95 protein-coding genes and 1 pseudogene (2 of these 96 only partly in view) are annotated in these 115343 nt (G+C 49.3%); 38 read left to right on the top strand and 58 right to left on the bottom strand.

Going from position 1 to position 115343, the window contains the following annotated elements:
- From D1627_RS14605 to D1627_RS14595, 3 genes are all read right to left on the bottom strand, one after another.
- Positions 1 to 58 carry the beginning of a dimethylarginine dimethylaminohydrolase family protein gene (locus tag D1627_RS14605; protein ID WP_158607190.1) on the bottom strand. Its footprint begins 821 nt before the window's first position, so only the first 58 of its 879 coding nucleotides appear in the window; its start codon is at positions 56 to 58; its stop codon lies off the left edge, out of view.
- A 271-nt stretch (positions 59 to 329) separates the two neighbouring features.
- The gene (locus D1627_RS14600; RefSeq protein WP_119432974.1) at positions 330 to 836 is read right to left on the bottom strand and encodes a hypothetical protein; all 507 of its coding nucleotides are present in this window, start codon (positions 834 to 836) and stop codon (positions 330 to 332) included.
- 158 nt (positions 837 to 994) lie between these two features.
- Entirely contained in the window at positions 995 to 1888 is an 894-nt protein-coding gene (locus D1627_RS14595; RefSeq protein ID WP_119432973.1) for a CPBP family intramembrane glutamic endopeptidase, read from the bottom strand.
- Between the two features lie 244 nt (positions 1889 to 2132).
- Between D1627_RS14595 and D1627_RS14590 the strand changes: the two genes are divergently transcribed.
- From D1627_RS14590 to D1627_RS14580, 3 genes are all read left to right on the top strand, one after another.
- Positions 2133 to 3374 (top strand): 3-deoxy-D-manno-octulosonic acid transferase, encoded by a 1242-nt coding sequence (locus tag D1627_RS14590; RefSeq protein WP_119432972.1) that lies wholly within the window; start codon positions 2133 to 2135, stop codon positions 3372 to 3374.
- Between the two features lie 5 nt (positions 3375 to 3379).
- Positions 3380 to 4303, top strand: coding sequence for a ribosome small subunit-dependent GTPase A (gene rsgA, locus D1627_RS14585; RefSeq protein ID WP_119432971.1), 924 nt, complete (start codon positions 3380 to 3382; stop codon positions 4301 to 4303).
- A gap of 331 nt (positions 4304 to 4634) precedes the next feature.
- Positions 4635 to 5336: an SDR family oxidoreductase gene (locus D1627_RS14580; protein WP_119432970.1), complete on the top strand. Its 702-nt coding sequence runs from the start codon at positions 4635 to 4637 to the stop codon at positions 5334 to 5336.
- A 78-nt stretch (positions 5337 to 5414) separates the two neighbouring features.
- Here the strand turns inward: D1627_RS14580 and D1627_RS14575 are convergent, their stop codons facing one another.
- Positions 5415 to 6065, bottom strand: coding sequence for a fasciclin domain-containing protein (locus D1627_RS14575; RefSeq protein WP_119432969.1), 651 nt, complete (start codon positions 6063 to 6065; stop codon positions 5415 to 5417).
- Positions 6066 to 6206: 141 nt separating this feature from the next.
- On the opposite strand from D1627_RS14575, the gene D1627_RS14570 reads away from it, so the two are divergent.
- On the top strand, positions 6207 to 6665 hold the full coding sequence (locus D1627_RS14570; protein WP_119432968.1) for a peptidylprolyl isomerase: 459 nt from the start codon (positions 6207 to 6209) through the stop codon (positions 6663 to 6665).
- Between the two features lie 374 nt (positions 6666 to 7039).
- Positions 7040 to 8344 (top strand): dicarboxylate/amino acid:cation symporter, encoded by a 1305-nt coding sequence (locus D1627_RS14565; RefSeq protein WP_119433052.1) that lies wholly within the window; start codon positions 7040 to 7042, stop codon positions 8342 to 8344.
- On the opposite strand, the gene D1627_RS14560 is transcribed toward D1627_RS14565, so the two are convergent.
- A complete protein-coding gene (locus D1627_RS14560) occupies positions 8322 to 9053 on the bottom strand; it encodes a hypothetical protein (RefSeq protein ID WP_119432967.1) in 732 nt (243 codons plus the stop codon). The two genes, D1627_RS14565 and D1627_RS14560, sit on opposite strands and share 23 nt — an antisense overlap.
- Before the next feature lie 138 nt (positions 9054 to 9191).
- On the opposite strand from D1627_RS14560, the gene D1627_RS14555 reads away from it, so the two are divergent.
- Both D1627_RS14555 and D1627_RS14550 read left to right on the top strand, forming a co-directional pair.
- A complete protein-coding gene (locus D1627_RS14555; RefSeq protein WP_119432966.1) occupies positions 9192 to 9524 on the top strand; it encodes a hypothetical protein in 333 nt (110 codons plus the stop codon).
- A gap of 307 nt (positions 9525 to 9831) precedes the next feature.
- Complete coding sequence (locus D1627_RS14550) at positions 9832 to 10476, top strand: hypothetical protein (RefSeq protein WP_147383320.1); 645 nt, start codon at positions 9832 to 9834, stop codon at positions 10474 to 10476.
- Between the two features lie 358 nt (positions 10477 to 10834).
- On the opposite strand, the gene D1627_RS14540 is transcribed toward D1627_RS14550, so the two are convergent.
- From D1627_RS14540 to D1627_RS14510, 7 genes are all read right to left on the bottom strand, one after another.
- Positions 10835 to 12358 carry a sigma 54-interacting transcriptional regulator gene (locus D1627_RS14540; RefSeq protein WP_119432964.1) on the bottom strand — a complete coding sequence of 508 codons (1524 nt, stop codon included), beginning with the start codon at positions 12356 to 12358 and terminating at the stop codon, positions 10835 to 10837.
- A 162-nt stretch (positions 12359 to 12520) separates the two neighbouring features.
- Positions 12521 to 13618 (bottom strand): vWA domain-containing protein, encoded by a 1098-nt coding sequence (locus tag D1627_RS14535; RefSeq protein WP_119432963.1) that lies wholly within the window; start codon positions 13616 to 13618, stop codon positions 12521 to 12523.
- A 261-nt stretch (positions 13619 to 13879) separates the two neighbouring features.
- Positions 13880 to 14860, bottom strand: coding sequence for an acyl-ACP desaturase (locus D1627_RS14530; RefSeq protein ID WP_119433051.1), 981 nt, complete (start codon positions 14858 to 14860; stop codon positions 13880 to 13882).
- A gap of 189 nt (positions 14861 to 15049) precedes the next feature.
- Complete coding sequence (locus D1627_RS14525; protein ID WP_119432962.1) at positions 15050 to 15997, bottom strand: glycosyltransferase; 948 nt, start codon at positions 15995 to 15997, stop codon at positions 15050 to 15052.
- The gene (locus tag D1627_RS14520) at positions 15994 to 17247 is read right to left on the bottom strand and encodes an MATE family efflux transporter (protein WP_119432961.1); all 1254 of its coding nucleotides are present in this window, start codon (positions 17245 to 17247) and stop codon (positions 15994 to 15996) included. The genes D1627_RS14525 and D1627_RS14520 overlap by 4 nt, the downstream gene beginning before the upstream one ends.
- A gap of 79 nt (positions 17248 to 17326) precedes the next feature.
- Positions 17327 to 18439 (bottom strand): DegT/DnrJ/EryC1/StrS family aminotransferase, encoded by a 1113-nt coding sequence (locus D1627_RS14515; RefSeq protein WP_119432960.1) that lies wholly within the window; start codon positions 18437 to 18439, stop codon positions 17327 to 17329.
- A 12-nt stretch (positions 18440 to 18451) separates the two neighbouring features.
- Positions 18452 to 18865 (bottom strand): sugar 3,4-ketoisomerase, encoded by a 414-nt coding sequence (locus tag D1627_RS14510; protein WP_119432959.1) that lies wholly within the window; start codon positions 18863 to 18865, stop codon positions 18452 to 18454.
- Between the two features lie 116 nt (positions 18866 to 18981).
- Between D1627_RS14510 and D1627_RS14505 the strand changes: the two genes are divergently transcribed.
- The 4 genes from D1627_RS14505 (at position 18982) to D1627_RS14490 (ending at position 22327) form a co-directional block, all read left to right on the top strand.
- Complete coding sequence (locus D1627_RS14505) at positions 18982 to 19902, top strand: hypothetical protein (protein WP_119432958.1); 921 nt, start codon at positions 18982 to 18984, stop codon at positions 19900 to 19902.
- Between the two features lie 3 nt (positions 19903 to 19905).
- A complete protein-coding gene (locus D1627_RS14500; protein WP_119432957.1) occupies positions 19906 to 20520 on the top strand; it encodes an IMPACT family protein in 615 nt (204 codons plus the stop codon).
- 34 nt (positions 20521 to 20554) lie between these two features.
- Complete coding sequence (gene corA, locus D1627_RS14495) at positions 20555 to 21685, top strand: magnesium/cobalt transporter CorA (RefSeq protein WP_119432956.1); 1131 nt, start codon at positions 20555 to 20557, stop codon at positions 21683 to 21685.
- A 129-nt stretch (positions 21686 to 21814) separates the two neighbouring features.
- The gene (locus D1627_RS14490) at positions 21815 to 22327 is read left to right on the top strand and encodes a hypothetical protein (RefSeq protein WP_147383318.1); all 513 of its coding nucleotides are present in this window, start codon (positions 21815 to 21817) and stop codon (positions 22325 to 22327) included.
- 72 nt (positions 22328 to 22399) lie between these two features.
- Here the strand turns inward: D1627_RS14490 and D1627_RS14485 are convergent, their stop codons facing one another.
- Positions 22400 to 25120: a hypothetical protein gene (locus D1627_RS14485; protein ID WP_119432954.1), complete on the bottom strand. Its 2721-nt coding sequence runs from the start codon at positions 25118 to 25120 to the stop codon at positions 22400 to 22402.
- A 153-nt stretch (positions 25121 to 25273) separates the two neighbouring features.
- Here D1627_RS14485 and D1627_RS14480 point away from each other — a divergent pair, with 153 nt between their 5' ends.
- On the top strand, positions 25274 to 26176 hold the full coding sequence (locus D1627_RS14480; RefSeq protein WP_119432953.1) for a universal stress protein: 903 nt from the start codon (positions 25274 to 25276) through the stop codon (positions 26174 to 26176).
- On the opposite strand, the gene D1627_RS14475 is transcribed toward D1627_RS14480, so the two are convergent.
- On the bottom strand, positions 26173 to 27075 hold the full coding sequence (locus D1627_RS14475; RefSeq protein ID WP_119432952.1) for an ATP-grasp domain-containing protein: 903 nt from the start codon (positions 27073 to 27075) through the stop codon (positions 26173 to 26175). The genes D1627_RS14480 and D1627_RS14475 overlap by 4 nt on opposite strands.
- A gap of 145 nt (positions 27076 to 27220) precedes the next feature.
- Here D1627_RS14475 and D1627_RS14470 point away from each other — a divergent pair, with 145 nt between their 5' ends.
- From D1627_RS14470 to D1627_RS14460, 3 genes are all read left to right on the top strand, one after another.
- Positions 27221 to 27868 (top strand): hypothetical protein, encoded by a 648-nt coding sequence (locus D1627_RS14470; RefSeq protein ID WP_119432951.1) that lies wholly within the window; start codon positions 27221 to 27223, stop codon positions 27866 to 27868.
- Between the two features lie 146 nt (positions 27869 to 28014).
- Positions 28015 to 28473 (top strand): D-aminoacyl-tRNA deacylase, encoded by a 459-nt coding sequence (gene dtd / locus D1627_RS14465; protein WP_119432950.1) that lies wholly within the window; start codon positions 28015 to 28017, stop codon positions 28471 to 28473.
- A 2-nt stretch (positions 28474 to 28475) separates the two neighbouring features.
- Positions 28476 to 28802 (top strand): nucleotide pyrophosphohydrolase, encoded by a 327-nt coding sequence (locus tag D1627_RS14460; RefSeq protein WP_119432949.1) that lies wholly within the window; start codon positions 28476 to 28478, stop codon positions 28800 to 28802.
- A 92-nt stretch (positions 28803 to 28894) separates the two neighbouring features.
- On the opposite strand, the gene D1627_RS14455 is transcribed toward D1627_RS14460, so the two are convergent.
- Both D1627_RS14455 and gcvT read right to left on the bottom strand, forming a co-directional pair.
- Complete coding sequence (locus D1627_RS14455) at positions 28895 to 29605, bottom strand: 2-phosphosulfolactate phosphatase (protein WP_119432948.1); 711 nt, start codon at positions 29603 to 29605, stop codon at positions 28895 to 28897.
- 94 nt (positions 29606 to 29699) lie between these two features.
- A complete protein-coding gene (gene gcvT / locus D1627_RS14450) occupies positions 29700 to 30788 on the bottom strand; it encodes a glycine cleavage system aminomethyltransferase GcvT (RefSeq protein ID WP_119432947.1) in 1089 nt (362 codons plus the stop codon).
- A 299-nt stretch (positions 30789 to 31087) separates the two neighbouring features.
- Here gcvT and D1627_RS14445 point away from each other — a divergent pair, with 299 nt between their 5' ends.
- Positions 31088 to 32569, top strand: coding sequence for a sensor histidine kinase (locus tag D1627_RS14445; RefSeq protein WP_119432946.1), 1482 nt, complete (start codon positions 31088 to 31090; stop codon positions 32567 to 32569).
- A gap of 46 nt (positions 32570 to 32615) precedes the next feature.
- Positions 32616 to 33050 (top strand): response regulator, encoded by a 435-nt coding sequence (locus D1627_RS14440; protein ID WP_119432945.1) that lies wholly within the window; start codon positions 32616 to 32618, stop codon positions 33048 to 33050.
- A gap of 37 nt (positions 33051 to 33087) precedes the next feature.
- Here D1627_RS14440 and D1627_RS14435 read toward each other — a convergent pair whose 3' ends face one another.
- The 21 genes and pseudogenes from D1627_RS14435 to D1627_RS14340 all read right to left on the bottom strand — a co-directional run bounded on the left by D1627_RS14435 (position 33088) and on the right by D1627_RS14340 (position 66913).
- The gene (locus D1627_RS14435) at positions 33088 to 33684 is read right to left on the bottom strand and encodes a ribonuclease HII (RefSeq protein WP_119432944.1); all 597 of its coding nucleotides are present in this window, start codon (positions 33682 to 33684) and stop codon (positions 33088 to 33090) included.
- Between the two features lie 83 nt (positions 33685 to 33767).
- Positions 33768 to 35285: a RagB/SusD family nutrient uptake outer membrane protein gene (locus tag D1627_RS14430; protein WP_119432943.1), complete on the bottom strand. Its 1518-nt coding sequence runs from the start codon at positions 35283 to 35285 to the stop codon at positions 33768 to 33770.
- A gap of 11 nt (positions 35286 to 35296) precedes the next feature.
- A complete protein-coding gene (locus tag D1627_RS14425) occupies positions 35297 to 38434 on the bottom strand; it encodes a SusC/RagA family TonB-linked outer membrane protein (RefSeq protein ID WP_119432942.1) in 3138 nt (1045 codons plus the stop codon).
- 814 nt (positions 38435 to 39248) lie between these two features.
- Positions 39249 to 40841, bottom strand: coding sequence for a RagB/SusD family nutrient uptake outer membrane protein (locus D1627_RS14420; RefSeq protein ID WP_199688439.1), 1593 nt, complete (start codon positions 40839 to 40841; stop codon positions 39249 to 39251).
- Positions 40842 to 40859: 18 nt separating this feature from the next.
- Positions 40860 to 44120: a SusC/RagA family TonB-linked outer membrane protein gene (locus D1627_RS14415; protein WP_233555643.1), complete on the bottom strand. Its 3261-nt coding sequence runs from the start codon at positions 44118 to 44120 to the stop codon at positions 40860 to 40862.
- 577 nt (positions 44121 to 44697) lie between these two features.
- On the bottom strand, positions 44698 to 45546 hold the full coding sequence (locus D1627_RS14410; RefSeq protein WP_119432941.1) for a BT_3987 domain-containing protein: 849 nt from the start codon (positions 45544 to 45546) through the stop codon (positions 44698 to 44700).
- A 28-nt stretch (positions 45547 to 45574) separates the two neighbouring features.
- Positions 45575 to 47122 (bottom strand): SusD/RagB family nutrient-binding outer membrane lipoprotein, encoded by a 1548-nt coding sequence (locus D1627_RS14405; protein WP_119432940.1) that lies wholly within the window; start codon positions 47120 to 47122, stop codon positions 45575 to 45577.
- Positions 47123 to 47133: 11 nt separating this feature from the next.
- The gene (locus tag D1627_RS14400; RefSeq protein ID WP_119432939.1) at positions 47134 to 50265 is read right to left on the bottom strand and encodes a SusC/RagA family TonB-linked outer membrane protein; all 3132 of its coding nucleotides are present in this window, start codon (positions 50263 to 50265) and stop codon (positions 47134 to 47136) included.
- A 632-nt stretch (positions 50266 to 50897) separates the two neighbouring features.
- A protein-coding gene (gene prfB, locus D1627_RS14395) for a peptide chain release factor 2 (RefSeq protein ID WP_119432938.1) occupies positions 50898 to 51975 on the bottom strand; the annotation gives its coding sequence in 2 pieces (ribosomal slippage) (positions 50898 to 51914 and positions 51916 to 51975; 1077 coding nt in all).
- Positions 51976 to 52069: 94 nt separating this feature from the next.
- Positions 52070 to 53143 (bottom strand): branched-chain amino acid aminotransferase, encoded by a 1074-nt coding sequence (locus tag D1627_RS14390; RefSeq protein WP_119432937.1) that lies wholly within the window; start codon positions 53141 to 53143, stop codon positions 52070 to 52072.
- Between the two features lie 48 nt (positions 53144 to 53191).
- Positions 53192 to 53740 carry a cob(I)yrinic acid a,c-diamide adenosyltransferase gene (locus D1627_RS14385; RefSeq protein ID WP_119432936.1) on the bottom strand — a complete coding sequence of 183 codons (549 nt, stop codon included), beginning with the start codon at positions 53738 to 53740 and terminating at the stop codon, positions 53192 to 53194.
- The gene (locus D1627_RS14380) at positions 53740 to 54468 is read right to left on the bottom strand and encodes an ABC transporter ATP-binding protein (protein ID WP_119432935.1); all 729 of its coding nucleotides are present in this window, start codon (positions 54466 to 54468) and stop codon (positions 53740 to 53742) included. Before D1627_RS14380 ends, D1627_RS14385 begins: the two co-directional genes overlap by 1 nt.
- 10 nt (positions 54469 to 54478) lie before the next feature.
- Positions 54479 to 57457, bottom strand: coding sequence for a tetratricopeptide repeat protein (locus tag D1627_RS14375; protein ID WP_233555642.1), 2979 nt, complete (start codon positions 57455 to 57457; stop codon positions 54479 to 54481).
- Positions 57458 to 57638: 181 nt separating this feature from the next.
- Entirely contained in the window at positions 57639 to 57926 is a 288-nt protein-coding gene (gatC, locus tag D1627_RS14370) for an Asp-tRNA(Asn)/Glu-tRNA(Gln) amidotransferase subunit GatC (protein WP_119432933.1), read from the bottom strand.
- A complete protein-coding gene (locus D1627_RS14365) occupies positions 57868 to 58674 on the bottom strand; it encodes a lysophospholipid acyltransferase family protein (protein WP_119432932.1) in 807 nt (268 codons plus the stop codon). The genes gatC and D1627_RS14365 overlap by 59 nt, the downstream gene beginning before the upstream one ends.
- 105 nt (positions 58675 to 58779) lie before the next feature.
- The gene (locus D1627_RS14360; protein ID WP_119433048.1) at positions 58780 to 59343 is read right to left on the bottom strand and encodes an NUDIX domain-containing protein; all 564 of its coding nucleotides are present in this window, start codon (positions 59341 to 59343) and stop codon (positions 58780 to 58782) included.
- Between the two features lie 178 nt (positions 59344 to 59521).
- Complete coding sequence (gene acs / locus D1627_RS18465; RefSeq protein ID WP_199688444.1) at positions 59522 to 61420, bottom strand: acetate--CoA ligase; 1899 nt, start codon at positions 61418 to 61420, stop codon at positions 59522 to 59524.
- Positions 61421 to 61504: 84 nt separating this feature from the next.
- Positions 61505 to 63370, bottom strand: a pseudogene (locus D1627_RS18460) (propionyl-CoA synthetase); the annotation flags it as partial.
- A 506-nt stretch (positions 63371 to 63876) separates the two neighbouring features.
- Positions 63877 to 65568 carry a sodium:solute symporter family protein gene (locus D1627_RS14350; RefSeq protein WP_119432931.1) on the bottom strand — a complete coding sequence of 564 codons (1692 nt, stop codon included), beginning with the start codon at positions 65566 to 65568 and terminating at the stop codon, positions 63877 to 63879.
- A 33-nt stretch (positions 65569 to 65601) separates the two neighbouring features.
- Complete coding sequence (locus tag D1627_RS14345; protein ID WP_119432930.1) at positions 65602 to 65865, bottom strand: DUF4212 domain-containing protein; 264 nt, start codon at positions 65863 to 65865, stop codon at positions 65602 to 65604.
- A 316-nt stretch (positions 65866 to 66181) separates the two neighbouring features.
- Positions 66182 to 66913: an SDR family NAD(P)-dependent oxidoreductase gene (locus D1627_RS14340; RefSeq protein WP_119432929.1), complete on the bottom strand. Its 732-nt coding sequence runs from the start codon at positions 66911 to 66913 to the stop codon at positions 66182 to 66184.
- Positions 66914 to 67042: 129 nt separating this feature from the next.
- Here D1627_RS14340 and D1627_RS14335 point away from each other — a divergent pair, with 129 nt between their 5' ends.
- Positions 67043 to 67471 carry a hypothetical protein gene (locus D1627_RS14335; protein ID WP_119432928.1) on the top strand — a complete coding sequence of 143 codons (429 nt, stop codon included), beginning with the start codon at positions 67043 to 67045 and terminating at the stop codon, positions 67469 to 67471.
- Positions 67472 to 67558: 87 nt separating this feature from the next.
- Here the strand turns inward: D1627_RS14335 and hslU are convergent, their stop codons facing one another.
- From hslU to lon, 3 genes are all read right to left on the bottom strand, one after another.
- Positions 67559 to 68950 carry an ATP-dependent protease ATPase subunit HslU gene (gene hslU, locus D1627_RS14330; RefSeq protein WP_119432927.1) on the bottom strand — a complete coding sequence of 464 codons (1392 nt, stop codon included), beginning with the start codon at positions 68948 to 68950 and terminating at the stop codon, positions 67559 to 67561.
- A 68-nt stretch (positions 68951 to 69018) separates the two neighbouring features.
- Positions 69019 to 70062, bottom strand: a complete 1044-nt coding sequence (porQ, locus tag D1627_RS14325; RefSeq protein WP_119432926.1) for a type IX secretion system protein PorQ — start codon at positions 70060 to 70062, stop codon at positions 69019 to 69021.
- 177 nt (positions 70063 to 70239) lie between these two features.
- Complete coding sequence (gene lon, locus D1627_RS14320; protein WP_119432925.1) at positions 70240 to 72726, bottom strand: endopeptidase La; 2487 nt, start codon at positions 72724 to 72726, stop codon at positions 70240 to 70242.
- A 227-nt stretch (positions 72727 to 72953) separates the two neighbouring features.
- On the opposite strand from lon, the gene D1627_RS14315 reads away from it, so the two are divergent.
- Entirely contained in the window at positions 72954 to 74924 is a 1971-nt protein-coding gene (locus D1627_RS14315; protein ID WP_119433046.1) for an OmpA family protein, read from the top strand.
- 72 nt (positions 74925 to 74996) lie between these two features.
- A complete protein-coding gene (locus D1627_RS14310) occupies positions 74997 to 75758 on the top strand; it encodes a DUF4184 family protein (protein WP_119432924.1) in 762 nt (253 codons plus the stop codon).
- Between the two features lie 60 nt (positions 75759 to 75818).
- Here the strand turns inward: D1627_RS14310 and D1627_RS14305 are convergent, their stop codons facing one another.
- The 5 genes from D1627_RS14305 to D1627_RS14285 all read right to left on the bottom strand — a co-directional run bounded on the left by D1627_RS14305 (position 75819) and on the right by D1627_RS14285 (position 82053).
- Positions 75819 to 76325, bottom strand: a complete 507-nt coding sequence (locus D1627_RS14305) for a DUF6702 family protein (RefSeq protein WP_233555641.1) — start codon at positions 76323 to 76325, stop codon at positions 75819 to 75821.
- Between the two features lie 69 nt (positions 76326 to 76394).
- On the bottom strand, positions 76395 to 77483 hold the full coding sequence (locus D1627_RS14300) for a LysM peptidoglycan-binding domain-containing protein (RefSeq protein ID WP_119432923.1): 1089 nt from the start codon (positions 77481 to 77483) through the stop codon (positions 76395 to 76397).
- Between the two features lie 14 nt (positions 77484 to 77497).
- On the bottom strand, positions 77498 to 78811 hold the full coding sequence (gene rseP, locus D1627_RS14295) for an RIP metalloprotease RseP (protein ID WP_119432922.1): 1314 nt from the start codon (positions 78809 to 78811) through the stop codon (positions 77498 to 77500).
- Positions 78812 to 78871: 60 nt separating this feature from the next.
- Positions 78872 to 80023, bottom strand: coding sequence for a 1-deoxy-D-xylulose-5-phosphate reductoisomerase (locus tag D1627_RS14290; RefSeq protein WP_119432921.1), 1152 nt, complete (start codon positions 80021 to 80023; stop codon positions 78872 to 78874).
- A gap of 533 nt (positions 80024 to 80556) precedes the next feature.
- The gene (locus D1627_RS14285) at positions 80557 to 82053 is read right to left on the bottom strand and encodes a GH3 auxin-responsive promoter family protein (RefSeq protein WP_119432920.1); all 1497 of its coding nucleotides are present in this window, start codon (positions 82051 to 82053) and stop codon (positions 80557 to 80559) included.
- A 131-nt stretch (positions 82054 to 82184) separates the two neighbouring features.
- Here D1627_RS14285 and D1627_RS14280 point away from each other — a divergent pair, with 131 nt between their 5' ends.
- Positions 82185 to 82640, top strand: coding sequence for an OsmC family peroxiredoxin (locus D1627_RS14280; protein ID WP_147383317.1), 456 nt, complete (start codon positions 82185 to 82187; stop codon positions 82638 to 82640).
- A gap of 104 nt (positions 82641 to 82744) precedes the next feature.
- Positions 82745 to 83215, top strand: a complete 471-nt coding sequence (locus D1627_RS14275) for a hypothetical protein (RefSeq protein ID WP_233555640.1) — start codon at positions 82745 to 82747, stop codon at positions 83213 to 83215.
- A gap of 81 nt (positions 83216 to 83296) precedes the next feature.
- Here D1627_RS14275 and dnaA read toward each other — a convergent pair whose 3' ends face one another.
- The 3 genes from dnaA to D1627_RS14260 all read right to left on the bottom strand — a co-directional run bounded on the left by dnaA (position 83297) and on the right by D1627_RS14260 (position 86527).
- A complete protein-coding gene (gene dnaA, locus D1627_RS14270; protein ID WP_119432917.1) occupies positions 83297 to 84721 on the bottom strand; it encodes a chromosomal replication initiator protein DnaA in 1425 nt (474 codons plus the stop codon).
- 105 nt (positions 84722 to 84826) lie between these two features.
- The gene (locus tag D1627_RS14265; RefSeq protein WP_119432916.1) at positions 84827 to 85759 is read right to left on the bottom strand and encodes a bifunctional metallophosphatase/5'-nucleotidase; all 933 of its coding nucleotides are present in this window, start codon (positions 85757 to 85759) and stop codon (positions 84827 to 84829) included.
- 12 nt (positions 85760 to 85771) lie between these two features.
- Entirely contained in the window at positions 85772 to 86527 is a 756-nt protein-coding gene (locus D1627_RS14260) for a 5'-nucleotidase C-terminal domain-containing protein (protein WP_119432915.1), read from the bottom strand.
- A 185-nt stretch (positions 86528 to 86712) separates the two neighbouring features.
- Between D1627_RS14260 and D1627_RS14255 the strand changes: the two genes are divergently transcribed.
- Entirely contained in the window at positions 86713 to 88107 is a 1395-nt protein-coding gene (locus tag D1627_RS14255; RefSeq protein ID WP_119432914.1) for a T9SS type A sorting domain-containing protein, read from the top strand.
- A 76-nt stretch (positions 88108 to 88183) separates the two neighbouring features.
- The gene (locus tag D1627_RS14250; RefSeq protein WP_147383315.1) at positions 88184 to 88975 is read left to right on the top strand and encodes a hypothetical protein; all 792 of its coding nucleotides are present in this window, start codon (positions 88184 to 88186) and stop codon (positions 88973 to 88975) included.
- 7 nt (positions 88976 to 88982) lie between these two features.
- Here the strand turns inward: D1627_RS14250 and D1627_RS14245 are convergent, their stop codons facing one another.
- Positions 88983 to 90311, bottom strand: coding sequence for an amidohydrolase (locus D1627_RS14245; protein ID WP_119432912.1), 1329 nt, complete (start codon positions 90309 to 90311; stop codon positions 88983 to 88985).
- A 110-nt stretch (positions 90312 to 90421) separates the two neighbouring features.
- Here D1627_RS14245 and D1627_RS14240 point away from each other — a divergent pair, with 110 nt between their 5' ends.
- The 4 genes from D1627_RS14240 (at position 90422) to scpA (ending at position 95406) form a co-directional block, all read left to right on the top strand.
- Positions 90422 to 90802, top strand: a complete 381-nt coding sequence (locus tag D1627_RS14240; protein WP_119433044.1) for a YkvA family protein — start codon at positions 90422 to 90424, stop codon at positions 90800 to 90802.
- A gap of 88 nt (positions 90803 to 90890) precedes the next feature.
- Positions 90891 to 92741, top strand: coding sequence for a methylmalonyl-CoA mutase family protein (locus D1627_RS14235; protein ID WP_233555639.1), 1851 nt, complete (start codon positions 90891 to 90893; stop codon positions 92739 to 92741).
- A complete protein-coding gene (locus tag D1627_RS14230; protein WP_119432910.1) occupies positions 92734 to 93174 on the top strand; it encodes a YybH family protein in 441 nt (146 codons plus the stop codon). Before D1627_RS14235 ends, D1627_RS14230 begins: the two co-directional genes overlap by 8 nt.
- Before the next feature lie 87 nt (positions 93175 to 93261).
- A complete protein-coding gene (gene scpA / locus D1627_RS14225) occupies positions 93262 to 95406 on the top strand; it encodes a methylmalonyl-CoA mutase (protein WP_119432909.1) in 2145 nt (714 codons plus the stop codon).
- Positions 95407 to 95556: 150 nt separating this feature from the next.
- On the opposite strand, the gene D1627_RS14220 is transcribed toward scpA, so the two are convergent.
- Positions 95557 to 96099 (bottom strand): REP-associated tyrosine transposase, encoded by a 543-nt coding sequence (locus tag D1627_RS14220; protein ID WP_119433043.1) that lies wholly within the window; start codon positions 96097 to 96099, stop codon positions 95557 to 95559.
- Between the two features lie 175 nt (positions 96100 to 96274).
- Between D1627_RS14220 and D1627_RS14215 the strand changes: the two genes are divergently transcribed.
- The 3 genes from D1627_RS14215 to D1627_RS14205 all read left to right on the top strand — a co-directional run bounded on the left by D1627_RS14215 (position 96275) and on the right by D1627_RS14205 (position 99644).
- The gene (locus D1627_RS14215; protein ID WP_119432908.1) at positions 96275 to 96670 is read left to right on the top strand and encodes a hypothetical protein; all 396 of its coding nucleotides are present in this window, start codon (positions 96275 to 96277) and stop codon (positions 96668 to 96670) included.
- Between the two features lie 146 nt (positions 96671 to 96816).
- A complete protein-coding gene (gene treF, locus D1627_RS14210; protein WP_233555638.1) occupies positions 96817 to 98367 on the top strand; it encodes an alpha,alpha-trehalase TreF in 1551 nt (516 codons plus the stop codon).
- Positions 98368 to 98519: 152 nt separating this feature from the next.
- On the top strand, positions 98520 to 99644 hold the full coding sequence (locus D1627_RS14205) for a YncE family protein (protein WP_119432907.1): 1125 nt from the start codon (positions 98520 to 98522) through the stop codon (positions 99642 to 99644).
- Between the two features lie 81 nt (positions 99645 to 99725).
- Here the strand turns inward: D1627_RS14205 and D1627_RS14200 are convergent, their stop codons facing one another.
- Positions 99726 to 101123, bottom strand: a complete 1398-nt coding sequence (locus D1627_RS14200) for a DUF5723 family protein (RefSeq protein WP_119432906.1) — start codon at positions 101121 to 101123, stop codon at positions 99726 to 99728.
- Between the two features lie 260 nt (positions 101124 to 101383).
- On the opposite strand from D1627_RS14200, the gene meaB reads away from it, so the two are divergent.
- The 3 genes from meaB to D1627_RS14185 all read left to right on the top strand — a co-directional run bounded on the left by meaB (position 101384) and on the right by D1627_RS14185 (position 104034).
- The gene (gene meaB, locus D1627_RS14195) at positions 101384 to 102364 is read left to right on the top strand and encodes a methylmalonyl Co-A mutase-associated GTPase MeaB (protein WP_119432905.1); all 981 of its coding nucleotides are present in this window, start codon (positions 101384 to 101386) and stop codon (positions 102362 to 102364) included.
- Between the two features lie 67 nt (positions 102365 to 102431).
- Positions 102432 to 103388, top strand: a complete 957-nt coding sequence (locus tag D1627_RS14190; protein WP_119432904.1) for a hypothetical protein — start codon at positions 102432 to 102434, stop codon at positions 103386 to 103388.
- Complete coding sequence (locus D1627_RS14185; protein ID WP_119432903.1) at positions 103372 to 104034, top strand: ATP-binding cassette domain-containing protein; 663 nt, start codon at positions 103372 to 103374, stop codon at positions 104032 to 104034. Before D1627_RS14190 ends, D1627_RS14185 begins: the two co-directional genes overlap by 17 nt.
- A gap of 64 nt (positions 104035 to 104098) precedes the next feature.
- Here D1627_RS14185 and folB read toward each other — a convergent pair whose 3' ends face one another.
- Genes folB through D1627_RS14170 form a run of 3 tightly spaced genes read right to left on the bottom strand, consistent with a single transcriptional unit; the run spans position 104099 to position 106372 of the window.
- Positions 104099 to 104455 (bottom strand): dihydroneopterin aldolase, encoded by a 357-nt coding sequence (gene folB, locus D1627_RS14180; protein ID WP_119432902.1) that lies wholly within the window; start codon positions 104453 to 104455, stop codon positions 104099 to 104101.
- A 7-nt stretch (positions 104456 to 104462) separates the two neighbouring features.
- The gene (locus tag D1627_RS14175) at positions 104463 to 105443 is read right to left on the bottom strand and encodes a DivIVA domain-containing protein (RefSeq protein ID WP_119432901.1); all 981 of its coding nucleotides are present in this window, start codon (positions 105441 to 105443) and stop codon (positions 104463 to 104465) included.
- The gene (locus D1627_RS14170) at positions 105440 to 106372 is read right to left on the bottom strand and encodes a WD40 repeat domain-containing protein (RefSeq protein WP_119432900.1); all 933 of its coding nucleotides are present in this window, start codon (positions 106370 to 106372) and stop codon (positions 105440 to 105442) included. Before D1627_RS14170 ends, D1627_RS14175 begins: the two co-directional genes overlap by 4 nt.
- A 109-nt stretch (positions 106373 to 106481) precedes the next feature.
- Between D1627_RS14170 and D1627_RS14165 the strand changes: the two genes are divergently transcribed.
- A complete protein-coding gene (locus D1627_RS14165; RefSeq protein ID WP_119432899.1) occupies positions 106482 to 107147 on the top strand; it encodes a 4'-phosphopantetheinyl transferase family protein in 666 nt (221 codons plus the stop codon).
- Positions 107144 to 107725, top strand: a complete 582-nt coding sequence (locus D1627_RS14160; RefSeq protein ID WP_119432898.1) for a redoxin domain-containing protein — start codon at positions 107144 to 107146, stop codon at positions 107723 to 107725. Before D1627_RS14165 ends, D1627_RS14160 begins: the two co-directional genes overlap by 4 nt.
- Positions 107726 to 107802: 77 nt before the next feature.
- Here D1627_RS14160 and D1627_RS14155 read toward each other — a convergent pair whose 3' ends face one another.
- From D1627_RS14155 to D1627_RS14140, 4 genes are all read right to left on the bottom strand, one after another.
- Positions 107803 to 108651: a transglutaminase-like domain-containing protein gene (locus D1627_RS14155; RefSeq protein WP_119432897.1), complete on the bottom strand. Its 849-nt coding sequence runs from the start codon at positions 108649 to 108651 to the stop codon at positions 107803 to 107805.
- A 125-nt stretch (positions 108652 to 108776) separates the two neighbouring features.
- The gene (locus D1627_RS14150) at positions 108777 to 110405 is read right to left on the bottom strand and encodes an acyl-CoA carboxylase subunit beta (protein ID WP_119432896.1); all 1629 of its coding nucleotides are present in this window, start codon (positions 110403 to 110405) and stop codon (positions 108777 to 108779) included.
- A 91-nt stretch (positions 110406 to 110496) separates the two neighbouring features.
- Positions 110497 to 111597: an MlaD family protein gene (locus tag D1627_RS14145; protein ID WP_119432895.1), complete on the bottom strand. Its 1101-nt coding sequence runs from the start codon at positions 111595 to 111597 to the stop codon at positions 110497 to 110499.
- Between the two features lie 20 nt (positions 111598 to 111617).
- Positions 111618 to 112400: an N-acetylmuramoyl-L-alanine amidase family protein gene (locus D1627_RS14140; protein ID WP_119432894.1), complete on the bottom strand. Its 783-nt coding sequence runs from the start codon at positions 112398 to 112400 to the stop codon at positions 111618 to 111620.
- A 73-nt stretch (positions 112401 to 112473) separates the two neighbouring features.
- Between D1627_RS14140 and D1627_RS14135 the strand changes: the two genes are divergently transcribed.
- Positions 112474 to 115149 (top strand): putative LPS assembly protein LptD, encoded by a 2676-nt coding sequence (locus tag D1627_RS14135; RefSeq protein WP_119432893.1) that lies wholly within the window; start codon positions 112474 to 112476, stop codon positions 115147 to 115149.
- A gap of 80 nt (positions 115150 to 115229) precedes the next feature.
- On the top strand, positions 115230 to 115343 hold the 5' end (the start) of the coding sequence (gene panB / locus D1627_RS14130) for a 3-methyl-2-oxobutanoate hydroxymethyltransferase (RefSeq protein ID WP_119432892.1). 705 nt of this gene lie beyond the right edge of the window; the window shows 114 of its 819 coding nt (coding positions 1–114); its start codon is at positions 115230 to 115232; the stop codon falls past the right edge of the window.

Genomic DNA, 115343 nt, shown 5'->3' with positions numbered 1-115343 from the left:
CGATAATTACTTTTTGCAGCGTATCGGTCTCGCTGTACTGCTTTATGCTTTTACTCAAATCTATACTTTCAAATTGTGCTTTTAATGCTACAAAAGTAAGGCCTGAAGTTGGGTTTGGCTAATTTATACTTTTTGGGGCGCGAGTAGAGGCAAAGTGTTAAAAAACAATAAGTGCGGAATTTAGCTGGCTGTTATAGCAACGACCAACCGTAAGTATGATATTACAAATATCTATTGATATATCTCATTGCTTCGGCTTTTGTAAGTAGCTTAGTTAAGTTATGGATAATGGTATTTATGAAGTGATGCATTCGCCACTTTCACTCTCTTTATATATCGTCTACAATCAAATCAGCCTTAAACTTAAAGGCTAATAATTTAGCATGTTTGAGCGCTTTATCTCTATTTGAATAAACGAAGGAAAATTCTGGCTTAGAAGCATTCGAATACAATACCGCCTTAAACCTGATTATTCTACCCGAAACTGTAGGACTTATGCCATTCGGTGTATTAGTGCTTATGTAGCTGGCAGAAATAACTTTTACGCTCACTATATTAGGCAGTGATATCCAGTCCCCGAATTTATAACCGCCAATTGAAAAATATTTTTTAAATCTGTTTTTTGTAAAATCAATAAGCGTTCCATCGTAAGAGGATACAATTAAAAGCCCGAGGGTTACGGCTCCAGTTCCTACAAGCAAAACTCGCTCAGTTGAACTTTCATTCTTCAGAAATGCTGGACTCACTAAAGTAAATACGCCTGCAAGTAGCAAAAGGACTCCTAAAAGGTGCGGCCCTGCTAGCAGATTTCGCTCTCTAAAGTTAAAGTTTTTCATAACAGGGCCGTTTGGGTGCTTAACGTGTTGGACTATAAAGCAGCCTAACTAGCTGATGGGTGTAAGTATCATTAGCGCTTTAATGGTGAGCAACCAAAGCCACGAATTCTACTAATACAAATGCAAGCTGTATTTTATAGGCTTAAGTTTCCAACCCACTATTGTAAAGCTACTGTAAGTGGCTCGTTGTTTCTCCTCCAATACGGTTTAATGATTCTGCCAGCCTTATGACTCAATACCAAAAGTACGATGGTTGGTATTAAACAGAATAGCGTTGCCTGAACAGAGCCTTCCGGACCAAATTGCCCGCCTGTATACCAAACTGCACCTTCAATTTCAGAAGTTATTAACGTCTTGGAGATTGTATTGCCTGACACCTTTGCACCAAAAATGGCGGATTGGGTAAAATTCCAGGCAAAATGCAGTGCAATGGGAAACCACAAGTTCCTTGAGTAGATATAAGCTGCTGCAAGCAGAAGCCCAGCTTGAATAGCAAGACCGACTGCGGCAGTTAATGAACTATTAGGGTTAGCAAAGTGCATGGCTCCAAATAATGCGGCAGAAATTAGTAAGGCAAGGTAGCTCCCCAGCTTCTCTTCTGTAATCCTGAAAACTATCCCTCTCAATAGAATCTCTTCCACAATGGCAGAGGTAAAGGCCATAGCCAATGGAGGAATTATATACAGGACGGGATTTATAGATATAATAGTATAACCTCCTTTTAAGTAGATCACTAATATGGTCAATGCCTGTAAAACCACGCCTAGAGTTAGGCCAAGAATTAAGTTTTTAAAGAGGTTGTTTTTAGAGAATTCCGTTATTTCTCTTTGCTCGTAATGTTTGAATAAATAGGAGTAGGATACTATTGCAAGTATTGCAACAATAACCCCTCGTATTAGCTTTGCCAGGTCACTGTTGATGCTTGTTAACTCCAGAATTTTATCCACTAAAGGTTGCCCAACTCTGATTATGGCTAAACATACTATTAGCCCGACTATTATCTTCGTCAGAGGGAAGTGCAGGGCTTTTTGCCCGAGACTGATTTTGCTCATTTCAGTATTGTTAGGTTGTGCAAGGGTTGGCTACAAGGATCGGTAACAGTGAGTAATAGAAACTAACTATATTCATCCCACCAAATATAGCAAACAATATTAAATCACCAAATAATCAAAAATTTACTAACCACAAAGTATACTCCCTTACACACATTCCCTGCGCAATACCTTATATTTGCAGCATAACCAGACCTCACAGTGTCTTGCGGCGCTGTGAGCGCTTTAATGTTAAGTATACATTTTGAAGTTACTTTATACACTCGGCCTGAAGGCTTACAAAACCGCCATTACGCTGGCCGCTCCCTTTAACGAGAAGGCCCGGCTAATGCAGCAGGGGCGCGTGCGGCAGTTTGAAAGGCTACAGGAGGCATTGGCCGGCAACCAGGCGCCCCTCGTGTGGTTCCACTGTGCCTCCCTTGGCGAGTTTGAACAGGGCCGCCCCGTGATGGAAGCTTTCCGGGAGGCTTTTCCGAAGTATAAGATCCTGCTCACGTTCTTCTCCCCATCGGGTTACGAGGTACGCAAAAACTACACAGGCGCTGATTACATTTTCTACCTGCCCCTGGATAGCGCTGCCAATGCCCGCAGGTTCCTTAGCATTACTAAGCCAAAGCTGGCCGTTTTTGTGAAGTATGAGTTCTGGCACTATTATATGCAAGAGCTGGAGTATCGGCAAATTCCGGTGCTTTCCGTGTCTGCCATTTTCCGGGCAGAGCAAGTATACTTTAAAGGCTACGGCGATTTTTACCGCAACATCCTGCGCCGCTTCACGCACATTTATACCCAGAACAAACCTTCGCTGGAGCTGCTGCAGGGCATACATATCAGCAAGGCAAGTATAGCCGGCGACACCCGCTTCGACAGGGTGCTGCAAACGGCTGCCTCGGTAAAGACCATACCTCTAGTAGAGGCGTTTGCGGCAGGTAAACTTGTGTTTATGATCGGTAGCAGCTGGCCCGCTGATTTGGATGCGCTGCTCCCGCTGATTCAGAAGTACCAACAAAGTATAAAATTCATCATTGCGCCGCACGAGGTGAACGAGGCAAGTATAAACGCAGTGATGCAAAGTTTGGGCAAGGGCGCCGTGCGTTTCTCAAACACCACCGAGGCAGACGCAGCCAAGTATAACGTGCTCGTTATCGATAACATCGGCATGCTTTCGTCGCTATACAGCTATGGCACCTATGCCTACATTGGCGGGGCCTTTGGCAAAGGGCTGCATAACACACTGGAGGCAGCCGTGTTTGGTTTGCCGCTATTCTTTGGCCCCACCTACGATAAATTTCAGGAGGCAAAAGACCTGGTGGCACTGGGCTGCGCCTTTCCGGTGAATAACGCCGAGGAGCTGCTACAGGCTTTTGAGCAAGTGCACGCAACACCGGGACTACGCCAAAGTATAACAAACAAAGAAAAAGAATACGTACAAGAGCAGGCTGGCGCCACCGCCAAAATTATGGCTGATGTAAAGCAGCTGCTTAAATAAACCGAATGAAGGGAGTAGTAGTAAAATCGACGGGATCATGGTATTTGGTGCGCGACGAGGAAGGTAAATTGCACCGGGCACGCCTGCGCGGTAAATTTAAGATCAAGGGCCTGAAGGTTAGCAACCCGCTGGCCGTAGGCGACCGCGTGGAGTTTGAGGTGGAGACAACCGGCGAGGACACGGCCATTATCCACCACATTGTCCCGCGCGAAAACTACATCATCCGCCAGAGCACGCACAAATCCGCTTACTCGCATATTATTGCTGCCAACCTGGATCAGGCATTGCTAATCGTGACGCTGGTATCGCCACGAACCTCCTTTGGTTTTATAGACCGCTTTCTGGTAACCGCCGAGGCTTACGACATTCCAGCCACGCTTATCTTCAACAAAACCGATTTGTATGATGACGATGCCATGGACTACCAGCGCCAGATTAGCCACATGTATGGCCAGATCGGCTACCCAAGTTTGGCAGTATCGGCTAAAAACAACGAGGGCCTGGACCAGGTAAATGCGCTCCTGCACGGTAAAACAACATTGCTAGCTGGTCACTCGGGCGTGGGCAAATCCTCGCTGATCAACCTGCTGGTGCCAGACCTGGAACTGAAAACCTCCGAAATTTCTGACTTCTCCGACAAGGGCGTGCACACCACTACCTTTGCTGAGATGTTCGAGATTGACTCAGAAACCTTTATTATCGATACGCCGGGCATCAAGGAGCTGGGCATTGTAGATATTCCGGCGGCAGAGTTGGGCCACTTCTTCCCGGAGATGCGCGAGCGCCTGAACCAGTGCCGCTTTAATAACTGCACGCACGTAAACGAGCCGGGCTGCGCCATCATTGCAGCCGTGCGCAGCAGCGAAATCTCCCTGACCCGCTACGAAAGCTACCTAAGCATGCTGCACGGCGGTGACAACCGGAAATAGGTTAGGAGGTTGGGAGTTAGAAAGTTAGAAGGTTTGTAGGTTAGAAAGTTGGGAGGTTGTTGAGGTTAGTATAAGCAGCGGCCCTACCGCGAGTTTTCAACTCGTGGTACCGCATGAGGCCAGTTTTCAACTGGCGTGATTAGTGTGCTGATCCACACAAGCCCAAAGTATCGTAAGGGTGTACCCCATAAATATCCACGCTATCCCTCTCAACAATCAACAACTAACCATCCAACAACTAACCATCCAACAATCACCAATTAACAATTTAACCATTCCCCTCCTGTTGCGTTACAGATTTTATACTTCTGAAAGTTAAGCAACTGGAACTATGAAACTTGAAAACGCTAACATCCTGATAACCGGCGGCACGCTGGGTATTGGCCATGCCACCGCTAAATTACTGATCGAGCACGGAGCCAACGTAGCCATCACGGGCCGCGACGAGAAGCGCACACACAAAGCTGCCCGCGATATTGGTGCACTGCCTATCACTGCCGACGTGGCTAACCCCGATGATGTAAAGCGCACCTTTAAAACCTTCTTAAACGAGTATGGCAAGCTGGATGCCCTCATCAATAATGCCGGCATCGGAACCCGTAAGTTACTGGAAGAGCTCACCGTGGAGGATTTCCAGAAAGTATACAGCGTAAATGTGTTTGGCGCTGCCATGATGGGAGCCCGCGCTGCCGAGATCTTCAAGAAACAGAAGCACGGCAACATCATCAACATTGGTTCTACGGCAGCGCTGAAGGGCTACGAAGGCGGCTCGGTTTACGCCTCCTCAAAAGCCGCCCTGCGTAGTATGACCCAAAGCTGGCAAGCCGAGCTGCGCAAGTATAACGTGCGTGTTTCTTTAATAAACCCAAGCGAGGTAACTACCGCCTTTGGCCAGGAAGACCGCCAGGAGCGCGAGAGCCAGCCTAACAAACTGCGCGGCGAGGAAATAGCTTGGGCCATTAAAAGCGCCTTGCAAATGGATGACCGGGGCTTTATACCGGAGCATTCGGTATGGGCAACCAACCCGTTTTAGCATTTTACATACTTCAAACAAAAAGGGAGGCATACCTAAACGTATGCCTCCCTTTTTTATACTTTCTGGCTTAATAACCTATTGCTCTGTAACCAATACTTTATCAATAACATGAATAACACCGTTCTCGCTCAACGCATCGGGCCGCACTACTTCGGCACCGTTTATCATTACTTTTTCGCCTTGCTTGGCAACCTTTAGCTGCTCCCCGCCCACGGTGTTAAGTATGGCACCGTCTTTCAGGTCTGCTGCGGTGAGCTTGCCCGTAACCACATGGTTTTTGAGGATGCTCTGTAACCTTTGCTTGTTCTCGGTTTTCATCAGTTCGTCCAGTACTGTGGCTGGCAACGCCTCGAAGGCCTTGTTCTGTGGGGCAAAAACGGTGTAAGGGCCCGTATCGTTGAGAGTGTTAACCATGCCAGCCTTTCTGAGGGCGGCAGCCAGGGTACTTAGTTTCTGATTCGAGGTGATGTTTTCCAGAATCATTTGGCTCGGCATCATTTCATTGCCACCAACGGATGGGTCTGTCATACTTAGGTCAACGTTCTCGCCGCCTGCCTCTCCCTCACCGGATAGCCTGCCCGATGTGTTAGGATTTGTCATCTTGGCGTCAACCTGAGCCCCGGGGTTTGGCTTGCTTTCTTCCTGGGTTTCGTTGGCGGTGTGCTCGTTTCCGCAACTGAGTAAGGCTATAGATAGCATAAAAGCTAATATGTATGATATTTTCATAATCCTCGGTTTTTTGCTTTTCAAAATAGAAAACACACCTTTCCTTTAGCAAGAGTAAAGTGTGCCCTGTTGCTAGCTTAAACTATAATTTGCGTACTTTTGTTATCCAGACTGATTTATCAAGTTTAAACAGAAACATACATGAGAACTGCAGAAATCCATACTGCCAAGGGCGTAATGAAAGTTGAGTTTTTCGAGAAAGACGCGCCGAACACAGTAAATAACTTCATAAAACTGGCTAACGAAGGCTTCTACGATGGCCTTACGTTTCACCGCGTTATTCCTGATTTCGTGATTCAGGGTGGCTGCCCTAACACCCGCGAGGGCGCGAAAGGTGTGCCAGGAACAGGCGGACCAGGCTACAAAATCGATTGCGAGCTTACCGGCGACAACCAGTACCATGACCGTGGCGTGCTGAGCATGGCGCATGCAGGCCGCAACACAGGTGGCTCACAGTTCTTTGTTTGCCACAGCCGCAACAACACCTCTCACCTGGACCGCAACCATACTGTTTTCGGTAAAGTAGTAGAAGGCTTGGACGTGATCGACCAGATTAAAGCAAACGACCGCATCGAAAAGATTGTGGTTAACGAGGCGTAGTATAAACCTGCCTGAAAAATAAGTATAGCCGGTTCCTGTAGTGCAGGGCCGGCTATTTTTTTGCACCTATCTACACCTTTGCTAAGCGGCTAAAATATACTTCCTGATCTGCAAGTGCTTAGCTATGCATTTGCAGGCGCATGCAGTAACTAAGTTATAGGATTTTACGGCTGATAAACAGAAACTTTGCAACATACGCCATGCTTCCTGCATAATTATGCGTATTTTTACCTAACAACCGTTCGGTGCCTTAAAGGGGAATTCTGTACTGCTCGCCCCGGCTTTAAAAGGTGCCAGGTTACCATGTATCACCTAAATTATACTGTAAGAGATGCGGCAAGGCTTCTGCTTTGGTCCGCCTGCTACTACTGCGTATGAAGAAACTTGCACTACACTGGCAAATCCTGATCGGCATGACTCTGGGCGTGCTTTGGGGAATGCTTGCCAGCTCCCTTGGCCTGGTTGATCTTACCCTAGACTGGGTCAAGCCGTTCGGCACCATTTTTATTAATTTATTAAAGCTTATTGCGGTACCGCTGGTGCTGGTATCGCTTATAACAGGTGTTTCCAGCCTGAGCGATGTTAGCCGGCTTTCGCGCATCGGCTCTAAAACCATCGGCATTTACCTGCTCACCACCGTGGTGGCGGTCGTGATGGGTTTGGTGCTGGTAAATGTATTCGAGCCAGGCAAAGCCTTCTCGCCAGAAAAGCGTGAGGAGTTTAAAGAGCAGTTCGCCTCTACCACTACCCAAAAATCCACGGATGCGGCAGCCGTAGAAGGCCAAGGTCCGCTGCAACCCCTCGTAGACATTGTGCCAAGCAATATCTTCGGATCGCTGACCAACAACGGTGCCATGCTACAGGTAATCTTTTTCGCACTGCTCTTTGGCATTGCCCTGATCATGATCCCGCCGGACAAGGCTGCCCCCGTCAACGACTTTTTTGAAGGGGTTAATCTGGTCATACTTAAAATTGTGGACCTGATCATGAAAACTGCCCCTTACGGCGTGTTTGCGCTGCTAGCAGGCCTGGTAGTGGAGTTCGCCGGCGATGATCCGGGTTCTGCGGTAGAACTGTTGCTGGTGCTTGGTTATTATTGCCTGGTGGTGATCGCTGGTTTATCCCTGATGATTTTCGTGATCTACCCTATCCTGGTGACAACTATCGGGAAGACGAAGTATAAAACGTTCTTTAAAGGGATTTTCCCGGCGCAGATGCTCGCTTTCTCTACATCGTCCAGCGCGGCCACACTGCCGGTGACGATGGAGCGCTGCGAGCAAAACCTGGGCATCAACAAAGAGATCACGAGCTTTGTGCTGCCACTGGGCGCCACCATTAACATGGACGGAACAAGCCTTTACCAAGCTGTGGCTGCTGTGTTTATTGCGCAGGCCTATGGCATTGACCTGGATATTATGGCACAACTTGGAATTGTAATGACGGCAACCTTGGCATCTATTGGCGCGGCTGCCGTGCCGGGTGCAGGCACAGTAATGCTAGTTATCGTGCTGCAGCAAGCCGGTATCCCCGTGGAAGGTATCGCCCTTATACTTGCTCCGGACCGCATCCTGGACATGCTCCGCACCACGGTAAACGTAACCGGCGATGCGACAGTATCGATGATGGTAGCGCGCACCGAAGGCCAGTTGCACCCGCCTAAAGAGACAGCAACAGCATAGCATACAGAAACGCCCCCAGCGCAAAGGCCCAGTAGCGGCTTTTGCGCTCCTCGGGAAGCTCCTCCTTCAGCACGTTGAGTATCACACCCCCACCCACAAACGAGAGCACCAGCACCACCAGCGTGTGCGATAACTCAACCACATAACCCGTGCTCCAGCCTGCTACCAGCGCCAGCACTAATAGCCAACGGCCATACTTGCGGTAGCGCTCCTGGTGATGCTCCTGCAAGCCAAAATCGTTCAAGATGAAGTGCAGTGCCATGGCTATGGAAAAAAGCATCAGCTGCGTGAGCGGCCCTTCCTCGCGGGTAAACAAAATATATCCGATCAGGGCGTTGTATATCCCGAACGAGCCGATGTGTACCCAGAATAACCCGGCCGGCGGTTTAGCCTCTCCTTTTTTCTCCTGCTCCTCCTTCTTGGCTATTACAATCTTGCGTTCCAAGCCATAAAACACACTTAGCCCGATCAGTGCCATGATGTACACATGGTGGCGCAGAAACCCTTCGCCCACGAAAGCCTGTTCCACGTGCTCCTGCCCCTCATTTAGCTCCGGGAAAAGGTGCAGAAAAACGTAAGCCACCGATACGCCGCCAGCGCCCGAAAGCCACACACTGCGCGGCACGCCGGCTAAAAAACGCAGCCTTGTTCCGTAAAAATGTATGAGTGCCAGCAACAGTACCGGCCAGATTGACACGTAGTGTTCCATAGGCTTGGGATACTAAAATTTATACTTACAGGTTATGCTTGGCTATTTTGAAAAGTAGCAGCAAGTATGTAATTTATACTTCGGAATTGCGTTTTAACCTACATCGCATCGACCTAACCATACCAAGCAACAAAAGCTATGAAACGACTGATACTCACAGCGCTTTTTGCCATAGGCATAACTTGCGCTTATGCACAAATCACAGAGCCACTTCCCAAAATCGACAAAAAGCCGCTAAACTTAGCATACCTCGGTAAGGACTCTTCGTCGGTGTTAGAAAGGATAAAAAATAGTAAGGCCAGTGGATTTCTAAACCTACGCGAAAACGCTGATGAAACCGCAACGCCAGAGCTGCAGCTTAAGCCTACCATGCCCATCGTGCAACCAGACACATCCATCCGTTTTCCGATACTTGCTTACAAACCAAGCGAGGATATACTTCATCATCTGTTAGTTAAAATGCCAGATTAGCCCAAGAGCAATAAAAGCGCAGAAAATGCGCCTTTATCGTTTTTGGATCTATGGTAAAACTGCTGCGAGCGGTTAAGTTGTGGAAATTTTGAAAGCTTTACGCTAAGTATAAACGCAAGCTGAAAGCTTACCCCATACAAACCCACAAGCTGGAAGCTCGCGGGAGAAAGCGAGCTGATCCTTACTATCGTACGCGCGCTGGTAGTGCTAGGGATTATGCTGGCTTGGAGGCTGCAGGAAACTATAGAGGAGGAGTTGGTAACTATAATTTTAAAAAAAAACTACTATAACTTATTATCTAAACTTTATGAAAACATTCCTATTAACCCTTTTTTTATCAGTGTCATTTATAGCTAAAGCTCAGGACACTTTACGACATGAGCCTCCAACCGCACGGCAAGACTACAAGATTGAGCTAAGTGCTGATGTAATGTGGCTTATTAATGATAATCTAACACCTACAGTTCTTCTTAAAATCCATAAGAACTTAAGCAATACCGCATATCGCTTAAGGTTAGGAGCTGATTATACTGAGCACATTAACGCACCCGGTCCACCAACTCATATTTACCCTATGTCTAAAACGCATTTAGAACTGTTTGTAAGCGTGGGTAAAGAATGGCAATTGGATTACGACAACTTTAGAATTAATTATGGTGCCGACCTTTATACAAACTACTGGCTATATAGGTCTGAACACCAGAGTACAGATGCCATCAATTTCTTGCCGAGGCAACATAACCTTGAGTTAGGATTATCACCTTTCATTGGTGCACAATACTTCGTACATAAAAATATCTCTCTGGCTTTAGAAAATCATTTTCGGATAGGCTATAATCAGGAGAAAATCAGCTACGTCAATAATGACAACCAATTAGATACGTCCACTACAAAGTTTCTAAAAGCGAAGCTTCTTCCTTTACATACTATAAGTTTAAACTTTCACTTTTAATTCTTCATGAACCTCATCGCTTTCAAAACAAGCCTCTCACCAAGCATACCTTCCCCGGAGGCCAACTTATACCTGCAGGCGCTGTAACACGAGGCGAAGGGTAATTAGGACAAAGCGCATGCGTCAATCCAAGACCTGCTTGACCAGAACACAGCCTGGATACACACTTATCTGCACCGCTAGGAGGGTGACACGCGGAACGCCGGCTATTGGTACAGCCGTGCCAGCCGTAAAAGGCCAAACCTCTCGCTTTAGGAAGAGTAGAAAAGTATCGCTACAAAACTTCTGGAGGAAGTATAGAAGTATAAAGGCAGAAGCTCTACGCTCCTGCCTTTATACTTTGTAAGCTTATGTATATTTAAAACTGATCATCATCTTCACCTTCCTCGCCAAAGCTTGGCATAGTGAACATACCGCTTAGCAGGTCTTTGAATTGGAGACCGGTGCTGAGGCGATTTTTGCTGAGCTGGCTGTGTTCGGCGAGGCCGTGCAGGGCAAACTCCATCATAAACAGCTTTTCCTCGCCTTTGGCGTTAGGCTGATGCTTTTCTACCAGTTCGGCCAGGCCAGGTATACTTTGCAGGGCCTTTTTATACGCTTCCGCAGCGGCATCGCTTAGTATGTCTATCGTGTTACCGTCGCCGAACCAGTCGGTGATTTTCTTGTAGGGGTTGCCTTCTTTGGCTTTTTTGGCCTTGTCCGGGTCGGGGAAGTAATGCAGGAACTGCGTACGGATCGCTTTGCCCATCAGCACCTGCGCTACGTGGCTGGCTCCCTCCTGCTCGCCTTCATACACCAGCTCTACCTTGCCTGTAACCGACGGAATGGTATTCAGAAAATCCGATACGCGCACGTAGGTTTTAGGCTCTCCGTTTAGCAAAGCGCGGCGCTCAGCGGCGCTCATCAGGTTCTCAAAGGCAGAGATCGTGAGGCGTGCCGATACACCGCTTTTTGCATCCACATACTCGCTTTCGCGGGCCTCAAAGGCAACCTGCTCAATCAGGTCACCGATAATGTCGTTGGTTTGCACCAGCTCGCTTTGGCCGGCTTTTACGCGCGCTTCCTGGCTGGTGATTTTCTTACCGGTGGCAATGTCTTTCGGGTAGTGCGTGATGATCTGGGAATCGATACGGTCTTTGAGCGGCGTTACAATAGAGCCACGGTTGGTATAGTCCTCAGGGTTGGCCGTGAACACGAACTGGATATCTAAGGGCATGCGCACCTTAAATCCGCGAATCTGAATGTCGCCCTCCTGCAGAATATTGAAAAGCGCCACTTGTATGCGCGCCTGCAAGTCAGGCAGCTCATTGATCACGAAAATACCCCGGTGCGAACGCGGAATCAATCCGAAATGGATTACACGTTCATCAGAGTATGGCAGCTTAAGTGTGGCGGCTTTTATCGGGTCGGCATCGCCAATCAGATCAGCAACCGAGACATCGGGCGTGGCTAGTTTTTCGGTATACCTGTCGGAGCGGTGCAGCCAGGTGATAGGCGTATCGTCGCCATGCTCGTGCACCATGTCTTTGGCATAGCGCGAAAGCGGCTGCAGCGGGTCATCGTTCAGCTCAGAACCCTGCACCACCGGAATATATTCGTCCAGCAAATCAATCATCTGGCGGGCGATGCGGGTTTTGGCCTGTCCGCGCAAGCCAAGCAGGTTTACGTGGTGCTGCGAAAGTATGGCGCGCTGCATATCTGGAATCACGGTCTCCTCGTAGCCCCAAATGCCCGGAAAAACCTCCTCCTTGTTCTGTAGCTTTTTGATCAGGTTGCGGCGCAGCTCCTGTTTCACGGTTTCCGGTTCGTAGCCAGCAGCTTTTAGCTGGCCTAGGGTTTTTATCTGTTGTAACTTATCGGCTGATATGTCTGTGTAGTTCATTCTTTACGGTTATCAGTAAGTATATTGCTGAATTGTTGGATGGCTAAATTGTTGCATTTCAGGTTTACGAGTAGCGATAGTATTTTTGAAAAAAGAACCAAAACAGTTTTACCTCTCTAACTCTTTAAATCATTAACCCGCAAACTCTTAAACGCTCTACTTCTAAAAGTTTTTCTTACGGTTTTGCTTATAATCCCGGAACACCAAGTGGCCCAAACCTTTAAGCGAGCTATAGTATGCCTGCCCGTTATTCACCTGCGTAAACTCATCCACGAACTGCTGCAAGTATGGGTCTGAAGCGATCATAAACGTGGTGATGGGAATTTTTACGCGGCGGCATTGCGCAGCCAGGTTCAGGGTCTTGTTAACTACCTTGCGGTCCAGGCCGAAGCTGTTTTTGTAGTAGCGCAGCCCTTCCTTCAGGCAAGTTGGTTTGCCGTCGGTGATCATGAAGATCTGCTTGTTTGGGGTTTTGCGCTTGCGCAGGATATCCATGGCCAGCTCTAGGCCGGCAACGGTGTTTGTATGGTATGGGCCAACCTCCAGGTAGGGCAAATCTTTTACCTCGATCTGCCAGGCATCGTTACCAAACACAATAATATCCAGCGTGTCTTTCGGGTATTTCTGCTTGATGAGCTCGGCCAGCGCCATGGCCACTTTCTTGGCCGGCGTAATGCGGTCTTCTCCATACAGGATCATGGAGTGCGAAATGTCGATCATCAACACCGTGGAGGCCTGCGTTTTGTGCTCGGTTTCGGTTACTTCCAGGTCTTGCTCGGTCAGGCGCAGGTCGCCGATGCCGTGGTTTATCTGGGCATTTCGCAGCGATTCGGTCATGGAGATCTGCTCCAGCGTGTCGCCGAAGCGGTACTCGCGGCGGTCGGTGCTGGCTTCGTCGCCAGTGCCGGTGTGCGGTGTGGTGTGTCCTCCTTTGCCGCCCTTCTTCAGCTTCCCGAAAATCTCCTCCAGCGCGCTCTTGCGTATACTTTGCTCGCTTTTGGCCGTGAGCTGAAGACTACCTTTCTCCTGCGGGTTCTCGTCGAGGTAGCCTTTCTTTTTCAGGTCCTCGATAAAATCGCCGATGCCGTACGCATCGCCGGTCAGGTTGTACTGCTTGTCCAGGGAGCTAAGCCAGTTCAGCGCTTCTCCCACGTCGCCGGAGGTGATGGTCACTAACTGCATAAATATATTCAGCAGCGACTCGAAGCCGGGTTTATCGTCCTGGGGAGGTATATAGTCAGAAAATCGGTATCCTATCATAATTAAAAGAGATTACCTGGTTTAACAAGTATAACCGGGGCATTGTTCAGGTTTGTTTGGCGGCTGTGGCACCAAGTATAAAATGCTGGAAAAGCCTTAATTTTAAACGAGGAAAAGCAGAAAAGTGATATGGTGCCCATTTGCGGCTTTTATAATAGCGATATGCAACCTAACCGGAGATGGCAAACATAGTAAAAACACGAAGGGCAGGCTGCTATTGCAACCTGCCCTTCGTGCTATGGTAAAATCCTTTGCGCTGCCTTAAGCAATCCAACGGAATTTATATTCTAACGATGGCGCTTTCATACGGTCAGCTACGCGCTTCAAACGTGCTGGCAGGGCCATTACATAATCGCGGGCACGTTCGCCGGCTTCATTTAAGCCAGTTAGCGTCTCAATTTTCCATTCTGCTATTAAACCATCAAGAATGTCGGTATAGTCTGCGGAAGTATAAACGCCAATTCGCTGGGCAGCATCGGTAAAGTGCCCAAATGTTTTGCCAAGGTCTACGCCAAGCTCACGCATGTAGTGGGCCGGCATCACAATTTTCTTGCGCATCATGTCCTCAAAGGCAAGCATCATTTCGTTCGGGTCCGCCTCAAAAATTTTGCCTACAAAGGCTTTATAGGCTTTGGCGTGGCGCGCCTCATCGGCGGCTACGTGTCCACAAAGTTTAGCCAACTGGTTATCGCCTTGTTTTTTAGCGATTTGTGCCACGCGGCGGTGCGAAATATTGGTTGCTGTTTCCTGGAAAGAAGTATAAACAAACGAACGATACGGATCACTATCAGTCTGCAGGTCAAAACCATCGGCGATCAAATACTGCGTGGAAGCCTCCATTTCACGCATATTGATACGGCCAGACAGGTACAAATAACGGTTAAGGGCATCGCCGTGGCGGTTTTCCTCAGCCGTCCAGGCGCGGTTCCACTTCATCCAAGGGCCATTCGGGTCCTGCGGCAAGCCATCAATGGTCATCAACCAGCTTTCGTAAGTAGGCAGCGCCTCTTCCGTAATCGTATCACCAACAAGCACAGCCATCAGGTCATAGCTCAGGTCACGGGCACGCTCTCTCAAGTCCTTGATTTCATCAAAGAAACTATCCAGCGTAGCGTCTGGTAAAAGGTCTGCAGGCTGCCAGCTATCTTCTACTGATTTAAGAAACTCGGACATTTTTTCTGCCACGAAGTCTTCCATCCATTTTATAACTTCTCCACGTGAGGCTAGTGCTGCTGTAATCATGTTAGTGTTGTTTGTTTGAGTGCCAAATATACTTATTAATACCAATAATGTTGTCTGGTGTTTAACATTTTGGTTTTAAAAAAGCCTAATACGCATGGTTTTAGGCTAGCATTTAATGTTTACGGATTCTGCACCTATTGTTTGCAGGCAAGTTACTTAAAACTGACCAAGCGTTGAAAAGTGGTGCAATTAACGGCCATGGCGCCAGCGCTGATAAAGCCTGCGCAGGAAACCGAGGTCAACTTTATGCTTGTTTAGGGTGCTAATAAGATAGTATAAAACCGGCTGCTTTCCGGCCACATTTTCAAGGAGGCTCAGCAATTCTCCGGCTTCAGTAAAGTTGCCGGAAAAGTAAGCGTGCCGCGCCTCATACTTTAAACGCTGGGCAAGCGCCTGGCGCTCTTCCTCCGTTCGAAGCAGTTGGGCTGCTTTCCTACATACGTGCAATGTTGATGCCAGCAATTTATTTCCGGGCCGGTACCAGCCAGTGGAGAGGGAGCGCTGGTGCAGGCGCCGCTGCGTGGTTACCGTGGGAAGGTAGGCATACTTATACTTCCGTGCCGACCGCACCCAAAAGTCAAAGTCCTCATAAGCCAGCGTTTCGTCGTAGCCGCCCAGGTCCTCGAACACCTCGCGGCGGGCCAGCATGGTAGGCGGGCAGATAAAATACCGGCGCAGCACCTCGGCAAACACATCGCCGTTTGCGGCAGGTTTATACTTTTGGCTATGCAGGTACAGGTGCTCAGAGCTATCTGAAATGTATTCAGCATCAGAATAGACCACGCCATACTCTGGGCCAAGCTGCTGAAACTGCTGCACCTGCTGGCTGATGCGCTCTGGCAGCAGCACATCGTCGGTGGCAAAATCAAGTATAAACTGGCCGTGGCTAGCGCGCCAGCCCATGTTAAAAGCCGTGGTGTTTCCAACGTTTTTCCCGGTGCTGATGAACCGGAGCTGCGGGTAAGCCTGCAGATACTCCTTAATTATACTTACACTGTTATCCGTGCTGCAGTCATCTACAATAATAACCTCCAGGTTTGGGTAGGTCTGGGCCAGCACTGAGTCCAGGGCCGGGCGCAGGAAACGCGCATGGTTATAACAAAGGCAGATAACAGATACTAAGGGCAGCTGGCTCATGGGCGAATAAACTTATTGTAGTACAGCACCGCAAAAAGCAGCGTGGCGGCATAGCGCAGCGCGTGGGCCATGGTTACACCCTCCAGGCCCAGCGGCTCCAACAAAAGGTATACAAGTATGATATACAGCAAAGCGGAGCCCACCTGCCAGGCAATGTATAGCCGCACCTGCGTCCGGATCACCATCAGGTTGGTAAGTATGATGCTCCACATCCGCAAAAAATCACCCAGCAGTTGGTAGTCGAAAAGGTAACCGGCCTGCACAAAATCCTGGTTAAAGAGCAGCAGCAGCACCCAATCGCGAAGCAGATACACAAGCAGCAGGCCCACTGCCAGCGCCGGCAACACCAGCAAAAACGTGGCACGGGTATACTTGCGCAGCGCCTCGTGCTGGTTGGCCAGCGCAGCCATGCGGGGGTACACCAGCATGCCCACCAACGAGGTATAAACGGCGCTGTAGCTCTCCGATACTTTAACCACCGCCTGCCACAGCCCCGTTTGGTATAGGTTGAACTGCGCGATAACATAATCCCGAATGTAGAAATTGGTCAGTTTCAGGCATACCACTGCGCTTATCGCCATCAAAATATACTTACCCAGGCCACGGTACACACTGCGCGGGATGCGGAGCCTGCCAACCGAAGGAAGTAGGCGCTGCCAGCCAAGTATGGCCAGCGTAAGTATAAATACCGATGCCTGCGCGCCCAGCACCAAAAGCAGCACCTGCTCTAAGGGCCATACGCCCCGCGTAACGTACAAAGCCAGCACCCCGGCTAAAGCCCCGGCTGCCGTACTAAGCATGTGCCACTTCAGGGCGCGTTGCGAGAGCAGCACCGATAAAAGGAAAACATTGAGCGTAAGCAGGCAAACACCAGCGGCAAAGTATAAACCCCAGCGCCAAAACTGTGCATCGGTATCCAGAAACACATCCAGAAAATACCCCGGAAAGCTGAAGATCAGCAGCAGCGCCAGGCCAATGCAAAGCAGGTTCAGTAAAAAGCTCGCCCAGAAATAGCGTTTATAGGTAGCGGAGCGCAGCCCTGCCGGCGCCAGAAACTTAATAGCGCCTACGTTTACGCCGCCATCGGGCACTGTGGTAACGATGGAAATGAGGTTCTGGAAATGCGAATAAAGCGTGATGCCGTTCGGGCCGTAGAAAACCGCGAACAGCTTGTTTATGACCAGGCTCACCACTGCCCGCACCAGCACCGATAAAAACGACCAGAAAGAGGATTTGAGGCGTTGCAGCATAAGCGGCTTAAGAGTCTTGGGCTGCAAAATAAGCTTTTTCAGTAGATATTCTGTACCTGGCTGCGTTTTGATGCATTACCTAGTTACGCTGAAAAAACTGCTTTATGCACGCAATGACACGTGCCTGCTCCGCATCGGTGAGGCCCGGGAAAAGCGGCAGGCTCAGGCTGGTAGCGGCAAGCTCCTCGGCCACCGGAAAAGCCCCTGGCGCATACCCCAGAAAAGCGTAGGCAGGCTGCAAATGCACCGGCACCGGATAATGTATGCTTGTCTGGATGTGCTGCTCGCTTAGCCAGGCTTGCAGCTTGTTTCTATACTTTGTCCGGATGTTGAAGATGTGGTATACATGGCTGCAGCCCGGTGCGGTAACCGGAAGTATAAGATCGCCAATTCCTTTTAATTCCTGCAGGTATACTTCTGCCAGCCGCTGCCGCTCAGCATTTAGCCGGTGCAGGTAACGGAGCTTTACGCGCAGCACAGCCGCCTGCAACTCGTCTAAGCGCGAGTTAATGCCCACCTGCTCGGATGTATACTTTTGCGCCTCGCCATAGTTCCTATACTTTTGGGCAAAGGCTGCTAGCTCAGGGTTTGAGGTTACCAAAGCACCGGCATCGCCTAGAGCGCCCAGGTTTTTGGTAGGGTAAAAGCTGAAGGCCGCGGCATCGCCGAGACTGCCTGCCGGCTGGCCTTTGTAAGTTACCCCGTGCGCCTGCGCCGCGTCTTCCAGCAGTTTTATACGTTGCGCTTGGGCCAAAGTAACCAACTCATCCATCGGGCAGGTTTGCCCATACAGGTGCACCGGAAGTATAACTTTTGTTTTTGGGTTGATAAGCCGTGAAGCGCTTTCGGCATGCAGGTTAAAGGTATAAGGGTCAGGCTCGGCCAGCACAGGCTTTGCCCCTGCTTGCAGCACCGCGTTTACCGTTGCGATAAAGGTGTTTACAGGAAGTATCACCTCGTCGCCGGGCCCCACGCCCATCGCTTTCAGGGCAATTACCAACGCATCGTAGCCGTTGCCTACGCCTATGGCTGCCGAAGTACCATTAAAGCGGGCAAACTCCTGCTCAAAGGCCCTTACCTGCGGGCCCAGCACATACTGCTTTGCTGCCACGGCCTCCAGCACCGCTTGCTGCACCTCCGCCTCCAGCCCTGCCGGAAAATCTCTGAACTGAACGTATGGAATCGGCTGCATCACTAGGAAAATCTATAACGATGAATGCGTGGCGAGTTTCAGGAAGTATGCATAATCCCGGAGGTAATCTTCCTCGCTGAAATCTGTGGAGGTGAGGCAAAGCGCCGTGGCCCCTTCCGAAAAGCGCAGCTCCGTCCAGCACATGGCCGGTATGTAAAGCCCTTGCTGCGGGCTGGAAAGTATAAATTCCTGCTGCTCGTGGCCTGTGTCGGTGCGCACATGTATGCTTCCGTTCAGGGCAACCAGCACTTCCTCGGTGGCCAGGTTGGCATGGTGCCCCCGCTCCACACCCGGCGGTGTGGCCTGCGTCCAGAACACGCGCTTTATCTCAAAGGGAATATGCGCCGCATGCTGCGTGCTAGTGATAAACCCGATGCTGGGGCTGCCCACACAGTCAAAAGAAAGCAAGTAAGGTGTTGCTGGCAAGGTGTTGTGCGTTGGTACTGCTGCAAAGGTAATTCATTTCCCAGAGACAGGTATAATTTTTACCCTTTGCAGGCTTTGGCTATCTTGCAGTTTTTTGCGGCAATCATACGTATTTCATGCTATACTTACTCCTGAGCATCCTTTGCACCACCTCGCTTATTTACATTTTTAAGCTATACGAGCGCTTTAACGTGCATACCATGCAGGCCATTGCCGTTAATTACGTGGTGTGCATCCTGGTGGGCCTTTGCTTTCCGGGGGGCACCGATGTGCTGCAGCCCCAGATCTTTACCCGCACCTGGGCTTACTTTGCCATGGCGTTGGGCATCATATTTATCGTTACTTTTTACCTGATCGCCCTCACGGCACAGAAAGTAGGCGTTACGGTGGCATCGGTGGCGGCCAAAATATCATTGGTTATTCCGGTGCTGTTTAGCTTGCTGGTGCTGCAAACCACTGTTAAGGAGTATACCTGGCTGAACTACCTGGGCATGGCGGCGGCGCTGGTGGCCATTGTGCTGTCGTCGTTGCGGCCAAGGCAGCAGGAGGCCGGCGAGGGCGGGGCCAAGGTTTCGCCGCTGCTGGCGGTGGTGCTGCCCTTCGTTATCTTTCTGAACAGCGGCGTTGCCGACTCGCTCATCAACTACACCAACCAGTACCACCTGCAGCCACACGAGGCTAGCCAGTTTACCATGCTCACGTTTGCCACCTCGGCGGTGGTTGGCCTCCTGATCATACTTTACCAAAGCATCTGGCAAAAAAGCGTGTTCAGGCGGCGCAGCATTCCGGCGGGCGTGGTGCTGGGCGTCCCTAATTTTCTTTCAATCTTTTTCCTGATACTTGCGCTTGGCCACTTCAATAACGACGGCGCCTTCTTTTACCCGATCAACAACATCGGCATCATCCTGGCCGGGGCCGCCGGCGCGGTGGTTTTCTTTAAGGAGAAACTAACCGCCCTCAACATACTTGGCTTGGTGCTGGCTGTGCTGGCGCTGGCACTTATCTCGTATCAGGAAATTATCGCCAACCTGTTTTAGATGATGGAGGATACCTACAGAACTATAGAAGAACCCGCCGAAGGGCTGTACAAGGAGAAAGGAAGCAAGTTTATAGCCCTGGCTTACCCGATTTACTCCGAGGAAGAAGTGAAAGAGGTGCTGGCCGAGCTGCGCAAAAAATACTACGATGCCCGCCACCATTGCTATGCCTACATACTGGGCGCCGACCAAAGCCGCTACCGCGCCAACGATGACGGCGAGCCCAACCACTCCGCCGGCGATCCCATACTTGGGCAGATCCGCTCTGCTGGGCTGAGCAACGTGCTGGTGGTTGTGGTGCGTTACTTCGGGGGCACTAAATTGGGCGTGAGCGGCCTGATCAACGCTTACAAAGTGTCGGCGGCGGAGGCTTTGGCCAGCGCTGCCATTGTGGAGAAACACGAGACCGTGCTGCTGCAGGCCCACTACGCCTACCCGCAGATGAACGACGTGATGAGCCTGGTGAAAGACTACGACCTGCCCGTGCGCGACCAGCAGTTTGCCCTAGATTGCCGCCTCACGCTGGAGGTGCGCCGCCAACTGCAGGAGGAAATAACCCATAAACTCGAGGAAATGGAAGGCGTTAACGTGTCCATACTTGGTGAGCCCGCACCTTAGCTGCCAATCCGTTAAACCTGCTAACTTTGCCCCTATGTCTAAACGCAAGCACATGCCCAAACGCAACAAAATCCTGGAGCGCAAGGCCGGCACCAAGCCCGGCACGCTGGCTATTCCCGCCGAGGCTTTTGCACCCCGCTTTTTCCTGATGTCTTTTAACGAGCACATGTTTGAGGAAGTGGAAACGCATACTTACCAAGAGTTGCTGCATAAGGTTAGGTCGGTGCCAGACGCCCGCCATTGGATCGATATTCGGGGCTACGCCGACCAGGCTGTGCTGGAGCAGGTAATGCAAGATTTTGGCATACATGCGCTGCAGATGGAGGACGTGATCAATGATTACCAGCGGCCCAAGGTAGAGGATTTTGACCAGAACCGTTTGTTCATCATCACGCGCATGCTGCGCTGGTCGCCGGAGTTTAAAACGCTGGATGATGTGCAGCTATCGCTTTTCACCGGCCCCAATTATGTGCTCAGCCTACAAAGCGACTACGGCGATTGCCTGGACCCTCTGCGCGAGCGCATCCGTGTTGGCAAAGGTGTTATCCGGCAGCGCCCAACCATGTACATGGCCTACGCCATGCTCGATGTGGTGCTGGATTACTACTTTCCGGTGATGGCTGATATCGGCATTCATATCGAGGACCTGGAAACGCAAGTGCTGCGCGAGCCATCCAAAGCTACCCTCAGTCAGATCCTGGACCTGAAGAGCGAACTGGTAAAGCTGCGCCGCATTACCTGGCCGGAGCGCGACCTGATGAACGAACTCCTGCGCATGGACGACGAAACGATACCTGACAGCCTGAAAGTATACTTCCGCGACGCCTACGACCATGCCGTGCAACTGATAGACCTGGTGGATAACCACAAGGAAATGACCTCAAGCCTAGTGGAGCTGTACATGTCTACGGTAAGCAACCGCATGAACGAGATCATGAAAGTGCTCACCATCATTTCCAGTATTTTTATTCCATTAAGCTTTATTGTGGGCTTATATGGCATGAACTTCTCGCACCAGGACCCCGACACGGGCCACACGCTGCGCTATAACATGCCAGAGCTTTACCAGCCGTTTGCCTACCCTATTCTACTGGGCTTTATGGCCATACTTATACTTTTGCAGCTATACTTCTTTTACAAGAAAGGCTGGTTCCGGAGTTTTTAAGGGCTGGCTGTTATATATATTTAACGTAATTTGAGAGTCCTGAAACCCAATTTGTTTATATTACTCTTGTACTTTCTATTCGGCTGTAAGCAGAATAGTGATACGGCGGCTATTAATGATACGGCAGCTATGGAAGTAGTAAATCAATATGATACTTCTAAGTCCAAAGAGCTAATTAGGCTAATCTTAGCAAAGGAAGAAAAGGATTACTTCAACACAAACTGTATCGTTGAGAAAGTAATACCGATGTATGTGTTGGCTAATTCTAACGTAGCCAGAGACGTTACTGAAAAGTTAAGCATCAAGGATAATATTCATCTTAATGAGCAAATGAAGCTCTACAAACAGTTTAAATTAACTCCAGATTTAGTTCCTGATAAATCCATCCTGACCCAGCAGCACTTCCTAGAGTTTGAGAAGAAAAAGCCCTTTGGCAAATCCTCTTGGGTAATGATTGAGCCTGTCTGTGAAGATGGGTACAGCTATATCTTAAAGCCGATTTTCAATGAAGACTACACTATAGCTTATGTGCAGTTTGGCAACTTCTGCGGAAGCTACTGCGGTGGTGGGGAGATTCAGGTTTATGAATACAGGAATGGGGGATGGCATAAAGCTCGAACTATAAGTAGTTGGGTTGCATAAAGACAACAGTATGGAACGACCAATTACGGTAACCATTGAGCTGCAAGCCCAGTCGTTAGCCCGGTCAATCCACTACTCCCCTATCCGGAAGTTGATCTTCTTCAGCTGGTTTTTGAACACGCGGTATAAGGTGTAGTTGTTGGCGGTTTCGTTGTAGTATATAGTCACGGGGTGCCGGTTCTCGAAGGTTCGGTTGCCTATCAGGTTGCCCGAGGCATCGTAGAGGTATGTTTTCTGCGGGCCGGTTTCGGTGATGGTGTATACTTTGGCATCGCCCCCGAAGTGGAAGGACTGCACGATCTTAGACGCCGAGGTAACGTAGCGCTTCTCAAACACCTCCTTCAAGTCCTGGTCAAAAACAGCGACTTTGCCCTGCTCCTGGCGCACAATAATAAACGAGCGGCCATTGCTGCCTTCCGGCACCAGCTCAAACAACGCGCGTTTGCTTGGGCGCATCAGTTGTTCCTGGTTTAATACTTTGCCCTGCAGGTTAAAGGTAATCACGTTGCCATAGCGCGTTACGGCGGTTACCTGGGTGCGTTTCAGGTCTGCGCCCACTTTGGCCATTGCCCCGGAGGTAAGCGGAGATTTCAGGTTGATCGGGAAGCCCGGATAGGTGTCGCCGTTGCGGTTCAGGGCATATACGTAGCCATTCTCCAGCAGCACCAGGATCACGTCGCGGCCACCCACGCGCAGGTGCTGCGGTTCGGCGGCCAGGCGGTAATCCATGCGGCGCGGCTGCCAGCCCTGCACGGCGGCGCCCTGCATGTTGTACATATACAGGTTGCCCATGTTATCATCTACCAACAGGCGGTAATCCCCGTCTTTCTCATAATCAAACACGGCCAGGTGCTGCAGGCTCAGCGAATCGGGCACGTTAAACGGAAAATTCTCCAGCGACTGCCCCTGGTTGTTGATGGCATGGATACGATTGGCTGTGGCAAACAGGTAGGCCAGCTTTTTGTCCGGGCCATACTCTACCTGTTTCACATCGCTGCGCAAGGCGGTGCCCACGGTATCAACCCAGCCGCGTTTGCCTGCCGCCGTAATGTTGATGAGTATGTTTGCAGAGTCTTGCACAACCACTTCGCGGCTGCGATCTACGGCGTTCTGCACCGCAAATGGCCGTGTATCCAGGCGGTGATCAAAGGTAAGGTTACTCTCGCCCTCAAAAATGTTCTGCCCGGCGGTTTTGCTTTGGTCTGGCCTGCGGATGACCAGACTGGTGTAATACCGGTTTTCCACCACCGAGAACTGCAGGCTCACCTGCGAGTAGCGCTTGATGAGAGAGGCATTCTGCAGCAGGTTCTCGCGCTCCTCATCAGTAGTATAGCGGTTAAGCATATACCAGGCGTTAACGGTGTTAAAGTATAAACTAAAATTGGCTTCCTGCAGTGTTTCCTCTAAAAAAGTCTTTTGTGCGGCAGATTTGCTCCATACGTTTTCATCGGAGATATCATCCAATAAATGACGCAACGGAGCCATCTCTTCCGAGATCAACAAATAGTCATCTACCTGCACCACATAGCTCTGCTCGAAGCCTTTAAACACTTTACCGAACAACTGCTGCGGCAGCTCCGGTACGTTCAGCAGCTGGATAGTATAGCTTCCATACTTTTCCGAGAAAGGTTTTTGCTGCTTGGCCGTGGCTATTTGCTGGCTTAGTATACTGAGTAAGCGTTGCGTTTGGGCCGGGCTGGAAGTATGGGCAAGGGTAATCTTATCGGGCCGCTGGCTCACGCTGTTAGACTCGAGGTATGCAAGTGCCACTTCCTGGCTAAAGGTTTGGGCCAGGCTGTCTACGGTGGTGGCATAAGCCGATTTATTTTCTGGCTGAGGTTGCCGAAGCTGAGCGAGCTGCTGCGCTCCAAAGTGCAAAAGTATGGCCGTGCGGTTAGGCAAATAGGCTTTAACACCTAAGGGCTGCGGCTTTTTAGGTACCAGTTTGCTGTGCAAGGTATTTTTAAGAGGCTCCGGCGTGGAGAAGCCATTAATGAATATCTTATCGCGCTCCAGCTTTAGCTCCAGCATGGCGTTCTGGCAAACGGTAGCGAGGTAGCGCACCTGCGGCATCACGTCTTCTTTCAGGAAAAGGCCGAGCAAGTCAGGAAGCACGCGGTAGTTTACAAAAACATTAGCGTATACTTCGGGCTGGTTGAGGTAATTGGTGCTCTTAAAACCGGCAATGATAGATGTAGGTTTGCCTCTGCCGATACGCCGCACAATTTCTTCCACCAGAACCGGCGAATGACTTAGGATAATATTATTATGGTAAGTAAAGTAAGTAAAGCTTCTGCCATTGCGTTTGTTGGTGATATCGGTAAGCAGCACGCCCTGGTACTCCCTGGATTCCTCCTCAAAAACATCGCTTTTATTAATATTTTCTGTGAGTGTGCGCAGAAAACGGTGTTCGCCTACTGAGGCCACGGGCACGTAAAACACAAAAGCCACCTCGGTTTTACCAGCCACGTGCAGGGAGGTAAGTATCTCTTTCTCGTCCAGGAAACGGGTCAGGCGCTCATTACCCGGCGAGATGCTGTCGAGGTAGGCCATGTCTTCCTCGAAGCGCTGCGCAAAGGATAGCAGCGAGAAGCTCTGCCAAAGCTCAGTTTCGCGCAGGTGCTCCATTAAAGCCTGGTGGTTATTTGTCTCCAGCACCAGCGCGGCATCCTCGGGTACTAACGCCCATAGGTCTACCTTCTCCCTGGAGTCCTTCCAGCGGTTAAAACCATAGAAGGCCAGCGAGGCAAGTATAACAAAGCCGATGAAGAAGAATACGATGCGTTTTGGCATGGCAAGCGTTTTCGAGCTACAAAACTAATGTAATTTTTTGAACTTCATGGAGCGCCCCCTCATACTTAAACAAGCGCCTAGCCTTGCAGTGCCGAGGCATAACTCCTTTTTTACCACAGCACGTATACTACATGCAACCCCAGACACGACAACATGTTTAGAATACTGATACCCGTAGACCTGACCGAAAGCTCCGCCAACGCCTGTGATTACGCCCTGCGAATGGCAGCTGCCACCCCAGAAACCGAGATACTGCTCCTGCACTGCTTCAGCGATTACCTGCTTCAACCCGAGCTCGATGACCCTTTTTCCGACACAGGCCGCAGCCCCTTAAGCCCCGGCTCCGAGGAGATTACAGACCGTGTACTGCACCGCAACCAAACCGAGGAACATGACAAGCTGAACGAGCTCTTCGAAAAGGTGCAGGCTAGCGCCAGAACCCACGGCCAGCACGTGCACCTGAAACGCGCCTTCATAAACGGCATGCCCGAAGACGTGATCCCGGAGGAGATCGCCCGCTTTAAACCGGACCTGCTGTTGATGGGCACCAAGGGAGAGGACAATGTCGCACGCTCGTTTTTCGGGACCATCACCACCAAGATGGTAGAGGATGCCAAAGTTCCGCTGCTCACCGTGCCGGAAGCTTACCAAGGCCGTAACCTGCAGCGCATACTTTTCGCCACCGATTTCCAGAAAACAGACGCCCAGGCCATCCGGCAGTTGCAGCAACTTTTGCAGGCTTTCCGGCCAAGTATACTTTGCGCGCACATTGGCTCAGCTACCGATGCCGAGAAGGACACTCAGAAACTGGCTGTGCTGGAGGATAAGCTCGGGAAAGAACTGCCTGGCTATACCTTAAAGTTTGCCCTGCTCCCAGGCGATGACGTGGCAGATACCCTTCAGAAATTTATGGCCCAGCAGCAGGCAGACCTTGTAGCCGTAAACAGCCAGCAACGTTCGCTACTGGCAAGCCTTTTCCATAATAGCCTTAGCAAGAAACTGGTTTTAGAGGCGCAGGTGCCTGTGTTGGTGTTCCATGGCCAGCAGGAGGCTTAACTCATACTTTCGGCTGGTTGCTGTAGTTGCTCCGACAGGGCCTCGTAGTAGCGTTCAAAAGCGCCCTCGCTGGTTGCCATAAACAGGAACGGCTCAATCAGCTCCAGCTCCATCAATACCAGTTCGCCGTTTTGCTCCACGCCATCTACACGGGCGTACAAGCAGTTTTCTGCATACTTGTCAACTATGTTGTGGGCGGCCTCCAGCAGGGCTGCAGGTGGTTCCGGGGTATGCACCGTGCCGCCAAAAAAGTGCTGCACCCTGAAGTCGCCGGGCTTGGCGGTTTTTAGTACTGTGTGGCTATGCTCGCCGTTAAAGAATAAGAACGACCACTCGCCTTTTTCTTGAACCTCGGGTACGAACGGCTGCGCCAGGAAACTCTCGTGCTGTAGCAGTCTGTTTATACTTGCGGCTTCGGATTCGGCCTCGCGGCGAGTTAAGGCAAAAGTGTTTTTCGCGCCACCGCTCACGGCTGGCTTTATAATTATTCTATCTGATTGTAGCGTGGCAAAAACTTCTTCCACATTAAGCAGCGAGTTTTGCGCCAGCCACACCGTAGGCACTACCTTCACGCCCTGCTCCTGCATTTCGATCAGGTACTTTTTATTGGTGTTCCAGCGCACTGTGTTTATTGGATTCAGGACGCGCACCTGCAACTTTTCTAGGTGGTTAAGCCAGGCATAAAAGGCATCGATTTTATCGAAGTAATCCCAGGGAGATTTAAGCAGCACCAAGTCATACTTTGCCCAGTCTACGGTAGGGTCGTCCCAGATTTCGAGCGAAATATTTAACCCTTTTTCTTTCAACAAATCGAATAATTTGCTGTTTTCCTCTTCAGAGAAGCTGCTGTAACTGCCGGCACTTTTATATGTGATGAGCGCTATTTGCTGTGTTTCCATTTTTTACCATCTTTGCTGCCAAATTATACTATATCCCGGGCCAAAACAAACCATTGTCGGTTGTTTATGTTATAACTTTTGGGCGGTTAACCCTCGTATGTAAGTATAATTTGATTCTGCACTTTTTTTATATATACCGTTTACCATGTTTTACCGCCTAAGCAACAGTATACGCCAGAAGTATAGCCTTACATTACGGTTGCTCGTGCTGCTGTTGCTTGTTCATACCATTGCCTCGGCCTGCTCCACGGACAGCTCTGCCGATGAGGAAGCCGACAGGATGCAACAGCGCCGCAGCAGTGCCCAGCCCGATACTTTATCGGCGGTGCGCTCCCTGGAGCGCGCTACAGTTAGCCTGCTCAGCAATCCTTTTTTTGCCAGCTACCAGCAAAGCAATACCCTAAGCGCATACTTCGACAGGATCAACGCAGACTTTACGCTGGACGCCGACCCGATTGAAAACCTACACTCGCCAACTATCAGCGACACGATCTATACTATCCGCTTCGGGAGTTCTATGATGGAGCTTTATGCCCCGAGCCAAACCGGTGATCTACTGCTCCAAACCGCCGATATACTTACCCCAGACATTACGCTGCGCCACAACCTGCGTGTGGGCATGAGCCAGGCTGAGCTTGTAACACGACTGAAAACGCATGCCCGCGATGTTAAAATTACGCAGGCCCCGAACGAAATTGTAGCCTCTAACCGAGAGGGTGCGCCCACCACGCTGCACTTTTACCTGCAAAAAGGCAAGGTACACCGCATTAAGTATGATGGCTACGTGGATTAACGCTTCGTAACTGTTAAGGTACTTATTACCCTCGTGCGGAGTAAGCCAAAGTATACATGCTGGTAGTTTAGCATTCTGGATTGTTGGCGCCTGCACTTTTACAAATCTTACCCTACCTTTGCCCCGAACCAAAAGTATAGCACATTATGCGTATCGTGATTCAGCGGGTAACAGAGGCATCCGTAACAATTGATGGAAGTATAAAAGGGCAGATTGGGCTGGGCCTGCTGCTGCTGGCAGGTTTTACCGCCGATGACACGGATGATGACCTTAAGTGGATGGCAGGCAAAGTGGCTGGCCTGCGCATCTTCTCCGATGCCGATGACAAAATGAACCTAAGTATAAAAGATGTGGATGGCGATGCCTTGGTCATCAGCCAGTTCACGCTATACGCTAGCACTAAAAAAGGCAACCGCCCTTCATACATCAACGCCGCCCCTCCTGCTGTTTCTATTCCTTTGTATGAGCGTTTTGTGAAACTGTTGGAGCAGGCACTGGGCAAAGCCGTGCAAACCGGAGAATTTGGTGCCGACATGAAAGTATCGCTGCTCAACGATGGCCCGGTTACGATTGTAATGGATACGAAACAGAAAGACCTATTCTAGCCATGACTATAGCCGAAGCACAAGCCATCGTAGACAAGTGGATCAACGAAAACGGGGTTCGCTATTTTAGCGAGTTAACCAATATGGCTATACTTACTGAGGAAGTCGGTGAAGTGGCCCGCATCATCTCCAGGCAGTATGGGGAGCAGTCGTTTAAGAAAAGCGATGAAGGCAAGCAACTCAGCGACGAGCTGGCAGACGTGCTTTTCGTGCTGATCTGCCTTGCCAACCAAACCGGCATCGACCTCACCGAAGCCCTCCGCAAAAACCTCGATAAAAAAACCTCCCGCGACAGCGAAAGGCATAAGCAGAATGAGAAACTGAAGTAAGTTAGAAAGTTGGGAAGGTAGAAGGTTATAAAGTCATAATTAAAACAACTTTCTAACTTCCCAACTTTCTAACTTCCCAACTTTCTAACCTTCTAACTCTTCAGGTCTACCAACCTATCCTTACGCCAAACAGGCAAGGTGGTGTAGGCGTCGTGGCGGAGGCAGAACTCAATGTCTTTATGGATTTCGAGGTGCTCCAAGCGGCGCACGTGCGAGGATTGCCGCAGGAAATTGAGCAGATCGGCTTTGGCAGTTTGGTATAAGTATAAAGCTGCCAGGGTGCTGTCGTTTTCAGATGAGAACTTACCTTGCAGACGTTCTACCAGAGCTCCGGCGAAAAGCGTATCCTCCAAGTTAAACTGCCCTTTCCAGCCGGCGCAAACAATAAGCACGTCCAGGCCCAGGCTTTCAAGATGGTCTGCCACGGCCTGCAGGTTCAGGAAAGCGCCCACTACAATTTCAGAGGCCGCCTCAGACATACGGATGGCCCGCGTGCCGTTAGTGGTTGTTATGGCAATTTCGCGGCCTTTAACCTTCCCATCCATGTAGCCAAAAGGCGAGTTGCCCAAATCGAAGCCTTCAGCTTTAATACCGTTACGCTCCGCGGCAGTCAGGCAGCCGTTAACGGCAAAATTGCGGCACTCTTCCAGGTCCATGACCGGGTAAATGGTGGCAGCGCCTTCCGCAAAAGCGGTAACCATGGTTGAGGTAGCCCGCAGAATATCCACAGCCACCACGGCTTTCCCCTTCAGGTCATATAAGTGCAGCAGCTCCGGGCTGAAGCACACATCTATACTTGGCATAACTGGTAGTTGATTGTTAAATTGTTGATTGCCAGTTATCATCATTGCCCTGTTATGCGAACAACAAGCAACAACCAGCAATCAACAAGCAATATTACTTTTTATAGATCGGCAGCTTTACCACCTCGGCTTTTAGGTCTTTGTTTCGGATGCGTATATAGATCTCGGAGCCGGCTTTGCTATAGTCTTTGGCTACGTAGCCCATTCCGATGCCCTTGCCCATAGATGGCGACATGGTGCCGGATGTAACCTCACCGATCTTCTCTCCCTCGGCGTTCACGATCTCGTAATGCGCCCGCGGAATGGCTTTCTCCAACATCTCGAAGCCTACCAGCTTGCGGCTCACGCCCTGCTCCTTTTGCGCTTTCAGGTTTGCGGCGTTTGTAAAGTCTTTGTCGAACTTTGTTATCCAGCCCAGGCCAGCCTCAATCGGGGAAGTAGTGTCGTTGATATCGTTTCCGTAGAGGCAGAAGCCCATTTCCAGGCGCAGCGTATCGCGGGCGCCCAGGCCAATTGGTTTAATACCGAACGGCTGGCCGGCCTCCATAATCGCATCGAACACCTTCTTGGCATCCTCGTTCTTCACGTAAATCTCAAAGCCGCCAGAGCCTGTGTAGCCTGTAGCCGACACGATAACGTCCTGCACGCCGGCAAACTCGCCTTTATCAAAGGTATAATATACCATGTTCGGCAGGTCGATTTTAGTAAGCGATTGCAACGCCTCCGCAGTCTTGGGGCCCTGCACGGCAAACAGCGACATTTCATCAGAGATGTTCTCCATCTCCACGCCTTCGGTGTTATACTTGCTGATCCAGTTCCAGTCTTTATCGATGTTGGAAGCGTTAACAACCAGCATGTATTCTTCTTCGTCCATGCGGTACACCAGCAGGTCATCCACAATGCCGCCGTTCTCGTTCGGCAGGCAAGAGTACTGCACTTTGCCGTCTGCTAGCTTAGAGGCATCGTTAGAAGTTACACGCTGGATCAGGTCAAGCGCTTTTGGCCCGCGCAACATAAACTCGCCCATGTGCGATACATCAAAAATACCCACAGCCTCGCGTACTGTTTTATGCTCTTCGATATCTGATGAGTAGCGCACAGGCATGTTATAACCGGCAAAAGGTACCATTTTAGCACCCAGAGCTTCGTGCACATCGTTTAAAGCTATTTTCTTTAGTTCCATGTAGGTCTTTGTCTTCTAAGTATAAAAGCAAAAATAAGTAATTTTAAACCGCTTCTGAAATAATTTCCCTGTGTAGCTGCTACGCGCCAATGTGTTTAATGTATAACAAAAACACTATACTTGCGTAAACCCAAACCAAATAGCCAAAGAACGTATATGCTTACCCAATTTTATACTTTGCAGCATCGCAAAGCCTCTGCTCATACTTTCCGGAGTACCTTTTTTAAGCTCACTGGCGCGTAGTTTGCTCTAGCACCTGCCACCGCACCTACTCCATTTTTTAGCCAGACATTCGCCCCATGAAACTTTCTGTAAAACTCTTTGCCGGTTTCGTCCTGATTTCGGTACTATTTACGGCTGTGGCTATTGTAAACTTCCGCCTTTCAGAGGCTGTGGTCGAGAATACGCAATGGGTATCGCGTTCCCAGATCGTGGTGCGTAACTCGGCCGCTTTGCAGCGTAACATCATTGATATGGAGACAGGTTTGCGCGGTTACCTGCTCAACGGCAACGAAACTTTCCTGCTGCCATACTTGCAGGCGAAGGACCAACTGCCGGGCCTGATCCAAGAAACTAAAACGTTCGTTTCCTCCTCCCCCGACCAAACCCGCAACATAAACGATATTGTTGCCCTGCAACAACGTTTTATGCACAACTATGCAGAGCCACTAATTCAGCTAAAGCGGGAGGATGTTACCAACACCACGAGCGATGCTTTCGAAACGAGGCTGGACGAACTGATTATGGGGGAAAAGATCATCATCGACTCTATCCGGACGGCTTTTAAGGAATTTAACGCCTACGAGTATAAAGTGCGTGAGGAGCGCCGGGAGCGCCTCAACAAAAGTATAAACAACACCCGCCAGCTATCTACCATACTTACCATACTTTCGGTTTTGTTGGGCCTGAGCTGGGCCTATTACATTACGCGCCTCATCTCGAACCGCATCATTAAAATGGTGACGCTGGCCGACCAGGTATCCAGGGGTGATTATAAAACCCGGATAATTGACACTAGCAATGATGAATTAAGCCAACTCTCGCACTCGCTTAACCGTATGTCTACCACCATCGATGAGACGTTTACCGAGCTGGACGCTAAAAACCGGGAGCTTGATCAGTTTGCCTACGTAGTATCGCATGACCTGAAAGCGCCCTTGCGTGGTATTGAAGTGGCCTCGAGGTGGGTGGAAGAAGACATGGGTGGGCAGTTACCCGCTCATGTGCAGGAGTACCTGATGATGATGCGCGTGCGCGTGCACCGCATGGAAAACCTGATTAATGGCATCCTGGCGCTGGCACGCATCGGGCGCACCAGTCAGGCTGAGGAGGAAGTGGATGTGAACCAGCTGCTTGTGGAAGTTGTGGATATGCTATCGGTGCCCAAAAACTTTAAAATCGATACGCAGGCCCACTTACCAACACTACATACTGTGCGTATACAGCTGCAGCAGGTTTTCAGCAACCTGATTAGTAATGCGATTAAATACCATGATAAGGAGACAGGCCTTATTGCTGTTCGGCACCACGAGACCGAGAACTTTCATGTTTTTTCAGTCTCAGACGATGGCCCAGGCATTGACCCGGCCTATCATGAGCGCATCTTTGTCATCTTTCAGACACTGCAAGAGCGGGATGCCATGGAGAGCACTGGCGTGGGTTTGACAATAGTCAAGAAAATCGTGGAGTGGCAGGGAGGCTCCATTTGGGTTGCCTCCGAACCAGGCAAAGGCTCAACCTTTACCTTTACCTGGCCTAAAGAGCCCCGTGGGGATCAATAATTTTTTTAGTAATTTTGTTTTCTAAGACTAGTAGTACCCAGATATAATGAGCCAAAAAGAAGTAAACATCCTATTAGTTGAAGACGACTATCTGGATACCATGAATGTGGAGCGTGAACTGAAGAAGATTGGTATTACGCATCCCATCTTTGAAGCTCGAAACGGGCGCGAAGCCCTGAACATGCTCCGCGGCGAGGGTGTTCCTAAAATATCTCCGGCACCAAGCGTTATACTTCTGGATATAAACATGCCAAAAATGAATGGTTTGGAGTTTTTGGAAGAGCTGCGCCGCGAGCCGGAGTTCAGCCATATTCCGGTGTTTATCATGACTACTTCTAACGAAGAGACAGACCGCATGGCAGCCCAGCGCCTGAATGTATCCGGCTACATCGTAAAGCCGCTCACCTTCGACAGCTTCGAGCACAGCCACTCTTCTATCGATAGCTTTAGCCTTTTCCTTGACCTGATCAAGCTAAAATAATATCTTCAACTTTCTTTGGCCCCGGTTGCGTTGCTTGTTAAAACAACTCTGTTTGCCGGGGCAGCAAGGTGAACGATTGCCTGTGATGCACTGTGGCCCCATACACTGCAATCCCCTCGCGGTGCTGCTTGGTAGGGTAACCTGCATTTTTCTCCCAATAATACTGATTGTGCTCCTTAGCTAGTTGGCACATTAGATCATCTCTGTAAGTTTTGGCAAGCACCGAAGCAGCCGCGATAGATAAATATGTGGCATCTCCCTTTACAATACAGCTAAACGGCAACTCCTGATACGGCTTAAAGCGGTTGCCATCCACCAGCAAATACTCTGGCTGCACCTCTAGCTTTTGCACGGCCCGGTGCATGGCCAGGTACGTTGCGTTAAGTATGTTTACCTGATCTATTTCCTGCGGTGTGGCTTCTCCGATGGCCCATGCCACCGCATCCTGCTTAATAATGTTCCGCAGCTGCTCACGTATTTTGCGGGTAAGCTTTTTGGAGTCGTTTAGTAGCGGGTGCCGGTAATTGTTAGGGAGTATAACTGCGGCTGCCACCACTGGCCCTGCCAGGCATCCACGGCCTACCTCATCTACCCCCGCCTCAAGCGTATAGCCACTATGGTTTTGTAATAGCATTTAAGTATAAGTATAGCTGCAAGTATAAAAAGAAAAGCCCACCGGCCAAAGGCTGGTGGGCTTGAAGCAGTTTAATATAACTTCTATAATGGGTTCTGAACCATGCCAGGGTTTTTGTTGGCGTTAAGCTCATCCTGAGGGATTAGCCACTGCCACTGCTTATCACCGGCAGGAATCTGGAACAGGTCTGAAGTCAGCGTTGAAGAGTGGTTTGCACCTGTTCTATCCAGTGCTGAGTTCGTACGCTTCAGGTCCAGGAAACGGAAACCTTCGCCCCAAAGCTCTATGCGGCGCTGGATCATGATCTCGTCAATAAGTGCCTGGCCGGTTAGTGCTGTTGGCACATACGCTGCGTCACGTGCCTTCATCAATTCCGTTAGTACAAGCATTGCTTCCACATCTTTCCCCTGTCTGGCAAGTGCTTCTGCCTCTATCAGGTACATCTCTGCTGCACGCATGTAAGGCACATCGCCAATACTGCTTGCGTTGCCATCGGCCTGGAACTTCCTGTTCATGTATGCCTTAGCCGAGAAGTTTGATGGAATGATATAACCGTTCACATCATAACCCACTGTCTTGTTATCCCCGTCTTTAACGGCTGTAGGCGTTGGGTCCCACATCTGCTTACGCACATCGGTATCAGAAATTTTAGCATAAAGCTTGCTATTGATTGCTTTAGGGTTTGATCTGATGTTTGTTGAGCTAAAGTTCAACGACATGTAAGCAAAGAAAGAAGCAAAATACGTTGTCTGGTCTGCTATTTGTGCGCTTCCCCACATCCATTCAGGGTTTGACACATCGTTAAAGCCGCCCAGATAAGCTGACTCTGACATTAATGGATAGCTTTCTCTTGCAGTGTGCGCGAACTGTGCTGCAGCAGCCCAATCTTGCATCGTAAGTGCCACACGAGCCTTAAGGCCTTCTACAACCTCTGCATTGAAGTGCGACTTTGCGTTGCGGCTATCTGTCAGAAGGTTTAGGGCTTCTGTTAAATCAGCATTAACCTGAGCGTAAACCTCTTCTACTGATGCGCGTGGTTGTCCCTCAACAGTGTTCACTGTTAATACAGGAACTCCTAGCTGATCATTGCTACCTTTAGATTTGTCATAACGCTCAGCGAACAGCTGCACCAGTTGATGATGCGCCCATCCACGATAAGCTAAAGCCTGTCCTTTAATTGCTTTTTTATCAGCATCCGGGCCTTCTGCGTTATCGATGTTATTGATGATCATGTTTGCATTGGCAATGATCTTATAGTAAAAGCGATACACAAACCGTACGTCACCAGCATTTGCGTTTCTGTGAATCAACCATTTGTACATGCTGTTAAACCAGCCATTGCCGGCAGCAGTCATTACAAGGTCCTCGCCAAGCATATCGCTCATGATCATCACACCCCCTTGCCCTGGCTGGCCCTGGCTATCATATCGCACAAACATAGTTCTATGTATACCGTTGATAGCTGCCCAGGCATTTTTGGTAGTTGAGAAAACTGCAGCTTCAGATACGGCATCTGTAGGCTGTGCATCTAGAAAGTCTTTCTCGCAGGAGGAAAATAACAGCATAGCTGCTGCAAGCGAACTATATATTAATTTTTTCATGATTATCAGAATTAAAGGGTAACATTCAGGCCAAGGGTGTAAACACGCGCAGGAGCATACACGTTGGAAGTTACGCCTGTGTAACTTTGGTTAACGTTCATACCTTTTCTCTTAGAGAAAAGAGCCAGGTTTTCGCCTGAGGCAAATACGCTTAAGCGCTGTACAAACAGTTTTGAACTTAGGTTTTCAGGTAAGTTGTAAGACATATTCACAGACCTGATATTCAAGTATGATGCATCGATCAACCAACGGTCTGAGGCTGCATTATAATGGCCAGCCGCAACAAGGTCCATGCGTGGCACATCAGTTACATCACCTGGCTTCTGCCAACGGTTCAGTATGTCTTTATGCAATGCGCCTCCTTCAGTTCCTGCATCCATCAAACCTGCATAAGCTGCATCATATACTTTGCCACCAACCTGATAAGTTAATAGAACTGAAAGCGACAAGTCTTTGTAAGAGAATGTGTTTGTGATACCTCCCGAGAAATCAGGGATGGCTGTGCCAGCGTAGTGGTACTTTGCGTTATTAGCCGAAGTAGTTACGGTATCGCCGTTTAGCACATAAGTGTTTGACTCATCAAATGTCTCGGCTCTGTATACTCCATTACCAGTCGCAGGGTCTACGCCATACCAATCGCGTAACCAGTAGTCATAGATAGACTGACCTTCTTTGACTTTTTTAGTACCGTTGATGATCTCAGGAGATTTCTCTGGCAGTTTAGTAAACTGGTTTTTATACTTAGTCCAGTTCAGGTCTAATGTCCAGTTAAAGTCAGTGCCTTTTATTACATCAGCCACAGCATGTAGCTCCACGCCTCTGTTATAAAGCGTTCCAACATTCTCAAATCTAGTAAGTACACCGCTAGACAAAGGAAGAGGAACCTCAAAAAGAAGGTTTTCAGATATTCTGTTAAAGTACTCTACGCTACCATTAAACCTTCCAAAGATGTTAAAGTCAACACCAACGTCAAAGGTATTGTTAGACTCCCATTGCAGCTCATTGCTTGCCAAAGAGGCTTGCAAGAAACCTGGCTCCAGGGCATTGTTATAACCCAGGTCATACAGGGCCTGATAACCATAGTATGTACCTATCGCATCATTACCAACTTCACCATATGATGCTCTTACTTTTAACATATCTACCCAGTCTGGCAACGACAGGAAATCTTCCCTATCTAAGCGCCAAGATGCACCTACTGACCAGAAGTCTCCCCAACGTACATCCTCAAAGAACCTGGATGAGCCATCGCGTCTGTATGAGCTGGAGAAAGTATACTTATCATCAAAGGTGTAGTTTAACCTTGAGAAATAACCTTCTGTCCTATACTCTCTGGTATAAGAGTCTAAGCTATTTGTTGTCGTAAAGTTTCCGAGTTCTGTATTGCCTTCTGCTATTACTTCCTGGCGCATACCATATAGGTAATTATATTCCAGGTTATAGTTCTCGTGGCCTACCAACACCTCAACATAATGCTTGTCGAAAGACTTGGCATAGTTAAGTAACTGGTTTACGTTGTAGCTTGTAGTTGTTGTATTAGTGCGGCTTGCTCTACCTGCAGGGGCACCATCACCAACCTGGTTGTTGTCATACTCCGAAGCTCTGTAATTAGAAATATCCACGCTCAGGTTTGTAGTGAATTTGAAATCCTTAAGGAATTTGATTTCACCATACGTACGGGCACTCAGCGCATTTCTTCTGAAGAGGTTATCATTCAGCATTGTTTCAGCAACCACATGGCGGCCTACGCTTGCATCACTACCTCTGGATGGCAAGCCAAGCGAAGAAAGGTTACCGTAGTCGAAGATTCTGTCTCCTTTATCATCAAGCAGGTAAGCACCTGTTGTTGGGTCATGGGCATATACAGGATAGATTGGGCCAATATTGCGAGCAAAGAAGAATGGGTTCACATAGCTGCTGCTTCCGCTTGCATTCGCTTGCTCAGACTCAGTCATGGTACCAGAGATATTCAAACCAGTTTTCAGCCAATCCGTAGTTTGCGAGTTGATATTAACACGACCTGTGATGCGCTCGTAGTCAGACTTAATCACAAAGCCTTTCTCGTTCAGGTATCCTAACGACACGTAATAATCACTCTTATCATTGCCACCACTGTAGTTAAGCGCATAGTCCGAGCGGCTACCATTACGGGTAATTGGATCAAACCAATCCAGGTCATCCTCATAAAGTAGTCTGGCATCTGGGTTTATTTTGCCATCTGTACCTACGATTTCATTATCAGGCACATTAAATGGGTTATAACCTAGCAGGCCTTTCACCTCATTCGTAGCTCTTTGATTGGCTGCAGCGTCGTCTTTGCCACCGCTAATTGCGTTTCTTCTCGCTTCCCAAACTAGCGGATAGTATTCATAAGCATTTACACGCTCATATTCTGGTATGGCTCTTTCTGAAAAACCTTGAGATACTTTTACATTAATTTGTGAGCGGCCGGATTTACCTTTTTTGGTAGTAATCATTATTACACCGTTTGCGGCGCGTGCACCGTAAAGAGCAGACGATGAAGCGTCTTTAAGGATAGAGATGTTGTCTATATCATCTGTGCTAATGTTGGATATGCTACCAGAGTATGGCACACCATCTACTACATAAAGCGGGTCGTTAGAAGATGAGTAAGAACCGATACCACGGATACGAATGTCTGGCTCAGCACCTGGCTGGCCGCTGGAAGTATTCGTTTGCACACCGGCTGCCTGGCCAGCAATGGCATTTACCACATTTGTAACAGGTCTGTTAGCTATCTTTTCTGTCTTGATCTGAGATGCTGAACCAGTAAACGAACCTTTATCTGCTGTACCGTAAGCGATAACAACAACTTCTTCAAGCTGCTTATCATCAATGCTTAACGAAATATTCAGTGATTGTGCATTTCCTACTTCGCGCTCTACTGTCTGGTACCCTATAAAGCGAAATACCAACTTTGAATTAGCAGCTGGCACGTTGATCGTGTATGAACCATCTGTATTTGTAGTAGTACCTATCGAGGTACCCTTCACAATTACAGCCACTCCCGGCAGCGCTTGCGAAGTTTTTTGATCTGTAACCTTTCCAGTTACAGTTTTGCTTTGGGCATAAGCATGCTGCAGCAGCGTAAGCACCATTACAAAACTCAGTAGTAAAAGTCTTCTCATTGTTAGATTAAAGTTTAAGGTAGAAATTTGTTAATTGTTTGTATTGTTTAAATAGTGTTTTCAAAAATAGGCAAGGCTACGCCATAAACACTATTTTGTGAGTTTCTTTAAAAAATCATATTAAAGTTCAAATGCCTAGTACTAACGCGCCATAAGGAGCTAGCGGAGGTGATAATTTAAGCGATACGGCTCAGATTCATACTGAATCACATCGTATCAAAAGCCCCTGAAAAACCTTCTTCAAAGAAATCAGAAATTATACTTTTCTAATCTAAGGGCCAACAGCTCTTTGTCGTTAGTTTCCAATAATATGCATCGGTACTTAATTATGCAAGCTGTGTTACGAATTATTTAATAAACTGAGCTTCATAACAGCTAGAGAGCATACCGCTTATACCGCTAAATACACTATATCTACCTCTAACATTTACAATGCACAAACATCTGAAAATCAATTACTTTAAATACACAGATCGAGCTATTATACTATCCTTTGACACTCTGATTATTATAGGCGAAAAAAAATTACGCCGAGCACACAACATGTTATAACACTGACACTTAATCAGTTGATTATACATCTGTATAGAAGACCTCATTTACGATATATGATTTAAAAATTAATTTGACTAAAAGAAGATAGTTAGGGCTCTGTTAGAATAAACAGAAATGCAGATCACGAATTCTGCTACAGTTAGCCTGGTATGCAAAATGGACTTAAGCTATTTTCACAGGTTAAATTTTAATTCATAAAAAAAGCCCACCGGCCAAAGGCTGGTGGGCTTTTTCTATGAATTGTAAGAATTAAGTCAAACTAGTATCCAGGGTTTTGCTGTTGCGCAAGCACTGGATTAGAGTTAATCTCTGAAAGTGGTATTGGCCAAATGAAGCGAAAATCTTCATAAGGAATTGCCGGAAGTGCAACTGCAGCGCTTCTAACACTACCACTAGCAGCCACAAAATCTTCACGCTTTAGGTTGGCAGATGCTACTTTGGCCGGTATTCCTGCAGGACCATACTTTCCTTCTTTAGCTAAACGGTGAATATCTTTCCAGCGGAGCCCCTCGCCCAGGAACTCTATACGACGCTCATTAATGATAGCCTGAATTAGAGCATCTTGATTTAACAAGGAAGACAATGAATAAGTTTGTCCAGTAGATCTACCTCTAACTGCATTAAGAAGCGAGAGCGCTCTTGTGCTCATTGGGTTCAATCTAGCTTCTGCCTCTGCTACATTCAGCAGCACCTCAGCATAACGCATAATCGGAGACCAATCAGACTGTGTTGCTGCATCTCTATATTTATTAGAGTAGATTGCCCTTGCTGTACTAACCGTGATATTACGGCGAGTATCGTCGGCTGGCCAGAAAGAAGCATTCCAGATAATAGGGCTAATAGAAACCAGCGCACGTCCACCTGTTCCGGCATTATACATCTGGCCTAATGAGCCATTTACACTGGCATTGTCATTAGAGGTATTTTCAAAAGAGAAAATAGACTCCGTATTGGTTGAATTATTAGCGAAAGGGGTTTCAGGAGAAGCTGTAAGCTTATAATTTCCGATAGGACTTGTATAAGAGTCAACACCCGAAATTAGTTTGTTACCCTCCGTTACTACACCCGCCCAATCTCGCATGTGCAGTTTGACTCTCGTTTTAAGTGCAATGGCTGCACCTTTAGTAGCTCTTGAAATTTGCTTAGTGCGTGTTGCAGGCAAGAACTCCTCAGCATAGTTTAGGTCTTCTAGCAACTTAGCATATGCATCCTTCACAGAGTCTCTACCTTGTTTTCGGGCTTCTTCTACTCGAGCAGGAGTATTTACAGGTAAGGTTCTGTAAGGTACACCCATATGCGATGCATCAGCTGTATGGTTATATGGGCGCGCAAAGTGCACTAACAGCTCGTGGTGAGATAAAGCACGCAGAAAGCGGGCCTCACCAATGTAGGCATTACCTACCTCGGCTGTTATCAAACCATCGGCTACAGCTTTCTCAACACCTTCTATAACGATATTTGCCTTGTTTACTACAGCATACAGAGTTTCAAAGTGATACACGTTATTAGCCGTTGCAGCATTGTAGGAAGACCCATAAGTAATGGCATAGAAGGCTTCTAGGTTTAACATGTCTTCACCTCGGACATCACCTTGCTCTACGTGAGCGGCTCCAAACGGATAACCGCGTACAGCAGTACCAGCATAGAACCCACTTTGAGCGGCATCATAAACACCTGCAACAGCGAGTTCGATACGCTCCGGTTTTGTAAATGCGCTTTCTTCGGTAAGTCGATCGTAAGGGGCAAGTTCTGTTACCTCTTTGTCGCAAGAAGTCAGCACCAGCGAAAAGCAAACCGTTGGGGCTAAAAGCGCTAACTTCAGTTTATTTTTTATAAATGATTTATTCTTCATTATCGAGAAATTTAATAATTAGAAACTAAGGTTTAGACCTACAGTGAATACACGTTGCTGAGGCTGGCCATTCCAGTCAACACCTAAGTTGCTGTTAGTGCCAGAGATGCTGGTATAAGTTTCAGGGTCAAGGCCAGTATACTTGGTAAATACAAAAGCATTCTGTAACTGGGCATATACTCTCAAACGATCGATGCTAGCACGCTCAGTAATTGTTTTAGGCAATGTATAACCGATAGACAGGTTGCTCACTTTCAGGAAGTCTCCATCTTCAACGAAACGAGAAGAGGATTCGCCATTTGTATTGATAAAGTTACTATACTCTGCGCCAGCAGCCAATTTAGGAGTTTGGCCATCGCCTGGATTTTCTGGGCTCTGCCATCTATTGAGAATTTCAGTACCATTATTCTCAAATGCCATAGTTAAAAGGTCCTGACGCGTACGGTTCATGATTTTGTTGCCACCTGAGAAACGCACAAAGATATTTGCATCAAAATTTCCATACTTAAAGTTGTTGTCTAAGCCACCAAACCACTTTGGAAGTGTAGTACCTAATACAGTTTTGTCAGCAGCTGTCAGCGAGGATTTCTCTCCGAGCGCACTTGGATTAGCAGGATCGTATCCGTAATAAACTCGAGAAGAACCACCATTACCTGAGATGTTACCTTGTACCAGAGACCCATCAGCCTTACGATAAAGCGGGTTACCATTCACTTGGTTTACGCCTTCGTACTGATAACCGTAAATAGAGTTAATAGACTCACCTTCGCGGTGAATGGTATAATCGTATACGATATCGTTGCCATTAACTAGCTCTTTCACTTCGTTGTTCTGCGTAGAGAAGTTGAAGCTAGAGTTCCAAGTGAATTTAGACTTATCGATAATATTGCCAGAAATCGAGAGTTCGACACCATTGTTTACAACACGACCAACATTTCTAGTGATTGAGTTATTAGGAACACCCAATGAAGGAGGCGTTGGCGCAGAAAGCACGATATCTGAGTTGTCCTTAATCCAATAGGCAAGCTCCAGATTCAGACGACCATCAAATAAGCCAATGTCCATACCAACGTCAGTAATTTTTTGCGATTCCCATCTTAGGTCTGGATTACCCGTGTTGCTGAAAGCAATACCGTTCATTGAACCGTACTGTGCAGAACCGAATGCTCCAAGGTAAGGATAATTACCTCCTGGGATGTTTATGTTGCCCACCTCTGCGTAGCTTCCACGTATTCTTAAGTCGGAGATAACACTTAGTGCAGAAGAGTTCTTGAAAAACTCTTCTTCAGAAACTCTCCAGGCAGCAGATACGCCAGGGAAATAACCCCATTTGTTATTAGGCGAAAGCTTAGACAAGCCATCAGCGCGCATAGAAACACCAAAGTAGTATCTGCTGGCATAGTTGTAATTTAAACGGCCTAAGTAAGAAGCCAGACCATTCTCACCAATACCACCACTGGCGAACTGGTTAGCAAAAGTACCGCTTACTAGATTTTCGTTGAAGAAACGATCAGATAGGCCAGTTCCTTCTGCCTGAAACCAGCTGCTTCTGTACTTATTATACTCCTGTACTAACGTTGCATCGAGTTTATGCAATTCACCAAAAGTTTTGTTATAACTCAAAATATTCTGCCAGTTCCAAGCTTTAATTGGAGTGTAAGCCTGTGAAACTAAGCCGTTTGAGCCTTGCCCGTCACCATGGCGTGGATCGTTAAACAAAAAGTCATCAACCATTGTTAAGTCAACTCCTAGCAATGTTTTAAAACGAAGGTTATCTACTAGCTTAAAGTCCAAGTATACGTTACCTAATCCTCTGTAAGTAGTAGATCTACGAATGTTGTTGTCCAGTACGAAACGGATGTTTGGAATACCATTTGCGATAGTCGCAGTGTTTGGACCACGCCCTAATGCTCTGTTGTTAATAAGGTCAACATTGTAGCCTGTTGGGTGAGTTGGATCAAATACTGGAACGTTAGGATGCATTCGGATAACACTAAAAATGTTACCTGATAAGCTATTAGAGCCTGTAAGTGGGCCTTGATTAATCTGGTTAGTTAAACCAGCCTGTAAGCCAAAATCCAAGAACTTAGTTACTTTAGACGTCAAGTTAGTACGTACAGAGTATCGTTCCAAGCTGTTTGCACGACCAATACCCTCTTGGTTTGAGTACCCTAATGAGAAGTAATAAGTGTTTCTCTCAGAACCACCACTTGCAGAGAAAGCATGGCTGTGCTGGAAAGCGGTGCGGAAAACTTCATCATTCCAGTCTGTATCCCACTCACCTAATACGGCTGGAGATGTTTGTGAAATATTGTTATACTTTTCGTTAGTAATATCAACAAACTGCTGCGCATTTAGCAAGTCATGCAGTTCGATAGCCTTTGCAGTACCAGCCCATCCATCATATGAGAACTTAGCCTGACCAGACTTACCTTTCTTAGTTGTGATAAGGATAACACCATTAGCTGCACGTGAGCCGTAAACAGCAGTAGCGGCGCCATCTTTCAGAATCTCGAACGACTCAATATCATTCGGGTTAATGTCGGCCAATGCGTTAGCAGGTGTAAAAGAACCTACGTTACCAGACACAGCAGCAGGAACACCATCAATCACGATAAGTGGCTGTGTGTTAGAAGAGATGGAGTTAACACCTCGGATGTTAATTTTGGGAGGAGCGCCTAAGATACCTGATGGCTGTGTGATCTGTACACCTGAAGCACGACCTGCAAGTTGCTGATCGAACGATGGAGTTGCAAGATTAGCTAGGTCAGATCCTTTCACAGAGGCAATAGAGCTCGTAACGTCTTTCTTCTGTTGTGTACCGTAACCGACTACCACTACCTCATCCAACAATTTCTGATCTGTTGAAAGCGCCACATTTATTGTGCCTGCACTACCAACAGTTTTCTCAGTTAATTGATATCCGATAAAGCGGAAAACTAAGGTACTTGACCCAGTTGGTATATTTATACTATAAGTACCATCGGCACCTGTCGTTGTACCAACTGTCGTACCCTTCACAATAACCGCAACCCCCGGTAGCGGTTGCGATGTGCTCTGGTCAGTTACTGTACCAGACACTGTTTTGCTCTGAGCATACGCCTGCTGTAGCAGCGCCAGCACCATTACAAAACTTATCAGTAATAGTTTTCTCATTGTAATTGTTTGAATTAAGGTGAATTGAAAAAGGTAATTATAATTGTTTATTGTGTTATTTAAAGTAAAGACAAAGCTCCGCCAACCACCTTTAGTGAACACTTTTTTTAACTCATTCCACATTCGCAGTTACTGTGTTACAGCAACTTGCAGGGCATTAATTGTAAACTAAATTGGGTTTCTTCGGCAGGTGCGCTATACAACAGTCGCATCCACGCTTTAGGGAGTGGTAGCAAAATCTACAATAAACCTAATTGGTTAGACTTACCCTATAAATCCTGCTATTAATCGCCAATAATATGAACAGGTTAGATTATTTACAATAAATGTTATAACCTAAGATTAAATATTTTTTTGTGATTTCTTTAAAAATGTCAAATTAGCAAGAAGCATTCTTTGCCTTTCCGGCACTTGTTTATCAGATGCAGATGCCTGCAAAGTGTTTAAAAATAAAAATGGCTAACTAAAAGGGATTTTTTAAAGTTATAACTATTGCTAATTTAACATCATAGGCTGCATTGCAAAATATAACAATACAAATGTTTCGCAATTTCTAAATTATACTAAATATCATTGCCTATCAGGCAATATCTTGAAGCAAAACTGTCCTTTTTTGGGCGCTCAGTTTGGAAAGTCTTCACAAAAAAAAGGCTACCTCATTAACTTGAGGTAGCCTTTTTTAGAATAAGTGTGTGCGTAATTACTTCTTGGTTATTGTTTCAGCAATAACGCGGTCACCACCACTTCCTGGGTACTTGTAGTTTAATGTAAACTTCTTTGTAGCCGGGTCATACTTGTTCTCACCAAACTGAGAATGCGTAGCAGGAGTTGAACCAACAGGTATAATGGTTACTGTATTATCAGCATTTACTACTAAACGCATTTTATAACCAGCACCTCCAAGGTCAGCATACTCTGTTTCAACGGTATTCTCATCTATAGTTGACAACGTTTTGGTTCTATTGATATCACGCTGCCCTGCAGTTGGGTGATTGAATACACCTTTGGCAGTATAAGAACCAGCATACTTGTTGTCGATCTTGATTTCAGCTAACAAGGTTTTAAAGTTGCCGCTGATAGTATGTCCTTGCGCATCTGTAATAGAAAGTGGCAATACGTACGTCTTTGTTCTATCGATCATGTTGGTTTTTACCTTCACTGTAAATACAGCCTCACGCGAGCCTGCAGGCACAGTTACAGTTGAAGAAGGTATAGTGTACATAGACGAAGGCAGTATCTCCAGGCTCTTTTTGTTAGCTGCATTGTAGGCAGCTAACGCGGCAGGATCAACCTCAACCTTTACGGTTATACTTTCTTTAGTCTGCTCAGCAGATGCAATATTAACAGTTACATTCAGGTCCTGAGGAGTTTCAGATAGTGTTAAGCCTTTTACATGGTAGCCAGCTTCCTCTCCGAAGAATTCTACAACAGTCATTTTATTAACGCCATCCACAAAATCCTGATACCCCTGATCTTCAAGGCAAGATGTAAGTCCGAGTGGGCCTGCCAGCGCGAGCGCCAACATAAAGGCTTTATATTTTATTTTCATGATTCAGTTTTAATAAATGATTTGAAAATTAGTCAACATCCCAGAATAATCTGGTTGTGCGCGGATCAATCGTACCTTGCGCCTTCACGCTCTCATTGTTAGTTGAGATCTCAGAAGTTGGATACACTAGGCGCACTATTCTTCCGTTAGTACCTGCAGCGGCAGAGCGTGGCACGCCAGTCGGATAGCCTGTTCTACGGAATTCGCTCCAAGCCTCAAAGCCGCCGAAACCAACCAGGGCTAACCATTTCTGCGTAATAATTGCTTCTATCTTGTTGCTGCTTGCAGACCAATCAACGTTGTTTGCCCCAGATGTATAGTAGCTGCTCGCAGCTGTTTCAGCGTTAGCAACGCCTAACAGTTTGAAGGACTCTTTGATCCCGCTCTCATATAAAACCTGTGAGTTGCCAGCCATGAAACCGCGCTCTACGGCCTCGGCCTGCAAGAAGAAACTTTCTGCAGCAGTCATCACAACCTGATCCTGGCTAAAGCTCTTGATCAGACCAGGACCAAAACCAGATATCTTAGAGTACAGGTACTGATCACCTGAAACCCCCAAAGGCATACCAGTGTAAGTTGCGCTAGCGTCGCCGGCTGTGCCTGCGTTCTTGCCAACCGGCGATGCAATTCTTATAAGGCGGGGATCATTGTATGTCTGCAGTTTACCGATCGTAAAATCGCTTAGACCGAAGTAATTGTTAGCGGTAGATTGCGTACCGGCTGGAGTATACCCATAATACTCATAGAAAGGATTTTGCTTTCCTGTAGAGCTCAGGTAACCAGGGTTGGCAACCACGTTCTGCCCAGCTCCTAAAAAGCCCGAGCCTTCAGCTACTATTTTCGCAATTTCAGCTTTGATATACGCATCACGGCCTGCCACAAGCGACTGGCGCATCAGAATTCTCAGCTTCAGGGTATTCGCGAATTTGGCCCACTTAGTCAGGTCTCCTTTAAAGTAGATATCGCTGCTTCCCGGAGAAACGTTCACACTGCTAAGAGGAGCTTTCAGGTCTATCAGGGCGCTATCCAGTTGCACGATCAGGTTCTCGTAAATAGCTTTTGCATCATCATACTTCGGGTGGATAACCTTTGTGCCTTGCAAAGCATCAGTGTATGGCACGTTGCCGTATGCGTCAACCAGCAACTGGTAGTCAAATGCCTTCATTACTCTGGCAATACCAGCAAAGCCTTGCAGCCCCTGTGCCGTAGAAGACGTTAATACATAGTTAAAGTCCTGAAGGTTATCGTAAGACGTTGACCAGACAGCTGTTCTGAAGTTTGGTGCAATATTGTACTGCTTTTCCTCATTAAAGCCTGAAATACTTCCTGACGGAGACCACTGGCCTGCCCAGATCGAGCCCACCTCATTCAGGTGGCGGAATGCTGAGTTACCATTTGTACCGTTGTAATTACCACCCGATGCATTGTTCAGCGCAGAAGGGAGCACTAGCTGTGGCGTGGCAGAGGTAAGCGAGTTAGGGTTTTTATTTACGTCTAAGTAGTCTTTCTCGCAGCTGCTCATGGCAAACAAGGCCGTGGCTGCAAGCAAAGAGTATAGTTTATTATTGATTTTCATATTCTTGATAATTAGAAAGTAGCTGTTAGATTAACTCCGTATGTTCTTGTTGGAGGTGTGTTACCTGTAGTGTTGATACCAAAGGCGTTACCAGTTGTCTGGCTAAACTCTGGGTCAGTGTACATGTTCTCCTTAGGAAGCAGGGTTAGCAGGTTTCTGCCAACAAATCCAACCGAAACATTTTTAACATATTTTGTAGGAGCAAGTATGTTTTGTGGAATCTGGTAAGTCAGGGCCACTTCTCTCAATTTCCAGAAAGCACCGCTTGTTACAAAGTTCTCACCGTACTGCTTAAAGTTGCTATCCCAGAAACCTACACCACCGTCAGCAACGGTTACGCTTGTGTTCGGCGTGTAAGTTCCATCGCCGTTGTCGATAACAGAGTTAGGGAATACAAAGCGCTCACGTCCATACATCTCAGTGATCTTGGCAGTACCAGTAAACACCATAGTGTTACCTAAGTCATGATAAATCACGTTGCCACCTCTGTATTCTGCAAGAGCAGATAGGGCAAGGCCTTTGTAAGACATGTTGGTAGAGATACCCAGTTTGTGACGTGGGTTTGTCTGGCCAGCTACAATCAGTCCGTCAGGGTTGTTTTTAGGGTAACCAGTAGTAGCGTCTACAATTACACGGCCCTGTGGGTCGCGGGCGTAGTTACTAACTTTAATTACAGGATATTGCTCACCTACACGGGCATAGATACCGCTACCTGTGCTTGTTGTTAAGCCTGCATAGCTGCTAAGGTTCACCTCATCAAGGCCCTGGAACAACTCAACTACTTTCGTATCTGTGTTGCTGTAGTTCACGTTTACATCCATGCGGAAACCGCTTGCAGTACGGATCGGAGTAGTGTTCAAAGACAGTTCGTAACCAGAGTTTTCTGTCTCACCCGCGTTGATTAGTGCAGAAGAGAAACCTGTTGCAGATGATATAGAGATTGTAACAGTCTGGTTTGTGCTGTTTTGCTTGTAAACTGCTGCTTCTAAACCAATTCGGCCTCTTAAGAATGAAGTCTGGGCACCAACCTCGTATGAAGTTGTAAACTCAGGCTGTAGGTTCTGATCCGGTGTAGTTGAGCCGATAGTAAAACCAGCCGTGTTGCCATAAGGGAAACCACCTGATGTGTCAAAAGTAAGGTCAAGTGCATATGGGTCAACGTTTACGTTACCCACCTTGGTAACAGCGCCAGTAAACTTTAGGAAGTCTACTACTGAGTTCTGCAAGGCAGGAATAACATCAGATGCGTTGAAGGCGATGTCTACGCCAGGGTAGAAGAATGAACGGTTATCAGCATTTAACAGTGAAGTCTGGTCGTTACGGCCTGAAGCGTGTAAGAATAGATAATCACGGAAACCGATGGTGATATCACCATACCAGCCAATCAGGCGCTGCAGTCTATCTGTCTGTACAACAGTGGCTTCGCCAGTTCTGTTACTAACGTTGTAAACATCAGGCTGCACCAATGCGCTAGACTGCATGTTCAGGTACTTATACTTGTCTTCTCTGATGTTATTACCAAAGATTGCAGTTGCCTCAAAGTCACCGAACTTGTGGTTTAACGTGGCAAACAAGTCAGTTACGATTCTTCTGTTTGAGATAGTGTAATCTCTAACGCTACCAGCAACATCCTTAGCGATGTATTTTTTGATTACGTTCTTAGAATAGTCGCTGTAAGTATACTTGCCAACGTATGCCTTTCTGCTGGTTTCCTCGTTATTCACACCAACACGGTAAGTCAGGTTTAACCAGTTTGTGGCTTGTAAGCCTAGTTGCGCGTTAGCGTTCAGGTTAGTTTTTCCGATGTCTTCTCTGTTATTATCCAAAGCAAACCATGGGCTCTGGTAGTACTCGTTGTAGAAGTTGTTCGGGTTGGCGTAGTTGATAGAGCCATCTGCATTGTAAATACCTTGCCAGTTCTTATAGTCGGTCAGAGGAATGTTAGCAGCGGTTTGCAGCGTCAGGTTATAGAAGTCTGCAGTAGTGCGCTGCGTACGGGTTTGGGCATAGTTAATGTTATAAGATGCCTTAAACTTACCATACTCGCCTGTTCCGTTAAAACGGCCACCTGTTCTTCTGTACTCATCCTTAGGCACAACACCCTCAGTTTTCACATCTTGCAATGAAATATAGAATGTACTGAAGTCGCCGCCAGAAGATAAAGAGATATCATTCTGAATAGTCTTACCTGTATTCCATACTTTGTATCTCTCGTTATCCAATGCTTTGTAAGGAAGCATCTGGATAGAGCCATCCTCTAATGTTCTACCTACTTCTCTCATGCTTCCGTCAAACTCAGGACCGTATTGCTGGTTCTCGAACGGAATGTAGATACGGCTATAGTGCTCAGTACCTGCACCAAAACGCTCCTGGAACTCAGGAAGGAAGCTAACCTGCTCTATAGAAGACGTGTTAGAATAGGTGATTTTGGCGCTGCCCTTCGTTCCTTTTTTAGTAGTCACGATCAAGGCACCGTTAGATGCGTCAGAACCGTAAAGAGCGGCTGCGTTTGCACCTTTCAGTACAGAAACCGAAGCGATATCGTTCGGATTCAGGTAATCTAGTGCCGACTGCGGAGACTGCACACCATCAATAACCACTAATGCCTGGTTGTTACCCAACAGGGAACGGTTACCACGCAGGGAGATTCTGGTAGTAGGGCTAACACCGTTTGCAATTGTGCTAATCTGCAGACCTGCCACTTTACCGGAAAGCGACTGGGCAGCATTCACAGCTTTTGCCTGGCTAAGTTCTTCAGCTTTTACCTGGCCAACAGCATAACCCAACGATTTTTCCTGCCTTGCAACACCCAAAGCTGTTACAACAACCTCGTTAAGTTGGCGCACGTCTGTACCAAGAGCTACGTTTATAGTAGCAGAGTTACCTATTGGGCGCTCTAAGGCAGCGTATCCAACAAAGCGGAATTCTAAAGTTGTACCACCTGCAGGAACATTAATAGTGTAAGTACCATCCACACCAGTTGCTGTGCCTACATTGGTTCCTTTTACCAGCACGGTTACGCCTGGCAGCCTTTGTCCTGTGCTCTGGTCGGTAACCGTACCAGACACTGTCTTGTTCTGGGCATACGCCTGCTGCAGCAGGGTCAGCACCATCACAAAACTCATCAGTAGTAGTTTTCTCATTATGAGTGTAAAATTTAAGGTGAAATATAGATTGATTAATAAGTAGTTAGCACTGCAATTTGAGTAGAAGACATAGCTCCGCCATTAACATTTCAGGAATGTTTTTTTTAGACTTATACCACGTTATGGGCTACCGTTTTAGGGAAGCCTGCGAGGGTAAATCTGAAAATGAAATGGTTTCTTCGGCAGGTGCGCTCTACAACAGACACATCTAAACCTTAGGAGAGTGGCAGTAACAGACATATCTGAAGTAGCTAACCTTTAGCTAAATTATCTATGTATGCTTCTATTCAGCACCAATAATATGCAGTTGTAAAATCAAAAACAATAGGTCTTAAAAAATACCCGTTAGGGGTTATATGGCAAAAAATTAGCCCTTAACGGAAAAGTATACTTTTCTATTTCGCACTCAAGCTATACTTCTATAAATCCAAATGTCAAAATTCATGACATTTGCCACTTTTTACTACCGTTGCAACTTAAAAGTTCAAACTTCAACACAATAACACCCAACTTTGATATCGGAAAAACACATAAAATATTTTTAAAAAAAATATCAACATTAGAAGACTGTAAACGAAGAAAGGCACCCTTTTACGGGTGCCTTTCTTCGTTTACAGTCTTCTGAAGCTTTATGCTTGCATCAGGTAAGCTTTAATGTACTCATCCAAATCGCCATCCAAAACGTTTTGCACATCGGTACGCTCTACGCCAGTGCGCACGTCCTTTATCAATTTGTAAGGATGCAGCACATAGTTACGGATCTGGGAACCGAAGTCAATGCGTTTTTTGGTGCTCTCGATGCGGTCGCGTTCGGCGTTGCGTTTCTCCAGTTCTATTTGGTAGAGCCTGGATTTGAGCATCCGGATGGCGTGCTCCTTGTTCATGAGCTGCGAGCGCTCAATCTGGCACTCAATTACGATGCCTGTTGGCTTGTGCTTCAGGCGAACGGCCGTTTCCACTTTGTTCACGTTCTGCCCACCTGCGCCACCGGAACGGAAGGTATCCCACTCTATGTCGCTTAGGTTTACCTCAATGTTGATTGTGTCATCCACCACAGGGTATGCAAAAACCGAGGCAAAGGAAGTATGACGTCGCCCACCTGAATCAAATGGGGAAATTCGCACCAAGCGGTGCACGCCAATCTCGGATTTTAGGTAGCCGTAGGCAAAATCGCCGGTAATCTCCAGCGTGGCAGACCGGATACCTGCACCATCGCCAGCCTGGTAGTTCAGCTGCTTTACGCTAAACCCATGAGACTCGGCCCACATAATGTACATGCGCATCAGCATTTCGGCCCAGTCCTGGCTCTCGGTACCACCTGCACCCGGGTTTATCTCCACAATGGCGCTTAGCTGGTCTTCCTCTCCGCTAAGCATGCGCTTAAACTCCAACCCTTCTACGGCCTCTTCGGCACTTTTATACTCTGCGGCAATGTCTTCTTCCGACACATCGCCCTCTTTATAAAAATCAAAAAGCACCTCAAAGTCTGAAATTGTCTTTTCCACTTCTTCGTAGTGATCTGTCCATACTTTCACGGACTTCATCTCTTTCAGTATCTTTTCAGCTTCTTTTGGGTCGTCCCAAAAGTTTGGGGCGGTGGTTTGGGTCTCTGTTTCCTTTACCTGCTCTTTCTTGGCATCGTAGTCAAAGGTACCTCCTCAAGGCCTCTACTCTGGCCTTCAACTCTTTTACTTGCTCAGTTGTCATTAGCGAATGGGTTATACATTATTTTAAACAAGAAAATGCTGAAGTATAAACCATTGCTTATACTTCAGCATTTCAATCTTTTATACTTTTTACGTTACTGGCTAACGCGGTGCACCCAATTGTGTGGGTCCGGCGCCTGGCCGGTTTTAATCTTATCCAACTCCGTAGAGATGCGGTTAGAGATTTCACGATCTTCCACGGCTGGCAGGTCCAAATCCATGTCGTTATAATGGATAGTGGCAATGTGTGCGATAGTTGCAGCCGTACCGGTACCAAAAGCTTCCTGCAGTTTGCCGGCCTTGTGCGCCTCTACAAGTTCATCTACAGACACTTTACGTTCTTCCACGGTATAGCCTAGGTCGCGGGCCAGGGTAAGCACGCTATCGCGGGTAATACCGGCAAGTATAGTGGTGCTAACCGGCGGTGTAATCAGTTTGCCATCTATCACGAACATCAGGTTCATAGTACCTGATTCCTCGATATACTTATGCTCTTTGGCATCGGTCCAGATAAGCTGGTGATACCCTTTCTCCTGCATTTTCTTGGCTGGCAACAAGGCAGCGCCATAGTTTCCTGCAGCTTTAGCGTAACCCGCTCCACCTTCAGCAGATCGAACAAAGCTTGGCTCGATAGCAACTTTCAGGGCTTGGCCGTAGTAAGCGCCTACCGGGCAAGAGAATATTGTGAATCGGTAGCTAGATGATGGCCGAACACCGATAAAATCATCGGTAGCGAACATAAATGGGCGAATGTATAGTGCGCAACCAGCAGTTGGCGGCACCCATGCGGCATCCAGACGAAGCAGTTGCTCCAGGCCCTGCATAAAGATATCCTCGGTAATGGCTGGCATGCACATGCGCTCAGCCGAAACATTCAGGCGGCGGAAGTTATCCAGCGGACGGAACAGCAGAATATCGCCGTTGGCATCTTTATATGCCTTCATGCCTTCGAAAATAGCCTGCCCGTAATGCAGCGCCGACGTGGCCGGGCTCAGCGACATGTTTCCGTAAGGCAGTATCTGTGGGTTTTGCCAGGCGCCATCCTTATAGTCGGCCACCAGCATGTGGTCCGAGAAAATCTTCCCGAACTCGATGTTGTTGATATCCAGCTCCGAAATGCGCGATTCTGTGACGCACTCAGCCGGTATAGTTAACAGATCTAATGACATAGTAAGTTAGTTTTTTTAATTCCTGTTGGGTAGTATGGGTAAGGGTTGCTACATTCTTGGCTTCCAGACTACTTCCTCAGCCCCGAGCTCCTGCGTCATTTTACGGCAAAGGGCAAACAGGTAGTCAGATAGTCTGTTCAAATATTTTATCACCAGCTCCTCTACCTCCGAAAACTCTTGCAGGCTTATGGCCAATCGCTCGGCACGGCGGCAAACACAGCGCGCCACATGGCAGAAAGACACCGACTGATGCCCACCTGGCAGCACAAAGGCCCTGAGCGGCGGCACCTCGGCCGTCATGTTGTCTATCTCCTGCTCTAGCAGCGCAATGTCTTCCTCGTGCAGGTCCGGGGTTTTCATTTTTGATTTCTCCGGATCGGTGGCTAGCAGCGCCCCTATTGTAAAGAGCCTGTCCTGGATTTCTTTCAGAACGTCGAGGCGGCTGATGTTAACCTCCTGGTCGCGCACCAGCCCAATGTATGAGTTGAGCTCGTCTACGGTGCCATAGGCCTCAATGCGTAAATGTGATTTGGCTACACGGGTACCACCGATCAACGATGTCGTGCCCTTATCGCCGGTTTTGGTGTATATCTTCATTAACCTTGGTGCTCTGCCTGCAGCCTGGAGGCTGTGGCAATATCTGTATTTACAGTGTCGGACTCTACCAGGCCGTCGCGCAGGCGAACGATACGGTGCGCATACTTGGCAATATCTTCTTCGTGCGTTACCATGATGATGGTGTTGCCCTTGGAGTGCAGGTTCTCGAACAGCTCCATGATCTCGTAAGAGGTCTTGGTATCGAGGTTACCGGTCGGCTCATCGGCAAGTATGATACTTGGGTCGTTGATGAGGGCGCGGGCAATGGCCACACGCTGGCGCTGGCCACCCGAAAGCTCGTTGGGCTTGTGCTTGCCGCGTGTGCCGAGGCCTACGCTTTCCAGGGCTAGCTGCGCTTTCTCCTCGCGCTGGCTTTTATTGTAACCGGCATAGATCAGCGGCAACGCCACATTCTCTAGCGAAGATTGGCGCGGCAACAGATTAAAAGTCTGGAACACGAAGCCTATTTCCTTATTGCGCACCTCCGCCAGCTCGTTGTCGCTCATGTTGCTCACGTCCTGCCCATTCAGGATGTAGGTTCCGCCAGTTGGCGTATCCAGGCACCCGATGATGTTCATGAACGTGGATTTACCGGAGCCTGACGGCCCCATAAAGGCGACATACTCTCCCCGCTCGATGGTAATGGATACCGATTTAAGGGCGTGAATGGTCTCCGCTCCCATGCGGTATACCTTGGAGATGTCATGGGTTTCGATGATGGTGCTCATAGGCTATTTTTCATAGTTGCCAGTCTTCGGCGCGTGCCTCCACTTGCTGACGCTTTTGTTCCAATTTCTCTATAAATGTAGCATATTCTGAGGCAGGAAGCAAGCCACGCAAGGTTTCAGCTGCCTGATCGGCATAGGTAAATAATCCTTGGTCAAGGCTTTCCAGCGCATAGGCTTTGTAAAGGCCTGCCGCATGCGGATTATACGTTACCCCGCGCAGCAGAATATTGTAGGCCGTCTCGTCGTCGGGCTTATACTTCTTAAAAAACTCTGCGGCGGCAAGTACCGTTTGCTCGTCATAAATCAGCATTTTAAGCGCTTGCTCGTAACGCGTGGCGGCTTCTTCCTGGCGCCCTTTGGCCTCGGCAATGCGCGCCTTAAAGTATAAAGCATGGCGCTTGTCGCGGTCAGTGAGGTATAGCTTATCCAGCCGGTTTAGCAACGCGTCGTAATTATCGGTATAAAGCCATAGCCTGAGTTGCTGCAGGTTTAACGCCGAACGCAGCTCGCCTTCGGGCTTTAGCTGCTCTGAGGCCTTCGTTATGGCATCCAGGGCGGTTTTCCAGCGCTGCTTATCAAGCAAGTAATCTACCTGTGCTATCAGGGCACGCCGTTTCAGCTCTTTCTCCTGCACGGCATTTACCAATTGCGCAACCTGCTCCGCGGTTAAACCTGGGAGTTTGGCTAGCAGGTACTGCACTTTAGCTTTATCCGGGGCCGATTGCAATACTGTTTGCACATCCTGCTGCAGGAGCGTTGCCAGCTCGCCGGCCACAGCAATAGCATCCTCGTTTTGCGTATAGCCTACCTCCTCCAGGGCCGCCACAGCGGCGTTTGTCTGGTTGGCAAGCGCCAATGCATACCCTTCCGATAGAAATGCCTGCGTGTAGCCTCTGTCTTTTGCCTGCTTAAAGTATGCGGCGGCGGCGCGGTAGTTTTCCTCCTCCAGCATCCATTGCCCTAACGCGTTGTAGTAATATCCGCTTTGCGCCTCCATTTGCAGGGCCAGGTTCTCCACTGTGTTCCGGCCCTCCTGCGGCAAACCGTTATAGTGGTGCACCAGCCCTTTCAGGAAGTATAAATCGCTAAAGAAAATCTGGTTCCCCGGCGAGTTAAGGTAGCGGCTAATCGGCTCGAGGCGGGTGGTATCGCCCTTATTCAGTCGGCTGATGGTCTGGTTATAGAAAAGCGTGAAGTCTTCCACGGCCTCCAGCGAGTCGGGCATAAAGTCTTCCTTATCCTGCGGGTCGAGGCCCAGAAGTTGGCGCAGCACGGCTTGGTTGCTGCGCAGCGCTTTATACTTGCCCTTCAGAGACTCTTCGAGCACGGCTTTGGCAGGCTCCAGCATGGCCTGGCGGGTATAGTAAGCCAAGCGGTTGCTGCGCACAAAATCGCCGTTGCCCGCAAACTCCTGCGCCAGGTTAAAGTAATACTCGGTGCTATCCTGCACGCTGGTCTGGGCATAAAGCAGCGCCAGGTTGTTATAGATTTCGGAGCTCTCCGGGAAACGCTCTGCCCCCTGCTGCAACACATACAGCTTCTCGAAGAAGAACTGCTTTTCGTCGTATAGGTTGGCCAGGCGCACGTACAGCTTCGGGTTAGGGCGCTTTTCCAGGGCATCCTTCATGCGGAGCACCTCGTTATTGCGCTCCTGCTCCTGCCGGTAAATGGCAGCCAGGCTGTAGTTTGCTTTTACGTTATTGATATCATACACATCGCTCTGCTCATAGTATGGCTTGGCCAGGATGTTGTTGCCGGACGCCCGATAAAGGTCGCCGAGGTAACTGTAGTAGCCAGCTTGCGCGTGCAGGTACACACGGTATTGCGTGCGCATGACCATGATGGCGCAAATAGCGGCACTAAATATAAAAAAGGAGAACAGCGAGAATTTCTGCGGCTCATATACCACTTTATATACTTGCAGGCGCTGCTCCAGCAAACGCCCGAAATTGATCATCACGTACAGGAAAAAGCCGAAGCCAAAAGCCAGGTGCGAGTACACCACCAAGTTATCGAAAAGGTTGGTGAGCGAGTCGTTGGCGGTGGCGTAGGCGTAACCTATACTTAGAAAAGTAATGGTGGCAAACACCAGGTATAGAACCGCGCCGGCAGGCCTGAAGGCGAAAAGTTTGCCGTATACTTTCTCGCGCTGGCGCATGCCCCAGAAACCCGCCACCGTAGACAGCAGCAGGATAAGGTATGCGTTAATATAGATGATATCGGCACGCAGCCAACCCACGTGGCGCAGGTAGATCAGGAGCAGGCTGAGCAGGTAAAGGCAGGTGATAAGTATGAACTGCCACATGCTGAAGCGGCGCTCCGGCTTGCTGGCCTGTGTGTTTATCCATAGCAGGGCGTTTACGTTTTCGTAGCTCACCCAAAGTATAAACAGCACCGTGGCCACCAACAGGCCGATAGAGCTATAGTTTACAAGGTGCAGCGTAATCAGGTCGGCGGGGAAGTCGGCTTCTGAGTAGAGGAGCAGGCCCAGCACCGCCACAATGCCAAGCATGGCCAGCACGCGCAAGCCAAAGCTGGTATTTTGCAGGAATGCCTGAAAGGCGTAACTCCCAATAGCTAGCAGGGCTATACTTAGCAGCAACACCGTTTGGCTGGAGCCACCCCCAAAAATCTCGAGCAAATCGAAGTTAAAGGTAGCCAGAAACAGCATCAGTAAAAGCATGCCGCCAAAGTATGGCAACTGGCGCATGGTACTGATGGCCGCCGTGTAAAAGGCAATGCACACGCCAAGTATGCCCAGCAGCACATATGCCGCCCAAGATTGCACCTCGGCCATGGCCACATCATACTGCTCGAACAGCAGGTAGCCGTCGGCAGAGAGGGTAAAGGGTTCCAGCAGGCGCGTCACCTCGTTTACAGGCATCGGCACCACTTGCAGGTCGGTTATCTTATCCCAGGGGAAAACGGCGTCCTCGCCGGTAAAATAATGGAACACGCCCAGCAGCAGGGCCGCAGCGCATAACAGCAATAAAAAAAGATAGGGATACCTGGTATGTGTATCCCAATTCTTCCAAAACTTAACTTTGCTCATATAGTTGATGGCAACAAAAGTAGCAGGACATAAGACCAAGACGATTTTTATACTTCCGCGCAGGCGGCAGCGGCATCAGGTGAGGCACGCAAAAAGTCTTTATACTTATACCGCAGGGCTACTCCATTACTTTTGGCACCCGAATGTAGTCTGAGTCTTTCTTAGGCGCGTTCAGCAGGGCTTCGTCGTGCGTGATGGTATTACGCACCTCGTCTTCGCGCAGCACGTTTACCTCCTCCGACATGTGTATCAGCGGCTCTATATTGTCGGTATCCAGCTCGCGCAGCTTGTCTACCCAGTTCAGGATCTTGTTAAGGTCCTGCAGTACGGCCTGCTCTTTCTCCTCGTTAAACTCCAGCCTTGCTAAGTGCGCTATTTTGCGGATAGTCTGAATATCTGTTGACATGTGCGTTATTATGTTTTCTTATTTCTGATTGAATAATCTGGAATACCTGCGCCTTTAGCTGCGGCAGATCCTCCAGGGTTAGGCCTGTTGTCTCAATAGGCTCGTGTATCACTATTTTAAGCGGATGCCAGCGCACCTTCAGCTTTCCGTCCAAGTCGGGCAAAAAGTGCTGGTTGTAAGGCATGGTTACCGGCACCACGGGCAGCTGCTTTTCTATCGCCAGCCTGAACGGCCCGTCCTTAAAGGCCATCAGCTGCTCGCCGGCGGTTTTAGGGATTGTGCCTTCCGGAAAAATCACCAGGCTACGGCCTTCATCCAGCGTCCTGCTCGATTTTATGTAGCTTCTGGCACTGCTGGTGGCGCTGCGGCGGTCTACGGAGATATAAAGCTGCTCGTATACTTTGCCCCATAGCGGCACCTTGCACAGGTCGCTTTTGCCTACAAAGTTAATAAATCCGGGGATGGTATGCAGTACCACCGGAATGTCTAAGTATGAGCTGTGGTTTGGCGTGAAGATATAGCGCTGTTTCTGGTTGAGTTTCATGCGCCACTCTACGTGCAGGGGCGTTAAAAACATGCGCAGCGCCGACGAAGACCAGAACCTGTTTACACCATGTACATGCCTATGCCACTGCTTTTTGCGAAGCAGCACCGCCTGCAGCGGGTAGGTTACCACAAACGGAAGCACAAACCAGGTAACGCACCAGGTAGTGTAAATTCTGTGTGATAAATATTTTATGGCCTTCATATGCTCAAATGTAAGAATTATCCAGCATTGTACAACTCACCGCAGCAGGCTTAACGCAAGCACAATGTATAAACGCAGGCAACGGCCGCCAAGTATGGCAACGGCTTACAGTTTGCCCTGCTCCTGCAGCAACAGAAAGGCCTTCAGGATGCCGGCCACGCTAATGGCATCGGTTATCTCGTTGTTCAAGGCCATGCGCACGGCTTCTGTAAAGTGAACGCGCTTTATGTGCAGCTCCTCTGTTTCTTCAAAAGCGGTTTCGCCGGCGGTAAGTTCCTCAGCCAGAAAAACAAATCCTTCTTCGTCGGTTACGGAGTTGGAGGTGTGCAGGCGGCATATGTTGGTCCAGCGGGCGGCAGTAAATCCGGTTTCCTCCTGCAGCTCGCGCTGCGCCGATTCCAGCATGTCGTTTTCTATCAGTCCGCCGCCCATCGGTATTTCCCAGCAAAACTCGTTGAGGGCGTAGCGATATTGCCCAACCAGGTAAGTATAGCCCTCGCTGTCTACGGGGATGATGCCAATGGCTTTGTTCTTAAAGCTGACCACGCCGTAGATACCCTTGCCTCCCTTTGGGTTCAGCACCTGGTCTTCGCGCACTTTAATCCAGGGGTTCTGGTATACTTCCTCACTGGACAGGGTGGTCCAGGGGTTATGGTTCTCGTCGATCATGGGGTACGTTTGGTTTTGGGCAAAGATAAGGGTTTGTTGCTTGAAGAACAGGTTTGCCACTCTACTCTTAAAATATGCGAACTGGTAAGCTCGCCTGAAGCCGACCGGAACGGCATCAACAAAAACGCCCTGCAGGATGGATTTGGCTACAGGGCGTTTGAAGTATGAGAGGTGGCGCTTATAAAGCGCCGGCTTTGATCTCGTCTACCACGGTTGGGTCCAGCAAGGTGGAGGTGTCGCCTAGGTTAGAGGTATCGCCTTCGGCTACTTTGCGCAGGATGCGGCGCATGATCTTGCCGGAGCGGGTTTTCGGAAGGCCACTCACAATCTGGATCTTGTCCGGCCTGGCAATCTTACCGATCTTCTCTACCACGGTTTCGATGATCTCGGAGCGTAGCCAGTCTTCTTTCTCGGGCTTATCCCGAAGTATAACGAAGGCGTAAATACCCTGGCCTTTCACATCGTGCGGGTAGCCCACCACCGCCGACTCAATCACATGTGTATTGTGGTTGATGGCTTCTTCGATCTCGGCAGTTCCAAAACGGTGCCCCGATACGTTGATCACGTCATCCACACGGCCAACAATACGGTACAGTCCGTTCTCGTCGCGCTTGGCGCCATCGCCGGTAAAGTATAACCCTTTGTATGTTGAGAAGTAGCTGAGGCGTGCGCGCTCATGGTCGCCGTAGGTGGTCCGGATGATGCTTGGCCACGGGAACTTCACGCAAAGGTAGCCTTCCACGCCGTTTTCTTTTATCTCGTTGCCGTCGCTGTCTACCAGTATAGGTTGTATGCCCGGCAGCGGCAGGCCAGCATGGCTTGGCTTCATGGGCGTTACGCCGGCCAGCGTAGAGATCATGATGCCGCCCGTTTCGGTTTGCCACCAGGTGTCTACCAGCGGGCTGCGCTCCTTGCCTACGTGCGTATGGTACCAGTGCCAGGCTTCCTCGTTTATCGGTTCGCCCACAGAGCCAAGCACCCGCAGCGAGTCCAGGCTGTACGAAAGCACGTCGTCAATATCGCCGCCCATTAGGGCACGGATAGCCGTTGGGGCTGTGTAGAAAATAGTTACGCCAAATTTATCACACACTTGCCAGAAGCGGCCGTTGTCCGGGTAAGTCGGCACGCCCTCAAACATCAGCGTAGTAGCTCCGGAAAGTAGCGGGCCGTACAGCAGGTATGTATGGCCGGTAATCCAGCCGATGTCGGCGGTGCACCAGTAAATATCGCTCTCCTGGTACTGGAACACGTTGGTAAAGCTATACTGTGCGTACACCATGTAGCCGCCGCAGGTATGCACCACGCCTTTCGGTTTGCCCGTAGAGCCTGAGGTGTAAAGTATGAACAGCATGTCTTCGGCATCCATTTCCTCGGCAGGGCACTCTTTGCCTACGGTTTGCACCTCTTCGTGGTACCATACATCGCGGCCTTCCACCATGTTCACGGCCCAGCCCAGGCGCTCTACCACAATCACTCGTTCCACAGAAGGGCAATCCTCAAGGGCCTCGTCTACCACGCGTTTTACCGGGATTTGCTTGGTTCCGCGGTTCAGGCCATCAGAGGTAAGCACCATGCTGCACTGCGCGTCGTTTATGCGGTCGGCCATGGCAGAGGCCGAGAAGCCGGCAAACACCACCGAATGAATGGCCCCGATACGGGCACAGGCCAGCACGGCAATGGCTAGCTCTGGCACCATCGGCATGTATATACAGATGCGGTCGCCTTTTTTAGCGCCGTTTTTCTTGAGCACGTTGGCAAACTGGCATACTTTCTCGTGCAGCTCGCGGTAGGTGTAGCGCACAAAGCGCTCTTTCGGGTCGTTGGGCTCCCAGATCAGGGCCAGCTTATTGCCACGGGTTTTCAGGTGGCGGTCCAGGCAGTTTTCGGTGATGTTGAGCTTGCCGCCCTGGAACCACTTTATATCAGGTTCATCAAAATTCCAGTCCAGGACTTTATCCCATTTCTTGCGCCAGGTAAAGGTATCGGCTATATCAGCCCAAAATCCCTCGGGGTCTTCGGTGCTGCGCTTATACGCTTTCTGGTACTCGTCATAGGTCTTCACTTGGTGGTTTGTCATGGCAAGGTTTAGTTCTAGGTTAGGTTTCGTTTTAAGGTTTACAAATGCGTTCCCGATAAATCTCCTTTTCAGGTGCCCGTTAATCTCGGTTAATATCTCTGGGTCGTCAATAGTGGAGGGCACGGCGTAAGGCGTTCCGTCGGCGATATGGCGCAGGATGCGACGCAGTATCTTACCGGAGCGCGTTTTGGGCAGCCGTTGCACCAGCAGCACATTCCGGAAGTATGCCACTGCCCCTATTTTCTCGCGCAGCAATGCCACAAGCTCTTTCTCCAGTTCTTTCTCGGCAATGGTTTGCCCATCCTTCAGCACCACCAGGCCAACTGGCCGCTGGCCACGCAAATCATCAGCAATACCAATTACCGCACACTCAGCCACCGCCGGGTGCGAGGCAACCATCTCTTCCATCTCGCCGGTCGAGAGCCTGTGCCCCGACACGTTGATCACATCATCGATGCGGCCCATGATGTGCACATAGCCCTCCTCGTCGATGTAGCCGCCGTCGCCGGTCATGTAGTAACCCGAGAAGCGCTCTAAGTATGATTTCCGGAAGCGCTCATCGTCCTGCCACAGCGTGGGCAGGCAGCCGGGTGGCAGCGGAAGTTTTACGGCCACTATTCCCTCCTGGTTGGCAATTAGCGGCTTCCCATCCTCGTTCAGGATCTGCACATCGTAACCGCAAACAGCCTTGCCGGCAGAGCCGGGTTTGGCAGGCATCGGCTCCAGGCCCATCATGTTCGCCACCATCGGCCAGCCCGATTCCGTTTGCCACCAGTGGTCTATCACGGGCACTTGCAACAGGTCTTTGGCCCAGTGGTAGGTAGCCACATCGCATCGCTCTCCAGCTAAAAATAGGTATTTTAATGATGTTGTGCCATACTTTTTCTTGTACCGCCCGTTAGGGTCTTCTTTTTTGATGGCCCGGAAGGCGGTTGGCGCCGTGAAAAGCACCTTTACCTGGTGTTCCTGTATCACCCGCCAAAACGTGCCGGCGTTGGGCGTACGCACCGGTTTGCCCTCAAAAAGTATAGACGTGCAGCCATGGATCAGGGGGCCATAGACCAGGTAAGAATGCCCTACGGCCCAGCCCACATCCGAGGCAGCCCAGAACACATCGCCGGGGTCTACGTCGTACACGGCTTTCATGCTATACTTTAGCGCCACGGCATGGCCGCCGTTGTCGCGCACGATGCCTTTGGGCTTGCCCGTGGTGCCTGAAGTATAAAGTATGTACAGCGGGTCGGTGGCATCTACAGGTACGCAGGCGGCGGGTTCGGCTTGCTGCAATAGCTCCATATAATCCAGGTCGCGGCCCGGTTGCATACCTGCCTCTACCTGCGGCCGCTGAAAAACTACGGTGTGTTTGGGTTGATGCGTGCTGCTGTCGAGGGCCTTATCCAGAAGCGGTTTGTACGGGATCACCTTCTCGAACTCGATGCCGCAGGATGCCGAGATCACCACCTTTGGCCGGGCATCGTCGATGCGCACGCTCAGCTCGTGCGGCGCAAAGCCCCCGAACACCACCGAATGGATGGCACCCAAACGCGCACAGGCAAGCATGGCCACCACGGCTTCAGGTATAACAGGCATGTAGATCACCACGGTATCGCCTTTGCCCACACCCAGGTTCTGAAGCGCCCCGGCAAAGCGCGCCACCAGGTCCTGCAGCTCCTGGTAAGTATACTTTTTAACCACGCCTGTCACCGGTGAGTCGTAAATTAAGGCTGTTTGCCCGGCGCGGCCATTGGCTACGTGGTAATCCAGGGCCAGGTAAGCAGTGTTGAGTTTGCCTCCCTTAAACCAGCGGTAAAACCCGTTCTCGTCGGTGCTCAGGACCTGCTTCGGTGCTTCGTACCAATCGAGTTGCCGGGCCTGCTCTCCCCAGAAAGCTTCGGGGTTTTCTATACTTTGGGCATAAGCGGCTTCATAGGTTTGGGAAGGTGTTCTCATGATGCTTTGGTTTGGTGGACGTATCAGGAACCTGGTTTGGCTTTTAGCATACGTTGTTTTTACCGTGAGAGTGCGTTTTGCCAGCGTGGTATTGGTGTAGCCCAAGCTTTTTTTGCATGGCTGGTTTTGGAGCTCTCCAGGCCGTGGGGCCTCGGTTTCCCGTACGGCGCGGTGGATTGAAGCCGCTCCTCGCTCAGCTGCGGGCTGCCCTCCGGGCACTGCAATACTCCAAGGCACCTCACGGAAAAATCGGGATCATTTTCAGTAGCTAAAGCCTATGCGACCGAAACCGCGTCGTAGGGACAGGCCGTGACCTGATTTTGTAAAAATCTCAGCTACAGAGCTTATACTTTAGCGTAGGTAATGATCGCTAAACCATCCTCTAAAATCACTACCCTTAATGATGATTCGGGTGACTGGCTGGCACCATAACAGATAAGGTACTTGTGTATGCCACGAAGAGCGTTACGCAAGTACCTTATTAAAACATCCGCCAGCAAACTTACTTAATGATGCACAGTTACCTTGCTTGCTCCGCGCGGAATACGGATGTCTTCCACCAAATCCTGGATGTGGGCGGGTGGTGGTGGTGTAACACGGGATATCACAAATGAAACGCCAAAATTAAGCAGCATGCCCAGCGTACCGATGCCCTCCGGCGAAATGCCGAACCACCAGTTTTCTGGCAAATTGGCTTCCGGGCTGATGAACTTAAAGTATGAAATGTAGGCGATGGTAAATGCCAGGCCAACCACCATACCCCAGATAGCGCCCTGCTTGTTCATGCGCGTTGAGAAAATGCCCATAACAATGATCGGGAAAAAGGAGGCCGCCGCCAAGCCAAAGGCAAAAGCCACTACCTCGGCAACAAAGCCCGGCGGGTAAATACCGAAATAGCCCGCCACTACAACGGCTGCCGTTGCCGCAAGCCGCGCTGCGATCAGCTCATGCTTTTCGGAGATATCCGGCATAAAGGAGTTCTTCAGCAGGTCGTGGGAGATGGAGGTAGAAATAACCAGCAGCAAGCCCGCCGCCGTAGAGAGTGCCGCCGCCAAACCACCCGCCGCTACCAGGGCAATCACCCAATTGGGCAGGTTAGCAATCTCTGGGTTTGCCAGCACCATAATGTCCTTATCGATGGTAAGCTCGTTGGCATCCGGGTTCTTGACGTACTGAATGCGCCCGTCGCCGTTTTTATCGTCTATGCTTATCAGCTTGGTTTTCTGCCAGTTTTGCACCCACTGCGGCATCTCCGAAATGGGCCTGTTGCTGATGTTGTTGATCATGTTGTAGCGGCCAAAAGCACCGATGGCCGGGGCCGTAGTATAAAGTATGGCGATAAAGACCAGCGCATACCCCGCCGATTTTCGGGCATCCTTCACTTTTGGCACCGTGAAAAAGCGCACGATCACGTGAGGCAAACCGGCCGTTCCCACCATCAGGGCTGCGGTTATAAAGAATACGTCGATGGTTGATTTGGTGCCGCTGGTATACTCGGCAAAGCCCAGCTCTGTCAGCATGCCATCGAGTTTAGTCAGCAGCGGTGTGCCGTCGGCCACCTTGCCGCCCAGCCCCAGTTGCGGAATCGGGTTGCCAGTTAGCATAAACGAGATGAAGATGGCAGGCACCATGTAGGCAAAGATCAGCACGCAAAACTGCGCCACCTGGGTATAGGTTATACCCTTCATACCGCCCAGCACAGCGTAAAACAGCACGATCACCATACCGATGATCACGCCAGTCTCAATCTGAACCTCCAGGAAACGCGAAAACACAATGCCCACGCCACGCATTTGCCCGGCCACGTAGGTAAACGACACAAAAATGGCGCACACCACGGCCACCAAACGCGCCGTTCTGGAATAATAGCGGTCGCCTACAAAGTCGGGCACGGTAAACTTGCCGAACTTGCGCAGGTATGGCGCCAGCAGCAATGCTAGCAGCACGTAGCCGCCCGTCCAGCCCATCAGGTACACCGAGCCGTCGTAGCCCATAAAGGAGATCAGGCCGGCCATAGAGATAAAGGAGGCGGCGCTCATCCAGTCGGCGGCAGTGGCCATGCCGTTTGCCAGCGGGCTCACGCCTCCGCCAGCCACGTAAAACTCTTTGGTAGACCCGGCCCGCGACCAGATGGCAATACCGATGTACAGGGCAAACGTAATCCCGACGAGCAGGTATGTCCAAGCTAAAATTCCCATTGCTGCGTTTGTTTTAAGGGTGAGATGGAATTGTTAATCTTCGTGCACGTCAAACTCCTTATCGAGTTTGTTCATCAGAAAAACATAGACAAAAATGATGATCACGAAGCAGTAGATCGCGCCTTGCTGCGCAAACCAGAATCCCAGCTTAAAACCTCCGAGCGAGAACCGGTTCAGTTCATCCACCAGCAGAATGCCGAACAGGTACGACACCGCGAACCAAAGCCCCAGTAGCGTAAGCAGGATGCGCACGTTGCGCCGCCAGTACTCCCTCATTTTCTGTTTGTTGTCTTCCATACTTGCTTAGAGTTTTACCTTATAAGTAGACTTTGTTAAAGCACGCTTGCACGCAAGCCGTATCCTGGCATGGTTCGTTCGGATAAAAAATTCATCAGCCTGCAGTATAAGCGGGTTTTGCGATATTTTATACATTGCGCACCATACACCACTTACATACTGCCCATGTATGGCGCTATATAGTATGTTAAGATATAATATGTTAAGCAGCAATTCTATACTTCCGGCATCTAAATTTTTGACTCTGAAGCCCTAACATAAAAAACCCTGTGCTGTGGCACAGGGTTTTTCTGAATCATCATTGTTGAAACAATTTTTAGGGCATATCACGCACCGATACGACCACCTCGTTATACTTGTAGGTGTTTTGCAAGAACTGATGGATTTTTTGTGCCACCTGCTCCAGTGAGGCTAGTTCATTATTCTCCTTATACTTCCTGAACTTATCTACGGTGCTGAATTTGCTGGCGTCGCTGTGCCGGATCTCTTCCTGCATGTGCGTATCCACCACGCCCGGTGAGAGCGCATACACGCGCACATTTGCGCCACGCTTCTCCTGCTCCAGCTGCACCGTTTTCGAAAGCATGTCCAGAGCTGCTTTGGAGGCGCAGTAACTCGCCCAACCATCTACAGGGCTCTTGCCCGCGCCAGAACTTATGTTCACGATAACTTTTTCCGCTTCGAGCTGCTGGTATACCTGCAGAAACGTGTTCATCAGCATAGCAGGCACAATCACGTTTACATCAAACACAAACTCGAAGCGCTCGTTAGGCATGTTTTCGCCCACGTACCCAATGTCGCCGAGCACGCCGGCATTATTTACCAGCACCAGCCGCTCCGCATCGGGGTAAGGCAAAAAAACCTTGTGCAGGTTATGTTCAACGGCCTCAATATCAGAAAAATCCAGGGGTTGGTGGCGATAGTTAGGGTGTTTTATGTTGCAGGTGCGCGATACGCCCACTACCCGGTTATTATCGTCTTCCAGCAGTTCTTCGGCCAAGGCTTTACCTATGCCTTTGCTGGCTCCGGTGATAATATAGATGTTCATATGTTTTCTAATAAATAATGATTTAAATCATATTAGCATAAATATATGCCCAATAACTTTGCTTGATTTTTTTGAACAAATCGGCAAGATGCTGATTACTTATACTACCTAAGGCAAACGGCAAAAGTTATGGAACCCGAGATAATGAGATTAGATGAGTCAGTTTGTGTTGCCGAAGCCTCACATTTTGTACTAGAGTACCAAGAAGCGCTTTGCCTTTCGAGGATTACCTGGAAACGCAAGCCAAGCAGCCTGGAATATAGGCATGCAATTACTTATTGGCTTGAGCACCTTAAAAAGAACAAAGTAGAACGAACATTATTTAACAACTCGCACGCTGGCTTAATTAGCGATGAGGATGTTGCCTGGAGTGAGTATTACATTAAGAATTTGCTTCCTAAAACCAACCTTAGGAAATCAGCGTCAGTAGTTTCTAACAACATACTGCAGCGTATGCTAATCCGTAACATGTATGCTGAAAGAAAGCCTATTTACTTTCAGATGGAATTTTTCTCTGAAGAGCAGCAAGCATACCATTGGCTTACATCCCCATCTTAATTAAAAAAAGCTGGTGCCTCCGTAGAGGCACCAGCTTTTTTTAACATAACTAACATATCAACTTTCTTTTTAATGAGCAGTAACACGTTAAAGTATATATTGGCTCAGGTCGCGGTTTTTAACCATGCCCGATAATTTTTCCTGCACCATGGCTCTGTCTACCAGGATATGCGCGTTGGCACCGATCTTGTCCGGCACATCGAACAGGATGTCGTTTAGCAGACGGCTCATAACCGTATGTAGGCGGCGGGCACCGATGTTCTCTACTTCCGTATTTACTTCGTAGGCAATGGAAGCAATCTCGTCCAGCGCCTCGTCATGGAAGGTAAGCTCTACTTCCTCTGCCGACAAAAGTGCCTCGTACTGCTTGGTAAGCGCATTTTTCGGGAACTTCAGGATCTGGTAGAAATCGTCCTTGGTCAGGCTGTCCAGCTCCACGCGTATCGGGAAGCGGCCCTGCAACTCCGGAATAAGGTCTGATGGCTTGGCCACATGAAACGCACCAGCGGCGATGAACAGAATATGGTCGGTGTTGATGATGCCATACTTGGTGTTCACCGTGGAACCCTCCACAATCGGAAGGAGGTCGCGCTGCACGCCTTCGCGGCTTACATCCGGGCCTCCACCTTTTTTGCTGGAGCTAGCCACTTTGTCAATCTCATCAATAAAGATCACGCCCGAGTTCTCGGCTTTAAAGATCGCCTCTTCCTTCACCTCATCCATATCAATGAGTTTGGAGGCCTCTTCTTCCAGCAGCAGCTTACGTGCCTCGGCAATGGTTACTTTGCGCTTCTTGGTTTTCTTCGGCATCATGCCGCTGATCATCTCCTGAATGTTCATCATAGAGGCTTCGTCCATGCCCGGACCCATAGCGCCAATACCTGGCATGCTGCTCTGCTGTATCCTGATCTCGATCTTGCGGTCTTCCAGCTCTCCGTTTCGAATCTTCTCACGGAATTTCTCGCGGGTGCGCTCGTTCAGCTCATAATCGTTGTCGGGCATCGCGTTCGGGTCGGAAGTGGTGGAGACAGGCATGCCCGAGCGGCCCTGAATTGGCGGAATAAGCGCATCCAGGATGATGTCTTCCACCATCTCGGCAGCTTTTTGCTTCACTTCCTCTTTTTTCTTCTGCTTCACCATGTTCACCGACTGCTCTACCAGGTCGCGCACCATGCTTTCTACGTCGCGGCCCACATAACCTACTTCGGTAAACTTTGAGGCTTCCACTTTGGTAAAAGGCGCATCAGCAATTTTTGCCAGGCGGCGGGCAATCTCTGTTTTACCCACACCGGTTGCCCCGATCATCAGAATGTTATTGGGCACGATGTCGCTTTGGATGCTCTTGTCGGCATTCATGCGGCGCCAGCGGTTGCGCAGCGCAATGGCTACGTTGCGTTTAGCGTCTTTCTGCCCGATGATATATTTATCCAGCTCCGCTACAATCTGGGCTGGTGTTAAGGATGCGATATTATCTAACATGTCTTATTCTTGTATTTAAAAATTAACCCTGGCCTAAGCTACATACAAGCCACTTTGCCGTTTGGTTATTAACTGCTCTTCTTTTTGAGGAAAGTGCTCGTGCTGGTGGCAACGGAAATATAGTGCGTGGCGCCGGACGGGTGAAAAAAGGCGCTGCCATAGTTTAGCTCAAACCTGCGCACCCGCAACATGGCCCCTAGCGAAAAACCTGCCCCTCCTGATTTAGTATCTAAACGAAGCTCTTTGCGCCGCATGTGGTTGTAACCCGCCCGCAGCTGAAAATTGTTGCTGAACACAAACTCGGTGCCCACTACAAAGTGCCGTGCTATTTTATCGCCTAGCTTTTTCTCCTCCTTCACTTCGTTGCCGTTTTCGTCCAGCTTGCCCGGTGCGTTGGGGTCCAGGTACACAATATCGAACTGGTAAAGGCGGTGCGCGGTAAGCGAAAGCCGGACCGGCATGTGCTCTGGCTTATAAGTTACGCCCAGTTGAGCATCCCAGGGCATTTGCTGCCGCTCGCTGCCAGTATAGGTTTTGACTTGGTAGCCCACATTTTTAAAAGCTAGCCCTACCGTGAAATCCTTTTCCGGGTGCTTGAACACGGCACCGGCATCGGCAAGCACACCTACTGCCTGCTCGCCAGCCATACTTGAAACCGCGACTTTGGCGGTTGCCCCAAGCGTAAAGGCTTCCATTTGCCGGGAATGGGTCAGGCCAACCGCATACTCGTTTACGTTGAAAGTACCCAGTTCCATACCTGTCGCGTCGCGTTGCACGAAGTCGCCGTAGTTCAGGTAATGTATACTTGCCGCCCAACGGCCATACTTCTCCGAGTTAAACGCATAAGCAGCCTGGCTTTGCGTAATGTCGGCCAGATAACCCGCATAACTCAGGCTTACCTGGTTATCCATCTCCTCGCGCAGCAAGGCCGGGTTTGCCCAAACCATACTTACATCGTGCGCGCCAGCGGTAATATTTACGCCGCCCAAAGCAGCCTGCTTGGCACTGCCTGGCAACTCCAGAAACGAAAAGCCCCGCTGGCCACCAACCTGCGCCTGCGCTTGCAGGGCAAAGGCTAAAAGAAGTATGGCCAGTAGTTTAGCTCGTTGCATGCAGGTTTTAATGTTGACTAATTGAACTTTGAATGACTGAATATTAAACTGCTTTGCGTACAAATTTATACTTGCCCAACAGACACGCTCAGTATGGTTATACAGCAGCGTTAACAGCTCATATGTAAAAACTCATTCGCTCATTCAAGACCCAATTAGTCAAATTTTGGGTTTTGCTTAATCTTCGCTTCCCTTCTCTTCCTTAACGGTGAGCTGAAGCGGGTATTTTACTTTTTCTTTCAGCAGCGCAATCTTCACCACTTCATCCACACGGTCCACGTAATGGATGGTCAGGCCCTTGATGTACTGGTCCGGAATTTCGTTGATGTCTTTTTTATTCTTCTGGCAAAGTATGATATCAGAGATACCGGCGCGCTTGGCAGCCAGGATCTTCTCTTTGATACCGCCAACCGGCAACACTTTCCCGCGCAGGGTAATCTCGCCGGTCATGGCTAACCTTGGCCTTACTTTGCGCTGCGTAAACACCGAGGCAATGGAAGTAAAGATGGCAATACCCGCCGATGGCCCGTCTTTCGGCACAGCGCCTTCCGGGAAATGTATGTGCAGGTCGTACTGGTCGAACAGGCGGTAATCTATCTCCAGCAGCTCAGCATGTGCCTTTAAGTATGAAATAGCCGTCATGGCTGATTCCTTCATCACGTCGCCCAGTTGGCCCGAAAGCGTAAGCTTGCCTTTGCCGCGGCTAAGTATACTTTCGATGAACAGGATGTCGCCACCCACCGAGGTCCAGGCAAGGCCCGTAACCACACCTGCCGTGTCAATGTCCTGGTAAATCTCCTTGTCAAAAATCTCCGAGCCCAGTATTTTCACCACGTCATCCGGCTTGATGGATTTGGCAAACTCCTCTTCCATAGCCTTCTGCTTAGCTGTGTTGCGCACCAGCTGCCCCAGTTTGCGTTCCAGGTTTCTTACCCCAGACTCACGGGTATAATCATCGATCACCTTCTGTATAGTGGCTTTCGGAACCTTTACATCCTCTGGCTCCAAGCCGTGCTCTGTCAACTGCTTCGGCACCAGATGGCGCTTAGCAATCTCCGTCTTCTCCTCTAAAGTATAACCGGTCAGCTCAATAATCTCCATACGGTCGCGCAGGGCTGGCTGTATCGTTTCCAGCGAGTTAGCCGTCGCGATGAATAACACCTTTGAGAGGTCATACTCTACATCCAGGTAGTTGTCCATGAACGTATGGTTCTGCTCCGGGTCCAGCACCTCCAGCAGCGCTGAAGACGGGTCGCCACGGAAATCAGAAGCCAGTTTATCGATCTCGTCAAGTATGATTACCGGGTTGGATGAGCCTGTTTTTTTGATTTGGCTGATGATCTTGCCCGGCATGGCGCCCACATAGGTGCGGCGGTGGCCTCGGATCTCTGCCTCATCGCGCACACCGCCTAACGACATACGCACGTAGTTGCGGCCCAGTGCTTTGGCAATAGAGCGGCCCAACGAGGTTTTACCCACACCCGGAGGTCCGTAAAGGCACAGAATAGGCGCCTTCATGTCGTTTTTCAGCTTTAGCACAGCCAAGTATTCCAGAATGCGTTCTTTTACCTTCTCCAGCCCATAATGGTCTGCGTCCAGTATCTTTTTAGTGCGCTTTAGGTTGAAATTATCCTTGGTATACTCGCTCCAAGGCAGGTCCAGCAGGAACTCCAGGTAGCTAACTGCCACCGGGTATTCAGCTGCCTGCGGATTGAGGCGCGCCAGTTTATCTATCTCTTTCTTAAAATGCAGGGCAACAGCCTCCGGCCATTTCTTTTTCTTGGCACGCTCCCGGAAGCGCTCGATTTCCTGGTCCGGCCCTTCCTGTCCCAACTCATCCTGTAATACCTTTATCTGCTGGCGCAAGAAATAGTCGCGCTGCTGCTGATCGATGTCGGTATGTACTTTAGAGTGAATTTCCTGCTTCAGTTCCAGCAACTGGATCTCGCGCAGCATTAGCTCCAGCAACTGCGTGCCACGCTCCTTGCCGTCGTTTACCTCTAGCAGTTCCTGCTTTTGGGCCATCTCCACGTTCAGGTTGCTCGATAGGAAGTGCGTCAGGAAGCTGGGGCTGTCTATGTTATCCAGGGCAACTTGGGCCTCCTGCGGAATTTCAGGGTTCAGCTTCAGCATTTTGGCTGCCGCATCTTTCAGCGACTGCACCAAGGCTTTTACCTCCTTTTTAGACTTATCCATCGGTGTTTCCTCGCACAGGCTAACGCGGGCGGCCAAATATGGCTCCTCCTGCGTTACCTCCTCAATCTTGAAGCGGCTCTGACCCTGGATAATGATCGTGGTATTGCCATCAGGCAGCACCAGCATTTTTAAAATCTTGGCTACGGTGCCAATTTCGTAGAGATCCTCGGCAGCCGGGTCATCGGAAGTAGTGTTTTTTTGTGCCACCACGCCAATTACTTTGCCACCGCTATGCGCTTTACGCACCAGCTTGACAGACTTTTTGCGGCTCACCGTAATGGGCAGCACCACCCCCGGGAACAACACAGTGTTCCGAACGGCTAGTATAGGCAACTCATCAGGGAGGTCTTCAAGTTTTATATCATCCTCTACCTCAGCGGTTATAATCGGAATAAGCTCTGTACTTTCGTCGTCAGAAATACTACTAAGGAGTAAGTTTTGTAGAAAATGCTCTAATGTATGGTTCATATGTAGATCAATGCCATTATGACAGGAAAACCTTTATTTCCCCCGGTTTTCTTGTACTGCTGTAGTTATGTCAAGCTGTGTGCCAAGGCGCGGCTGCCTGCTGATTTGTCCGGCTTCAGGCGCGTTCAGGTGCAGTTCCCTAAAAAAGTACCCCCTAGAATCGGCACGTTTACAATTATATAGCACAAATGTAATATCTTTGGCCTTTGGACAAAATTGCACAGCCGATGAAACGTTTGCTTCTGTTGGTCCTTTTACTGATGCTGCACCTGGCTGCTTTCCGGGTGCAGGCGCAGCAGTATAAGCACATCCCGCTCAACGAGCCGGATGCCGGCATTAAGGTCCAAACAAAGCAGGCTTCCCCCGAGCCTCAACTTGATTTCCCCAATTTAAACAAAATCCCTTATTATCACGACCGCAAGCAGCTCTCTACGATACAAAAACTTGAGCGGCGCAAGCAGTATGACAAAGTCCTGCCTCTGCTGGATGCCTATGTACGCAAGTTTGGCATTCAGAATTTTTACAAGGATACGCATTTACTCTGGCGCCTGGGCCAGTTGCACGAACGGCAAGGCAACCCAGCCATGGCAAAAGCGTTTTACCGCCTGGTTCTGAAACACCACCGTACCGACGTACGCCGTGTAAAGTCTTATTACGACTCACTAGACCAAAACACCAAAGATTATTACGTCCCGCTTACCCATTACTATGAGTTGGTAGAGTACCGGAAATCCATTGCCACGTTTAAGCCGCCTAAGGGCGTATACCTAAATATGGGCAACGCTATTAACTCCCCTTATGCGGATTACGGCCCTACGTTGAGCGATGAAAATGAGCTGTTTATTTTCACCTCGAAGAGAAACATAGACGACTTGAAAGGACGCTCTAATGAGGATCTGTTTTACAGCAAGCAGAACAATGGATTCTGGGAAGAGGCCAAATCCTTTGGCAAGCCCATTAACAGCATTTATAACGAGGGCTCCGCCTGCCTGAGCCGTGATGGCAAAACCTTATACTTCACACGCTGCGAAGCACCCGATAGCTACGGAAACTGCGATATTTATGAGGCCACACGGCAGCCTGATGGCGCGTGGGGGCAGATCAGGAACCTGGGCCAGCAGGTAAACAGCAAAGCCTGGGACTCGCAGCCAACGCTCTCTATGCAGGAAGACACGTTATACTTTGCCTCTGACCGCCTGGGCGGCTTTGGCCTTTCCGACATATACTTCACCCACAAAACAAAAGCGGGCACCTGGGCACCCGCTGAAAACCTCGGCCCTGTGGTAAACACCCGCGAGAGCGAGGTAAGCCCATTTCTGCATCCTAAGTTTCAGGTTTTATACTTTAGCTCGCGCGGCCAACTAAACAATTTTGGAGATTTTGACATTTATAAAACCTACAGGGCACAGGGGCACTGGCAGGAGCCGCGCAATATAGGCCCGCTAGTAAACGGCCGTGGCAGCGAGTACTATTTCACCATCGATGCCGCCTCCAGGAATTTATACTATGCGCGCTCCGAGCCAGATGACATCCAGAACCTGGACCTATACTCCTTCCCGCTACCCATGGAAGCGCACCCGCTGGCCGTTACCAAAGTAGAAGGCACCCTGACCGATTCGATCACAAACAAGCCGCTTTCCGGGGTTATCTCTATCATTGATATGGATACTGGCATCGAAATATCAAGCAAGTACGTGCGGCCCGACGGCTCCTTTGAGTTTGACCTGATCGATAGCACCCGCTACATAATCCTGATCCAGAGCCCGGACTTTTTTACCATTGAGCGCGAATTGGATCTTCGGGGCGATACCTCTATCAATGTAATGACGACGGTGATTGACTACAGCATCCCGTTGGTGTTTCAGAACATTGAGTTTGACCAAAACCAATCAGCTATAAAGCCCGAGATGGAGCCGGTCCTGAACGAGGTAGCCTACTTCCTGGTGGACCACCCAACTTACCGCCTGGAGATTGCAGGCCATACCGACAGCGCTGGCGACCCCGACTTTAACCTCTCGCTGTCTCAGGACCGCGCCGATGCGATTAAGCGATATATTGAGCGGCTCGTGAAAATAGAAGATGGTCGTATCGATGCCATCGGTTACGGTAGCCGCAAGCCCATCCGCGAGGAGCTTACCCAGGAAGACAGGCGTATTAACCGCCGGGTAGAATTTATCATCATCAAGCCAAAAAAATAAACTTTCCCTTCGGTCAAAGTCTATACCTGCGCCCCGCTGTTTCCGTTATACTCTCTGGAATCTGAACATACTATGCCTTTTACTGCTGCACATCCAGCCATTATACTTCCTTTGCTGCGCCGCCATGGCCGCTGGTTATCTGTAACCGGTTTGGTGCTTGGCAGCATGGCCCCGGATTTTGAGTATTTTTTCCGGCTTCGGACTAAAAGCCTGTTAAGCCATTCATTACCTGGCCTGTTCGTTTTTGACCTGCCTCTGGTGCTACTGCTAAGTATACTTTTCCATGGTGTGGTGCGCGAGCAAGTTGTTAGGAACCTGCCATGGTATTTTAAGCGGCGCGCCCTGGCTGTGCCTGTAATTCCGAACTGGAGGGCTTACCTGAGGCAAAACTGGCTGGCGGTTTCCATATCCGCGCTTATCGGGGCGGCTTCCCATATTTTCTGGGATAGCTTTACCCACGACTCTGGATACTTTGTAAAAAGCCTGCCTATACTTGCCACATACGTTCGCATACCAGTGGTTAATTTCTACATGGAGGTTTGCCGCATGGTGCAGCACCTGAGCACGCTGGTTGGTTTTGCGCTTATACTTTGGCACGTGCACTATCTGCCTGCAGTCTCGCAACTAGCCGTGAAACGAAGCCATTGGATTGGGTTCTGGCTTTGGATATTTGTCGGTGGCTGCTTTTTCCTGATGCTAAATCTTCTGCTCAGGCAACACCTCAGCCAAATGGGCTCAAGTATTGGCGTAACGCTTATCAGTGGCTGGATGCTCGCGCTCCTGCTTACCATCGCCGCTGACAAAATGCGCCACCTCGTTTATAACAAGCTCTAATAAAGAAAAGGCCGAACCACATGTAGCAGCTCAGCCTTTCCTTATACTTTTAAACAACTCTTATAGGTCAACCTTTTTGGTTGTTTCGCCGCGTTGCAGCAGCACACTTTCCGTTTTGCCTTTATAGTTGATGTTCACAATGTTCATCTGGTCTGCATACAGCTCAGTTATTATTGCGTTCTTTACATAAAGTTGCGGCAAGGTAGCCTGCTTTACCGGTACCTCCACATACATCCAAACCACATCGGCGTCCTCTTCGGAGCCTACAAAATGCTGCGCCAGAAGCTTTCCTTTCTCTACCTCAAAGCTAAGGTTGGCTTGCAGATACTCGGCAAGATATTTCTTTACCTGCTCTGAGTTGTTGCTATACGTTACTTTTGATTTGTTGCGTTTAGTCAAGGCATCCTCCAGGTCATCCATAAACACCTTAATGGCAACCTCCAGGCTCTGCGTGCGCGGGTTAAAGCGCACATCGGCAATGCTCGCGTGGTACTCGTGGGCAAATACAGGCCGAACAACTATGATTAGGCTCAGCGCAAACAGGATAGTCAGGAATTTATACTTCATGGTGCAGGATAATGCAAGGTTACAAACTGCTTAAGGTCTGCAAAGTTAATACCAGTTCTGGAAGTATACTTACCTTTCTTTGGGCAGGTCGGCCAGCACGCGCTGCGCCATATTGGGCATGCTCTCGCTTACGATGCGCTGTACATCGTTAACGTTGGAGTGAAAAGGCACCAGCACTTTATTACCCGACACCAGTTCCCCGTTGCTGCTATAAATGCTGTAATGCACGGTAAAGTCGCGCTCGTAGTTCATGGCGGCACGGTCCAGGCAGTTCTCGTAGTTCGTTTTCACCTCAAACTGGTTGATGAAAACATAGTAATCGATGCCGTACTGGTTGTTGAAGTAGCTGAAAAACTCTGGATCGGTAACGGTAACGCCAAAATGCTTGCTCGGGTCTTTGGCCACAGGCAGCGAGTCCGGCTCACCGATGCGACTCAGTTTTGTTTTTTGGTTTTTCACCCAGTTGAGTACGCCAGACTGATCCTCTCGCACCGCAGGCTGATGGTTATACTTGGATTGCTTGTTATCCTGGTAGTTATAGTTCAGAGAGCCATAAATGCGGCTTAGTTCACTTACGCTGTCGCGGTACACGCCGCCTAGCAAATGTATGGTTTCGTAGCCCTGGGGTGCCAGCATGGCGTTTAGTCTGCCTCTAAATACATGGCGCACGTTTTGGCGCGGAATTTTAGACTGACGGGCAATTTCGTAATCGGAATCGGAGAAGTATAAATGCGGATCGAAGGGGATGACCAGCACACGGCTTTTGGTTTTGTAAGCTGCTGAATTTGGCGCCGGGGCCGGAGCCGCAGAAGAGCTTTCGCGGGTTGCCGGAGCGGTATTGCCATACGTGGCAGGAGCCGTGGCGGCGGCCTGTATACTTTTAGTGCTTAGGCTCGGGTTGCTAAGGTTTAGGGCTTGGCCAGCCTGCAATTGGTCGCCGTTCCAGTGTTGCAGCGAATCCAGGGGGATGTTGAAGCGGCGGGCAAGGCTGTAAAAGGTATCGCCTTGCTGCACCACGTATACGCTATCGCCAGGAGCGGCAATAGCGTACAGGTTTATACTTACAGGCGCGGTAGCCGGAGCTGCTTTTACCTGGTTTAGTGCAAAAAATAGAACTAGGGTTAAAAAAGGATAAGCTAAGCGTAAGATGGGTTTCATTTAGAAATCTTTGGTTAGAAGAAGATCTTGAACACATCGTTAAAGATAGCGAAAGCCATCAAGCCTAACAATAAAACCATACCCACTTTCTGGGCATTCTCCAAAAAGTTATCAGACGGCTTGCGCCCGCTGATCATCTCATACGTCAGGAAAACCACGTGGCCACCATCCAGGGCCGGAATCGGCAGGAAGTTCATAAAGGCCAGCACCATGGAAAGCATGGCGGTGATGTTCCAGAATTTGTACCAGTTAAACGTATCGCCAAAGATCTGGGCAATGCCGATCGGGCCGCTCAACGATTTTGAAGCTGAAACCTCGCCACGGAAGATCTTGCCGAAGCCTTTCACATTGGCCGTTATCACGCCGAAGGCCTGCTCTGTGCCCATCGGAATAGATTCGCCCAGACTAAACTCACGGGTAGCCGACTCAAGCAATACAACTGGCATAAACCCAAGAGTGCCTTCTTCGCTTACCTGCGCCTGTAGCTTTATTGGCTTGCCGGCACGCTCAATGGTCATACTTACTTTCTTGGCCTTGTTTGCCTGCAGCGCCTCCTGCAGCTCATGGAAGAACTTTACGCTCTTGCCATTGATCATTGTTATAAAGTCGCCTTCCTGCAAGCCGGCCTTGTCGGCACCGGTGCCTTTGGCAACCTGGCCTACTTTAAACGGCTGGCGCGGCTGCACAAAAAACATGCGGTCTTCGCGGTCTGCCAGGCGGTCCATCAGGTCCACGGGCACTTGTAGGTCAATCAGCTGGCCGTTGCGCTCCACAGTATAGTATGAGTCGCGGCCCAGCAAGGCATCCATCGAGTAAACCTCATCAAACTTCTCCAGCTTCTGGCCGTTTACAGCCACAATCTTATCACCGGTCTGGAAACCGATGTCCTGCCCGATCTCATTAGCAATGATACCATACTTTGCCTCAGAGGCTGGCAGGTAGCTTTCGCCATAGTTGTAGGTTAGCGCAATGAAGATTACAATACCCGTGATCACGTTCACGATAATACCGCCCATCATCACGATCAGGCGCTGCCAGGCTGGCTTGGCGCGGAACTCCCATGGCTTTGGCTCCTCTTTCAGCGCCTCTGTGTCCATCGACTCATCCACCATGCCAGAGATCTTCACAAAACCACCTAGCGGAATTAGCCCCAGCATGTATTCTGTTTCGCCGATTTTCTTACCAAAAACCTTTGGCGGGAAGCCAATAGCATATTTCTCTACCCTCATCCCAAACCACTTGGCTGCCAGCATGTGGCCCAGTTCGTGTAATCCTACCAAGATTGTAAGGCCCAGGATGAGCTGGCCTACCATGATCAATATATCCATCTAAAAAAGAAAAAATTTCGGTGTAAAGGTTGCCGCCGCTTTATGCAACCGGCTTTGGTTTTATTTGTTTAGCAGTTCGGCAGCACGTGCGCGCGCCTCCCCGTCTGTACTAACATAGTCCTCGTAAGAAGGATTCGCAATATACGTAACTTTTGCCAGACAGCTTTCGATGATATCAGACATCTGCAAGAAGCCAACCTCATCGCGCAGAAACGCACTGACAGCCACCTCGTTGGCAGCGTTCAGGATGCAGGGCATGTTGCCGCCGCGCTCCATGGCATCGAAGGCCAGCTGCAGGTTACGGAAGGTTTTCAGGTCGGGCTGCTCAAAGGTAAGCTGCGGGTAATCCAGGAAGCTGAAACGCGGAAAATCAGACTTCAGGCGCTCCGGGTAGCCCAGCGCGTACTGTATCGGCAGCTTCATGTCGGGCAGGCCAAGCTGCGCTTTAATGGAGCCATCCTCAAACTGCACCAGCGAGTGAATGATGGACTGCGGATGAACCACCACTTCGATCTGCTCGTTGCGGAGGCCGAACAGCCACTTGGCCTCAATCACTTCCAGGCCTTTGTTCATCAGAGAGGCCGAGTCGATGGTGATCTTGGCGCCCATGTCCCAGTTGGGGTGTTTGAGGGCCTGCGCCTTGGTAACCTCCGCCAGCTCGGCCATACTTCGCCCTCTAAACGGTCCGCCTGAGGCTGTAAGTATGATTTTCTCGATCGGGTTATGAAACTCGCCTGCCAGGCACTGAAAAATAGCGCTATGTTCCGAATCCACGGGGTAAATGTTTACGCCATATTCCTTGGCCAAATCGGTGATAAGCTGCCCGGCCACAACCAGTGTTTCTTTGTTGGCCAGCGCAATTTGTTTGCCTGCTTTAATAGCATGTATGGTTGGCAACAAGCCAGCATAGCCCACCATGGCAGTCAGCACCATATCTATGGTGCCCATTTCTACTACTGAGCACAGAGCTTTTTGGCCGGCGTATACTTTAATGTCCTGCTGCTGCAATGCCGCCTGCACCTGCTCGTACAGGTCCTCGCGGGTAATAACCACGGCATTGGGCTTAAACTCCAGTGCCTGTTGTATCAGCAAGTCAGCATTGCTGTGCGCCGTGATCACCTCCAGCTCAAAGGCCTCGGGATTCGCTTTTATTACCTCCAGGGCCTGTGTGCCGATGGAGCCGGTAGAGCCAAGTATGGCGATTCTTTTCATTTTGTTATTTGATGACAAAAGCACAAGTGCCTGTACATAAATGTTTCTAATTTTAGCCTTCTACGCTAGCGTGGTTGCTGTTCATCCTTAGCTTTACTACAAACCCTTTGCATCGCAACTGTATGTGCGCTCCGAGTCCGCGGGGACTCGTTTTCCTGTTCGGCGCTGGGAGCTTTTCTTTGCTCGCTACCGCTGCGCAATCCCGCTCACGCGGGACCGAAAAACTCGCATAGGCGCCTCACAGAAAAACTGGAAAAGTATTTTCAGCAATTGGCAAGCTGACCTTTTGAGTTCATACTTACCCTTTGTGATCTTAGCGAAATTGCGAGCACTTCTGCCAAGCGCACGTAAGACGATTTATTGTTTGAGCGTTCAGCGAGTTTAAAATCGTCTTGATTCTTTTGCATTCCCCTCCTTTTTTCAAGGAGGGGTGCCGAAGGCGGGGTGGTTCATCTCATCAAGGAGAAAATAAGACCCCACCGGCAAGGCGAAAAGCTTGCTAAATACGTTATAAGTCAATAATCGAAAATCCCTTAATTCGTAATTCCTAAAAGCCCTTCCGCCAATTTTCTGTCGTTACTAAGCCTTGGCACTTTGTTTTGGCCGCCTAGCTTGCCCTGCGATTTCATGTATTCCTGGAAAGCTCCTTTCGGCAGTGCGCTTAGCTTTAGTTTCTGCAGGATATTGCCAGAAATCAGGTCGTCGTAGTATGAGTTATACTTGCGCAGTTGCTTATCCAGCTCGGCAGCAAAGGCATCGGTGTTTATCGGAGGATGTGCAAACTCTACCAGCCATTCATGGTAAGAGGCCCCCTCGTTCTGGCTCACAAACGGTGCCACGGTAAATTCCGTCAGCTCTACTTCCGGGAACTGCTGCATGGCATGCTTCATGGCCTTTTCCACTTCCTCACCAATCACGTGCTCACCAAAGGCAGAAATATAGTGTTTTATGCGCCCGCTCACGATAAGCTTGTAAGGCTTAACGGAGGTAAACTTTACGGTATCCCCGATGGAGTAGCTCCAGAGGCCGGCATTGCTGCTAACCACCAGCGCATAATTTACACCCGGCTCCACCTGGCCAATGGTCAGGCGCGTGGGGTTCTCGCTGAAGAACTCATCGGTAGGTATAAATTCGTAGAAGATTCCGGAGTTTAGCAGCAGTAGTAAGCCGGGGTCGTTTTGCTTGTCTTGGAAAGCGAAAAAGCCCTCCGAGGCCGGGAACAGCTCGATAGAATCAACCTGCCTGCCAATAGACTCGAACAGCTTTTTGCGGTAAGGCTCAAAGTTAACGCCCCCATACACGAACAACCCGAAGTTCGGGAAGATGTCTTTTATGGGCTTTCCGGTTTGCCGTATCAGCTTATCGAAATACATCTGCACCCAGGGCGGAATGCCTGAGATCAGGGTCATGTCCTCGTCCAGGGTCTCCTCTATAATTTGGTCCAGCTTGGTTTCCCAATCCTCGATGCAGTTTGTCTGGTAGCTAGGCAACTGGTTGGTGCGCAGGTAGCCGGGCACGTGGTGGTTTGCAATCCCCGATAGGCGTCCGGTTTTAGTACCACCAACCTCCTCCAGTTCCGGGCTGCCTGATAAAAATATCAGTTTCCCATCCAGAAAAGCGGATTTTCCTGTTTCATGTACATAAGCCAACAGAGCATCGCGGGCACCGTTGATGTGGTTGGGGATAGAGTCTTTGGTGATGGGGATATACTTAGTGCCGGAAGTAGTGCCAGACGTTTTTGCCAAGTACAAAGGTTTGCCGGGCCAAACTACATCTTTCTGGCCTTGCTTAACCAGGTTGAAGTATGAGGCAAGGCCCTCATAGTCGCGCACAGGCACTGCCTTCACAAAATCAGCATGCGTTTTTATACTTGCAAAGCCGTGGTCGCGGCCAAATTTAGTGTGCTGCGCTTGCTTTACGATGTTCTGGAAAACAGCCTCCTGCGCCTCCACCGGATGCTCAATCCAGCTTTGGTGCTTCTTGTGCACATAGGCAGCTAGCAGCTTGCTCAACAACGCTTTTACACCCATACAGTTAATTTTAGTGGCAGGTAAAGATAACCAGATAATACGGCAATGCCATAACTTAACTAAATCCTGTATCTTTGGTGCATAAAATTGATGAGGCTTTAAACTATCTTGCTAAAACCATAGTTTACACGTTGAAAACAAAACCAAACAACAAAATGCAGCATACCGCACAAGCCCATTGGGAAAAGGGGCTGACGACCGGACAAGGAAATGTAAAAACCGGTAACGGCACTGTGGATTCGGGATACAGCTATAGCACACGTTTTGAAGGCCGGAAAAATGGCACCTCGCCCGAAGAACTGATGGCCGCTGCACTCGTAGGCTGCTATTCCATGTTTCTGAGCATGCTTTTGGGCCAGCACAACTTTGTGCCTGATTATATTGATGCGGGCTCTAAAGTATACTTAGGCCAAAAAGATGGCAACCCCTTTGTTGAAAAGATAGAGATGAAGATTGATGCGTGCGTGCCTGGCATAACAGAACAGCAGTTCCTGGAACTGGCTGAAAAGGCTAAAAAAAACTGCCCTATCTCTGTGGCCCTGTCCGGTGTACCGGTCATAGGTTTGGAGGCCACACTTGTCGAATAATTCAGTATATTGCAGGAGGCCCAGTATGCTGGCGCCCTCTATTGTTTCACCAAATCAAATCATAAATGACAGCATCTGGTAGTAGTGCGCGATCGACGTTAATTGTGCAACTAAGCCCAACCCGCAGTGCGAAACTCTCTTTTACCGTACAGCTTATACTTACGCTGTTCTGGCTGGCATGGGCTTCTATGCTTCTTTTCTCAGCTGATCGCAGCTATGATCAGAATTACCTGTACTACGCTTTCTTTGGGCTAGCCATTGTTTTCTTCTTTTACGTGATGCTGCAAAATACCTCAGTTTTCGGGGTGCAGTCCTACATTGAGGTTACGCCGCAGTACATTGTGCAGAAGTTCGGCGTGTTCCGCACCAAGCATCTGATCCAGATACCAGACGTTGCCGCCGTGCACATTACGCCGCTGGCCTTGCGCCTAACCCTGCGCGACGGCTCGCAAGTATACCTCGACCTGAAGCAGGTACGTAAAAAGCGCGACCTCAAGAAGATCAAAAACAAGATCCGCGACATGGCCGAGCTTCATAACTACGAACTGACCGACACGCTAAGCAACAGGATTTAACTTCTTTCTTAACCATAAAAACAGCGGCGGCCATACTTTGCAAAGTATGGCCGCCGCTGTTTTTATACTTGTTTATACTTTTTAACCTGCTTTGGATTTGAATTTCTTCTGAAGCTCCTGAATGCTGGCCTTGAATTTCTTGTCTGTGTCGATCAGGTCGGATACGGTTTGTACCGAGTGGATCACAGTGCTGTGGTCGCGGCCGCCGAAGTGGTAGCCGATAGACTTAAGCGAGTGGCTGGTAAACTCCTTAGCGAAGTACATGGCCACCTGGCGTGCCGTCACTATCTCCTTCTTACGGGTTTTAGCTTTGAGCGAGTCCAGGCTTACCTGGAAGTACTCGGCTACAGTTTTCTGGATGAAGTCGAGGTTTACCTCTGTCTCAACATCCTCAATAATATGCTTCAGGGCCTGCTTAGCAAGCTCCAAGTCAATTTCTTTGCGGTTCAGCGATGACTGCGCGATCAGAGAGATCAGCACGCCTTCCAGCTCACGCACGTTGGTGTCTACGCTGTAGGCCAGGTACTCCACTACGTTATCCGGAATATCAATACCATCGCTCTGCATCTTTTTATGGATAATGGCCATGCGCGTCTCGAAGTCCGGGCTTTGCAGGTCGGCGGTGAGGCCCCACTTAAAGCGGGACAGCAAGCGCTCTTCTAAGCCTTTCAGGTCGCGTGGCGGGCAGTCTGAGGTCATCACGATCTGCTTGCCCGACTGGTGCAGGTGGTTAAAGATATGGAAGAACATCTCCTGCGTTTTCTCCTTACCGCTCAAAAACTGCACGTCGTCAATAATCAGGATATCAACCAGCAGATAAAAGTTAGCGAAATCCTGCACGTTGTTTGTCTTGAGGGACTCGATGAACTGGTTCACGAATTTCTCGGAGGAAACGTACAGCACAAACTTTTCGGGGTTGCTATTTTTAATGTTGTTGCCAATGGCCTGCACCAAGTGTGTTTTGCCAAGGCCAACACCGCCATAGATCATGAGCGGGTTAAAAGAGGTTGTACCGGGTTTGTTGGCCACGGCATAACCTGCCGAGCGTGCCAAACGGTTGCAATCTCCCTCAATGTAGTTCTCAAACGTATAGGCCGGGTTCAGCTGTGAGTTCAGGAAGTTGCGGTCGATCGTCTTTGATTCGAACGGGCTCTTAATGAAATTCTGCTCCGGGCGGTAAGAATTTACCACAGCTTGTGGTATCTTCTTGGTAGGTATGTTTACAGTCTGCGGTTTGTTTACTTCGTTGCCTCTATCTACAATAATAGAGTACTCCAAACGGCCCTCGCTTCCGAGTTCCTGGTAAATGACCTTTTTCAGAAGCTGCACATAGTGCTCCTCCAGCCACTCGTAAAAAAACTGGCTAGGCACTTGTATGGTCAATACGCTGTCGCGCAGGGATACAGGTTTGATCGGCTCGAACCAAGTTTTAAAGCTTTGCTCGCCAATGTTCTCCTTAATCACCTGGAGACAGTTATTCCATACGGTTGAACAGTCTTTGATCATCCAATTTTCCAAAACTCATAAGATTTGTTTGGTGTAACAAACGGCTCCTTTATCGGCAGGGGGTTACAAATTTGCTTAATAATCTGTAAACAAAAAATTATTTTTTCACGAAGTTGTTACAGGTGTGTTTACGGGCAGCAGGGCGGTTCTCACATCCGTTTTTTTCTTTGTCTTTTTACTGAAGCTATAGTCTATGCGGCCCAGGAAAATGCCCGACCAACCCACCTGGTTCACAAGCGTTTCGTGGCCTGATGGATGCCTGAAAACCTCCGGCTGCTCCATAAAGGTATGCGTGTGCCCGCCAATAATAAGGTCTATGCCATCTACCTGCTGCGCCAGTGTTACGTCGTCTACCTTGCCGTCCTCATATTTGTAACCCAAGTGTGAAAGGCAGATCACTAAGTTACACTGCTGGTTGTTGCGCAGCTCCTGCACCATCTGGCGGGCAGTTTCTATCGGGTCCAGGTATACGGTTTCGCCATAATTATTTTTGCTCACAAGCCCAGCCAGTTCAATACCCAATCCAAACACGCCGATGCGCACGCCCTGCTTCTCGAAAATCTTGTACGGCTCAAATCTGTTTTTGAGTATGGTTTTACTGAAATCATAGTTTGCACTAATGAACGGGAAGCCTGCGTTTGGCAACTGCTGTGCCAAACCTTGCAGGCCGTTATCGAAGTCGTGGTTGCCGAGGGTAGCGGCATCATACTTCATCTCGCTCATGAGTTTATACTCCAGTTCTCCTTTAAAAAAATTAAAGTATGGCGTGCCCTGCCAGATATCGCCGGCATCGAGCAGCAGCACGTTTGGCTCCTCTTTCCGGATTTGTTCGATAAGCGTGGCGCGCCGGGCCATGCCGCCCATGCCGCCGTAGCGCCGGCCATCGTTCGGGAACGGGTCGATGCGCGAGTGCTGATCGTTGGTGTGCAAAATGGTGAGGTTTATACTTTGAGCTGCCTCTGCGGAAAAGGGCATGCCCAACAGGCTTATACCAGCCGCCCCAAGTGCTGTGGTCTTCAGAAAATCTCTACGTTGCATCTAGTGTATACTTTAAGGGAGGATGGTTACGCGGTCGCCGGTTTTGGCTGTTACGGGTTTTCCAGCGGCTGTTAGTTGCCTGATCTGGTTGAGGATGGCATCGCGGAGCAGCAGGCCCACGTTTTCATACTTTACCGCGTCTTTCAGCAGCTTCAGGTCATCGCCGCCGCTGGCAAGGTAGTTAGAGGTAACCAGGGTATAGGTTTTATCCAGCTGCAGCGGCTTGCCCTTGATGCGGATGTTGCTTGCCTTGCCCTGCTGTACAGTATAGGTTGCATTCCCGATCGGGGCGTCTTTCCTTGTTGTGGCATAGTCAAAGAGTTGCTTTACGGTTTCACCTTTCAGCGTAAGCACGACCAGCTCATTCTCGAAAGGCATCAGCTCAAATATATTACCCGTAGTAATTTCTCCCTGAGGTAGCGGCACGCGCAGGCCCCCGTTGGTGGTCAGCGAAAGGTCTATTGGCTGGCCGTACAGCGGCTCGCTTTGAGCAAGCTGCAAGTCCACCACAAAATTGCCCAGCGCCGACTCGTAATTTCCCTTGTTCAGGGCTGCGGGCGCTGTGCCCACCACTTCAGACATCCTGTCGGTAACCTGCTGCCTGTACGGGGCAATCTGCACCTCCAGTTTAGGGTCAGCGGTGATGGTGGTATCCACGGGCACATCGGTGGTGCTTAGGGAGGGTGACGCGTGCCATGCGCGCTGGCAACCGGCAAGGCTTAACGCCAGCAGCAGAGCTGGTATGGCTTTCGTGAATTGTACTCGCATATCAGGTTTTCAGAATCTGGACTCAAAGTTACCAGCCTCCCCAACACCAACCAAGCGGCTATGGTTCTGCTTGCGGCAGGCATAGCACCTCAGCCTCAAAAAATTATTAAAAAATTCAAATACCGCTTAGTTTTATTTCGTTTTAAATATGTATTTTCAATCCCTCCACGCTTACCTTATACCTTATGAAAACAAAACTAACTATCAGCATCTTAGCGGTACTCTTGCTGCCGTTTCTGGTGCAGGCCACGCACTTGCACAGCGGTTACATCAGTTATACCCGCGATACGCAAAATCCAAACAAGTTTAACTTTGTTTTTACCCTCTATACCAACCATTACTCATCTGTCGAAGACCCGGAAGGATACATGTATATGGGCGATGGCAACAGAGTAAATGTAGTCCGAAACAGCGTGACCCGCTATAGTAGGACATATGATAAGGAAATATATAAATGGAGCTATACCTACCTTAATGCCGGCAACTATACGGTATACTGGATAGGCGAAAACCTGAATGCGAACATCCTTAACATCCCCCCTCCATCAAATCAGATAAGTCTGAATGTGTACACTATTGTAAAAGTAGACCCTCTGTACAAAAACATGCACAGTGCCCAGCTTGCAGGAGTACCGATTTTATCGCCGCGCCCAGGGGTGCCGTTTTCTTACAACCTGCTTGCTTACGATGCCGATGGGGATGAACTGATATATGACCTGGTGCCACCTAAGTACCGAAGGCCTGACGGCGCAATCACATATGTGCCTGGCTACCAATTCCCGGATGGGCTGACAGTCGATCAGTTCGGGGAACTACGCTGGAAAAACCCAGGCACAAAAGGCCAATACGTAATCGCCCTGGAGGTTACCGAAAAGCGCGATGGCCAGGTAATGGGCTCCACGCTTGTATACATTAACCTGTTTGTGTTGGACCCGGAAGAACAGCCGGAGATGGTTTGGCTTAATAAAAACCGCTTAACCCTAAACAGTGATGGCTCTGTGCTTGCCAGGCCAAACCAGCCACTAAAACTGGAGTACTACTTACGCAAAGGCATTAACCCAGCACTTACCTTAAGCACGCGGCAGTTTTCCGAGCTAGATACCTTGAACCTCTCCCCTACTTCGCTGACTGCACGGGACACTGTGGATGGCTACGCGCTCACGCTGCGCTTCACCCCCACCGATGCCCTGAAAAGATCGCAACCATACCTTATTGGGCTAAGGGGCAGATCAAATGTACTCTCCGATTACAAGTATAATTATGCAATAGAAGATAACTGGGCATTTACCTATGTACTGGTTGGGGAGCAACAGCCCGCCTCCTCCGAGGGCGACTTAGCCAAGGCTGGTTTCATACTTTACCCTAACCCCACTGCGGATAAGTTTATGATAGAGGCTCCCGACATGCCTGATATGCACCTGCAGTTGCGCGATGCCACTGGCAAAGCCATTCAGGTGCTGTCGCTTAAACCTGGCCGAAACCACTTTGTAAAGCCGCCCCAACTGGCCAGCGGTTTATACTTATACACTATTTCCAGCCGCCAAAAACCTGTAGGCACGGGCCGGTTGATTGTGAGGTAAAGCCAAGCTGCAGTCGATACTTTGATTTAAGCCGGAAAAATGATTACCTTATATTTGTAAATAACTCATCATAATTATGAGAAAATTGTTATTCGTTCAAATGCTTTTGTGTTTTTGCCTTTGCAACTCTGTAGATTTACTTGCTCAATCGACACTCTCTGGGAAAACTGCTAGCTCCATGCCAACTTATGTTGGAGAGTTGACCACAAACGTAGGTACTGGGTATGGAGAGTATAGAACTGTGGGCACAGATGCCTTAGAAATAGAACAACCAAAAGTTTTAGGGTCTACTTATTTAAATGAGGAATGGGCCAAAGGCAGCCTGTTTATTACCCTAAACAGGCTGCTTGAGACAGATTATCTGAAATATGATTTAGAGAATCACCAGTTTTTGATAAAAACCGGTGATTCTCAAGAAGAAAGCCTCGATAATATAAAAGTAATCAATAGCAGTACAGTAAATGCATTCTCTCTGAAAACACCTCAAAAGCCAGATAGGTTTTTCATCAACTCAACTAACGCTGGATTTATCATAGATGGGCAAAGCGCTAATGGTTTCCTAGAAGTGCTAATAAATGACGACACAATGAGTCTTTATAGAAAAACTGAAGCTGAAATATTACATGCAAGCTATAATGTTGCCCTAAACGCCGGTGATAAGCAAGACCGCATAATTAAAAAGGTAACCTATTATTTAAGGAAATTGGACCATCCTGAACTTTTAGAAGTAAGTAAACGAAAGAAAAAAAATTTATATCACTTCAGCAGCAAAGGAAAAATAATAGATGATTTTATAAAAGCTAACCGAATTGACTTCTCCTCACCAACTGATTTAGTAAAATTGGTATCTTATTATAATTCCCTTTAAAGTATGCTTACTTCTTACTGCTCATATAATCCAGCGTCAGGTTGGTAAGCGTTCTTACGCCTAGCTTCATGCCGCTTTCGTCTATTTTAAAATCCGGGGTGTGGTGCGCGGGTGCTGTAGCAGGGTCCTGCCCTTTGGCCATACCACCCACAAACAGGTAAAGCCCCGGGATCTCTTTCTGGTAGTAAGAAAAATCCTCGGCTCCGGTTACGGCTTTCATGTGCACCACCTTGTCCTTGCCTGCTGTGGCCTGCAGGGTTGGCAGCATTTTCGCCATCAGGTCCGGGTTGTTGAAAGTTACCGGGGCGCTCTGCCGGATGGATACCTCTGCGGTGGCGCCTGCGCTTTCGGCAATGCTGGTGGCCGTACGCCTGATCTTCTCGTGTATCTTCTGCTGCATCTCCGTGTTCAGCGTCCTAATGGTGCCTTCCATCTCCACCTCTTCCGGGATGATGTTGTTGCGCACGCCGCCGTGAATCATGCCCACCGTTACCACAGCGGCATCCTCGGTAAGCTCCGTTTGCCGACTTATGATGGTTTGCAAACCATAAATGATCTGCGAAGACACCACAATAGGGTCTACGCCGGCCCACGGGCTGGCGCCATGCACCTGCTTGCCCTTCACCTTGATACGGAACACATCGGAGCCTGCCATGATGCCGTTTGGCCTGTACTTTACCGTGCCTACTTCGGTTTGTGAGTTAATGTGCAGCCCGAAAATCACTTCAGGCTTTGGCCCTTTCGTTAGCACGCCCTCTTTCACCATCAGCGAAGCGCCGCCTTCCTCACCGGCTGGGGCGCCTTCTTCGGCAGGCTGGAAAATGAACTTCACGGTGCCCGGCAACTCCTTTTTCATACTTGATAGCACCTCGGCCGCGCCCAGCAGCATGGCAATATGCGTGTCGTGGCCGCAGGCATGCATTACGCCTACCTCGTTGCCGTTGTAAACGCCTTTGGCTTTGGAGGCGAAGGGAATATCGGCACGCTCGGTTACAGGCAAGCCATCGATATCGGCGCGCAGGGCCACCACCGGGCCGGGCTTGCCGCCTTTCAGAATACCAACCACACCTGTTTTAGCCACGCCGGTTTCTACCTCTATGCCCATTTTCTTGAGCTCTGCGGCAATGCGTGCGGCGGTTTCTGTCTCGCGGTTGCTTAGCTCCGGGTGCTCATGGAAATGGCGGCGCCATTCTACAACTTGCGGCTCAACTTTGTCGGCCAGGTTATCGGCTTTGGCCAGCAGTTTTGTGTTTTGCGCCATGCCCGGCGCGGCCAGCAAGCCCAGCCCAAGTATGGCAAGTATAGTTTTCTTATGTATTGATTTGGTTGGTTTCATGATGCATGCGCTTTAAGGTGAAGTATGAATATACAGCTTTTACGGGTATTTACCTGCCAGCCCGCGCATTCATAGTTTACTTGCAGCGCTTTTATCCCGTACAACCTAGCATGCTTCGAAAATGGAAAGAATTTGTGCAGCGCCTGAAAGAGGATATTTATACGTTATACCTCGCCTCCAAAGACCCCCGGATGCCCTTTGCGGCCAAGGTAATGATTCTGGTAACAGTGGCGTACGCCTTCAGTCCTATCGACCTGATACCGGACTTTATACCTATTATTGGTTACCTGGATGACATGGTACTGGTGCCACTTGGCATCTGGCTATCCATTAAATTGGTGCCGGAGCCACTGCTGCAGTATTATCGCCGCAAGGCCAAGGCACAGATACACGAACGAAAACCCAACTATGTAATGGCTGGCGTGGTGGTTATAGTATGGTTGCTGATTGGCTACTGGGTGTACCAGGCTTACATGGAGCGCATCGATTAAAGTATGAAAACCAGCCGATATCACACCTGCTTGGGGTTATGTCGTAAAGTATAAAAGTCTATCTTTACAGGAAATTAGAACAAAAAGCATGATGACTGACGAGCAGCATAACCAACAGCGCCTGTTTGCAGCGTTCACCCCTGCCACAGCCACTGAGTGGGAGCAGAAAGCACGCAAAGACCTGCGGGAAACGCCTCTGGAAAACCTTACCTGGCATACCTACGAAGGCATCGACATAAAGCCATATTATGCACAGGAAGATATTGCCAACCTGCCTTTTCTGCAGCAAAAGCCCGGCGACTTCCCGTTTATGCGTGGCAACAAAACCGGCAATAACCTGTGGCAGAACGTGCAGCAGATAAACGCCGAAGCAGATGGCAAGCCTGCCATCGATAAAGCTGCCGACGCCCTGCAACGCGGCGCCGATGGTATCCACTTCGTGGTAAAACAGCCGGACCAGTTTGATGTAGCCTATCTGGCAGAGCATATTGCTTTGGGCAAGTATAGCATCAGTTACACCGTAGCCTCTCAGCCGAAAGCATTTTTGAAGCGACTTTACCAGCAACTCGAGCAGCAGCAGGTATCGCACCGCAACCTGAAAGGCTTCTTGCACTATGACCCCATGACGGGGAAAGGGAAGCTGACCGAGGAAGAAAGCAAAGAGATCGTTTCCATACTTGACCTGACGAAGGATAGTCCGGAGTTCTACGGCGTTACCGTTAACGGCTCCAACTTTAGCAATATCGGGGCATCTGTGGTGCAAGAGATTGCTTATACCCTGAGCGCTACACTAGCCTACACTGACCGCCTGACTACTGCTGGGGAATCGCTGGAGTCGGTGCTGCGCAACATGCAGTTTACGGTGGCATCGGGCACCAATTACTTCTTTGAGATTGCCAAGCTGCGTGCGCTGCGCCTGTTGTGGTCTGCCGTGGTGGAGGCCTATCAGGCCGAGCCGGCGCTGGCTGCCAAACTGCGCATCCATAGCGCCACCTCCAGCTGGTACCAAACCACCCTGGACCCCTACGTGAACATGCTGCGCACCACCACCGAGGCGATGGCTGCTGTAATTGCCGGCTGCGATTCGCTGACTGTGTCGCCTTTTGATAGCACGTTTAAGGCCTCGGATGAGTTCTCGGAGCGCATTGCCCGCAACGTATCCACCATCCTGAAGGAAGAGGCATACCTGGATAAGGCCATTGACCCGGCCGCTGGCTCTTATTACCTGGAATCGCTCACGAATGCACTGGCGCAAAAGGCCTGGGAGTTGTTTAAGGAGGTTGAAGAAAAAGCCGGATTTGAGAACGCTTACGATAGCGGATTTATACTTGGCTCCATTACCGAAGTAAGCCGCCAGAAGTTTAAGAACATAGCTAACGGCCACGACGTTTTGGTTGGCACCAACAAGTATCCGAACCCTAAAGAAGGTATCAGTTTTGACCCGGAGGAGTTAATCCAAAGCGCTGACTTTGACACGACTCGTGCCGCCTACCCAACGGAAGTGATGCGCATGGCCACCGAACTGCACCTGCGAAAGCGTAGCCGCAAGCCAAAGGCCATTGTTGCCCAGATCGGCGACATTGAGAAGCGCCATATTAACGCCACTTTTGCTCAAGAGTTCTTTAGTTGTGCAGGTTTCGAAACGGAGCAGCATCGCTTTAGCACGGTAGAGGAAGCCTCTGATAAGTTAACGAGTACTGCTGCCGAAGTAATTATTGTGGCTGCCTCGGAAGCAGCCTTTGCCCATGAGTTTGGCCCAAGGTTGCGCAACCATCACGCCAAGCCAACAATTATACTTGCCGATGACCCACAGCACATGAAGGAAGAGATGGTGGCCAATGGCTATAATGACTTCATATTTGATGGCTGTGACATGAAATCTTTGCTTGCGGCAGTGCAGCAGCGCCTGGCTCAGGACGAGGAAAACGGAAATGCATAAGTTATACTTATTCCTGCTGCTTATGGCCACAACCATACTTTCATCTGCCTTTACCCTGCCCACCGGCTATGCCGTGCAGGAAGTAAAAAAAGCCCTTGAGGGCCAGATTTCCGCGTGGAACAGCGGTGACCTGGAAACCGCCATGACCTATTACTGGAACTCGCCGGAGATGCTTTGGGTAAGTAAAAACGGCACCGACAAGGGCTACCAGGAAGTATACGACATGTTCCTACAGGACTTCGCGGACCGCAGCAAGATGGGCGTTTATACCTATGAGCCGCTGCATATCGAGCAACTCTCTAACGAGGCGGTATACTTTGTTTTCCGTTGGAAGATAGCGCTGGATGGCAAGCAACTGATGGGTGGCGTGTCCTCGCAAGTATGGAAAAAGCTAAACGGCCGCTGGGTAGTAACCTCGGAACACGCGAGCTAAACAATAACTGAATTTAGAATAATCGAATAACTGAATCAGGTATTAATTATTCAAAAAATCAACTATTCAGTCATTCAAAATTAAAACATGAAGCCTGACTTTTCTAAGATAGATATTAACCAGGTGGCTGCCGGAGGGCAAGGCCCAAAAGACCCGTTGCAGCCGAGCACCTGGAAAACACCGGAGCAAATAGACGTTAAAAGCTTTTATACTTCGGAGGATGCCGTGCACTTTGAGCACACCGGGTTTGCCGCTGGCTTGCCGCCATACCTGCGCGGCCCTTACAGCACCATGTATGTGCAAAAGCCCTGGACCATCCGCCAGTATGCCGGTTTCTCTACCGCTGAGGAAAGCAACGCCTTTTACCGCCGCAACCTGGCGGGCGGCCAGAAAGGCCTTTCGGTAGCGTTTGACCTAGCCACGCACCGCGGCTACGACTCCGACCACCCGCGCGTGGTGGGCGATGTGGGCAAAGCCGGTGTAGCCATCGACTCGGTAGAAGACATGAAGATCCTCTTCGACCAGATTCCGCTGGACCAGATGTCGGTTTCCATGACGATGAACGGGGCCGTACTGCCGATCATGGCGTTCTACATTGTGGCCGCCGAAGAGCAGGGCGTAAAGCCGGAGCAGCTTTCAGGAACGATTCAGAACGACATCCTGAAGGAGTTTATGGTGCGAAATACCTATATCTACCCGCCGGAGCCAAGTATGAAAATCATTGCGGATATCTTTGAGTATACCTCCAAGAAGATGCCGCGCTTCAACTCTATTTCTATCTCGGGCTACCACATGCAGGAGGCAGGCGCCACTGCCGATATCGAGTTGGCTTATACTTTAGCCGACGGCTTGGAGTATGTGCGCACCGGTCTGAAGGCAGGTATGGACATTGATGATTTTGCGCCGCGCTTGTCGTTTTTCTGGGCCATCGGCATGAACCATTTTATGGAGATAGCCAAGATGCGCGCCGCGCGTATGCTGTGGGCCAAGCTCATCCAACAGTTCAACCCGAAAAATCCGAAATCACTGGCGCTGCGCACACACTGCCAGACTTCTGGCTGGAGCTTAACCGAGCAGGATCCGTTCAACAACGTTACCCGCACCTGCGTGGAGGCCTTGGCTGCTGCGCTGGGTGGCACGCAAAGTTTGCATACCAACGCCCTCGACGAAGCCATTGCCTTGCCAACGGATTTCTCGGCACGTATTGCCCGCAACACGCAGATTTACCTGCAGCAGGAAACGCACATCACCAATGTAGTGGACCCTTGGGGTGGCTCATACTACGTTGAGGCACTCACGCACGAGATCGCACATAAAGCCTGGGCGCTGATGCAGGAGGTGGAAGAACTCGGAGGTATGGCTAAAGCCATCGAGACTGGTTTGCCGAAAATGCGCATCGAGGAGGCCGCCGCCCGCAAGCAGGCCCGCATCGACTCCGGCAAAGACATCATTGTTGGCGTTAACAAGTATAAACCAAGCCAAATCCAGGAAATTGATATTCTGGATATTGATAACACCGCCGTGCGCGAATCGCAGCTGCGCAGGCTGGCAAGTATAAAAGAAAGCCGAGATGAAGGTAGTGTGCTAAATGCGCTGCAGGCTTTAACCGATGCGGCGGAATCCGGAGAGGGCAACCTGCTGGATTTAGCCGTAGAGGCTGCCAGACGCAGAGCCACTTTGGGTGAGATCTCCGATGCGTTGGAAAAAGTTTTTGGCAGGCATAAAGCAGTAATCAGAGCAATATCAGGCGTGTATTCCGCAGAACTAACCGACGACGAAAACTTCGAACGGGCCAAAGCCATGGCCGATGAGTTTGAAGAACTGGAAGGCCGCAGGCCAAGAATCATGGTCGCCAAGATGGGCCAGGACGGCCACGACCGTGGCTCCAAGGTAATCGCCACCTCCTTCGCCGACCTTGGCTTTGATGTGGATATTGGGCCGCTGTTCCAGACCCCAGCCGAGGTAGCCATGCAAGCCGCCGAAAACGACGTGCACGTAGTAGGTGTATCCTCACTGGCAGCCGGCCACAAAACGCTGGTGCCGCAACTCATCGAAGAGCTCCGCAAACTCGACCGCGAGGATATTCTGGTGATTGTGGGTGGTGTTATTCCGGCGCAGGACTACGACTTTCTGTTTAAAGCCGGTGCCGTGGGCGTGTTCGGCCCGGGCACCATTATTTCGGTGGCCGCGCAGAACATCCTGGAAAAACTCATTGCATCAGTGAAGAGTTAAAGGCTTAAAGTTAATAGTTAGCCGCAGTTGAGAAATCAGCTGCGGCTTTTTCTTGTCCCGGCGTGGAGCTTAGCTCCGTGACATGCAATAATAGCGAATCTCAGATTCGCCTATATAAGCTAAGCACGGAAGTAACTTCCGCGCTAGGTGTTATTCTAACAATACAACCTCTAGCCTGCCCTTCTCCCCGGCATAGTCTCTGGCGCTGCTGTAGTACCATTGCTCCGGTTCCTCCACAAAACCGGCCTTCACGGGGTTATGGTGCAAATACGCTAACTTCTGCTCCATGGTCTGGTTATCGTGCAGTAAGATGGGATGATACCCGGGCTGCCAGAACTTATACTCCTCGTGCTTGCTGCTTTGCTCCCCTGCTGCGTTTATCAACCATAGCAACCATCCTTTTCTGCTTTCCTGCGGGTTTTGCTTGATGGCTTTGTACAACTCCTTGGAAGTATACTTTTTAAAGTCCCGCATAATGTTTGGCAACACAGGGGATGAGCAAATAAGGTGCAAGTGGTTGGTCATGATGCACCAGGCGTAGAGGGTCAGGTTTTTCTCTTTTTGGCAGTAGGCGAGGCTGTTACAGATAATTTCACAGTAGTCGCGGCGGGTGAACACATCTGCCCATTGGATGACGGATATCGTGACGAAGTATATGCCTTCCGTATCCCCTGCCTTGTACTTTTCGCTCATAACAAGCAGCACGCAGATTTGGCAAGATAAGTTACACGCTTCCAAGCTCTTCTGCCGGCGCGGAAGTAACTTCCGCGCCAAAGCATTCCCATATATAGAGAAAGAGCACTGCTTTTTCCAAACTTTATACATTAACGCTGGTTTTGCATCAGCATAACTAGTTACCTTAGCCCGCATGAAGCTTAAAACTATACTCATAGCCCTTGCCTGCCTCCTTGTGGTATGGTTTATGTACGATGCCCTATCTCAGCCAAGTGTAAACGATTTGGAAGGCAACTTTAAAGAGATAGCCATGTACCGAAACGAAAATAATACCGGGCCCATTACCCGCATCTACGCGGTAACTGTAGAGGATACGCTTTGGGCGCAGATGCAGGCCTACGGAGACTTTATGCCGCATACTAAATATGGCAACACCAAAGTATATTACTTCCTGAATACTAAACCGTTACCGCCAGAAGTATACCCAGGAAAGTTAAATTTTGAAGAACGATTTCAACAATATACTGTAGCCAAATACGAAAAAGATGCTATGGGGCAGGTTTTGTTTGTACGCTTTCCTTACAGATAGTATACTTGTCGCTTTGCCGCTGAATTGCGTAAGAGAGTTTGACCATCAAAGAACAGCGCAACATGAGGCATCAGAAAAATCATACTTTCAGCCACCTAACTTTTTTATTTCTGCTACTACTACCTTTCACCTTTGTAATACAGCCTTTGCGTGCACAGCAAATGTACAGGCCGGAGCGAGACTTGGGCGAACTGTTTGTGCAGGTGCAGATGCAGCGCGTCTTCCCCGACTCTAAAACTTTCCCGGATGCTGTTCCGCAGGCCGCGCCGCAACAGATCCTTGAAAAATACCGGCAGCAGAAAGACCAGCCGGGCTTTAACCTGGAGGCTTTCGTGCTGGAGCATTTTACCATGCCGCCGCAGCCTGCCTCTGGCTTTACCACAGATACTTCGCTTTCGGTAACACAGCATATTGAGCGCTTGTGGCCTATACTTACCCGTGAGCCCGGAGCCGATGGCGGCTCGCTGATACCTTTGCCCAAGCCATACATTGTGCCGGGCGGCCGTTTCCGGGAGATCTATTACTGGGACAGCTTCTTTACGATGCTCGGCCTGCAAGCCAACCACGAAACGCAGCTTATACAGCACATGGTGGATAATTTCACCCACCTGATCAATACGACAGGCCACATCCCGAATGGCAACCGCACCTATTACCTCAGCCGCTCGCAGCCGCCTTTCTATGCCCTGATGTTGCGCATCCTGGCACAGCAAAAAGGCCATGAGGTGCTTAAAACTTATGCCCCTGCCTTGCGCCGAGAGTATGCTTTCTGGATGGATGGCGCCGAAACCGTTACGGCCGATGCGCCTTCGCACCGCCGTGTGGTGCGCCTGCCTGATGGCAGCATCCTAAACCGCTATTGGGATGACCAGCCCGAGCCACGCCCGGAGTCTTACTTAGAAGATGTAGAGTTGGCCGAGCAGTCGGGCCGCAAGCACGAGGAAGTCTACCGCAATATTCGGGCTGCCGCTGAGTCTGGCTGGGATTTCAGCAGCCGCTGGTTTGCCGACCAGGAAAACCTCAGCACCATCCACACAACTGATATCATCCCCGTGGACCTAAACGCCCTGCTTTACCACGTGGAACGCACCCTGGCCGACATGGCATCGCTGGAAGGTAATAAGGAAGAAGCAAACAAGTATGAAAAGCTCGCCAAAAACCGCCGCAAGGCTTTATTAAAGTACACTTGGAGCGACGATGCCGGCTTCTTTTACGATTATGATTTTGTAGCTGGCAAAACTACCGACATTCCTACGCTAGCCGCTGTTTTCCCGCTTTACTTCTGTATGGCCAAAAAGAAACAGGCTGCCGCAGTTGCTCAAAAATTGCAGCAGGATTTCCTGAAACCCGGCGGCCTGGTTACCACCCTTAACCGCTCCGGCCAGCAATGGGACTCCCCAAACGGCTGGGCGCCGCTGCAATGGATGGGCGTCCAGGCGTTACGCAACTACAAACACGACCAACTGGCCGACGAGGTTGCGCAGCGCTGGGTAGAGAAGAACGAGGACATCTTCCATAACACCGGCAAACTGATGGAGAAGTATAACGTGCAGGACATGAACCTGCAAGCCGGCGGTGGTGAATACCCTAACCAGGATGGCTTTGGCTGGACCAATGGCGTGCTGCTAAAACTGATCTCCCTTCACCCCGAACTACTGGATATGAGCCTGCAAGAGCTGGAAAAACAGGCACAGTAAGAGTTTATATTTAATTTTAAATTGAAGGAGGCGCTACCGTGTAGCGCCTCTTTTTTGTTAATACCGTAAATGGTTTTAGATGCAAAACTCTGAAAAGCTATACTTGGCACTAGGTTTGCAAAAGCTCTGTTACAAGTATAAATCTCAACCCTATGATCAAACTAAGACACTTAGCCGCTGCCGCCATACTTACGCTCACTAGCTTTTCGGGCTTTGCCCAAGGTGAGAAAGCCAACTGGTATTTCGGGAAAGGCGCGGGTATAATATTTTCCGGGGACTCAGTAGTTGCCACCAATAGCAGGTTGTTCACTGAGGAGGGCAGCGCCACCTTATCCGATGCGGAGGGTAATTTACTGCTTTACACCAACGGCATTACCGTCTGGAACCGGGAGCACCGCGTGATGCCAAACGGAAACGGCCTGATGGGCGGAAAATCATCCACGCAGTCGGCACTTATACTTCCCAAGCCAGGTAGCAGCAACATTTACTACATCTTCACAACGGATATTCAGGCCCAGTCTGATGGCTTGCGGTATACCGTGGTAGATATGGCTAAGCAGGAGGGCAAAGGCGATATTATCTCCCGAAACAACTTTATGATTGCCCCAGCCACTGAAAAGCTTACCGCCGTGCGCCATAGCAATGGCCGTGATTGGTGGTTGATAGCGCACCGCTGGAACAGCAATGGCTATATGGCTTTCCTGGTAAATGACGAAGGTGTGGCCACACGGCCAGTACTAAGTATGGTTGGCACCGTACACGGCGGCCCTAACCGTAAGGCCATCGGCTACCTCAACGCCTCCCCCGACGGCACGAAGCTGGCCGCCGCCCTCTGGGATGCAGACAGTAACTTCGAGATCCTAAACTTTGACCGAAGCACAGGCAAGATATCTGACCCTATACTTCTGAAAGGCTTTGTAGAGGCTTATGGTGTGGTTTTCTCTCCGGATGGCAGTAAACTGTATGGCACGGCCAACGGCGCTGGTGGCGGAAAAGCCCAGATCGTTCAGTTCGATTTAAGGGCTGGTAGCGCAGACGCAATTGCCAAATCGGCAGTAGTGGTTGGCACTTCCAAGAGCCCGCGCATTGGGGCGCTGCAGCTTGGCCCGGATGGCAAAATTTATGTGGCCCGCCAGGATAATTACTACCTCGGGGTCATCAGCAACCCGAACGCTAAAGGAGAGGCAAGTAACTATGTGGATGATGGCTTCCACTTGGGCAAGCAGAAAAGCGACCTCGGCTTACCTAATTTTGCACAGGGTATCAGTAAGAAGTAAGCATAGTATAAAGTATAAAACAACAGCGCCGGCCTCTTTACTGAGAAGCCGGCGCTGCTGTTTTATAGCATGGCTGTTGCCTTAGAGCACTTGCAGCTTCCCGATCTTAAACCGCAGAAACGCAAAGGCAAACGAAGCCCCCGGGTTCTCATCGGTAAACGGTGCGGTAATATCGCGGGTGCTGATGCCGAACTCATACACTGGCGTAACGAACGTGATGCCTATCGGCAGGTTTACCTTGTCGCCGGCACCGGTGGAGACACCTGAGCTCAGGCGGAAGAATGGAGTGGGCATCACATTAATTCCAAGACCTACAAAGTCCTGCGTCAGGTTGCCGGGTGCGTCGTTCAGGGCGTGCACATAGTCAAGGCCAACCTCTACTTTGCTGCCTAGTTTCACGCCAACGCCAGCTCTGAACCTGGTTGGCAGGTCAGTCTCAAGCGCATCTACGGCGGTAAATGTCATGGCAGTGTCTACTATTTGCTGGGCTATATCAATGGCTCCCTCAAAATCATAGTCCTCGTCAGTTTTGATGTCAGATAGCTTAAAGCCTTTGTCCTGGCCTTGCAGCAGGTTTTCTGTCCAGCGCATGGTACCTATATCCGTTATAGACACGCCCAGTTTCACGATCTTGGCAACCTCCGCCGAAAGGCCAACATCAAAGCCATGGCCTTTGCCCACAGGGCTTAGAAATTCATCAGCATCGTTGTAGCTAAACTTCGGGTCGTTCAGGTATTTTTCGTAGTCGATGTCCAGCACAGGCGAGGAAGCGCTGTAGGCTTTTACCTCTCCATTTTTGGCGCTGAACTCATACAGGGCCAGTCCTTGCAGATACTTGTACCCAGCCCCGGCATAGATGTTAATGCCCGGCAAGTCTATGAGTTTACGGCCGTAAGAGAAATTCCATTCGTTTACCCAGGAGGCCTTCAATTCCGTGCCATCAAAGATATCGGCAACGTACACTACCTCATTAGCACCGGTTTGTTGTACAATCGGGGCATCCTGGCCCAGGAACAGAAGCTCTGAAAAATTCTTGTTGAAACCAGCGTGCCCAAGCATGCGCTGGCGGTTGCTAAAACCAAAGCCTCCTATTTTGGGCAGGTTAACCGATATGGCAAGGGTGTGCATGTTGGCGCCAATGTTCAGCACGTCATCAGAAGTGAAAGCCTTAGCATACTTTTGCCGTTCTGCCATACTTATGCTGCCTTCGTTATCGGCTCGGTCCGCAAAGTCGCGTATAATGTCGTGGGTGAAGGCTTTTGAGCTTACGCCGAGGCCGCCCTCAAGCAGCGTAAACGAAACGGTGTAATTACTGCGGCCCAGGTTAGCCGGGTTCACACCGATGGCCTGGTAGTCGTGGGCGAAGGTGTTAATTACGCCGCCACGGCCTGTGGCACTCATACTGCTGTAATCGGTTTGGGCAAATGCCGTAGCTTGCATAGCTGTAAGGGCTACAGCCAGCATCCAAAACTTTTTCATAAAAGTAGTTTCAATAAATCTGGAATTGGTAAACGGAAGTATAAACGGGCTAAAGCGGCAAGTATAAAGAAAGCATCTTTAAGTGCTATAATTATCAAGCAATTACCTTAACAGCTACAAGTTCAGGCTTTTTTTTGAGAATTGCAGATGCAGTAGCCAAATTATATATATGATGTGTTACCATGGCTAGAGTGGCATGGCAGCCCAGAAATATTAAATTTGCAAACAAGAACTGTTTACAGCAATAAACCCCGACTCCCTTGGCCAAACGTTTCAGCCCTGATAAGTATGTAGATGGCATTTTAGCTGGTGACCGCGTGATGCTGAGCCGCGCCATAACCCTGGTGGAAAGCCGCCTGCCAAGCGATCAGGAGTTGGCGCAGCAGGTAATTAACCAGGTGCTGCCCAAAGCCGGTAACTCGGTGCGCATTGGCATTACCGGCGTGCCGGGCGTGGGCAAGAGCACGTTTATAGAAGCCTTCGGCAATTACGTAATTCAGGAGCAGGGCAAAAAGCTGGCTGTGCTAGCCATAGACCCTACCAGCCAACGCACCGGCGGCAGTATTCTGGGCGATAAAACCCGTATGGAGCTGCTATCTACCAACCCACAGGCTTTTATCCGACCTTCGCCGGCGGGCAAGTCGTTGGGAGGCGTCACACGGAGCACGCGCGAGAGCATCATACTTTGCGAGGCCGCTGGCTTTGATGTGATTTTTGTGGAGACCGTGGGCGTGGGCCAATCCGAAACAGCCGTGCATGCCATGGTCGACTTCTTTTTGCTGCTGATGCTTGCCGGCGCCGGCGACGAGCTGCAGGGCATTAAGCGCGGCATTATGGAAATGGCTGATGCCATAGCTATTACAAAATCCGATGGCTCTAACATTGACAAGGCTAGAGTTGCCAAAGCTGAGTACCAGAACGCACTGCATTTGTACCCGATGGCCGCCTCGGGCTGGCTGCCGCAGGTAAGCACCTGCTCTGCCTTAAAGCAAACCGGCCTGCCAGACATTTGGGGCACTATTTCGGATTACCTCGAACTCACGCAACAGAATGGCTTCTTCCAGCAAAAGCGCCGCGACCAAAACCTGCAGTGGATGTATGAAGCCATCCGGCAGGGCCTTGAAGAAAATTTTTACGCCCACCAGCAAGTAAAGCAACAGCTGCCCGGCATCGCCGAGGCGGTAAAAACCGGCCAGAAATCCGCGTTTGCGGCAGCCGCCGAGTTGTTGAAATTGGTGTAGCACCTATATTCATGACATAGCAGCACGCCTATACTTCATCACAAACTTAAACTTAACTCATACTCTATTGGAGCTCCTTCAGGCACTTTTTAGCATTAGAATCAAACAGATGGTTCGGGCTTTACAAGGTCTTAGCTGGTATCATATACCTGTGTTATTTACCATAGCTATTTTTCTATATTGGTGGTTGTTCCAAAGATTGCAAGAGGATCCTTTTGCCATAGTCTTAGTAGCAGGTGCTGTAGTTATCATGCTTCTTCTTCATGCTTCTCGATCTGATATAAGATTCATGCAGCACTTAGCTGCGCGGCATCAACTCATATTTTGGGTAGAGTATAGTTTACTCCTGTTACCATTACACCTGCTGCTATTATTTGCGGGGCAAGGGCTTTTGATATTGCCATTAGAAATGTTGTTGCTAATCATTTCACACCTCCAAATTAGCAGTTTGCAGAAAAGTAAAGCTAGGCCATACCCTTTCATTCACCACCAAAACTTTGAGTGGAAGGCCGGTATGCGAAAGAACTTCCTTCCTTTCCTGCTGATTTATACTTTAGGTGTAGCCCTAGCTCCTATGCCCTATGCCACGCTCTTTATGCTGTGGCTACTGCTATTGGTCGTGTGCACTTTTCTGCAGGAATGCGAACCGTACAACTTGCTGTTGATCCTCGAGAAAAAACCCAGCCAATTTCTAGTATATAAAATTAAGCTGCACCTATTCCAGTACATCATCTTTACCGTCCCGATACTACTCTTGCACCTTGCATTACAACCAACACATTTTATAATTATCCTAATTGCTTATAGTATGTTTCTGTTGGTGCTAATGAGCTCGGTGTTGCTCAAATACGCACACTATGAGCCAAACGAGAAAGTATCTTCTGCATCTTCTATCCTAAATGCACTAAATCTGGCAAGTCCTTTATTACCTTTCCTGATATTTTTCCCATTAATAAGTAGCATCCGCAGTTATAAACAAGCAATCTACCGCCTTAATCCTTTTCTTCATGATTTCAATTCATAACCTCAGTGTGTCTTTTAACCAGCAGGTTGTGCTGAAAAATGTAGACGCTTGTTTTGAAACAGGCAAGGTACACGGCATTGTTGGATTAAATGGTACAGGCAAAACTACTTTGCTTAATACCCTTTTCGGTTTTATTAAACCCTCTACTGGTGAGGTTTTGTACCAAGGCACCGGGCTCAACAAAATGCACATATCTTACCTCGAAACGGATATTTTTTTCTATAGCAACATAACTGGCCAAGAGTATCTGCGGCTTTTCCGTAACAGTAGCCCGCATGATTATGAAATATGGAACAGTGTGTTTAAGCTCCCTTTAGGCAATTTAATAGAGGGTTACTCAACAGGTATGAAGAAGAAACTGGCACTGCTGGGCATTCTGCTACAGGATAAGCCTGTGCTCCTGCTCGATGAGCCGTTCAACGGTTTGGACCTAGAGAGCATTTGGCTAGTAAAGCGAATCATATCCGATATCAAGCTAAGCAAAACTATCTTGCTCACTTCCCACATTTTCGAAACCCTCTCTTCTACCTGCGATTATATATACCGTTTGGGCAACAACTCAATTGCACAGACTTACAGCAAAGAAGAATTTGGGCAACTTCAAGAACATCTTTATAAAGAACTGAACGGGAAGGCAGGCTTTTGAGGTATAGTATAAACAAAAACAGCTAGCCCATTTCTGAACCAGCTGCCTTTAATAAATCAATCTTTTAGCGTGCTTCCTCCAGGCTAACTTTTGCCCATTTGCAAATGCCTCCAAGGGGTGGGTTAAACTTGTACACATTCACCTTCACCGACTGCACAAATGGAAACTTGTCGTATACTTTGTCGATGATGCGGTGGCCGAGGTGCTCGAGCAGGCGGGCTGGCGTTTTCATTTCTTCCAGCACCAGCGCATACAGCACTTCGTAGTTTACAGTTTCGTCCAAGTTATCAGTTTCGGCAGCGCGGCGCAGGTCGGTGTTTATCACCAGGTCTATGCCATACTTGTTGCCGATCTTCTGTTCTTCGTCGTAATACCCATGGAAGGCAAAAAACTCCATGCCTTCCAATGTAATCTGTCCCATTCCCAGCTTAGCCTATCTCATCAAAGAAAGAACCAGAACCTTGCTTCACCGCGCCGTTAGAGGCGTAGTTGTTGCGCGATGGTTCCGTCATCGGTGGCTGTATCTCAGGCGTTTCAGGGGTTACAGGCTGTATATCAGGTATTGGCTGCTCGATGTCCGGCGCTGGCACACGACCCGGATAATCCGGCTCAGGCTGCTCTATTTCCGGGGCCGGGATATTTGGCACCGGTGTTGTTGGTTGCGGCATTTCGCGCTGCGGCTGTGTTACGTCCGGGGCAGGGTCGCCCATAGGGTCATAGCCGTTTCCGTTGCTGATTACGGCTACAGGCGCGTTGGCAGCCGTAGACTCCGCTAATTGGTATGGTTTGGTATCTGCTGTCGTTGTTTGCATATCTTTCAGTTTTTTGAGCAGCTCCGAACTTTCTACTTCGGTGTTGGCTGCTTTTGAAAGAATACTGTGTGTACCGGCTTTAGGTTTTGCCTTGGCTTTCTCGGCGTTCTCAATTGCCTCATTAGCCAGGTGGCGCAGGTCGCGTATCAGGTGGTCAAGGTAGCTTTCCATGCGCTGGCAGTCCTGATCCAGGGCTTTCACCTGCTGCTGCATTTCCATGATCACACGCTCCGACTGCTTTTTGGACTCTTCCAGCATCTGGCGGGCCTCATTGCGGGCTTGGTTCAGCAATTCATCGGCTTTCAGCTCAGACTCGCGCACCTGCAGCTCCGCTGATTTTTTGGCCTGCTCCAGAATGCTATTTCCTGTATCTTCGGCGGTTTTTAAGGTTTTGTAAAGCGATGATTCCACTTCGCGCAGCTTCTGTGTCTCACGATGAGAGGCATCCAGCTTCATGCGCAGATCTTTGTTCTCATCCTGCAACCTTTCCCATTCCTGCGAGAGCGTTAGCAAAAATGCATTTACATCATCCTTATCTAACCCTCTGAAAGCCTTCTCAAATGTTTTTTGCCTGATCTCTAATGGTGTAATCTTCATAACTCAAAACCTAAATTTATATCCCAAACCGAAATGGTGCGGTCATCGCTACACGAAACTAACTGATTCTGATGAGCCGACCAAAATAATTTATTTACCGAGGTGCCGTGGCTGGCGTGCCTCACTTTGTCTATCACTTTCAGCAATTTAAAGCTTTGCGCATCCCATACTTTTATGGATTTATCCATGCTGCAGGTGGCAAAATACTGGCCGTCGGGGCTGTAAGTAATGTGGTTTACGGTATACATGTGCGCAATTACGTAACCGCGCTCGGTATAGCTTTTCTCTACCTCCCATACCCGTAAGTGGGCATCGCGGCCAGTGCTGAGCAGCAGCTTGCCATCCGGGGAGTAAACCACGCTGAACACTGAGTTAGTATGCGAGACAAGCTCATACTTTAGTGCCATACTTGTGGCATCAAACACGCGTATTTTGTTATCGCTGTAGCCGGCTGCCACCTCATGGGTAAACTTATTGTAAGCCAAGCAGCGCACGCTCTGTTCCGATTTCCTGATAATGGTTTGCAACTCAAACGTTTCTCCATCCAGTATGCAAATGGCCCCATTGCCCATGCCAACGTATACTTTGCCTTCCTGGGAAGTATAAAGTATATCGAAAATGGCCGTTTTGGGTAAAGCCACCGACTTCAGGATTTGCTTACTCTTAAGGTCGATCACCTGCAGGCCTTCCTGGTTTTGGCCGATCAGCAGCAGGTGGCGCTCCGGCACGTAGCGCAGGGCATACACAGAAGTGCTTACACGGGCTATCAGTTCGCCGTTTTCGGGGTCTTGCAGGTTCCAGGCTACCACCATGCCATCGCCGGCGGCAGAGAAAAAAACCTGCTCCCTATCTGACGGCGCTAACGTATACACACTGTCGCGGTGGCCAGTAAGGGTTGCTACTTTCTGTATTTGTACTTTACTCGCCATAGTGGCTTATGCTCTAGTCTTCATTGAAAAATCATCTAAATTTACAACAATTACGCTTAACCAGCCGTGCCTATACTTCTAAAACCACTGCTAACGCAGAATATTGCCTATGCCCCTGCTACACATTAACACATTAGACCCGCATACTAAGATTGGCTTTTGGGAGCTTACCGAAACGTTGGAAGAGCTGCGGGAGGCATTGCCCGGCTATGTTGCCATAGACCAACGGTTGGCACAGGTGCACGCCAAAAGGCAGCGCGAGTGGCTGGCCAGCCGAGTGCTCGTTTACAGAGTTCTGGAAGAGTTTACCCCGCTACCGTTGCAGCTGCTACGGAACCAATACGGCAAGCCATACTTTCCTGATTCGCGCTTTCATGTGTCTATTTCGCACTCGCCTAAGTTGGCCGCCGTTATACTCTCCGATAAGTATGAGGTTGGCATAGATATTGAACTAGTATCACCGAAAGCGCTGCGTGTGCAGGAGAAGTTTCTGACGGACGAAGAGAAAAACTATACGTTGGCCGATGAACGCGAAACCTGTCTGTACTGGAGCGCTAAGGAAACCTTGTATAAGCTGTATAGCCGGAAACGGCTAGTGTTTAAGGAGAACTTGGGGGTAGCCCCCACTGATGAACCTAATGTGCTGCAAGGCCGTGTGCAAACCGAAAATTTTTCTAAATTGTATCGGATTTACCACGACACGCTGCACGAGCATGTACTAACCTATTGCATAGACAAGGCTCCTGACCAAGCAATTAACTCAAAAAAGCCATGAAATACGTAGCCTCTCTTCTTACAACTCTTCTGTTCTCAGCCAGTGTTTTTGCACAGTCTGGCGGATATCAGCTAGGCGATAAAGTGGCGGATTTTACGTTGAAGAGCGCCCAGAACCAAAGCGTTTCACTTAGCAATTTTACGAATGCCAAAACAGTAGTGCTTGTGTTTACTAACAACCAGTGCGCCTACGCTAAGATGTATGAAAGCCGATTATTAAACCTGGCCGGCAGCTATGGAGCCAAAGGCGTGCAGTTTATTTTTATCAACCCTGGCGCCGGCGACACTGGCGAAACCCTTCAGGATATGGCTGCAAAACAATACCGCCCATACCTTGCCGATGAGGGCCAAGCCATTAGCACGCAATTTGGCGCAATGAAGACACCAGAGGTTTTTGTGCTGCACAATGATAACGGTAACTTTACTCTAAAGTATAAAGGCAGCATTGACGATAACCCGCAAATGGAAAGCGCTGTTAAAAACTTTTACTTAAAGAATGTTATTGATGAGGTGCTTGCAAACCGCAATGTATCGCCGAGCGATAAGCGTGTAACGGGCTGCCTGATTAAAAAATACTAAGCTTACTTTTTACCCAAGCAAAACGGCCACCCGATATAATATCGGGTGGCCGTTTTGCTTATGATATATACTTAGCTTTAAATCGGCATGTCCTCATCCGTAAGGGCGTCCAGCAGTTTGTTAACTTCTGTGGCTTTCTCTGGGTCATCCATCTTCTCGAACGAGAAGGCCAGGTTGCGGAGCGCGCGCTTCACGATATCCAGGTTTGCACAGGGCTCATAAAAGATATCGATAGGGTTTAGGTTGAGCTGCAGAATGTAATTGTCGATGTCAGCTTTGCTTAGGATGAGGCCCTTGTTGTACACATTGATGTAAAACTGCATACCATCCAGCTTATAGGTAAGTATAAACAGGTTGGGCAGATTTACGCCATACACCGGCATTTTGAGGCGCTGCGCCAGCGTTAGGTAAATCACACACAGCGTTAAAGGGTTGCCGCGCTTGCTCTCCAACACCAGATGTAACATAGAGTTGGCCGGTGAGTGAAAGTTTTTGGTGTTTGCCGAAAAGCGTTTCTCCCGGAACAATACGTTATTCAGTGTTTTCACCTGGTCGTAAGGGTGCATCTCATCCTTCATTTGGGTCCAGGCGTCGAAGTATAGCTGGTCCAGGGCTTTAGAAATGCTAGCCAAGTCTACGTCTGGGTACAAGTATGAATTTACCAGATACATTCCCTCAATCAGGTCATGGGCACCTTTGTCTTTCCACTCGCGCAGGCGGCGGCCCAGGCCATCGTACTGCAGGTTATGGATCAGGTCCTCAATCTTCTTTTGTAAATCGCTGTTCAGGGTTTCCTCCCACTCTTCTTCCAGAAACGGAATAATCCCTTCGCCCAACTCCTCTATCTGCTTCTCTACGTGCAGTGCCACTTCATAATCACTGTCGTCCAACAGCGAAATAAGGGCCTTTATTTCTCCTTTTGTCACTATGCTTAATCAAATGGAAATTCAAGATTAGAAATTAGAAACTGATGTTTTTGTGTAGTTCAAATCTGAGCCATACTTAATTATACTTCCATTTCTAATTTCTAATTGATAATTTTTAGTTTTTCTCACGTCTGGATAACACCCACGTTGTATGGTTTTTCGATTGGCGCATGGTTTGCAGCCTCTATGCCCATCGAGATTACCTTGCGGGTTTCCAGCGGGTCTATAATGCCATCTACCCACAGGCGCGCGGCCGCATAGTATGGCGAAAGCTCCTCGTTATACTTGTTTGTGATGCGCTCCAACAATTCCTTCTCTGCCTCCGGTGTAATTTCCTCGCCTTTGGCTTTCAGGGCCGATACCTGTATCTGCAACAGCGTGTTTGCCGCCGCCGCACCGCTCATTACAGCCAACTGGGCCGTAGGCCAGGCGTAGATCAGGCGCGGGTCGTAGGCTTTCCCGCACATGGCATAGTTGCCTGCGCCGTAGCTGTTACCGATAAGTATGGTAAATTTAGGCACCACCGAGTTAGACATGGCACTTACCATTTTGGCACCGTCCTTAATAATGCCACCGTGTTCCGATTTGCTGCCTACCATAAATCCGGAAACATCCTGCAGAAACACCAACGGGATTTTCTTCTGATTGCAGTTCATGATAAAGCGGGCGGCTTTGTCTGCTGAGTCGGAGTAGATAACGCCACCCATCTGCATCTCGCCTTTCTTGCTTTTCATGATCTTGCGCTGGTTAGCCACAATACCTACTGCCCAACCGTCAATGCGGGCAAGGCCGCAGATAAGCGTTTGGCCATATAGCTCTTTGTAGGGCTCAAATTCTGAGTTATCCACTAGCCGCTCAATAATATCCATCATGTTGTATGGCTTCACGCGGTCAGATGGCAGCAACCCGTAAATCTCTTTTTGATTTTGTGCCGGGGCTGCTGGTGCTGTGCGGCTAAAACCAGCCTTCGGCTTCTCGCCCATCTTATCGAAGATGTTTCGGATATGATCTAGCGCTTCTTTATCATCCTTGCACTTATAGTCTGTTACACCGGAGATTTCCGAGTGCGTGGTAGCGCCGCCCAGCGTTTCGTTATCAATGCTCTCGCCAATGGCAGATTTCACCAAGTATGACCCGGCCAGGAAAACAGATCCTGTACCTTCTACGATCAGCGCCTCATCGCTCATGATGGGCAGGTAAGCACCGCCTGCCACGCAGCTACCCATAATGGCGGCGATCTGCACAATGCCCATCGAGCTCATCACGGCGTTGTTACGGAACATCCGCCCGAAGTGCTCCTTATCCGGGAAGATCTCGTCTTGCATCGGCAGAAACACGCCAGCGCTATCTACCAGATATACAATTGGCAGTTTGTTTTCGATAGAAATTTCCTGGGCGCGCAGGTTTTTCTTGGCCGTGATCGGGAACCAGGCACCGGCCTTTACAGTGGCATCGTTGGCAACTACCACACACTGGCGGCCTTTAATGTAGCCAATGCCGGTTACCACGCCTCCGCTAGGGCAACCTCCAACTTCCTCGTACATGCCTTCGCCGGCAAAGGCGCCTATCTCCAGAAACTCTGTACCTTCATCCAGCAGGTAAGCAATGCGCTCGCGGGCGGTCATCTTGCCTTTCTTGTGTTCTTTCTCGATGCGTTTCTCGCCACCGCCCAAGTATACTTTTTTCAGTTTGCTTTGCAGCTGAAAGGTAAGCTGCTTCAGTGCGTCTTCGTTCTTGTTGAATTCAATATCCATTCAGGTTAGCTTGATTAGTTTGGGTAAGTATAAAACGCGAAAATCCGCTTACAGAAGCGGATTTTACAAATATACAATTTTACATAAATGCTTATCGGTTAGATTTCGGGGTAGCCTTTGCGCCTGGTGCAGCCGCTGTCCCTTTCAGTGGAGTTTTCTCAGGAACAGGCACATATACTGTGTCCGGTACTGTTCTAAATTCCGCCGGGTGGCGGTCCTGCATCTCCTTCACTTCTTCCAGTGTTATTACCCGGCCTGTTTCGTCTACTTTATACTTGTCTTTGCGGCCAAACACCGAGAAACTCACATATCGCTTTGGGTAAGCCTGAATATCGCGGAGCAGCAAGTTTAAGGCTTCTGAGGATTGGTTCAGGTTCTCATACATCTGCTCATCGTTCATCAGTTTGCCCAGTGAGCCTTGGTTAGAGTTTAGCTTCGTGGCCACAGACTCCAGTTCCATCACGGCTTTGTTGGCATTGTTTACCAACTTGTTAATTTCTACCTGTTTCAGCGTATCGGTGATTTCAGCCATATTTAGCGCCAGTCTATCAATATGGCGTTGCGTGCGGCGCAGCGAGGTTGTCAGCTGGCTTATATTGCTGGTAATCTGGTTAATGTTTTCCTGGTTAGCCAACAGAATTCTGTTGATAGCGTCTGTAGTGGTTTTAGTGTTTGCCAAAATGCCCTGCAGGTTATCTTTGGCTTCGCTGTCGAGCAGGCGGTTTACACGGGCTAGTGTAGTATCCACCTTATCAATAACCGGCACCGTTTTGCTGGAGATAATATCTGTGATACTGCTTTCTTTGTAAGGGATAAGCTTTTCGCCACCTTCGTAGCGCTTCGAGCTGTTGCCCAGGTAAATCATTATGGCTTTGCTGCCTAGCAAGTCGGAACTGGTAAGTGCAGCAATGGTAGAGTCGCCAACGGCCAGGTCTTTAAGCACATCCAACTCCACCAGGATTTTGTTATCCTGCTCAGTCATCAGTTTCATATCCTGTACGGTACCCACCTGCACCCCGTTAAGTATAACCGGGTTGGAAACTGCAAGTCCGTCAACGCTGTCATATACAACGTAATATGTGCGTGAGTCAGAAAAAATATCTGACCCTTTCAGGAACATAAAACCGAAGTAAAGTATGGCAATGGCTACAATTCCTAGTAGCGCAACTTTAATTTCTTTTGATATTTTCACGTAGGGTGTGCTTAGCTATGTTAGTTCATAGCCTCCAATTCTTGTTTATATTCTTTGAAGGCCCGATATATACCTGATGCAATATACGATTGCCCGGTTTTATCGTTAAGAAATTTTTCTTCGGTGGGATTTGTAAGGAAACCGCACTCAATGAGCACACTTGGCATGTATGATTTCCAGAGTACCAGAAAGCCCGCCTGTTTCACGCCACGGCTCTTGCGGCCTGCTCTGGTTTTAAACTCTCGTTCAATCTTTTCGGCAAAACGGAGGCTGTTATCAATGTAAGCGCTTTGGTGCAGGGCAAACAGGATATGGCTCTGCGGGGAGTTCGGGTCAAAGCCGTTATAGTTAGCCTCATAGTTATCTTCCTGCAAAATTACAGCGTTCTCGCGCTTGGCAACATTCAAGTTTCCTTCGGAAGTGTGAAGCCCCATTGTATAGGTCTCGGTGCCGTAGGCTGCCGAGGGGCCAGAGTTAAGGTGGATGGATAAGAAAAGGTCTGCGTTATTCTTGTTAGCGATGCCTGCACGGTCTATCAGTTCCACAAAGGTGTCGTCCTTGCGGGTGTACACAACCTTCACGTCGGGCACATTTTTCTCGATCAGGCTGCCGACTTCTTTAGCGATACGGAGGGCAACATCCGCCTCATGCGAAAACTTGCCGTTACACCCTACATCCTTGCCCCCATGCCCTGCATCGATCACTACGGTACGCAACTTGTACTCTTTCCTGAATTCGAGTTTGTTAGAGGAGCACAGTAAAAAAATAAAAGACAGAACAGAAACAGTAACAATATTTCTCACAACGCTCGTTAGTTAAAAGCTAAAACAATAACTTTGTACAAATTAAGTAAACTTTTAGGGAACTCTGAAGAAGTTGCGCTACATTTTCATTTTTTTACTGCTGCTGCAGATCGCTTTATTCTCCTCCCCGTCGGCCCTCGGTCAGCGAGTGCTCAGGCCCGCTGTGGCTCGCCAGGATACACCTGTTGTTGCCAGCCAGGACACCCTAAATATTGGCGCTCCAAAAGGCGACATCGAGACCACTATCAAATATTCAGCCAGAGATTCCATCCAGTTTGAAGTGGACAGAAAAGTGGTGCACCTGTATGGCGATGCCAAAATCGATTACGGCGATATGAAGCTGGAGGCTGCCTACATCGAGATAAACTACGAAACAAACACTTTGCTTGCTACCACTCTCACCGACTCTACCGGGAAAGAGGTGGGCACACCGGTTTTTGCGCAAGGCCAGGAAAATTATGCCGCAAAGCGCATCACCTACAACTACAAAACGCGTAAAGGCCGCATTGCTGAGGTAGTAACACAGCAAGGAGAGGGATACATACATTCAGAGGTTGTGAAGCGCAACGAGGAAAACGAATTCTTTGGTTTGCACAACAAGTACACAACTTGCAACCTGGAGCATCCGCACTTCTACATCAACGCCGGTAAAATCAAAGCCATCCCCAATGATAAGGTCATGTCAGGGCCTTTTAACCTTGTAATCGGCGATATCCCCACACCGCTTGGTTTTATGTTCGGCCTCTTCCCTACACCTAAAGATAGGCGCTCATCGGGTGTTATTGTGCCAAGCTACGGCGAAAATACACGGGGTTTCTTTCTGAACAACGGTGGCTACTACTTTGCCTGGAACGATTATATAGGCACCAAACTAACCGGCGACATCTACTCGCTGGGTGGCTACAACGTGGACCTGAGCAACGATTACGTGAAGCGCTACGCGTACCGGGGCAACTTCCGGTTCACATATGATTTCCTGAAAAATGATGAGGCCGATATTGAGGCTTCCCGATCCACGGACAATATTTTCGACGATCTGCCACCCACGCAGCGCACATTCTGGATTTACTGGACGCATAACCCGGTCACAAAGCCTGGGCGTGGCTCATTCAGCGCCAGTGTAAACGCAGGTAGCCAGCTGCACCAGCGCGTAAACTACAACGGAACGGCGCAGTACCTTTCGCCTACGTTCAACTCGTATGTCTCTTACCAGAAAACGATTCCTAACTCGCCGTTCAGTTATACTATAAAAGCAAGCCAGGGCCAAAGCACCCAAACAGGAACCATGAACTTCGTACTGCCTGACCTTAACTTCAGCATGTCGCAGGTTTCTATTTCGGACCTGTTATCTAGCCAGCCTGCCACCAACACGAACTGGTACGACAAGTTTACTTTAACGTACAACGTACGCGCATCAAACACCATTTCAAACATTCAGCCAGCGCGTACAACCAGCAGCTTTCCTGTGCTCGAGTCGTCTCCGGCAGATACCATTGATGTAAACTTCAGCAACCTGCAACGCCTTTGGGACAGCGGTCAGAAATCAGCTATTCATACCTTTGGCATTGGCTTGGGTAACTACAAAGTGCTCAAATACCTGAACTTTAGCCCAAGCGTAAGCTACAGCGAGACCTGGGTGGATGAGAAGTATAAATTCACGTTTAACCCTGACTCACAGCGCGTGGATGTGGACACCACGGGTTTTGGCCGTGTGTACCAGTATAGTGCCGGGGCCTCGCTTAACACCACTATTTATGGCACTGTGTATGTTAAGGGCGAGAAAGTGGAGGCAATCCGCCACCTGATGCGCCCAAGCATTGGCTACAGCTACCGCCCCGACTTTGGAGATGAGCGCTTTGGGTTTTACCAGCGCACTCTGGTAGGTGCTGACCCAAGCACTAACTTGCCACAGTACCGCGATTTAGGCCGCTTCCGGACCGGGCTTCCGTCAACCGGGCTCTCGTCATCGCTTAATTTTAGTGTTGCAAATAGCCTGGAGATGAAAGTGAAGTCGGAAAACGACTCTACCGAGAACAAGTTTGAGAAAGTAAGCCTAATTGATAACCTGCAAATAAGCTCCAGCTATAACTTTGCAGCAGACTCACTCAAACTATCTCAAATTCAGCTTTCCATGTATACTAAGCTGTTTAAGATGATAAACCTGAACTTCAGCTCCTCCTTTAATCCTTACCAAACCGACAGCTTAGGTAGTTCCATAGACAAATACATTTTTAACCCGCAGAAGCTGAAACTAGCAAGGCTTACTAACGCAAACTTGAACCTTACGGCAAGCCTGAGCCCTGAGGCGTTCCGCTCGGGTTCTGCTGCCACGCCAGCTACGCCTCCCGCAAACCTGCCTTCTCTTTCGCCAGACCAAGCGCCGCTGGGGCTGCCGCAGTACGTGGACTTTAAAATTCCGTGGACACTTAACTTGAGCTATACTTTCTACTATACCCGTGGGTTTGGAGCCACATCCAGCTCAAACCTGACCCAAACGATAGGAATTGACGGCTCCCTGAATATCACAGATAAGTGGAAGGTAACGTATACCAGCACCTATGATATCTCGAACCAGAACATCTCATATGCCAACGTGCAAATCTACCGCGACCTGCACTGCTGGGACATGAGCATCGGCTGGATACCTTTTGGGCAGCTGCGAGGCTACAACCTTACAATAAATGCCAGGTCATCGCTCTTACAAGACCTGAAACTAACCAAGCGAAGCAACTCCGTTTATGGATATTGATACCAGACAGCCACAGTAAAATGTGGCTGTTTTTGTTTCAGGATTTTATAGCTTTACAACCTCACACATATTTAGTAGCTATGTCTGTACATAAAAACGATATAAAAAAGGTTACCACACACCAGTTGCAGAACATGAAGGAGCGCGGCGAGAAAATCTCCATGCTTACTGCTTACGATTATTCCATGGCAACC

This window comes from Pontibacter oryzae (genome assembly GCF_003576375.1).
Classification (GTDB): domain Bacteria; phylum Bacteroidota; class Bacteroidia; order Cytophagales; family Hymenobacteraceae; genus Pontibacter; species Pontibacter oryzae.
The sequence above is the reverse complement of the archived record's forward strand: the minus strand, read 5'-3'. Positions and strand labels throughout refer to the sequence as shown.

Bases quoted from the DNA above. Each gene is read 5' to 3' on its own strand.
- D1627_RS14600 (WP_119432974.1), bottom strand. From the start codon at position 836: ATGAAAAACTTTAACTTTAGAGAGCGAAATCTGCTAGCAGGGCCGCAC.
- D1627_RS14595 (WP_119432973.1), bottom strand. From the start codon at position 1,888: ATGAGCAAAATCAGTCTCGGGCAAAAAGCCCTGCACTTCCCTCTGACG.
- rsgA (WP_119432971.1), top strand. From the start codon at position 3,380: ATGAAGGGAGTAGTAGTAAAATCGACGGGATCATGGTATTTGGTGCGC.
- D1627_RS14580 (WP_119432970.1), top strand. From the start codon at position 4,635: ATGAAACTTGAAAACGCTAACATCCTGATAACCGGCGGCACGCTGGGT.
- D1627_RS14575 (WP_119432969.1), bottom strand. From the start codon at position 6,065: ATGAAAATATCATACATATTAGCTTTTATGCTATCTATAGCCTTACTC.
- D1627_RS14570 (WP_119432968.1), top strand. From the start codon at position 6,207: ATGAGAACTGCAGAAATCCATACTGCCAAGGGCGTAATGAAAGTTGAG.
- D1627_RS14565 (WP_119433052.1), top strand. From the start codon at position 7,040: ATGAAGAAACTTGCACTACACTGGCAAATCCTGATCGGCATGACTCTG.
- D1627_RS14560 (WP_119432967.1), bottom strand. From the start codon at position 9,053: ATGGAACACTACGTGTCAATCTGGCCGGTACTGTTGCTGGCACTCATA.
- D1627_RS14555 (WP_119432966.1), top strand. From the start codon at position 9,192: ATGAAACGACTGATACTCACAGCGCTTTTTGCCATAGGCATAACTTGC.
- D1627_RS14550 (WP_147383320.1), top strand. From the start codon at position 9,832: ATGAAAACATTCCTATTAACCCTTTTTTTATCAGTGTCATTTATAGCT.
- D1627_RS14540 (WP_119432964.1), bottom strand. From the start codon at position 12,358: ATGAACTACACAGACATATCAGCCGATAAGTTACAACAGATAAAAACC.
- D1627_RS14535 (WP_119432963.1), bottom strand. From the start codon at position 13,618: ATGATAGGATACCGATTTTCTGACTATATACCTCCCCAGGACGATAAA.
- D1627_RS14530 (WP_119433051.1), bottom strand. From the start codon at position 14,860: ATGATTACAGCAGCACTAGCCTCACGTGGAGAAGTTATAAAATGGATG.
- D1627_RS14525 (WP_119432962.1), bottom strand. From the start codon at position 15,997: ATGAGCCAGCTGCCCTTAGTATCTGTTATCTGCCTTTGTTATAACCAT.
- D1627_RS14520 (WP_119432961.1), bottom strand. From the start codon at position 17,247: ATGCTGCAACGCCTCAAATCCTCTTTCTGGTCGTTTTTATCGGTGCTG.
- D1627_RS14515 (WP_119432960.1), bottom strand. From the start codon at position 18,439: ATGCAGCCGATTCCATACGTTCAGTTCAGAGATTTTCCGGCAGGGCTG.
- D1627_RS14505 (WP_119432958.1), top strand. From the start codon at position 18,982: ATGCTATACTTACTCCTGAGCATCCTTTGCACCACCTCGCTTATTTAC.
- D1627_RS14500 (WP_119432957.1), top strand. From the start codon at position 19,906: ATGGAGGATACCTACAGAACTATAGAAGAACCCGCCGAAGGGCTGTAC.
- corA (WP_119432956.1), top strand. From the start codon at position 20,555: ATGTCTAAACGCAAGCACATGCCCAAACGCAACAAAATCCTGGAGCGC.
- D1627_RS14490 (WP_147383318.1), top strand. From the start codon at position 21,815: ATGGAAGTAGTAAATCAATATGATACTTCTAAGTCCAAAGAGCTAATT.
- D1627_RS14485 (WP_119432954.1), bottom strand. From the start codon at position 25,120: ATGCCAAAACGCATCGTATTCTTCTTCATCGGCTTTGTTATACTTGCC.
- D1627_RS14480 (WP_119432953.1), top strand. From the start codon at position 25,274: ATGTTTAGAATACTGATACCCGTAGACCTGACCGAAAGCTCCGCCAAC.
- D1627_RS14475 (WP_119432952.1), bottom strand. From the start codon at position 27,075: ATGGAAACACAGCAAATAGCGCTCATCACATATAAAAGTGCCGGCAGT.
- D1627_RS14470 (WP_119432951.1), top strand. From the start codon at position 27,221: ATGTTTTACCGCCTAAGCAACAGTATACGCCAGAAGTATAGCCTTACA.
- dtd (WP_119432950.1), top strand. From the start codon at position 28,015: ATGCGTATCGTGATTCAGCGGGTAACAGAGGCATCCGTAACAATTGAT.
- D1627_RS14460 (WP_119432949.1), top strand. From the start codon at position 28,476: ATGACTATAGCCGAAGCACAAGCCATCGTAGACAAGTGGATCAACGAA.
- D1627_RS14455 (WP_119432948.1), bottom strand. From the start codon at position 29,605: ATGCCAAGTATAGATGTGTGCTTCAGCCCGGAGCTGCTGCACTTATAT.
- gcvT (WP_119432947.1), bottom strand. From the start codon at position 30,788: ATGGAACTAAAGAAAATAGCTTTAAACGATGTGCACGAAGCTCTGGGT.
- D1627_RS14445 (WP_119432946.1), top strand. From the start codon at position 31,088: ATGAAACTTTCTGTAAAACTCTTTGCCGGTTTCGTCCTGATTTCGGTA.
- D1627_RS14440 (WP_119432945.1), top strand. From the start codon at position 32,616: ATGAGCCAAAAAGAAGTAAACATCCTATTAGTTGAAGACGACTATCTG.
- D1627_RS14435 (WP_119432944.1), bottom strand. From the start codon at position 33,684: ATGCTATTACAAAACCATAGTGGCTATACGCTTGAGGCGGGGGTAGAT.
- D1627_RS14430 (WP_119432943.1), bottom strand. From the start codon at position 35,285: ATGAAAAAATTAATATATAGTTCGCTTGCAGCAGCTATGCTGTTATTT.
- D1627_RS14425 (WP_119432942.1), bottom strand. From the start codon at position 38,434: ATGAGAAGACTTTTACTACTGAGTTTTGTAATGGTGCTTACGCTGCTG.
- D1627_RS14420 (WP_199688439.1), bottom strand. From the start codon at position 40,841: ATGAAGAATAAATCATTTATAAAAAATAAACTGAAGTTAGCGCTTTTA.
- D1627_RS14415 (WP_233555643.1), bottom strand. From the start codon at position 44,120: ATGTGGAATGAGTTAAAAAAAGTGTTCACTAAAGGTGGTTGGCGGAGC.
- D1627_RS14410 (WP_119432941.1), bottom strand. From the start codon at position 45,546: ATGAAAATAAAATATAAAGCCTTTATGTTGGCGCTCGCGCTGGCAGGC.
- D1627_RS14405 (WP_119432940.1), bottom strand. From the start codon at position 47,122: ATGAAAATCAATAATAAACTATACTCTTTGCTTGCAGCCACGGCCTTG.
- D1627_RS14400 (WP_119432939.1), bottom strand. From the start codon at position 50,265: ATGAGAAAACTACTACTGATGAGTTTTGTGATGGTGCTGACCCTGCTG.
- D1627_RS14390 (WP_119432937.1), bottom strand. From the start codon at position 53,143: ATGTCATTAGATCTGTTAACTATACCGGCTGAGTGCGTCACAGAATCG.
- D1627_RS14385 (WP_119432936.1), bottom strand. From the start codon at position 53,740: ATGAAGATATACACCAAAACCGGCGATAAGGGCACGACATCGTTGATC.
- D1627_RS14380 (WP_119432935.1), bottom strand. From the start codon at position 54,468: ATGAGCACCATCATCGAAACCCATGACATCTCCAAGGTATACCGCATG.
- gatC (WP_119432933.1), bottom strand. From the start codon at position 57,926: ATGTCAACAGATATTCAGACTATCCGCAAAATAGCGCACTTAGCAAGG.
- D1627_RS14365 (WP_119432932.1), bottom strand. From the start codon at position 58,674: ATGAAGGCCATAAAATATTTATCACACAGAATTTACACTACCTGGTGC.
- D1627_RS14360 (WP_119433048.1), bottom strand. From the start codon at position 59,343: ATGATCGACGAGAACCATAACCCCTGGACCACCCTGTCCAGTGAGGAA.
- acs (WP_199688444.1), bottom strand. From the start codon at position 61,420: ATGACAAACCACCAAGTGAAGACCTATGACGAGTACCAGAAAGCGTAT.
- D1627_RS14350 (WP_119432931.1), bottom strand. From the start codon at position 65,568: ATGGGAATTTTAGCTTGGACATACCTGCTCGTCGGGATTACGTTTGCC.
- D1627_RS14345 (WP_119432930.1), bottom strand. From the start codon at position 65,865: ATGGAAGACAACAAACAGAAAATGAGGGAGTACTGGCGGCGCAACGTG.
- D1627_RS14340 (WP_119432929.1), bottom strand. From the start codon at position 66,913: ATGAACATCTATATTATCACCGGAGCCAGCAAAGGCATAGGTAAAGCC.
- D1627_RS14335 (WP_119432928.1), top strand. From the start codon at position 67,043: ATGGAACCCGAGATAATGAGATTAGATGAGTCAGTTTGTGTTGCCGAA.
- hslU (WP_119432927.1), bottom strand. From the start codon at position 68,950: ATGTTAGATAATATCGCATCCTTAACACCAGCCCAGATTGTAGCGGAG.
- porQ (WP_119432926.1), bottom strand. From the start codon at position 70,062: ATGCAACGAGCTAAACTACTGGCCATACTTCTTTTAGCCTTTGCCCTG.
- lon (WP_119432925.1), bottom strand. From the start codon at position 72,726: ATGAACCATACATTAGAGCATTTTCTACAAAACTTACTCCTTAGTAGT.
- D1627_RS14315 (WP_119433046.1), top strand. From the start codon at position 72,954: ATGAAACGTTTGCTTCTGTTGGTCCTTTTACTGATGCTGCACCTGGCT.
- D1627_RS14310 (WP_119432924.1), top strand. From the start codon at position 74,997: ATGCCTTTTACTGCTGCACATCCAGCCATTATACTTCCTTTGCTGCGC.
- D1627_RS14305 (WP_233555641.1), bottom strand. From the start codon at position 76,325: ATGAAGTATAAATTCCTGACTATCCTGTTTGCGCTGAGCCTAATCATA.
- D1627_RS14300 (WP_119432923.1), bottom strand. From the start codon at position 77,483: ATGAAACCCATCTTACGCTTAGCTTATCCTTTTTTAACCCTAGTTCTA.
- rseP (WP_119432922.1), bottom strand. From the start codon at position 78,811: ATGGATATATTGATCATGGTAGGCCAGCTCATCCTGGGCCTTACAATC.
- D1627_RS14290 (WP_119432921.1), bottom strand. From the start codon at position 80,023: ATGAAAAGAATCGCCATACTTGGCTCTACCGGCTCCATCGGCACACAG.
- D1627_RS14285 (WP_119432920.1), bottom strand. From the start codon at position 82,053: ATGGGTGTAAAAGCGTTGTTGAGCAAGCTGCTAGCTGCCTATGTGCAC.
- dnaA (WP_119432917.1), bottom strand. From the start codon at position 84,721: ATGATCAAAGACTGTTCAACCGTATGGAATAACTGTCTCCAGGTGATT.
- D1627_RS14265 (WP_119432916.1), bottom strand. From the start codon at position 85,759: ATGCAACGTAGAGATTTTCTGAAGACCACAGCACTTGGGGCGGCTGGT.
- D1627_RS14260 (WP_119432915.1), bottom strand. From the start codon at position 86,527: ATGCGAGTACAATTCACGAAAGCCATACCAGCTCTGCTGCTGGCGTTA.
- D1627_RS14255 (WP_119432914.1), top strand. From the start codon at position 86,713: ATGAAAACAAAACTAACTATCAGCATCTTAGCGGTACTCTTGCTGCCG.
- D1627_RS14250 (WP_147383315.1), top strand. From the start codon at position 88,184: ATGAGAAAATTGTTATTCGTTCAAATGCTTTTGTGTTTTTGCCTTTGC.
- D1627_RS14245 (WP_119432912.1), bottom strand. From the start codon at position 90,311: ATGAAACCAACCAAATCAATACATAAGAAAACTATACTTGCCATACTT.
- D1627_RS14240 (WP_119433044.1), top strand. From the start codon at position 90,422: ATGCTTCGAAAATGGAAAGAATTTGTGCAGCGCCTGAAAGAGGATATT.
- D1627_RS14235 (WP_233555639.1), top strand. From the start codon at position 90,891: ATGATGACTGACGAGCAGCATAACCAACAGCGCCTGTTTGCAGCGTTC.
- D1627_RS14230 (WP_119432910.1), top strand. From the start codon at position 92,734: ATGCATAAGTTATACTTATTCCTGCTGCTTATGGCCACAACCATACTT.
- scpA (WP_119432909.1), top strand. From the start codon at position 93,262: ATGAAGCCTGACTTTTCTAAGATAGATATTAACCAGGTGGCTGCCGGA.
- D1627_RS14220 (WP_119433043.1), bottom strand. From the start codon at position 96,099: ATGAGCGAAAAGTACAAGGCAGGGGATACGGAAGGCATATACTTCGTC.
- D1627_RS14215 (WP_119432908.1), top strand. From the start codon at position 96,275: ATGAAGCTTAAAACTATACTCATAGCCCTTGCCTGCCTCCTTGTGGTA.
- D1627_RS14205 (WP_119432907.1), top strand. From the start codon at position 98,520: ATGATCAAACTAAGACACTTAGCCGCTGCCGCCATACTTACGCTCACT.
- D1627_RS14200 (WP_119432906.1), bottom strand. From the start codon at position 101,123: ATGAAAAAGTTTTGGATGCTGGCTGTAGCCCTTACAGCTATGCAAGCT.
- D1627_RS14185 (WP_119432903.1), top strand. From the start codon at position 103,372: ATGATTTCAATTCATAACCTCAGTGTGTCTTTTAACCAGCAGGTTGTG.
- folB (WP_119432902.1), bottom strand. From the start codon at position 104,455: ATGGGACAGATTACATTGGAAGGCATGGAGTTTTTTGCCTTCCATGGG.
- D1627_RS14175 (WP_119432901.1), bottom strand. From the start codon at position 105,443: ATGAAGATTACACCATTAGAGATCAGGCAAAAAACATTTGAGAAGGCT.
- D1627_RS14170 (WP_119432900.1), bottom strand. From the start codon at position 106,372: ATGGCGAGTAAAGTACAAATACAGAAAGTAGCAACCCTTACTGGCCAC.
- D1627_RS14165 (WP_119432899.1), top strand. From the start codon at position 106,482: ATGCCCCTGCTACACATTAACACATTAGACCCGCATACTAAGATTGGC.
- D1627_RS14160 (WP_119432898.1), top strand. From the start codon at position 107,144: ATGAAATACGTAGCCTCTCTTCTTACAACTCTTCTGTTCTCAGCCAGT.
- D1627_RS14150 (WP_119432896.1), bottom strand. From the start codon at position 110,405: ATGGATATTGAATTCAACAAGAACGAAGACGCACTGAAGCAGCTTACC.